Annotated in this window: 103 protein-coding genes and 4 tRNA genes (2 of these 107 only partly in view); 62 read left to right on the top strand and 45 right to left on the bottom strand. The window is 61.8% G+C overall.

Annotation, left to right across the window (positions count from 1 at the left end; all coding sequences use genetic code 11):
* Positions 1–144, top strand: the 3' portion of a protein-coding gene (locus IB285_RS11560; RefSeq protein ID WP_190788312.1) for an acyl-CoA dehydrogenase family protein. It extends 1,143 nt beyond the left edge of the window; 144 of the gene's 1,287 nt are visible here — the last part of the coding sequence; the start codon falls outside the window, past its left edge; its stop codon occupies positions 142–144.
* Between the two features lie 57 nt (positions 145–201).
* Entirely contained in the window at positions 202–3,426 is a 3,225-nt protein-coding gene (locus IB285_RS11555; protein ID WP_190788311.1) for an amidohydrolase family protein, read from the top strand.
* A 16-nt stretch (positions 3,427–3,442) separates the two neighbouring features.
* On the opposite strand, the gene IB285_RS11550 is transcribed toward IB285_RS11555, so the two are convergent.
* On the bottom strand, positions 3,443–4,309 hold the full coding sequence (locus IB285_RS11550; protein WP_190788310.1) for an alpha/beta hydrolase: 867 nt from the start codon (positions 4,307–4,309) through the stop codon (positions 3,443–3,445).
* A 3-nt stretch (positions 4,310–4,312) separates the two neighbouring features.
* The gene (gene nhaA / locus IB285_RS11545) at positions 4,313–5,533 is read right to left on the bottom strand and encodes a Na+/H+ antiporter NhaA (RefSeq protein WP_190788309.1); all 1,221 of its coding nucleotides are present in this window, start codon (positions 5,531–5,533) and stop codon (positions 4,313–4,315) included.
* A gap of 229 nt (positions 5,534–5,762) precedes the next feature.
* Here nhaA and IB285_RS11540 point away from each other — a divergent pair, with 229 nt between their 5' ends.
* Entirely contained in the window at positions 5,763–6,284 is a 522-nt protein-coding gene (locus IB285_RS11540; protein ID WP_190788308.1) for a flavin reductase family protein, read from the top strand.
* Between the two features lie 30 nt (positions 6,285–6,314).
* Here the strand turns inward: IB285_RS11540 and IB285_RS11535 are convergent, their stop codons facing one another.
* Genes IB285_RS11535 through IB285_RS11525 form a run of 3 tightly spaced genes read right to left on the bottom strand, consistent with a single transcriptional unit; the run spans position 6,315 to position 9,905 of the window.
* The gene (locus IB285_RS11535; RefSeq protein ID WP_190788307.1) at positions 6,315–6,959 is read right to left on the bottom strand and encodes a TetR/AcrR family transcriptional regulator; all 645 of its coding nucleotides are present in this window, start codon (positions 6,957–6,959) and stop codon (positions 6,315–6,317) included.
* A gap of 46 nt (positions 6,960–7,005) precedes the next feature.
* Complete coding sequence (locus IB285_RS11530) at positions 7,006–8,058, bottom strand: VOC family protein (RefSeq protein ID WP_190788306.1); 1,053 nt, start codon at positions 8,056–8,058, stop codon at positions 7,006–7,008.
* Positions 8,055–9,905, bottom strand: coding sequence for an outer membrane protein assembly factor BamB family protein (locus IB285_RS11525; protein WP_190788305.1), 1,851 nt, complete (start codon positions 9,903–9,905; stop codon positions 8,055–8,057). Before IB285_RS11525 ends, IB285_RS11530 begins: the two co-directional genes overlap by 4 nt.
* Positions 9,906–9,957: 52 nt before the next feature.
* Here IB285_RS11525 and IB285_RS11520 point away from each other — a divergent pair, with 52 nt between their 5' ends.
* Complete coding sequence (locus tag IB285_RS11520; protein ID WP_190788304.1) at positions 9,958–11,007, top strand: alpha/beta fold hydrolase; 1,050 nt, start codon at positions 9,958–9,960, stop codon at positions 11,005–11,007.
* Between the two features lie 7 nt (positions 11,008–11,014).
* On the opposite strand, the gene IB285_RS11515 is transcribed toward IB285_RS11520, so the two are convergent.
* Positions 11,015–12,364, bottom strand: coding sequence for an MFS transporter (locus IB285_RS11515; RefSeq protein ID WP_199803365.1), 1,350 nt, complete (start codon positions 12,362–12,364; stop codon positions 11,015–11,017).
* Between the two features lie 258 nt (positions 12,365–12,622).
* Here IB285_RS11515 and IB285_RS11510 point away from each other — a divergent pair, with 258 nt between their 5' ends.
* Genes IB285_RS11510 through IB285_RS11500 form a run of 3 tightly spaced genes read left to right on the top strand, consistent with a single transcriptional unit; the run spans position 12,623 to position 18,611 of the window.
* Entirely contained in the window at positions 12,623–13,828 is a 1,206-nt protein-coding gene (locus IB285_RS11510) for an efflux RND transporter periplasmic adaptor subunit (RefSeq protein ID WP_190788303.1), read from the top strand.
* On the top strand, positions 13,825–17,121 hold the full coding sequence (locus IB285_RS11505; protein WP_190788302.1) for an efflux RND transporter permease subunit: 3,297 nt from the start codon (positions 13,825–13,827) through the stop codon (positions 17,119–17,121). The genes IB285_RS11510 and IB285_RS11505 overlap by 4 nt, the downstream gene beginning before the upstream one ends.
* Positions 17,118–18,611, top strand: coding sequence for an efflux transporter outer membrane subunit (locus tag IB285_RS11500; RefSeq protein ID WP_190788301.1), 1,494 nt, complete (start codon positions 17,118–17,120; stop codon positions 18,609–18,611). Before IB285_RS11505 ends, IB285_RS11500 begins: the two co-directional genes overlap by 4 nt.
* A gap of 71 nt (positions 18,612–18,682) precedes the next feature.
* On the opposite strand, the gene IB285_RS11495 is transcribed toward IB285_RS11500, so the two are convergent.
* Positions 18,683–18,769, bottom strand: a tRNA-Leu gene (locus tag IB285_RS11495).
* Positions 18,770–18,917: 148 nt separating this feature from the next.
* Positions 18,918–19,934 (bottom strand): zinc-ribbon domain-containing protein, encoded by a 1,017-nt coding sequence (locus IB285_RS11490; protein WP_190788300.1) that lies wholly within the window; start codon positions 19,932–19,934, stop codon positions 18,918–18,920.
* A 178-nt stretch (positions 19,935–20,112) separates the two neighbouring features.
* Here IB285_RS11490 and ftsE point away from each other — a divergent pair, with 178 nt between their 5' ends.
* The 4 genes from ftsE to IB285_RS11470 are packed head-to-tail and all read left to right on the top strand — an operon-like array spanning position 20,113 to position 23,048.
* Complete coding sequence (gene ftsE / locus IB285_RS11485; RefSeq protein ID WP_190788299.1) at positions 20,113–20,865, top strand: cell division ATP-binding protein FtsE; 753 nt, start codon at positions 20,113–20,115, stop codon at positions 20,863–20,865.
* Positions 20,862–21,818 (top strand): cell division protein FtsX, encoded by a 957-nt coding sequence (locus IB285_RS11480; protein WP_190788298.1) that lies wholly within the window; start codon positions 20,862–20,864, stop codon positions 21,816–21,818. Before ftsE ends, IB285_RS11480 begins: the two co-directional genes overlap by 4 nt.
* Before the next feature lie 13 nt (positions 21,819–21,831).
* On the top strand, positions 21,832–22,362 hold the full coding sequence (locus IB285_RS11475; RefSeq protein ID WP_190788297.1) for a YdcF family protein: 531 nt from the start codon (positions 21,832–21,834) through the stop codon (positions 22,360–22,362).
* Positions 22,359–23,048, top strand: coding sequence for a lysophospholipid acyltransferase family protein (locus IB285_RS11470; RefSeq protein ID WP_190788296.1), 690 nt, complete (start codon positions 22,359–22,361; stop codon positions 23,046–23,048). The genes IB285_RS11475 and IB285_RS11470 overlap by 4 nt, the downstream gene beginning before the upstream one ends.
* A gap of 13 nt (positions 23,049–23,061) precedes the next feature.
* On the opposite strand, the gene IB285_RS11465 is transcribed toward IB285_RS11470, so the two are convergent.
* Positions 23,062–23,967 carry a prephenate/arogenate dehydrogenase family protein gene (locus IB285_RS11465; RefSeq protein ID WP_190788295.1) on the bottom strand — a complete coding sequence of 302 codons (906 nt, stop codon included), beginning with the start codon at positions 23,965–23,967 and terminating at the stop codon, positions 23,062–23,064.
* Complete coding sequence (gene hisC, locus IB285_RS11460; RefSeq protein WP_190788294.1) at positions 23,964–25,067, bottom strand: histidinol-phosphate transaminase; 1,104 nt, start codon at positions 25,065–25,067, stop codon at positions 23,964–23,966. The genes IB285_RS11465 and hisC overlap by 4 nt, the downstream gene beginning before the upstream one ends.
* Positions 25,068–25,150: 83 nt before the next feature.
* On the opposite strand from hisC, the gene metX reads away from it, so the two are divergent.
* Together metX and metW are read left to right on the top strand one after the other, a co-directional pair.
* On the top strand, positions 25,151–26,248 hold the full coding sequence (metX, locus tag IB285_RS11455) for a homoserine O-acetyltransferase MetX (RefSeq protein WP_190788293.1): 1,098 nt from the start codon (positions 25,151–25,153) through the stop codon (positions 26,246–26,248).
* Entirely contained in the window at positions 26,245–26,832 is a 588-nt protein-coding gene (gene metW, locus IB285_RS11450) for a methionine biosynthesis protein MetW (RefSeq protein WP_190788292.1), read from the top strand. Before metX ends, metW begins: the two co-directional genes overlap by 4 nt.
* 3 nt (positions 26,833–26,835) lie before the next feature.
* On the opposite strand, the gene IB285_RS11445 is transcribed toward metW, so the two are convergent.
* The gene (locus IB285_RS11445; protein WP_190788291.1) at positions 26,836–27,225 is read right to left on the bottom strand and encodes a VOC family protein; all 390 of its coding nucleotides are present in this window, start codon (positions 27,223–27,225) and stop codon (positions 26,836–26,838) included.
* A 114-nt stretch (positions 27,226–27,339) separates the two neighbouring features.
* Here IB285_RS11445 and IB285_RS11440 point away from each other — a divergent pair, with 114 nt between their 5' ends.
* The 4 genes from IB285_RS11440 (at position 27,340) to IB285_RS11425 (ending at position 31,328) form a co-directional block, all read left to right on the top strand.
* Positions 27,340–27,708, top strand: coding sequence for a hypothetical protein (locus IB285_RS11440; RefSeq protein ID WP_190788290.1), 369 nt, complete (start codon positions 27,340–27,342; stop codon positions 27,706–27,708).
* A gap of 67 nt (positions 27,709–27,775) precedes the next feature.
* On the top strand, positions 27,776–28,447 hold the full coding sequence (locus tag IB285_RS11435) for a glutathione S-transferase family protein (protein ID WP_190788289.1): 672 nt from the start codon (positions 27,776–27,778) through the stop codon (positions 28,445–28,447).
* A gap of 75 nt (positions 28,448–28,522) precedes the next feature.
* A complete protein-coding gene (msrB, locus tag IB285_RS11430; protein ID WP_190788288.1) occupies positions 28,523–28,927 on the top strand; it encodes a peptide-methionine (R)-S-oxide reductase MsrB in 405 nt (134 codons plus the stop codon).
* A gap of 115 nt (positions 28,928–29,042) precedes the next feature.
* The gene (locus IB285_RS11425; RefSeq protein WP_190788287.1) at positions 29,043–31,328 is read left to right on the top strand and encodes a transglycosylase domain-containing protein; all 2,286 of its coding nucleotides are present in this window, start codon (positions 29,043–29,045) and stop codon (positions 31,326–31,328) included.
* 85 nt (positions 31,329–31,413) lie between these two features.
* Here IB285_RS11425 and IB285_RS11420 read toward each other — a convergent pair whose 3' ends face one another.
* The 3 genes from IB285_RS11420 to hflK all read right to left on the bottom strand — a co-directional run bounded on the left by IB285_RS11420 (position 31,414) and on the right by hflK (position 35,185).
* Positions 31,414–32,952 (bottom strand): Do family serine endopeptidase, encoded by a 1,539-nt coding sequence (locus IB285_RS11420; RefSeq protein ID WP_328705884.1) that lies wholly within the window; start codon positions 32,950–32,952, stop codon positions 31,414–31,416.
* A gap of 206 nt (positions 32,953–33,158) precedes the next feature.
* Positions 33,159–33,995, bottom strand: coding sequence for a protease modulator HflC (gene hflC / locus IB285_RS11415; protein WP_190788286.1), 837 nt, complete (start codon positions 33,993–33,995; stop codon positions 33,159–33,161).
* Between the two features lie 2 nt (positions 33,996–33,997).
* Positions 33,998–35,185, bottom strand: a complete 1,188-nt coding sequence (gene hflK, locus IB285_RS11410) for a protease modulator HflK (RefSeq protein WP_234033137.1) — start codon at positions 35,183–35,185, stop codon at positions 33,998–34,000.
* Positions 35,186–35,331: 146 nt separating this feature from the next.
* Between hflK and IB285_RS11405 the strand changes: the two genes are divergently transcribed.
* The 4 genes from IB285_RS11405 (at position 35,332) to IB285_RS11390 (ending at position 41,134) form a co-directional block, all read left to right on the top strand.
* Positions 35,332–36,270 carry an Mrp/NBP35 family ATP-binding protein gene (locus IB285_RS11405; RefSeq protein ID WP_407925622.1) on the top strand — a complete coding sequence of 313 codons (939 nt, stop codon included), beginning with the start codon at positions 35,332–35,334 and terminating at the stop codon, positions 36,268–36,270.
* Positions 36,271–36,273: 3 nt separating this feature from the next.
* Positions 36,274–38,547 (top strand): molybdopterin cofactor-binding domain-containing protein, encoded by a 2,274-nt coding sequence (locus IB285_RS11400; protein WP_190788284.1) that lies wholly within the window; start codon positions 36,274–36,276, stop codon positions 38,545–38,547.
* A 79-nt stretch (positions 38,548–38,626) separates the two neighbouring features.
* Positions 38,627–39,661 (top strand): ferrochelatase, encoded by a 1,035-nt coding sequence (hemH, locus tag IB285_RS11395; protein WP_190788283.1) that lies wholly within the window; start codon positions 38,627–38,629, stop codon positions 39,659–39,661.
* A 78-nt stretch (positions 39,662–39,739) separates the two neighbouring features.
* Positions 39,740–41,134, top strand: a complete 1,395-nt coding sequence (locus tag IB285_RS11390; protein WP_190788282.1) for a cytochrome P450 — start codon at positions 39,740–39,742, stop codon at positions 41,132–41,134.
* Between the two features lie 123 nt (positions 41,135–41,257).
* Here the strand turns inward: IB285_RS11390 and IB285_RS11385 are convergent, their stop codons facing one another.
* Positions 41,258–41,428 carry a DUF1674 domain-containing protein gene (locus IB285_RS11385; protein WP_190788281.1) on the bottom strand — a complete coding sequence of 57 codons (171 nt, stop codon included), beginning with the start codon at positions 41,426–41,428 and terminating at the stop codon, positions 41,258–41,260.
* 60 nt (positions 41,429–41,488) lie between these two features.
* On the opposite strand from IB285_RS11385, the gene IB285_RS11380 reads away from it, so the two are divergent.
* A complete protein-coding gene (locus IB285_RS11380) occupies positions 41,489–42,736 on the top strand; it encodes an RsmB/NOP family class I SAM-dependent RNA methyltransferase (protein ID WP_190788280.1) in 1,248 nt (415 codons plus the stop codon).
* 10 nt (positions 42,737–42,746) lie between these two features.
* Here the strand turns inward: IB285_RS11380 and msrA are convergent, their stop codons facing one another.
* Positions 42,747–43,292, bottom strand: coding sequence for a peptide-methionine (S)-S-oxide reductase MsrA (gene msrA / locus IB285_RS11375; RefSeq protein ID WP_190788279.1), 546 nt, complete (start codon positions 43,290–43,292; stop codon positions 42,747–42,749).
* A gap of 138 nt (positions 43,293–43,430) precedes the next feature.
* Between msrA and IB285_RS11370 the strand changes: the two genes are divergently transcribed.
* From IB285_RS11370 to IB285_RS11355, 4 genes are all read left to right on the top strand, one after another.
* Positions 43,431–44,291, top strand: a complete 861-nt coding sequence (locus tag IB285_RS11370; protein WP_190788278.1) for a class I SAM-dependent methyltransferase — start codon at positions 43,431–43,433, stop codon at positions 44,289–44,291.
* A 17-nt stretch (positions 44,292–44,308) separates the two neighbouring features.
* The gene (gene aguB, locus IB285_RS11365; protein WP_190788277.1) at positions 44,309–45,184 is read left to right on the top strand and encodes an N-carbamoylputrescine amidase; all 876 of its coding nucleotides are present in this window, start codon (positions 44,309–44,311) and stop codon (positions 45,182–45,184) included.
* Positions 45,181–45,669: a 2-amino-4-hydroxy-6-hydroxymethyldihydropteridine diphosphokinase gene (folK, locus tag IB285_RS11360; RefSeq protein WP_234033136.1), complete on the top strand. Its 489-nt coding sequence runs from the start codon at positions 45,181–45,183 to the stop codon at positions 45,667–45,669. The genes aguB and folK overlap by 4 nt, the downstream gene beginning before the upstream one ends.
* Positions 45,670–45,711: 42 nt before the next feature.
* Positions 45,712–45,787: transfer RNA gene (locus IB285_RS11355), tRNA-Lys, on the top strand.
* A 13-nt stretch (positions 45,788–45,800) separates the two neighbouring features.
* Here IB285_RS11355 and IB285_RS11350 read toward each other — a convergent pair.
* Entirely contained in the window at positions 45,801–46,526 is a 726-nt protein-coding gene (locus IB285_RS11350) for a queuosine precursor transporter (protein ID WP_190788275.1), read from the bottom strand.
* A gap of 208 nt (positions 46,527–46,734) precedes the next feature.
* On the opposite strand from IB285_RS11350, the gene IB285_RS11345 reads away from it, so the two are divergent.
* From IB285_RS11345 to IB285_RS11335, 3 genes are all read left to right on the top strand, one after another.
* Complete coding sequence (locus IB285_RS11345) at positions 46,735–48,057, top strand: NupC/NupG family nucleoside CNT transporter (RefSeq protein WP_328705883.1); 1,323 nt, start codon at positions 46,735–46,737, stop codon at positions 48,055–48,057.
* Positions 48,058–48,115: 58 nt separating this feature from the next.
* Positions 48,116–49,081 carry an isopenicillin N synthase family dioxygenase gene (locus tag IB285_RS11340; RefSeq protein ID WP_190788273.1) on the top strand — a complete coding sequence of 322 codons (966 nt, stop codon included), beginning with the start codon at positions 48,116–48,118 and terminating at the stop codon, positions 49,079–49,081.
* Positions 49,082–49,380: 299 nt separating this feature from the next.
* Complete coding sequence (locus IB285_RS11335; RefSeq protein WP_190788272.1) at positions 49,381–52,842, top strand: TonB-dependent receptor; 3,462 nt, start codon at positions 49,381–49,383, stop codon at positions 52,840–52,842.
* A gap of 112 nt (positions 52,843–52,954) precedes the next feature.
* Here IB285_RS11335 and IB285_RS11330 read toward each other — a convergent pair whose 3' ends face one another.
* Positions 52,955–55,924, bottom strand: a complete 2,970-nt coding sequence (locus IB285_RS11330; protein WP_190788271.1) for an ATP-binding protein — start codon at positions 55,922–55,924, stop codon at positions 52,955–52,957.
* 95 nt (positions 55,925–56,019) lie between these two features.
* On the opposite strand from IB285_RS11330, the gene IB285_RS11325 reads away from it, so the two are divergent.
* The 3 genes from IB285_RS11325 (at position 56,020) to IB285_RS11315 (ending at position 58,734) form a co-directional block, all read left to right on the top strand.
* Positions 56,020–56,751, top strand: coding sequence for an energy transducer TonB (locus IB285_RS11325; RefSeq protein ID WP_234033135.1), 732 nt, complete (start codon positions 56,020–56,022; stop codon positions 56,749–56,751).
* Between the two features lie 115 nt (positions 56,752–56,866).
* Positions 56,867–57,907, top strand: a complete 1,041-nt coding sequence (locus IB285_RS11320) for a mannose-1-phosphate guanylyltransferase (RefSeq protein ID WP_190788270.1) — start codon at positions 56,867–56,869, stop codon at positions 57,905–57,907.
* A complete protein-coding gene (locus IB285_RS11315; RefSeq protein WP_190788269.1) occupies positions 57,904–58,734 on the top strand; it encodes a class I mannose-6-phosphate isomerase in 831 nt (276 codons plus the stop codon). Before IB285_RS11320 ends, IB285_RS11315 begins: the two co-directional genes overlap by 4 nt.
* Here IB285_RS11315 and IB285_RS11310 read toward each other — a convergent pair.
* The 5 genes from IB285_RS11310 to IB285_RS11290 form a co-directional block, all read right to left on the bottom strand.
* The gene (locus tag IB285_RS11310; protein WP_190788268.1) at positions 58,712–61,312 is read right to left on the bottom strand and encodes an HWE histidine kinase domain-containing protein; all 2,601 of its coding nucleotides are present in this window, start codon (positions 61,310–61,312) and stop codon (positions 58,712–58,714) included. The two genes, IB285_RS11315 and IB285_RS11310, sit on opposite strands and share 23 nt — an antisense overlap.
* Positions 61,309–61,848, bottom strand: a complete 540-nt coding sequence (locus IB285_RS11305; RefSeq protein WP_190788267.1) for a biliverdin-producing heme oxygenase — start codon at positions 61,846–61,848, stop codon at positions 61,309–61,311. Before IB285_RS11305 ends, IB285_RS11310 begins: the two co-directional genes overlap by 4 nt.
* A gap of 251 nt (positions 61,849–62,099) precedes the next feature.
* Entirely contained in the window at positions 62,100–62,396 is a 297-nt protein-coding gene (locus IB285_RS11300) for a polyhydroxyalkanoic acid system family protein (protein ID WP_190788266.1), read from the bottom strand.
* Between the two features lie 10 nt (positions 62,397–62,406).
* The gene (locus tag IB285_RS11295) at positions 62,407–63,165 is read right to left on the bottom strand and encodes a hypothetical protein (RefSeq protein WP_190788265.1); all 759 of its coding nucleotides are present in this window, start codon (positions 63,163–63,165) and stop codon (positions 62,407–62,409) included.
* Positions 63,165–64,397: a toxic anion resistance protein gene (locus tag IB285_RS11290; protein ID WP_407925610.1), complete on the bottom strand. Its 1,233-nt coding sequence runs from the start codon at positions 64,395–64,397 to the stop codon at positions 63,165–63,167. The genes IB285_RS11295 and IB285_RS11290 overlap by 1 nt, the downstream gene beginning before the upstream one ends.
* A gap of 220 nt (positions 64,398–64,617) precedes the next feature.
* On the opposite strand from IB285_RS11290, the gene IB285_RS11285 reads away from it, so the two are divergent.
* The gene (locus IB285_RS11285; RefSeq protein WP_328705882.1) at positions 64,618–66,174 is read left to right on the top strand and encodes a TIGR00341 family protein; all 1,557 of its coding nucleotides are present in this window, start codon (positions 64,618–64,620) and stop codon (positions 66,172–66,174) included.
* A 22-nt stretch (positions 66,175–66,196) separates the two neighbouring features.
* On the opposite strand, the gene IB285_RS11280 is transcribed toward IB285_RS11285, so the two are convergent.
* Complete coding sequence (locus IB285_RS11280) at positions 66,197–67,948, bottom strand: fatty acyl-AMP ligase (RefSeq protein WP_190788264.1); 1,752 nt, start codon at positions 67,946–67,948, stop codon at positions 66,197–66,199.
* A gap of 191 nt (positions 67,949–68,139) precedes the next feature.
* Between IB285_RS11280 and IB285_RS11275 the strand changes: the two genes are divergently transcribed.
* From IB285_RS11275 to IB285_RS11260, 4 genes are all read left to right on the top strand, one after another.
* Positions 68,140–68,766 (top strand): regulatory protein RecX, encoded by a 627-nt coding sequence (locus IB285_RS11275; protein ID WP_234033134.1) that lies wholly within the window; start codon positions 68,140–68,142, stop codon positions 68,764–68,766.
* The gene (locus IB285_RS11270) at positions 68,756–69,292 is read left to right on the top strand and encodes a DUF192 domain-containing protein (RefSeq protein WP_234033133.1); all 537 of its coding nucleotides are present in this window, start codon (positions 68,756–68,758) and stop codon (positions 69,290–69,292) included. The genes IB285_RS11275 and IB285_RS11270 overlap by 11 nt, the downstream gene beginning before the upstream one ends.
* An 88-nt stretch (positions 69,293–69,380) precedes the next feature.
* A complete protein-coding gene (locus tag IB285_RS11265) occupies positions 69,381–69,803 on the top strand; it encodes an NADH:ubiquinone oxidoreductase subunit NDUFA12 (RefSeq protein ID WP_190788262.1) in 423 nt (140 codons plus the stop codon).
* 10 nt (positions 69,804–69,813) lie between these two features.
* Positions 69,814–70,323 (top strand): DUF2155 domain-containing protein, encoded by a 510-nt coding sequence (locus tag IB285_RS11260; protein WP_190788261.1) that lies wholly within the window; start codon positions 69,814–69,816, stop codon positions 70,321–70,323.
* Here the strand turns inward: IB285_RS11260 and aat are convergent.
* Positions 70,272–70,985: a leucyl/phenylalanyl-tRNA--protein transferase gene (aat, locus tag IB285_RS11255; RefSeq protein WP_190788260.1), complete on the bottom strand. Its 714-nt coding sequence runs from the start codon at positions 70,983–70,985 to the stop codon at positions 70,272–70,274. The genes IB285_RS11260 and aat overlap by 52 nt on opposite strands.
* 143 nt (positions 70,986–71,128) lie before the next feature.
* Here aat and IB285_RS11250 point away from each other — a divergent pair.
* Positions 71,129–71,204, top strand: a tRNA-Trp gene (locus tag IB285_RS11250).
* A 149-nt stretch (positions 71,205–71,353) separates the two neighbouring features.
* Entirely contained in the window at positions 71,354–71,503 is a 150-nt protein-coding gene (locus IB285_RS11245; RefSeq protein ID WP_190788259.1) for a hypothetical protein, read from the top strand.
* 101 nt (positions 71,504–71,604) lie between these two features.
* Here IB285_RS11245 and IB285_RS11240 read toward each other — a convergent pair whose 3' ends face one another.
* Complete coding sequence (locus IB285_RS11240; RefSeq protein ID WP_190788258.1) at positions 71,605–73,122, bottom strand: alanine/glycine:cation symporter family protein; 1,518 nt, start codon at positions 73,120–73,122, stop codon at positions 71,605–71,607.
* A 371-nt stretch (positions 73,123–73,493) separates the two neighbouring features.
* Here IB285_RS11240 and secE point away from each other — a divergent pair, with 371 nt between their 5' ends.
* The 7 genes from secE to IB285_RS11205 all read left to right on the top strand — a co-directional run bounded on the left by secE (position 73,494) and on the right by IB285_RS11205 (position 79,363).
* Complete coding sequence (gene secE / locus IB285_RS11235; RefSeq protein ID WP_190788257.1) at positions 73,494–73,703, top strand: preprotein translocase subunit SecE; 210 nt, start codon at positions 73,494–73,496, stop codon at positions 73,701–73,703.
* A 40-nt stretch (positions 73,704–73,743) separates the two neighbouring features.
* A complete protein-coding gene (nusG, locus tag IB285_RS11230) occupies positions 73,744–74,280 on the top strand; it encodes a transcription termination/antitermination protein NusG (RefSeq protein ID WP_190788256.1) in 537 nt (178 codons plus the stop codon).
* A gap of 150 nt (positions 74,281–74,430) precedes the next feature.
* On the top strand, positions 74,431–76,887 hold the full coding sequence (locus IB285_RS11225) for a tetratricopeptide repeat-containing sensor histidine kinase (protein ID WP_190788255.1): 2,457 nt from the start codon (positions 74,431–74,433) through the stop codon (positions 76,885–76,887).
* A 531-nt stretch (positions 76,888–77,418) separates the two neighbouring features.
* A complete protein-coding gene (gene rplK, locus IB285_RS11220; protein WP_190788254.1) occupies positions 77,419–77,847 on the top strand; it encodes a 50S ribosomal protein L11 in 429 nt (142 codons plus the stop codon).
* Positions 77,848–77,851: 4 nt separating this feature from the next.
* On the top strand, positions 77,852–78,544 hold the full coding sequence (rplA, locus tag IB285_RS11215; protein WP_190788253.1) for a 50S ribosomal protein L1: 693 nt from the start codon (positions 77,852–77,854) through the stop codon (positions 78,542–78,544).
* 165 nt (positions 78,545–78,709) lie between these two features.
* Positions 78,710–78,913 carry a hypothetical protein gene (locus IB285_RS11210; RefSeq protein ID WP_190788252.1) on the top strand — a complete coding sequence of 68 codons (204 nt, stop codon included), beginning with the start codon at positions 78,710–78,712 and terminating at the stop codon, positions 78,911–78,913.
* Between the two features lie 135 nt (positions 78,914–79,048).
* The gene (locus tag IB285_RS11205; RefSeq protein WP_190788251.1) at positions 79,049–79,363 is read left to right on the top strand and encodes a hypothetical protein; all 315 of its coding nucleotides are present in this window, start codon (positions 79,049–79,051) and stop codon (positions 79,361–79,363) included.
* Positions 79,364–79,384: 21 nt separating this feature from the next.
* Here IB285_RS11205 and IB285_RS11200 read toward each other — a convergent pair whose 3' ends face one another.
* On the bottom strand, positions 79,385–80,146 hold the full coding sequence (locus IB285_RS11200; protein WP_190788250.1) for a competence/damage-inducible protein A: 762 nt from the start codon (positions 80,144–80,146) through the stop codon (positions 79,385–79,387).
* A gap of 53 nt (positions 80,147–80,199) precedes the next feature.
* Complete coding sequence (locus IB285_RS11195; RefSeq protein WP_190788249.1) at positions 80,200–81,708, bottom strand: flavin-containing monooxygenase; 1,509 nt, start codon at positions 81,706–81,708, stop codon at positions 80,200–80,202.
* 114 nt (positions 81,709–81,822) lie between these two features.
* Here IB285_RS11195 and IB285_RS11190 point away from each other — a divergent pair, with 114 nt between their 5' ends.
* Positions 81,823–83,853, top strand: coding sequence for a TonB-dependent receptor plug domain-containing protein (locus IB285_RS11190; protein WP_190788248.1), 2,031 nt, complete (start codon positions 81,823–81,825; stop codon positions 83,851–83,853).
* A 243-nt stretch (positions 83,854–84,096) separates the two neighbouring features.
* Positions 84,097–86,643, top strand: a complete 2,547-nt coding sequence (locus tag IB285_RS11185; RefSeq protein WP_190788247.1) for a TonB-dependent receptor — start codon at positions 84,097–84,099, stop codon at positions 86,641–86,643.
* Positions 86,644–86,969: 326 nt separating this feature from the next.
* Here the strand turns inward: IB285_RS11185 and IB285_RS11180 are convergent, their stop codons facing one another.
* Both IB285_RS11180 and IB285_RS11175 read right to left on the bottom strand, forming a co-directional pair.
* The gene (locus tag IB285_RS11180) at positions 86,970–88,133 is read right to left on the bottom strand and encodes an acyl-CoA dehydrogenase family protein (protein WP_190788246.1); all 1,164 of its coding nucleotides are present in this window, start codon (positions 88,131–88,133) and stop codon (positions 86,970–86,972) included.
* 124 nt (positions 88,134–88,257) lie between these two features.
* On the bottom strand, positions 88,258–89,025 hold the full coding sequence (locus tag IB285_RS11175) for a crotonase/enoyl-CoA hydratase family protein (RefSeq protein ID WP_190788245.1): 768 nt from the start codon (positions 89,023–89,025) through the stop codon (positions 88,258–88,260).
* 112 nt (positions 89,026–89,137) lie between these two features.
* Between IB285_RS11175 and IB285_RS11170 the strand changes: the two genes are divergently transcribed.
* Positions 89,138–90,406, top strand: a complete 1,269-nt coding sequence (locus IB285_RS11170; RefSeq protein WP_190788244.1) for an acetyl-CoA C-acetyltransferase — start codon at positions 89,138–89,140, stop codon at positions 90,404–90,406.
* Positions 90,399–91,943: an acetyl-CoA acetyltransferase gene (locus tag IB285_RS11165; protein WP_190788243.1), complete on the top strand. Its 1,545-nt coding sequence runs from the start codon at positions 90,399–90,401 to the stop codon at positions 91,941–91,943. Before IB285_RS11170 ends, IB285_RS11165 begins: the two co-directional genes overlap by 8 nt.
* Here IB285_RS11165 and IB285_RS11160 read toward each other — a convergent pair.
* Both IB285_RS11160 and IB285_RS11155 read right to left on the bottom strand, forming a co-directional pair.
* Positions 91,940–92,584, bottom strand: coding sequence for a carboxymuconolactone decarboxylase family protein (locus tag IB285_RS11160; protein ID WP_190788242.1), 645 nt, complete (start codon positions 92,582–92,584; stop codon positions 91,940–91,942). The genes IB285_RS11165 and IB285_RS11160 overlap by 4 nt on opposite strands.
* A 2-nt stretch (positions 92,585–92,586) precedes the next feature.
* Entirely contained in the window at positions 92,587–93,120 is a 534-nt protein-coding gene (locus IB285_RS11155) for a VOC family protein (RefSeq protein ID WP_190788241.1), read from the bottom strand.
* Positions 93,121–93,260: 140 nt separating this feature from the next.
* Here IB285_RS11155 and hppD point away from each other — a divergent pair, with 140 nt between their 5' ends.
* Both hppD and IB285_RS11145 read left to right on the top strand, forming a co-directional pair.
* Positions 93,261–94,379 (top strand): 4-hydroxyphenylpyruvate dioxygenase, encoded by a 1,119-nt coding sequence (hppD, locus tag IB285_RS11150; protein WP_190788240.1) that lies wholly within the window; start codon positions 93,261–93,263, stop codon positions 94,377–94,379.
* Positions 94,376–94,933, top strand: coding sequence for a VOC family protein (locus tag IB285_RS11145; protein ID WP_190788239.1), 558 nt, complete (start codon positions 94,376–94,378; stop codon positions 94,931–94,933). The genes hppD and IB285_RS11145 overlap by 4 nt, the downstream gene beginning before the upstream one ends.
* A gap of 78 nt (positions 94,934–95,011) precedes the next feature.
* Here IB285_RS11145 and IB285_RS11140 read toward each other — a convergent pair.
* Positions 95,012–95,103, bottom strand: a tRNA-Ser gene (locus IB285_RS11140).
* Between the two features lie 275 nt (positions 95,104–95,378).
* On the opposite strand from IB285_RS11140, the gene IB285_RS11135 reads away from it, so the two are divergent.
* A complete protein-coding gene (locus tag IB285_RS11135; RefSeq protein ID WP_234033132.1) occupies positions 95,379–96,284 on the top strand; it encodes a DUF1134 domain-containing protein in 906 nt (301 codons plus the stop codon).
* Between the two features lie 105 nt (positions 96,285–96,389).
* Complete coding sequence (locus IB285_RS11130; RefSeq protein ID WP_190788238.1) at positions 96,390–97,565, top strand: amino acid aminotransferase; 1,176 nt, start codon at positions 96,390–96,392, stop codon at positions 97,563–97,565.
* 77 nt (positions 97,566–97,642) lie between these two features.
* Here IB285_RS11130 and IB285_RS11125 read toward each other — a convergent pair whose 3' ends face one another.
* The 8 genes from IB285_RS11125 to IB285_RS11090 form a co-directional block, all read right to left on the bottom strand.
* Positions 97,643–98,110, bottom strand: a complete 468-nt coding sequence (locus IB285_RS11125; RefSeq protein ID WP_190788237.1) for a hypothetical protein — start codon at positions 98,108–98,110, stop codon at positions 97,643–97,645.
* Positions 98,111–98,182: 72 nt separating this feature from the next.
* Positions 98,183–99,082, bottom strand: coding sequence for a sterol desaturase family protein (locus IB285_RS11120; RefSeq protein WP_190788236.1), 900 nt, complete (start codon positions 99,080–99,082; stop codon positions 98,183–98,185).
* A gap of 41 nt (positions 99,083–99,123) precedes the next feature.
* Positions 99,124–99,747: a riboflavin synthase gene (locus IB285_RS11115; protein WP_190788235.1), complete on the bottom strand. Its 624-nt coding sequence runs from the start codon at positions 99,745–99,747 to the stop codon at positions 99,124–99,126.
* Positions 99,748–99,763: 16 nt separating this feature from the next.
* Complete coding sequence (ribD, locus tag IB285_RS11110) at positions 99,764–100,708, bottom strand: bifunctional diaminohydroxyphosphoribosylaminopyrimidine deaminase/5-amino-6-(5-phosphoribosylamino)uracil reductase RibD (RefSeq protein ID WP_190788234.1); 945 nt, start codon at positions 100,706–100,708, stop codon at positions 99,764–99,766.
* A 29-nt stretch (positions 100,709–100,737) separates the two neighbouring features.
* Positions 100,738–101,226, bottom strand: coding sequence for a hypothetical protein (locus IB285_RS11105; protein ID WP_190788233.1), 489 nt, complete (start codon positions 101,224–101,226; stop codon positions 100,738–100,740).
* A gap of 46 nt (positions 101,227–101,272) precedes the next feature.
* Positions 101,273–102,007, bottom strand: coding sequence for a M48 family metallopeptidase (locus IB285_RS11100; protein ID WP_190788232.1), 735 nt, complete (start codon positions 102,005–102,007; stop codon positions 101,273–101,275).
* On the bottom strand, positions 102,004–102,447 hold the full coding sequence (locus IB285_RS11095; protein WP_190788231.1) for a YcgN family cysteine cluster protein: 444 nt from the start codon (positions 102,445–102,447) through the stop codon (positions 102,004–102,006). Before IB285_RS11095 ends, IB285_RS11100 begins: the two co-directional genes overlap by 4 nt.
* On the bottom strand, positions 102,435–103,061 hold the full coding sequence (locus tag IB285_RS11090) for an SCO family protein (RefSeq protein WP_190788230.1): 627 nt from the start codon (positions 103,059–103,061) through the stop codon (positions 102,435–102,437). The genes IB285_RS11095 and IB285_RS11090 overlap by 13 nt, the downstream gene beginning before the upstream one ends.
* A 143-nt stretch (positions 103,062–103,204) precedes the next feature.
* On the opposite strand from IB285_RS11090, the gene IB285_RS11085 reads away from it, so the two are divergent.
* The 3 genes from IB285_RS11085 (at position 103,205) to ssb (ending at position 105,158) form a co-directional block, all read left to right on the top strand.
* Positions 103,205–103,804 carry an ankyrin repeat domain-containing protein gene (locus IB285_RS11085; RefSeq protein WP_234033131.1) on the top strand — a complete coding sequence of 200 codons (600 nt, stop codon included), beginning with the start codon at positions 103,205–103,207 and terminating at the stop codon, positions 103,802–103,804.
* Position 103,805: 1 nt separating this feature from the next.
* Positions 103,806–104,507 (top strand): COQ9 family protein, encoded by a 702-nt coding sequence (locus IB285_RS11080; protein ID WP_234033130.1) that lies wholly within the window; start codon positions 103,806–103,808, stop codon positions 104,505–104,507.
* A 126-nt stretch (positions 104,508–104,633) separates the two neighbouring features.
* Positions 104,634–105,158: a single-stranded DNA-binding protein gene (ssb, locus tag IB285_RS11075; protein ID WP_190788228.1), complete on the top strand. Its 525-nt coding sequence runs from the start codon at positions 104,634–104,636 to the stop codon at positions 105,156–105,158.
* A gap of 731 nt (positions 105,159–105,889) precedes the next feature.
* Here ssb and IB285_RS11070 read toward each other — a convergent pair.
* Positions 105,890–106,408, bottom strand: coding sequence for a YceD family protein (locus IB285_RS11070; protein ID WP_190788227.1), 519 nt, complete (start codon positions 106,406–106,408; stop codon positions 105,890–105,892).
* Positions 106,408–106,917 carry a ubiquinol-cytochrome C chaperone family protein gene (locus IB285_RS11065; RefSeq protein ID WP_234033129.1) on the bottom strand — a complete coding sequence of 170 codons (510 nt, stop codon included), beginning with the start codon at positions 106,915–106,917 and terminating at the stop codon, positions 106,408–106,410. The genes IB285_RS11070 and IB285_RS11065 overlap by 1 nt, the downstream gene beginning before the upstream one ends.
* 294 nt (positions 106,918–107,211) lie before the next feature.
* On the opposite strand from IB285_RS11065, the gene IB285_RS11060 reads away from it, so the two are divergent.
* The 5 genes from IB285_RS11060 to IB285_RS11040 all read left to right on the top strand — a co-directional run bounded on the left by IB285_RS11060 (position 107,212) and on the right by IB285_RS11040 (position 113,046).
* Positions 107,212–107,703 carry an outer membrane protein assembly factor BamE gene (locus IB285_RS11060; protein WP_190788225.1) on the top strand — a complete coding sequence of 164 codons (492 nt, stop codon included), beginning with the start codon at positions 107,212–107,214 and terminating at the stop codon, positions 107,701–107,703.
* A gap of 44 nt (positions 107,704–107,747) precedes the next feature.
* Positions 107,748–108,308 carry an ATP-dependent protease subunit HslV gene (hslV, locus tag IB285_RS11055; protein ID WP_190788224.1) on the top strand — a complete coding sequence of 187 codons (561 nt, stop codon included), beginning with the start codon at positions 107,748–107,750 and terminating at the stop codon, positions 108,306–108,308.
* 62 nt (positions 108,309–108,370) lie between these two features.
* A complete protein-coding gene (gene hslU / locus IB285_RS11050; RefSeq protein ID WP_190788223.1) occupies positions 108,371–109,672 on the top strand; it encodes an ATP-dependent protease ATPase subunit HslU in 1,302 nt (433 codons plus the stop codon).
* Positions 109,672–110,064 carry an ACT domain-containing protein gene (locus IB285_RS11045; protein WP_190788222.1) on the top strand — a complete coding sequence of 131 codons (393 nt, stop codon included), beginning with the start codon at positions 109,672–109,674 and terminating at the stop codon, positions 110,062–110,064. The genes hslU and IB285_RS11045 overlap by 1 nt, the downstream gene beginning before the upstream one ends.
* A 99-nt stretch (positions 110,065–110,163) precedes the next feature.
* A complete protein-coding gene (locus tag IB285_RS11040; RefSeq protein WP_190788221.1) occupies positions 110,164–113,046 on the top strand; it encodes a M16 family metallopeptidase in 2,883 nt (960 codons plus the stop codon).
* Between the two features lie 27 nt (positions 113,047–113,073).
* Here the strand turns inward: IB285_RS11040 and IB285_RS11035 are convergent, their stop codons facing one another.
* Both IB285_RS11035 and IB285_RS11030 read right to left on the bottom strand, forming a co-directional pair.
* Positions 113,074–114,909 carry an ABCB family ABC transporter ATP-binding protein/permease gene (locus IB285_RS11035; RefSeq protein ID WP_190788220.1) on the bottom strand — a complete coding sequence of 612 codons (1,836 nt, stop codon included), beginning with the start codon at positions 114,907–114,909 and terminating at the stop codon, positions 113,074–113,076.
* 86 nt (positions 114,910–114,995) lie between these two features.
* Positions 114,996–115,343: the final stretch of an aspartyl protease family protein gene (locus IB285_RS11030; protein ID WP_190788219.1), read on the bottom strand. 645 nt of this gene lie beyond the right edge of the window; 348 of the gene's 993 nt are visible here — the last part of the coding sequence; its start codon lies beyond the right edge, outside the window; its stop codon occupies positions 114,996–114,998.

Genomic DNA, 115,343 nt, shown 5'->3' with positions numbered 1-115,343 from the left:
TATTCGCGGCACACGCCGTTCGAACACATCTATCGCCACCACCGCCGTTACCGGATCACCGAAGGCAGTGAGGAAATCCAGATGCGCAAGGTTGCGGCCTATCTGTTCGGATATCTGGGGCCGAAGCGCGGGACCATGGGGTAGGGCCTAGCAATATCGTTTCGCGCCGCTAGTCTCCCGCCCAACACAGGGAGAGACTTCATGCGCCATCTTACCGCCGCCCTTCTTGCAGGCTCCATGCTTGGCATGCCGAGCGTCGCTTTCGCCCAAGACGAGGACAGCTGGGACATCGCTGCTCCGCGCGGCGCGACGATCGAGCAGGTTCCGATCGAGACCGATGAAGGCACATGGATGGATGTGGACGTCGCGCCCGATGGAAACACAATCGCATTCGCGCTGCTGGGCGACATCTACACCATGCCGATTGCCGGCGGCACGCCCACCCGCATCGCCGAAGGGTTGGCGTGGGAGGTTCACCCGCGCTTCTCTCCCGATGGATCGCGCATCGCGTTTACTTCCGACCGCGGCGGAGGCGACAATATCTGGGTGATGAACCGCGACGGCAGCGACAAGCGGCAGGTGACCAAGGAGGAGTTTCGCCTGCTCAACCAGCCGACCTGGTCGCCGGATGGGCGATTTATCGCGGCGAAGAAGCACTTCACGACGCAGCGTTCGCTCGGCACGGGTGAAATCTGGATGTACCACGTGTCCGGTGGTGGCGGCGTGCAGGTTGTCGAGCGTGCCAGCGAAGCCCTGCAGAAAGAGCTCGGCGAACCGACATTCTCGCCTGATGGAAGCGCGATCTATTACACCCGCAACACGACCGGCGGGGACACCTTCATTTACGCGCAGGATTCCAACAGCGGCATCTTCGCTATCGAGAAATATGACCTCGCAACCGGAGAGGTCACCGCCGCGGTCGATGGCTTTGGCGGCGCGGTGCGCCCCGCGCCTTCGCCCGACGGCAGAGAGATTGCTTTCGTACGGCGCGAAAAGGATCAAAGCCAGCTCTGGATCAAGGATATTGCCAGCGGCGCCGAGCGGATGATTTACGGTGATCTCGATCTCGATGTGCAGGAAACCTGGGCGGTGACCGGGGTCTATCCGAACATGGATTGGACGCCCGACAGCCGCAGCATCGTGTTTTGGGCAGGCGGAAAGCTCAATCGCGTGGCCCGCGACGGGTCGAACTTTGCCGAGATACCCTTCGTCATCAATGATACCCGCGGGATCGCCGATGCGCCGCATCCCGTGATCGAGGTTGCGCCGGATCGCTTCACCACGAAGATGGCGAAATTCGGCACGCTGTCGCCCGATGGCACGCGCGTCGTTTTCGAGGCACTGGGCAAGCTCTACACCAAGTCTGCGCGCGGGCGCGATGCGCCGCGTCCGCTGATCGGTGGCAGCGGCGATGCGATCGAGGCGTTTCCGGCATTCAGCCGCGATGGCTCGCGCCTTGCCTTCGTGCGCTGGACCGATGAGGGGCTGGGCGAAATCGTTGTCGCGAATGCGGACGGCGAGAACGCCCGCACCGTGACTTCAACGCCCGGGCACTACGCCAACCCGGTCTTTTCACCCGATGGCCGCACGATCGCTTTCGAAAAGCGTTCCGGCGGGTATCTCACCGCGCCCGAATATTCGGAGAACACCGGCATCTATGTCATTCCGGTCGGCGGCGGCGATGCCCGGCGTGTGAGCGGGGATGGATCGAACCCGCAATTTACCACCGATGCCGGTCGCATCTTCATGAATGTCGCGAGCGAGGGCAAGCTTGCGCTCATATCGACCGATCTCAATGGCGAGGCCAAGCGCACCCACGCCCGCGGCGAACTCGCAAATGATTTCCGCATCGCACCCGATGGCCGCACCATCGCTTTTCGCCAGAATTACGAAGTGTTTGCCATGCCTGTCATACCGGGAGGCAAGCCGGTCGACGTGAGCGAGAAGGGCGGCGCGCTTCCCGTGACGAAAGTGAGCGAGGGCGGCGCGGACTATATCGGCTGGTCGAATGGCGGGGACACGCTGTTCTGGTCGGTGGGCCCGTACCTGTCGACCGGCAGGGTGTCGGATTTCTTCCGTAGCGCACCCAAGACCGGTGAGGATGATAGCGGCGAGTATGCATCGCCTGCCACCGCCATTCCGATGAGCATCACGGTTGCCGCCGACAAGCCAAGCGGCACGGTCGCAATCACCGGAGCGCGCATCCTGACCATGGCGGCAGGTCTGGAGACGCAAGATGCGGGTGTCATCGAAAACGGCGTCATCGTGATCGAAGGCGACCGCATCGCTGCTATCGGTCCTGTGGGCGAGGTCGGCGTTCCGGATGGCGCGATCGCCATCGACGCGAGCGGAAAGACGATCATGCCCGGCCTCGTCGATGCCCATGCCCATGGACCGCACGGGACCGGCGACCTGATCCCGCAGCAGAACTGGCGGCTGGTTCAGGATCTGGCGCTGGGTGTGACGACGATCCACGATCCATCGAACAGCGCGAGCCACATCTTCGCCTCGGCGGAGCGGCAGCAGGCGGGCAAGCTCTTGGCACCGCGCATCTTCTCGACCGGAGAGATCATCTACGGCGCCAAGGCGCCGAGCGTTTACGCGCGCATCGATACGTATGACGATGCGCTGGCCCATGTCCGCCGGATCAAGGCGCAGGGCGGTATCTCGGTGAAGAATTATAACCAGCCGCGCCGGGAACAGCGCCAGATGGTTGCTCGCGCCGCAGCGCAGGAGAACATGCTCGTCGTCGCCGAGGGCGGATCGCTGTTCGGAATGGACATGAACCTCGTCGCGGATGGCAATTCGACCATCGAGCACAACGTGCCCGGAGAAGTCTTCTACGAGGACGTCCTGCAATTCTTCGGCCAGTCCAATTCGAACTATACGCCGACGCTGACGGTGACTTATGGCGGTCTGGCGGGCGACCCGTACTGGCGGCAGGCGACCGATGTGTTCGATCACCCGCTGATGGTTCACACCAGCCCGAAGCACTTGCTGGCATCGAGCGCGCGCAGGACAAAAGCGCCGGATTGGGCCTTTGTCGATGACGATGCAGCGCGTGAGGCGCGCAAGCTTGCCCAGCGCGGGGTGAAGGTGTCGATCGGGGCACACGGGCAGCAGGCCGGGATCGCCGCGCACTGGGAAATGTGGAGCTTTGCGCGCGGCGGCATGACCGCAGTCGAGGCGCTAAAGGCAGGCACCATCGCACCCGCGCAGTCGCTGGGCATGGACCGCGATATCGGCAGTCTTGAGGTCGGAAAGCTCGCCGATCTCGTGGTGCTGAGCGAGGACCCGAGCCAGGACATCCTCAATTCCGACAAGATCGAGCAGGTGATGATCGGCGGGCGGCTTTACGACGCGCTCACCATGAATGAAGTCGCGACGGGCGATGCCGCGCGCCGCGCCTATTGGTGGGAGGACTGATGCCTTCGAAGTGCGGCTATTCGCCCATCGCTCGCTCGATGATCGCGGCCGCATCGGCGGGGTCTTCGAACGGGTGAAAATGCGTGCGGTCCGGCCGGTGCAAATCGGCGGCGTTCGGCATGGTCGAGGCAAGCTCCGGCCAGGTCGGTGAACTCTTGAAGTCCATCAGGTCGAGCTGTTTCGCCCTCACGATCAATGTCGGGAGATCGACCGACTTTGCCGCCTCGTGAATTCCTGAATTGCTGCGGCTCGAACCGTAGACGCTGGCCTCGACTTCCGGCGGGCAGGCGAGCTCGTATCCCGCTCCATCTTCGCGGGGCAGCAAGCCATGGCGGCAATAGTCCTCGAACACCCGCGCATCGAACAGGTCGTACGGATCGCGCGGGCGAAAGCGTTCCATCATCGCCTCGGGGCTGTCGAAGTCGCGTTTTCGCCGGGCGGTCGGGTGCGGATTGTCCGGGGTGAAGAGCGGGGTTTCGATCTCGTAATATTCCGGCGCGAGGATGACCGGATCGAACAGCACCAGGCGGCTGAATGCATGGCGCACGTCGGCGGCGCATTGCAGCAGGGTATGCGCGCCCATGGAATGCCCGATACCGATTGCGCCGCTGATACCCAGGTGATCGAGAAGTGCGCAGACGTCACTGGACAAGACCCGCCAGTGCTCGATCGGCCCGCCGGTCGATCGGCCGTGCCCGCGCAGGTCGATGGAAATAATTCGCCTGCCGATAAAGCGCTCGATCATGGCATCCCACACCCGCGCGTGAAACCCGGTCGCGTGCGCAAAGACGAGCGCCGGCTCCTGATTGCCGGGCTCAGCGGGCCATTCGAAGAAGGCGAGGCTGATCCCGTTGACGTCGATGGTTTGCGCAGTGGGTGTCATAGATCAGGTGACGGTCGCCGGTTCACCTGCAGGCTCGTCTACAACCTCTTCCGCAGGCGCATCGGGCAGCGCCATCTTGAGAATGAAGAAGCCCGATAGCGCGGCGATGAGCGATCCGGCAAGAACACCCAGCTTGACCGCGTCGACCTGAGCTGGATCGGCAAAGGCGAGATTGCCGATGAACAGGCTCATCGTGAAACCGATTGCGGCGAGCAGCGACAGGCCGTGGATCTGTTTCCAGTTCACCCGGTCCGGGAGCGTCGCAAGACCCATCTTCACGCCCACATAGGCAAAGCCGAAGATCCCGATCTGCTTGCCGATCAGCAGGCCCAGCGCGATGCCCAGCGGCAGCGGCGCCAGCAAGTCCGATGGCGACAGGCCGATCAGCGTGACGCCCGCATTGGCAAACCCGAATATCGGGATGATGAGGAACGCGACCCAGCTGTGCAGGCCGTGCTCCATCTTCTCAAGCAGGCGCTCCCCATTGCGGGCCACCATCGGGACAGTCATCGCGGCGGCAACGCCTGCGAGCGTAGCGTGGACGCCCGATTTGAGAACGAACACCCACATCACGACTGTCAGCAGCGTATAAGGGATGCGCGAGCCGAATTTCAGCCGTCCGATGATCGCGAGCACGGCCAACGTGATGCCGGCACCCACGAGCATGTCGATCTTGAGCTCGCCCGAATAGAACAGCGCGATGATTGTGATCGCGCCGATATCGTCGATCACCGCGACCGCCAGCAGCAACGCCTTGAGCGCGACCGGGACCCTGGGGCCGAGAAGCGAGAGAATGCCGAGCGCAAAGGCGATATCGGTCGCGGCAGGGATGGCCCAGCCATTGATGCTTTCGGGCGAATTCCAGTTGAACGCGACGAAGATCAGCGCAGGGATCGCCATGCCGCCAATCGCTGCGACCAGCGGCAGTGATGCCTTGTTCCAGCTGGAGAGCTGACCTTCGAGCACTTCGCGCTTCACTTCCAGGCCTATGAGGAAGAAGAAAATCGCCATCAGCCCATCGTTGATCCAGAGCAGCAGGGGCTTATCGATTTCGAAGCTGCCGTATGAAAGGTTCAGCTTCGTTTCCAGAGTGCCGAAATAGGCTCCCGCAGCCGGAGTGTTGGCTATCACGAGCGCAAGCAGTGCAGCGGCGATGAGGACAATACCCCCTGCGCTCTCCTGTTTGAGAAAGTCTTTCAGCGCAGCGCCGACCCGATCGATCATGATTCCCGTGTCCTGTATGAAGGATGCATATGCCCCTCTCGACCCAACGGGTAACTGGGCGATTGGTGCCCGCAAATCGTTCCGATTGACACATTTTCGCGGGCGCCCGATTTCAGGGCAAACAGAAATGTCCGCCCGAAGCAGTTTTGACTGACAAACGTACTGCTGTAGGGGAACGCGCATCGCCATCAGCCGTTTTCCCATGACGTTCCGACGCGGAGATCCATTCTTGTCCGACATCCTACCCGCAGACCCGGTCGACGAGACCGAGTTTCGCAAGCTCATGGGCTTGTTCGCGACCGGCGTGTGCGTGGTGTCTTTCGGAGAAAATGATGGAAGCGAGCATCCACCGATCTCGGGCATGACGATCAACTCGCTCGTATCGGTGTCGCTCGAGCCGATGCTGGTGAGCTGGAGCCTGCAAAATTCCTCGAGCCAGTTCGCCGATTACGCGGGTGCGGAGAAATTCGCGTTCAGCATTCTCGCCGATAGTCAGCAGGCGATAGCGCGCCGGTATGCTGCACGTGGTGATTCCGCGCTCAACCATGGCGATTTCATCTGGACCGACAGGGGCATTCCGGTCCTTCGCGGAGCCATGGCAACAATCGAGTGCCGCCGGTGGGAAAACTACCCGGCGGGCGATCACACGATCGTTCTGGGCGAAGTCCTGGCGATGGACGCGCAGACCGACTACGCTCACGCAAGGGCGCTCGGTTTCTTCAACGGACGGTTCTGCTCGGTCGGAAACTAAAGAAGGGTTGCGGCAGGTAGACCGTCCGTTTCAGTCGGCGCGCAGCGACTGGCGATTGAGAACGTAGTCGTCCTTGAGAGCCATGATCGCGCCGACGATCATAGTTACGGTGATATCCTCAACCTGCTGCCAGCTCATCGAATGGCGGCTCTTGTCTCGCAGCAGGTACATGCCTGCCGATGCGGGAAGGCCGAAGCTAATATCGATCGCAGCCTGGGCGATATCGGGCGGAAGATCGAAATGCTTGCCGATGATGTCGGCGAGATAATCGACCGCGGCATCGCGTCCGTATTCGGTCGGATCGTGCACTGCGCTCACGCTGGGTTCGGCCTGCAAGCGGTCGATGATCAGCCCGCGCTCATCGATATACTTGATGTATGCGTGCGTGATCCCGCGCACTAGCCCCTCGAAGGTATCGGCCCCTTGGGCGGCCTTGCTCTGCTCGCGCCGCAGCATGCGCAATTCGCGCTCCAGCAGCTCGCTCAGCAGTTCGTTGAGGTTGGGAAAGTAATTGTAGACCAGCGATTTGCTGACGCCCGCCGCCTGCCCGATCGACTCCATCGAGATCGCGGCGACGCCGTCGCGCCCGACCATTTCGGCGGCATGATCGAGGATCAACTTGCGGCGCTCTGCCGGATCGAGCCTGGTGCGAGTTTTGCGGGCCTTGGATGCCATTACCGGAGCATTAGCAAAGGTTGACCGAGAATCCAGAGCAACCCGGTCACAGCGGGGGCAGCGGATAGCTCGCGGGGTCGTGCCAGCGTTTGTCGTGGATCGACCGATCGGCGCCAGCGGAGATATTCTGCTGGAAAGCGAGCAGATTGCCCTCGGGATCGCGGGCATATTGCATCTGCCAGCCGCCCAGCGTGAAGGTCGGTCCGGCAAACTCGATGCCCTGCGGCCGGAGCCGTGCGATGGTTCCGGCGAGGTCGGTCACCTCGAATGATAGGCTGTTGTAGCCGATCCGCTCCAGCGTCCAGTCCGTCCGCGATAGCGGGGTTTCGGGGCTCTTGTAGTTCCAGAACTCCAGCTCGAAATTCCAGGTTGCAAACCAGCTCGCCGTTACGACGGTCCCGTCTATGTCGACCACTTCGTCAATCGTTTCCATGCGGGTTTCACCGATTTCGCGGTGCGGGCCGTAGCCGAGCACCTTGGTATAGAAATCGACCATCACCGCCTTGTCGCCCGGCACGTTGGCGATGTGCGTAAGCCATGCATCGTCCTGCCTGCGCGGGCGCTCAAGCTGCTCCATCTCGATCATGATGCCGTCGGGGTCGAAACCGTAGGCGTAGGTGACGCCGTAGCCGCCCAGATCGACCGCGTCGTCCCCGCGTGAAAGCATGTCGAGTCCGGCTTCGCGAAAGCGTTTGTAGCCGGAATTGTCGGACTGGGTCTGCCAGCAGATGTGGGTGTAGCCCGGCCCGATGACCGAGCGCCTGTCCGGCTCGGCAGCGACGCCGGGCTCGATATCGGTGAGGACCAGAAAGACAGTGGGCGTTTCGATCAGCGCCACTTCGATCGCGCCATCGCGCTTGGTGAGTATCTCGGCAGGGAAAGCCGAAGCATCGATCATTCTGCGTTCGACGACCTCGAAATCGACCGCCGCGCTGTAGAAGGCGATCGTTTCATCGATGTCGGAAACCGTGATCCCGACATGATGCACGCCGAGGATCGCGTCGGGATCGGCAGGAGCCGCTTCGAATTGCGCGGTCTGGGTGGTGGAGCAACTGGCGAGCGCGAAGGCCGCCATTGCCATTGCAGTCGCACGCTTCATCTGGCTCCTCCCGCCAGGCGATAGGCTAAGAGCACATTGCCGCCAATCTCGCCGAACTTGTCATATCCCGAATTCACGAAAACCATTCCGCCAGCGACAACCACTCCGGCGCCGTCGATCGAACCGCCTTTTGCTTCCGCGCCGTTGACGGTTGCGAATTCGCGATTGGTCTCGTCCATCCACAGCACGCGGCCATCGCGCGCCGAATAGGCGAGCAGCCGCCCGTTATGCGCGCCTGCAAAAATCGCGCCGGGGATAGCGGTCAGCGGCGCGGACAAAGCGGTCTGGCAGGCATAGCCCGGTTCTTTGCAGGTGGGCTTTTCGATCCGCGACCACAATTTACGCCCGGTTGCCGCTTCGAAAGCATGGATGCCGGGCCGGGGCGGGCCGACGGTAAAGCGATTGCCCGGCGTGTCCGCGATCGGCACCCACAGCGTCTCGCCATCGCTCGCCATGCCCCAGTGAATGCCGCCATTGAAGCCGCCCATGCCTGCTCGCGAGCGCCACAGGATGCGGCCATTATCATCGGGGTCCATGCCGAAGACCTCTCCCGATTTCTGCCCAGCGAGGATCATGTCCTTGCCGGATGGAAGCTCGACCAGGATCGGCGCAGCGCCGAAATCGAAATCGGGGCCGTCCTCTTCGGGGCAATTCGCCTTTGGATCGCGGCCGCAGGATGCGTTCCAGGCATCCCCCGCGACGGTCTGGGAGACCCAGCGCAGCCGCCCGGTCGCGAGCGACAGCGCCACGATCGCATCGCTGTTGCCGTTGGCGGGCGAAGTATAGTTCTCGCCGGTGCCGACATAGAGCAGCCCGCGCTTTGCATCGACGGTAGGGGTCGACCAGACCGGTGCGCCGCTGGGCGCGAGGATATCGACGCCAACACTGGTTTCGCCAACCTTTTCAGGCTCATCCACCGAGAACCAGCGCCATTTTTCGTCGCCACTCACCGCATCGAGCGCGGTGATGCCACCGCGGAATGTGCAGCACGTATATTCATCGTCATAGGCGGATACGACTTCGAGGGACGACATGGGCACGAACAGCGTGCCATCATGCATGGCGATGCTGCCGGTCATGGTCCCGTCGGGGTGGTCCTTTACCGATTTGGACCAGCGCCTTTCCCCGGTGCGCGGATCGACTGCATGGACCACGGCATCGACATCGCCGAAATAGAGAGTTTGCGGGCGTCCATCGCTGCCCGCCGCGATCAGCGGCGCGTTGCGAACCTCTGCGCCTGCATCGTAGCTCCACCAGATGCACCCGGTTTGAGGGTCGAGAGCGTAGACATGGCCTGACTGACTGCCGGTGAAAAGCGCCTCTCGCGTCACTGCGGGCTGAGACCGGGCGCGCTGCGCGCCGGGAAATCCGAAAGCCCAGGCCAGCTCAAGCTGCGGGATGTCCTCTTCAGTCAGGCCAGCGGCTTCGCTCTGCTGGAACCGCGTGTTGGTGAGGTCGCCTCCCCATCTGTTCCACAGCGGCGCACCGGAAAACTGAAGCTCTCCCTCGCAGCGCGGCCCTTTGGCCTCTCGCGCCGATTGGCCTTTGCCGAGGTATTCGGACAGCACCACCCGGTCGATCGCGGAGAGGGCCGCCGATTGCGCTTGCATGATGCCGGTGTTCATTGAGGCAAGGATCTGCGCCTGGCTGCGCTGCTCAAGAGCGGCGCGGGTCGGTGCGCCGTTAACCCCGCCGTCGTGGCAGGACGCGCAATTCGCCGCGTACAGCCGTTCTGCGAGCGCCGCCTTGCCGCTTTCGGGAAGATCTTGCGGTTCCTGAGTATCTTGAGCGGAACATGCGGCGAGCGCTACAGCCACCGGGCCGAGTATCGCAAAGCCGCTTTTCATTTCTCACCCCATCCGTTATTGACTAATCATACAATAGAAGGATTGGCTGTCAATGCGATTGCTCGGACTGACATTGATGGGGGCGCTGCTGGCGGGTTGCTCGACCTACGCCGCGGAGGATCCGAGCTTGGCAGGCGGCGCCAACTCAATGCAAAGCGCCCCGGCTGACCCTGCTGTCGATCATGCCAACGCGCTTGCGGGCGGCGGCGCCCCGTACCGCCATGGGTATACCGGCGAGGGCGACGATCGCATTCACTATGTCGAAGCCGGCGCGGGTCCGGCGGTCATTTTCGTCCACGGCTTTCCGAGCTTCTGGTATGTCTGGCGCGACCAGATGGAAGCGTTTCGGCACTGCCGCCGCGTCATCGCGGTGGATGCGCCGGGCGCGGGTCTTTCCGCCAAACCGCTAATTGACGAAGCCTATAAGGTTGAGGCTCTGGCAAAGCGGCTGGACGCGCTGATCGCCGAGCTCGCGCCGGGCGAGAAGGTAACGCTTGTCGGCCACGACTGGGGCGGCGCGCTCGCCTGGAGCTACGCGCAGTGGCGACCCGACCGGCTGGACCGGCTCGCGATATTCAGCGCGCCGCCATATAACGTGCTGCTCGATCTGCTCGCGACCGACCCCGAGCAGCGCTCGGTATCGAGCTATATGCCAACGTTGCTGGGCATCGAGCGCGAACAGGCCTCGACCGATGCATTCGCCCAATCCTTTTACGATCTCGCATATAAGCGGATGGTCGATACCGGTGTCCTCAGCGAGCGCGAAGGCGCGCTTTTCCGTGAAGCGCTTGCCCGCGAAGGGGCGCTCTATGCGGGCATCCAGTGGTACAAGGCCAACATTCCCGAATTCGAGGGGCAGGACCCTGCGAGCTCATATTGGCCGCAGGCCGGCGCGAAGACCGATATTCCCGTGCTTCTCGTGAGAGGCAAAGATGACAAGACCTTCGTCAAGAAAATGGCGGACCTCGCGGCGATGGACACACCCGACCTCACGGTTGTCGAGTTCGAGGGCGTCGGACATTGGACCCAGTTTCAGGACCCGGAGGCGGCCAATGCATCGCTCGGCAAGTTCATCTTGAGCGACGGTGAGGTGTGCCAATAAAGCGCATCTAAGCGTCCTCCCGTACGCTTTCCTCCCTGATCATGGCGAAGGCGGCTCCCGCGCTCGCCGCCGCCAGCATCGCTCCAACCCACGAGGCACTGGCAAACCCGGAAATCAGGTCTGCGTCTCCTCCACCGGTTCCGATCAGGACAAAACCCAGCAGCGCGGTCGCAACGAGCCCGGCGATGCGCGATATCGCATTGTTGATACCCGATGCGACGCCGACATAGCGGTTTTCGACCGCATTCATGACTGCCGTCGTAAGCGGCGCCACGCACAGCGCCATGCCGACCGCGATGGTGATCAGGCCGGGCAGGATATCGCTCCAGTAATCGAGATCGGCGTTCGCCATCAGCGCGAAGAGGCCAAAGCCGCACGCGACAAGTAGCGGACCGATGGTCAGTGTAACGCGAATGGCGATGCGGGTCGCAAGCCCGCCCATGGTGCGGGAGAGGACGCCCATGATGAGCGGGAAGGGAAGCAGCGCAGCCCCGGCAGCCGTGGCGGAATATTCCAGCCCTTCGATCAACATGTAGGGCAGGAGCACCATGAGCCCGCCGAGTGCTGCGTACAGCATGAGCGTAAGGATCGAGATGCCCGAGAAGCTCATAGATCCGAAGATGCCGAGTGGCATCATCGCCTCGCCCTTTTTCCTTCTCTCAACGATGAAGAAAGCTGCGCTGAATGCGATCCCGGCGGATGCGGAAGCCAGTACGGCGGCATCGCGCGCGCCTCTCTCTGGCAGATTGATGAGCGCGAATACGAGTGTACCGAGCGCGGCGGTCGCCAGGGCTGCCCCGGTCAGATCGAGCGGCGCGCGTTCCTCTGCGCTTTCGCGCGATTCGCGGATGCTGCGCTGGCCGACAATCCAGGCTGCCGCTGCTGGCGGGATGACGATCGCAAATGCCCACCGCCAGTCCAGATTGTCGATCACGAAGCCGCCGATTACCGGCGCTGCTGCCCCCGCGATCGCTCCGGCTGCGGCCCAGGTGCCCACCGCCTTGCCGCGTTTTTCCCCGCGAAAGCCATCGGCGATGATCGCGAGGCTGTTCGGCGCCAGAAAAGCGGCGCCGACGCCTTGGGCAAAGCGAGCGACAAGCAGCATCTCGAGATTGGGCGCCAGAGCGCAGCCAATCGTCGCGGCGGTGAAAATCGCCAGGCCGAGCATGAACAAGCGCTTCCGTCCGTAATGGTCGCCCAGCGATCCCCCCACAAGAACGAGCGCGGAAAGCGGGAGGAGATAGGCGTTGACGATCCATTGGACCCCGCCCGCGTCGGTTGCGAACTCCGCCTGCATCGAGGGTAGAGCCACGTTGATGATCGAACCCACAACGAAAGCGAGCGAGGAGCCAAGCACGGTTGCGACCAGAGTGCCTGTTTCCGAGATGCAACTGCCTGCACCCTGGCCGAGCGCAGATGCTTCATCGCATGGAGACGGCAGTGCAGTAGCGATCGGTAAGCTCTTTCGGAAATGGGATGGATCGAGCGTGAATTAGCAGCAAATTGCTGAGACGTGAGTAGTTTTGACAGCACTTGTCGCAAAAATTCAGTAGAAATTCCGAAAATGTTTCTGCTAACTGATTCAGATCAAGTTCAGGCAATCGGGGTCGACAGCATGCCAAAGCTTTTTGGGTTCAACGTTGGCGGCCTGCTCGCTATATTCTCGGCGGCAACGATTTTGACCGGTTGTTCGGGTGGAAGCGGGGAGGAAACACCGCCCCCTCCTGAAGTGACGGTGTCCACGCCAGAAATCCGCCTGATCAACGATTGGGACGAATATACCGGCCAGTTCGATGCGGTCGAAGGTGTGGAAGTCCGCGCCCGTGTCAGCGGATACCTGCGCGACTCGCATTTCCGTGAAGGCGCGCTTGTCCGGCGGGGACAATTGCTCTTCACCATCGACCCGCGGCCATTCGAGGCGGCTGTCGCCCGTTCGCAGGCCGATCTGCAGGCAACGCTGACCCGCAGGGACCTGGCCATCGCCGATCTGGGGCGCGCGGAATTCCTGCTCGAAGAAGAGGCGATCAGCAAAGAAGAGTACGATTCGCGCGTGCAAGCTCGTCAGGAAAGCATCGCCTCGGTCGCCGCAGCACAGGCGAACCTCAGGCAGGCGCAGCTCGATCTCGAATTCACCCGCGTAACCTCGCCCATATCGGGCCGCGTAGGATCGCGCGAAGTGACGCGCGGCAACCTCGTATCGGGCAGCGGCGCGCAGGCGACGCTCCTCACGACCGTCTTTTCGCTCGATCCGATCGAGTTCATTTTCACTGCGGATGAGGCGGCCTATCTCAAATACCGGCGGCAGGCGCGCGAAGGCAGTCGCCCATCCTCTCGTGAAATCGCCAACCCGGTCATGCTGCGTCTGCAGGATGAAGCCGACTTCGTGCACAGCGGCGAAATGAGTTTCGTCGACAACGCGATCGACACCCAAACCGGCACTGTCGAGGGCCGCGCGATATTTGCCAATCCCGACGGGATTTTCATACCGGGTATGTTCGGGCGTCTCCGGCTGCTTGGTTCCGGTGAATACAATGCGGTGCTGGTGCCCGATACGGCTATTCTGGCGGACCAGTCGGACAAGGTCGTTCTGATCGTCGATGATCAGAACATCGTCCAACAGCGAGTGGTCGAGCTTGGACCGGTGCTCGAAGACGGCATGCGGGTGATTCGGTCCGGGCTCACGAGGGACGATCGACTGGTCACAGGCGGGCTGATGCGGGCGCGGCCAGGAAATCCGGTGACGATTGCGGGTGAAGAACCACCGCCAGAAGAAACAGCGAAGAGGAGTGCGGAAACCGCTGAATTGGCAGCGGCGCAATGAAGTTTCCGCATTTTTTCATCGAGCGCCCGATCTTCGCGGCCGTCGTCTCGATCCTCATCGTCTTGTTCGGCGCTGTCAGCTATTTCAGCCTGCCGGTTGCGCAATATCCCGAAATTGCCCCGCCGACGATCACGGTAACGGCGACATATCCCGGTGCGGGCGCAGACGTTGTGGCCGACACGGTCGCGACACCGATCGAGCAGGAGCTCAACGGCGTCGAGAACATGCTCTATCTGTCGAGTCAGGCGACCGACGATGGGCGGCTGACCATCACCATCACCTTCGCTTTGGGGACGGACCTCGACGAGGCGCAGGTGCTGGTGCAGAACCGCGTCTCGATCGCGGAGCCGCGATTGCCGGAGCCGGTCAGGCGTCTGGGTGTGATCACTCAGAAAAGCTCGCCCGACCTTTTGACCGTGGTCCATCTGTTTTCGCCCGATGAAAGCCGCGACCAGCTTTATATCTCGAACTACGCGCTGCTGCAGATCCGCGACACTCTGGCGCGGCTCGACGGGGTGGGGTCGATCACCATTTTCGGTGCGCGCGAATATTCCATGCGCATCTGGCTCGATCCGGACCGCATGGCGGCGCTCAGCATCACGCCGCAAGACGTTGTCGGCGCACTGCGAGCGCAGAACGTGCAGGTCGCATCAGGCACCTTGGGGCAGCCGCCCGTGGAGGGGACATCGGCGCGCCAAGTTGCGGTGCGGACACTGGGGAGGCTGGAGAGCCCCGATCAGTTCGAGGATGTCGTGGTTCGCACCGCCCCGGACGGTCGTCAGGTAAGGGTAAGCGATATCGGCCGCGTCGAACTAGGCGCGCAGGATTATTCGACCAACGCCTATCTCGATGACAGTCCCGCCGTCGCGATCGCGATCTTCCAGCGCCCGGGATCGAACGCGCTCGATACCGCTGCCGGGATCGAGGAAACCATCGAGGAGCTCAGCCAGCAATTCCCGCCCGGTCTGGAATACGACATCATCTACAACCCGACCGAATTCATCGCGGAAGGTGTGAACGAGGTCTACGTGACCATCGTCGAGGCGGTCATCCTCGTGTCGATTGTTGTGTTCATCTTCCTCCAGAGCTGGCGCGCGGCGATCATCCCGATCCTCGCCATTCCGGTGTCGCTTATCGGTACCTTCTCGGTAATGGCCGGGCTCGGGTTTTCCATCAACAACCTGACATTGTTCGGCATGGTGCTGGCGATCGGTATCGTGGTCGATGACGCGATCGTGGTGGTCGAGAATGTCGAGCGCGAGCTGCGGGCGGGAAAGTCGCCGAAGGAAGCGGCACATGCGACCATGGACGAGGTCGGCGGCGCGCTGATCGCAATCGCGCTCGTGCTCTCCGCGGTGTTCATCCCGACCGCCTTTATCAGCGGCATCCAGGGACAATTCTATCAGCAGTTCGCGCTGACCATTGCGACCGCCACGATTTTCTCCGCATTCAACTCGCTCACCCTCTCGCCGGCCTTGGCCGCCATCCTGCTGAGGCATGAGGAAGCGGACGCCGATGAACTTGCGAGAAAGGCAGAGCTAGCGAGCGAGGGTGCCGGAGCACATTCCGGCAGCGGAGCGAAAGGGCGCCTGACTGCGATAGGCCTCAAGGCCAAGGCGCTGCTGCAGAGGTTCTTCGATTGGTTCAACCGCAATTTCGATCGTCTCAGTGAGCAGTTCGGCGATGTTACCGGCAAGGTGATACGAAGGATCGGCATCGTGATGGTGGTCTACGCGCTGCTGATCGGCGCGACCGTATGGCGGTTCAACGACACGGCGACAGGCTTCATACCCGAGCAGGACCAGGGATATCTGATCGTCGCGATACAATTGCCGCCGGGTTCCTCCCTAGACCGGACGGACGCGGTTGTGCAGGAGGCGACCGAGGTCATCCTTTCGACGCCGGGCTTTGCCAACACGGCTGGATTTGCCGGGTTCAACGGTGCGACTTTCACCAACTCGCCCAATGCCGGTGCGATCTTCTCCGTGATGGAACCGTTCGCCGACAGGCCTCCCGCGCCGGAAATGCTGGCGACGCTCAATCAAAGGCTTGCGGCAATCGATGAGGCATTCATCATCGTCATCGCGCCGCCGCCGGTGCGCGGTATCGGCAATGCTGGCGGTTTTCGCATGATGGTGCAGGACCGCGGAGGGCGCGGCGCGGACCCGTTGGTGGGCGCAACGCAGGAGCTGATCGCGGCCGCCAACGCCGACCCGCGACTGTCGAACGTCTTCACCGTCTACGAAACCGGAACGCCGCAACTGTATCTCGATATCGATCGGGTCAAGGCGCAGCAATTGGGCGTGCCCCTGTCCGATCTGTTCGGCACGCTGGAAGTCTATCTCGGGTCATCGTTCGTGAACGATTTCAACCTGCTTGGGCGGACCTACCGTGTGACGGCGCAGGCCGATGCCCCGTTCCGCATGGATGAAAGCGATATTTCCGCGCTCTACAGCCGCAATGCCACGACCGGAGAAATGGTGCCAATCGGCAGCGTGGTGAATTTCCGCGATATCACCGGGCCTTCGCGCCAACCGCGCTACAATCTCTATGCAGCGGCGGAAATCGACGGCAGCCCGGCACCCGGATACAGCTCGGGCGAAGCGCTCGCCGCGATGGAGGAGCTGGCAGGAGAGGTCCTGCCCGACGGGTTCGACTTCGAATGGACCGGCCTGGCTTTTCAGGAGACCAATGCCGGGTCGACCGCCAGCCTCGTCTTCGTGTTCGCGGTCATCGTGATCTTTCTCTTGCTGGCCGCACAATACGAAAGCTGGCTTGTGCCCTTATCGATCATCCTGATCGTGCCGATGTGCCTGCTCTCGGCCATTATCGGGGTCAATCTGCGGGGTATCGACAACAATATCCTGACGCAGATCGGTCTGGTCGTGTTGATCGGTCTGGCGTCCAAGAACGCGATCCTGATCGTCGAGTTCGCTCGCCAGCGGGAGGAAGCCGGAATGGATCGGTACGAAGCGACGGTCGAGGCCGCACGGCTGAGGCTCCGCCCGATCCTGATGACGAGTTTCGCATTCATTCTCGGGGTCGTTCCGCTCGTCATCGCCAGCGGCGCCGGTTTCGAAATGCGTCAATCGCTCGGAACGGCCGTGTTTGCCGGGATGATCGGGGTCACGCTGTTTGGGCTGTTCTTCACGCCCGCGTTCTACATTCTTACCCGCAACATGAGCGATTGGTTCGCCGGTCGCCGGGAGAAGAAGGCGCTCGCCAAGGAAGATCGGCGCGATGACGGCGAAGCGGACGAAAGCGGTGACGGCCCGCAGGGAGAGCCAGCATGAACTGGCGCGTCCTGACTGCCACTGCGCTCAGTGTAGGCTTGTCAGCCTGCATCTCGGTCCGCGACTATGATGGTCCGCCCGCCGATCCAATCGATGACGGGGCAGTTTTCGCCCGCGCCGATACGGATCGATACGCCGCCGAAGAACCGGTCATCGAATGGTGGCGGGAACTGGGTGAGGATGATCTCAACACGCTGATTGCAGAGACATTCGCAAACAACCTTAACCGGGCGGAGGCCGAAGCGAACTTGCGGGCGTCACGCGCAGTCTTGCGGCTGCAAAAACGCAACTTTCTGCCAAACGGGGATTTTTCCGCTTCTGCCCAGCGTCAGGGGATATCCGAAAACGCTCAGGCATTTCCCGGTTTCGGAAGCATCCCGGATTTCGATCTCTACGATGTGGGTTTCGATGCCGCATGGGAGATCGATCTGTTCGGCAGGCTTGCAGGACAGCGCGATGCCGCCGCTGCCGATCTGCAGGCCGATATTGCCACGCGCGATGACCTTCTCGTGTCGCTCGCCGCCGAAACGGCGTCGACTTACGTCACCTTGCGAGGGGCGCAGGAGCAATTGGCTGTCGCCGAACGGAATGCCGAGAACCAGCGCGCGACCTATGACCTCACGGAGGTGCTTCGCGAAGGGGGGCGCGGGACGAAGCTCGACACAGAGCGGGCGCGGGCGCAGCTCGACCTGACGCTGGCGACGATCCCGCCGCTGCGCGCACTAATCGATCAGAGCATCTTTCGGCTTTCGGTGCTGACCGGGAGGCAACCGACCGCGCTGCTCAACCAATTGATCGAAAGCGAAGATCTGCCCTCAATGCCTGCTTTGGTCGCCGTGGGAGACGCATCAAAGCTGCTGCGCCGCCGACCGGACATTCGCCGCGCCGAGCGCGAGCTGGCTTCGGCAAGCGAGCTTGTCGGCGTGGCTGCTGCAGACTTTTTCCCGACGGTGAGCATTACTGGATCGGTGGGCCTTTCCGCGCAATCCGTGGGCGACCTGCCCGAATCGAACTCGCTGGCATTCGGAGTAGGTCCGCAGCTTATCTGGAACATCCTCGATTTCGGGAGGATAAGGGCGCGCGTCGATCAGGCCGACGAGCTGTCGGTGGCGGCGGCCGCACGGTACCAGCAAACAGTGCTGCTGGCGCTTGAAGAGACCGAATCCGCGCTTTCATCCTACACCAATGAGCTGGAGCGCGAAGTTCTGCTGCGGGATTCCGCCGAAGCGTCTCAGGAGGCAGCGCGTCTCGCCCGGCTGCGATACCAGAACGGCGTCGACGATTTCCTGCAGGTCCTCGATTCCGAGCGCGTCGCTTTGGAAAACGAAACCCAGCACGTGGTGAGCCGGACGCAAACCTTCATCTCGCTGATCGCAATCTACAAGGCGCTCGGTGGCGGATGGCAGACGGCGGGTCCGATGAATGAAAGCGCCGTGCCAGCCGGAATGCGCGAACGAAATGAGGACAGCGCGGCTGACCTGGATGAATAGCCGGATTTCTCCGCACCAGCGACATCAGCTGACGAGGGTGAGGACAGATCGGCGTTCATCAATCGAAGAATTGGTGCGGTCGAGAAGACTCGAACTTCCACGGGCGTTAGCCCACAACGACCTCAACGTTGCGCGTCTACCAGTTCCGCCACGACCGCACTCGGGTATTCAGGGCCGCGATTGATACGCCGCCCCTGGTAGGAGCGCGCCCGTAGCAAGGGGTTTGGCAGGGCGCAAGCGATTTGCGGTTCGCTTTTGCGGAACTTGAATGAATTTTCCCGGATCATGCGCCAGTCCGCGCGCAGATCAGTTCGGAGCCCAACCGATTTCGACGACTTTCGCGGCAGGAGGAACGTCCGAAATTGCCTCGGTCACATTGAGGCTTTCGCCCGGCGTCAGCTCACGCTTGGCCGGGACAATCGGCCACGTGCCCACCTGCCGGTCGCGCTCATCGCTGAATACAACCAGCAGGGATGGGACCGAAACGGTCTCCCGCCCCGAATTGGTAATCGTGCCGCGCACCCGAAAGATTTCGGTGCCGGTCTCCAGCTGCTCCGTCCGTTGCTGATCCGCCGGGAATTCGAGCGTCAGATCCGGTTGCCCGATACCGAAAGTGGGCTGATTGACGGGTAGCCAGCTCGGCAGGCCGTAATAGTTCACTGCAAAGACCGTCCCCGTCGCAAGCAGGGCAAAGACCGCAGCCGCGATCGTCCACATCTTGAGCGGATTGCGGCGCGCGCTGAAGGGCGGTGCGTAATCGAAATGCGAGGTGTCTTCCTCGTAATCGCTATCGTCGAATGCCTCTTCAGCCGGTTCTTCTTCGAACTGTTCTTCGCTTTCCGGTTCAGGCTCAGGTGCTGACGGTGCGGGCCCTGGCTCTTCGAAATGCTCTTCCGGCTCCGGCTCGCTGGCCTGCCGGGCCAGAGCGCTCGCCGCGATGCCGCCTGCCACCGGATCAGATGGATGCACGCCCTGAGCTGGGCGGTCCTCTGTCCGCCAATGACTTATCGAAGGAGCCGTTTCGGCCTCTTCGCTTTCTACCGGCGGCGTGGCAGCGGGCTCATCCTCGCGAACAGGCGGGGGCGGCGGAGCAGGAGGCGGTGGTGGTGCAGGCGGTGGCACGGGCTCTTGCTCAACCGCGTCCTCAGTCGGAGCGTGTGTATCCGGCTCCGGCTCCGGAGCCCGCTCGGGCAAATCGAGCGGCTCGCCCTCCTGAAACCAGCTGTGCTTGCACTTGGCGCAGCGAACCGTGCGACCTTCGATACCGATGGCGGTATCCGGCACGACATACCGCGTGGAGCAGGCAGGGCAGGATATAATCATTGCCCGCTTGGCATTAATGATGGGCCGTGCCTGCACAAGGGTTCGGGCGCCCTCAGCCCGCAAATGAGGGCCTTTTTCCACATTGATGCGCGAAAAACCGCGTTTCGGATGCATAAACCCACATGTTAGTTACCATGAACCGCTTTCACCTACCCAGCGCCGCTGGTAAGCCCGCGCGATGAGCGAGAGCGCCCACGAGATCGTGAAATTCGACAATGTCGGGCTGCGCTATGGCACCGATCCTGAGGTGTTGAGCGATCTCAGCTTCACGCTCCATCCGGGCAGTTTCTATTTTCTGACGGGCGCCAGCGGGGCGGGCAAGACGAGCCTTTTAAAGCTGCTCTACCTCGCGCAGCGCCCATCGCGCGGGGCCATCCGAATGTTCGGCAGGGACATGATCACGCTGCCGCGTGAGCGGTTGCCCGATTTCAGGCGGCGGCTCGGCGTGGTGTTTCAGGACTTCCGCCTGGTCCAGCATCTTTCAGCCTTTGATAACGTGGCCCTGCCGCTCAGGCTTTCGGGCACGGATGAGGGCAAGGTGATGAAGGCCGTTTCGGACATGCTCGACTGGGTCGGCCTGACGCACCGCGCTCAGGCGGTGCCGGCGACCATGTCCGGCGGAGAGCAGCAGCGCGTTGCGATTGCCCGCGCAGTCATTGCGCGTCCGCGCATGCTGATAGCTGACGAGCCGACCGGCAATGTCGATCCGGACATGGCGTTAAAGCTGCTGCGACTTTTCGAAGCGCTCAACGACCGCGTGGGGACGACGGTCGTGGTCGCTACACACGACGTGCATTTGCTCAAGAAAGTGCCGGAATCGCTGATCATGCGGCTGCAGAAGGGGCGGCTGTCCGATCCCACCGGCGCGCTGCGTTTTCCCCCGCGTCCCGAACCGGGCAGAGCAGCGCGTCCGCGGAAGAACGGCTCATGAGCGCGCCTCCGCTCGCCCAGCAATCGCAATCCCAAGTCGGCAAGCCGCCTGCTCGCGGAGAAGAGACCTCGATGCCGGGCGCGCTCGCGGCAAAGCTGCTTCCGCAAACGCGGTTTGGCGGTCCGATCCCGTGGGTCATAGCGATCCTGATTGCGCTTGTTGTGGTCGCCGCGGCAGGCGGGCTGTCGCTGCGCAATCTCGCCGATAGCGCGCGGGCGGATCTGTCCGATGCGGTGACGATCCAGATTGCCGAAGCCGATCCCACGGCGCGCGCGCGCCTGTCTGGCGAAGTGGCGGAGGTGATGAAAGAGCAGCCGCTCGTCACCTCGGTACGGATTGTGCCCGAAGAAGAATTGATCGCTCTAATCGAACCCTGGCTTGGGTCGGCCGCGCAAAGCGAGGAAGTGCCGATCCCCGCTCTCATCGATGTCGAGCTGACGCGCAGTGCCAGCGATGCAGAGATCGCGGAATTGCAGGCCGCCCTCGGCGCGGTCGCTCCGGAAGCGCGGATCGATGCGCAATCGGAGTGGCTGCGCCCGGTCTACGATGCCCTGTCGGCGCTGCAATATCTCGCGCTTGGTCTGATCGCGCTGGTTGCGCTCGCCACGGCGGCAGCGGTCTGGCTGGCGGCGCGCAGTGCATTTTCCAACCATGAAGATACGGTAGAAATCCTCCATCTGCTTGGCGCAACCGACGCGCAGGTCACGCGCATATTCCAGCGATCGGTCGTGCGCGATGCGGCGTTCGGCGCTGCCATTGGCCTTGTCATCGGGATCGGCGCGATCTGGCTGTTGAGCCAGCAATTCTCGGCCCTCAACAGCGGGATGATCGGCAGCGGCGAATTGCGCGCGATGGACTGGATCATCATCGCGCTGGTGCCGTTTGCCGGAGTTCTGCTGGCGCTTCTGACTGGGCGGATCACAATTAAGCTTGCTCTCAGGTCGATGTTATAAGACTGGGACCATTGTGTTTCGAAGAGCGATTTCTGCGGTTTTTTTGGTGTGGGCGCTGGGCTTTGTCTGGTTCGCGTTCGCTTTGCCCGAGCCTGCCGACGAGGTGGCGACCGATGCGGTGGTTGTGCCAACCGGCGGAGAGGGGCGGATCGCTCAGGGCCTCGCGGTCCTGAACGAAGGGCTGGCCGAACGCATGCTGGTAAGCGGTGTCGACCGCGAGGTGACGCCTGGCGAATTCGCAGCGGAGTTCGAAGTCGACGAAACGCAGCTCGATTGCTGCATCACTCTGGGATTTTCGGCCGTCGACACGCGCAGCAATGCGGCGGAAACAGCGCAATGGGTGGAAGATAACGGTGTGCGCACCTTACGGCTGGTCACGACAGACTGGCACATGCGCCGCGCGGCGGGTGAACTCAGCCGAGCCTTGCCGTCGGGCGTCAATGTCGTGCGCGATGCGGTTCCCTCCGAGCCGAGTTTCTCGAACCTCTTCCTTGAGTATCATAAGCTGCTTGCGAGCTGGGCGGCGGGGCTGATCGGGCTGTGAAAACGCTCGCGGCAATTTTCCGCAGTCTCCTCTTCTACCCGCTGTTCTATGGGTTCTCGGCAATTCTGGTGGTCGTATCGGTGGTCGCGGTGCCATTGGGACGCGAGCGGCTGAGGAGCGTGGTCGCGCTATGGGGTAGATGGCATCGCTGGTGCGTGCGCACCTTGCTCGGCATTTCGATCCGGCAGGAGGGCGAGATCCCCGATGAGCCGGTGCTGATCGCGGTGAAGCATGAAAGCTTTTTCGAAGCGATCGACATGCCGCGCCTGTTCAGCTTCCCGACCGTATTTGCTAAGCGCGAGCTCTTCATGATCCCGGGTTGGGGATATTCGGCGAAGGTTTACGGCCTGGTTCCGGTCGCGCGCGACGGCGGTGCGCGGTCCTTGCGGCAGATGATCGCCAATGCGCGCCAACGGATTAGCGAGGGGCGTCCGCTGGTAATATTCCCGGAGGGCACGCGGGTGCCGCACGGGGAACAACCGTCGCTCCAATCGGGGTTTGCAGGCATTTACAAGCTGCTTGGCCTGCCGGTCGTGCCGATCGCGGTGAACAGCGGCCCGCTATACCACCGGATCGATAAACGGCCGGGCACCATCACGTACCGGGTGGGCGAGACGATACCCGCGGGGCTCCCTCGCGACGAGATCGAGGACCGTGTACACCGGGCGATCAACGCGCTGAACTAGCGCGTGCGAAGCATCATCCGTGATCGTCGCGCCCGAAATCGGGCCGGTCGTCATCCTGGCCTTCTTCGATAACCTGCCGCCTGATCGCGCGGGTGCGGCTGAACAGATCATGCAGCGTATCCCCGTCGCCGGAGCGGATGGCGCGCTGAAGCGCTGTCAGATCCTCGCTGAATCGGCCCAGCATTTCGAGCACCGCGGACTTGTTCGACAGGAACACGTCGCGCCACATGACGGGATCGGAAGCGGCGATGCGCGTGAAGTCGCGGAAGCCGCCAGCGGAATACTTGATGACTTCGCTGCGCGTCACCTCCTCCAGATCGCTGGCTGTGCCGACGATGGTGAAAGCGATAAGGTGCGGGATGTGGCTCGTTACCGCCAGCACCAGATCGTGATGCTCTGCTTCCATGATCTCGACATTGGCGCCGAGAGTGGTCCAGAAAGCGGTGACCGCCTCGATCGCTGCTGGATCGGTGCCGGCTTCGGGGGTGAGGATGCACCAGCGGTTCGTGAAGAGGCTGGAAAACCCGGCCTCCGGACCGCTTTGCTCGGTGCCCGCGACCGGATGAGCAGGGATTATGGTTCGGCCCGGGAGCGCTGCGGCGAGCGCTTTGCCGACGCTTTGCTTCGATGAACCGACATCGCTTACGATCACACCATCCGGCAGCGCATCTGCAAAGGACCGCGCGGCCTCCTCCATTGCGCCGACGGGCACGCAGAGGATTACCAGATCGGCTTCGCGCACAGTGTCTTCAGCGGTTTCGCAGACAGCCGAAACCAGTCCGCGCGCCTTGGCGGCTTCGCGGACTTCGGGATCGCGGTCGAACCCTGTCGTGCGGAGATCCGGAGCATGATCGCGGATGGCGAGACCGATCGACCCGCCAAGTAGACCGAGCCCGATAATGGCGACGTTACGTATCAAGCCGCTTCTCCGCACAGCTGACGAAGGACGGCAATCACGCGGTCCATGTCCTCGCTCTTCCCGATGGTGATACGCAGCGCGTGGCGCAGCCCCGGTTCGGGAAGGTGTCGCACTGCGTAGCCAGTCTCGGCGATCGCTGTGAGGGCAGCCTCAGCTGACAGATCGCCGTTGAATTCGACCAGCAGGAAATTGGCCTCGCTCGGTACCGAAGACAGTCCGTGATTGCCGAGCGCGGCGACGGCGCTTTCGAGGCGCGACCGCTCGGCGGCATTGTGCGCACGGCTGCGCTCCACGAAATCCTGATCACCCAGCGCGGCGAGGCCCGCTTTCTGCCCGCTTGCCGTGACGTTGAAGGGGCCGCGAATGCGGTTAAGTGTGTCGATGAGGCCCGGCGCGCCGGTCGCCCAGCCGATGCGCTCCGCAGCGAGGCCGTAAATCTTCGAAAAGGTGCGCGTGACGAGCACGTTTTCGTGTGCCGCCGAGAGCTCGAACCCGGTCCGCTGCATCGCCGGATCGAGATATTCGGCATAGGCTTCGTCGATGACGAGCAGAACTTCTTTTGGGAGGCCTGCGTGCAGTCTTCGAACCTGCTCGGGCTCAATCCAGGTGCCGGTCGGATTGTTGGGATTGGCGAGGAAGACCACGCGGGTGCGGTCTGTCACCGCGCTCATCAGAGCGTCGACGTCGGCGGTGAATGCGCGGTCTGGAGCCTCCACTGGCGACGCGCCGCAGCGCCGTGCGGCGATGTCGTAAACCGAAAAGGAGTGCCTGCTGAACAGCACTTCGTCGCCCTGTCCGGCAAACCCTTGCGCCGCCAGATTGAGCAATTCGTCCGATCCCGTTCCGCACACGATCCGGTCCGCATCGAGGCCGTGCACTTCCGCGATTTTCTCGCGCAGCGCCGCGGCGGAAGGGTCAGGATAGGTCGCCGCTTCGCCTCGCGCGGCCTCAAGGGCCTGTAGCGCTGCCGGGCTCGTGCCGAGAGGGTTTTCGTTGGCCGACAACTTGACCAGCGACCGGCCATCGCTCGCGGTCGATTTACCGGGCACATAGGCGTGGATTCCGAGGATCCAGGGTTTGGGCGTGGGAAGTGTCGACATGAGCGCCGCGGCGATAACCGCTTCGTCCGCATTAGAACAGTCTAATTGACACAGGCAGCCCTCTCGCCCAATTCGCTCGGCCAATGAACAAAGCTGCGGCCTCGAATATCTACGACATTCTGGATGACCTTCCGCTCGATAGCGGGCAGGTGCTCACCGGCGCGCAGATTGCGTACGAGACCTATGGCGAATTGGCGGCGGACCGATCGAATGCGGTTCTGATCTGCCATGCCCTGACCGGCGATCAATACGTTGCGAGCAACCACCCGATAACCGGCAAGCCCGGCTGGTGGGAACGGATGGTCGGCCCCGGCAAGCCGATCGATACGGATTGCCATCACGTCATCTGCGCCAATGTAATCGGAAGCTGTATGGGCTCGACCGGTCCGGCGAGCGAAGCCTCCGATGGCGCAGCTTACGCGATGCGGTTCCCGGTCATCACGATCCGCGACATGGTCCGCGGACTGATGGCCTTGCTCGACGGATTGAAGATCGAGCGGCTCCACACTGTCGTGGGCGGTTCGATGGGCGGCATGCAGGCGCTCAGCCTTGCGGCAAACTGGCCCGAGCGCGCGGAGCGGGTGCTCGTGATCGCCTCGACCGCGCGGCATTCGGCGCAGAACATCGCGTTTCACGAAGTCGGGCGGCAGGCGATCATGGCGGATCCTGCATGGGCGGATGGCGACTATTACGCGAGCGGTGCCTCGCCCGATAACGGGCTCGCCGTGGCGCGCATGGCGGCGCACATCACCTATCTGTCCGAAGAGGGTCTGACCGAAAAGTTCGGGCGACGGCTACAGAATCGCAAATCGAAAAGCTTCGGCTTCGATGCCGATTTCCAGGTCGAAAGCTACCTCCGATATCAGGGCAGCGGGTTTACTCAGCGCTTCGATGCGAACTCTTACCTCTATATCACCCGCGCAATGGATTACTTCGACCTTGCCGAGGAACATGGCGGCAAGCTGGCGAACGCGTTTCACGGGACGAGCGCACGGTTCTGCCTTGTGAGCTTCGATACCGACTGGCTCTACCCGACGGCGGAAAGCCGCCATATCGTCCATGCGCTCAACGCCGCCGGTGCAAAGGTCAGCTTTGTCGAGCTGAGCGCGCCCAACGGGCATGATAGCTTTCTGCTCGAGCACGAACAGCTCGACCGCGTAGTGCAGGGCTTTGTCGAATGAGCCTGCGCCCCGACCTAGCCGCCATTGCCGCCCATGTTGCGCCGGGAACGCGGGTGCTCGATATCGGCTGCGGTGACGGCGCGCTGATGGCGGAGCTCGAAAGCGCGAGCGATGTGGATGCGCGCGGAATGGAGCTCGACCCGGCGTTGGTCGAACGCTGCGTGGCGCGCGGTCTCTCAGTGGTTCAGGGCGATGCCAACACCGACCTTGCAAACTATCCGGACAAGGCGTTCGATTATGCGATCCTCAGCCAGACGCTGCAAACCGCGACGCGGCCGGACCTGATCCTGGATGAGCTGCTGCGCGTCGGCGACAAGGCCTTCGTCAGCTTCCCGAACTTTGCGCATTGGCGCACGCGCGCCGCGCTGATGTTCGGCGGGCGGATGCCGGTGACGCGGGCTCTGCCGGTAAGCTGGTACGAAACGACCAACATTCACCACGTCACAATCGACGATTTCCGCGAGCTTGCACGTGCCAAGGGCGCCCGGATCGAATGCGCCTGGTATTTCGCGCATGAGAACGAAATCGGCGCGGCAGCTGCTAACTGGCGCGCCGAATTCGCGGTATTTCAACTTTCGCGGTGACGGTCAGCCGCGATTGATGCCGCAAACCTTGTGGCCGTCAGGGTCGAGGAAATAGCACAGGTTCATCGTGCCCATGGTGCTTTCGCGCGGACCGGGAGGGTCTTCGATGCTGGTCCCGCCATTGGCGATGGCGACGTCGTGCATTTCGGTCACCTGTTCCAGACTGTCGCAGGCGAAGCCGATGGTAAAACCGTTCGCGCAATTCGCCTCTTCGCCATTGATCGGCTCGCTGATCGAAAAGGTATGGCCGCCATGCATGTAAAACAGCCGTGTGTGACCGGTGTCGTTCACATGGACCATCGGCTCCCCAGCGCCAAGCACACCGAGAACGGCGTTGTAGAAGGCTTTCGATCGCTCGATATCGTTGCTGCCGATCATCACGTGGCTAATCATGGGCGTGGGTACTCCTCGGTTGAATGAAGCGCTTGCGTAAGCGAGGCGCATCCCCTCGGCAAGAGCGGTGATCGGTAGTGGGCCATTCACTTTCCCTGTGATAGGGCCGCGCCCATGCTCACTCATCTCCTTGGCGCAGCTTTGCTCGCCGTCAGCGCCCAAGCCTCTCCGCCAGCCGTCTCGGCGCAAAACGCCAGCCTTTCGCAGGAAAGCAAGGCGTTGCTGCGGTGCTCCGCCGCCTTTGCGGTCGTCTCCCACGGGCAGTCGATCAGCAACGAAGCCGCGCTCAAATGGCCGCCGCTCGACACGCGCGGGCGTGAGTTTTTCGTGCGCGCGCTCGCTCAGCTGATGGACGAAACCGGGCTGGACCGCGCGGGTATTTCCCAATTGGTCAGCGCGGAGGCGCAACGATTGTGGGACGATGGGGAGATCGAGGCGGTGATGCCGGCATGTCTCGTCATGCTTGACGCATCCGGCGTCTGAAAACTTCTCGTTGCCACCCGCAACGCGATAGCTTTCCGCCGCGTTTTCAGGCATTGCGTTAACCGTAATGTGGAAGCTCTACCAATTTCCCCTCTGTCCATTCAGTCGCAAGATCCGCTTGCAGATGGGCGAAAAGAACATCGCCTATGAATTGGTGCGCGAGGATCCGTGGACGGCTTCCGATTTTTTCTTCAACCTCAATCCTGCTGGCCGGACGCCGGTGCTGGTGAATGACGACAAGGGCATCGTCATCGCGGACAGTCGGGCGATCGGCGAATATTTCGAAGAGACGGTCGATCGCTCTCCGATGATCAACGGCACTGCGACGGGCCGGGCGGAGATTCGGCGCCTGACCGCGCTGTTCGACGAGAACTTCTACGCTGACGTCACCGCGCCTCTTCTGTCCGAGCGGATGAAGAAACGGATCGTCCTGCGCCAGCCGCCCGATAGCCGCGCGCTGCGAGAAGCGATGAAGATGGCGCACGGCCATCTCGATTACATGGACTGGCTGATCGACAATCGCCCCTGGCTCGCCGGATCGACGATGAGCATGGCCGATCTCGCCGCTGCGGCACAGATCAGCGTCGCGGACTACCTCGGCGGGATCGACTGGACCGGGCACGAGCAGACCCGCGGCTGGTACGCCGTGTTCAAGAGCCGTCCGAGCTTCCGCCCGCTCCTCACCGAACGCATGGACGTGATCAAGCCGCCGGCGCATTACGCGCTGGTCGATGGCTAAGGCTCGGCCTAAGGCTGGGGCCAGGGTTGGAACGTCCTATCCGCCGCACCATTTAGAGGTGTGATGGAGAACGAAATGAGTGACGATCTGAAAACTCTGACCGATGCCGAATGGCGCAAGAAACTGACGGCAGAGCAATATCACGTCCTGCGCGAAGCAGGCACCGAGCGTGCTTTTACGGGCGAATACGACAAGCACTACGAAGAGGGCGAATACACCTGCGCCGGATGCGGCACGGTGCTGTTCGAAAGCGACGCAAAGTATAACAGCGGATGCGGCTGGCCGGCATTCACCAAGCCCGCCGAAGAAGAGACGGTCGAAGAGAAACGCGACGTTTCCTTTGGCATGATCCGCACCGAGGTTCTCTGCGCGAAATGCGGCGGGCATCTGGGGCACGTATTTCCCGATGGTCCGCCCGAAGAGGGCGGGATGCGGTATTGCATCAATTCCGCTGCGCTCAATTTCGACAAGGACGATTAAGGCGACCTTCTCGCCAAAACGGGGCCTAACGCGCCCGCCGGTGTTCACGCCGGGTTACAACTTGCCTAAGCAGAGCGGGCAAGGCGGTTTTCATTGCACGGACAAATAAACCAGAATGTCGAAACGGGGTGACCGATTGCAGAACAAGGGCAAGCGCGGGTCGCGCCGCGCGGCGGCGGAACGCGCCGCATCCCGGACGCCTGCGAAAAAGCGCAAGACGAGCGCTAGGGCGGATGAACCCTCTTGGATCTGGCGCTGGACCAAGCGGGTTGTTTTATGGGGCGGCGCGGCGGCGGTTCTGGGCGCGATCTTCCTCGCTTTCGCGGTGGGGTTCGCCGCGCGGTCTATTCCCAGCTTTTACCAGTTGAAATCGACCCAGAATGCGCAGACGATCCTGGTTAGAGCACGGGACGGGAGCGAGATCGTCGAATTGGGCCCAAGCTTCGGCGAATGGCTCGATTTCGATGAGATCCCGGCCAATATGAAGAACGCGATGATCGCGGTCGAAGACAAGCGATATTACTCGCACTTCGGCATCGATCCGTATCGCCTGACCGGCGCCATCGTGGAAGGGTTTACCGGCGACGACCGGATCGGCGGCACTTCGACCATCAGTCAGCAGCTGGCACGCAATATCTTCCTCAATTCGAACCGGACATTCGACCGAAAGGCCCGCGAAGCCGTGCTTGCGATGGCGCTCGAATGGAAGTTCTCGAAAGAGCAAATCCTCGAACTCTATCTCAATAAGGTCTATTTCGGCGGTGGTGCCTACGGTGTCGACAGCGCGAGCCGGACGTTCTTCAGCCATCCGGCCACCGATTTGAGCGTGGCCGAGGCTTCGATCATCGCCGGGCTGGTTAAGGCACCAAGTCGCTATTCTCCCACAGCCGATGTCAACGCCGCCGTTGCGCGGGCTCGTACGGTTCTGCGGCTCATGCGTGAGCAGGGATATATCACCGAGCGTCAGGCTTCGGTGAATGTGGACACCGTCGAACTGAAGGAGCAAGTCGGCCAGAATTCGGTCCGCTACTTTACCGACTGGGCCCTGCCGCAGCTCGATATTCTGCTGCCCGAAACCTTCGCCCCGATCGAGGTCTGGACGACGCTGGATGTCGGCATGCAGCGGGCGGCGACGGCTTCCATCGAATCCAACACGCCGAACGGTTCGCAAGGGGCGCTGGTAAGCATGGACCGGGATGGGGCGATCCTCGCTCTGGTCGGCGGAACCGACTATGTCGAAACCAATTTCAACCGGGCTACCGCCGCCATGCGCCAGCCCGGATCCTCCTGGAAGCTGTTCGTCTATCTCGCCGCGCTTGAGGCTGGATACACGCCCGATGACCGCGTGGTCGATACGCCGGTGACAATCGACGGCTGGAGTCCGCGCAATTCCAACGGGCGCAATATCGGCGAGACCAATTTGCGCTCGGCCTTTGCCTATTCCGTGAACACGGTCGCTGCGCAGCTGGGGAACGAGGTCGGTTTCGGCACCGTCGCATCGATGGCGCGCCGGTTCGGAATTAGCTCGCCTGTATCGACTTTCCCCTCGATGGTGCTTGGATCGTCCGAAGTCCGCTTGATCGAGATGACGCGCGCTTTTGCTACTGTTTCTGCAAAAGGTGAGGGGATCGAACCATACGGCATTACCAAGGTCTCCACCGCCGATGGTGAGCTGCTTTACGAGCGGGAAAAGCCCCGCACCAACGTGATCGTGGCGGACTATGTCGTAGCTGGGATCACCGATCTCCTGCAGACGGCGGTCCAGACCGGCACGGGGCGTGCGGCGCAAATCGGGCGTCCGGTTGCCGGCAAGACTGGCACGACCAGTTCCAACAAGGATGGCTGGTTTGTCGGGTTCTCCTCCGGCATCACCACCGGCGTCTGGATGGGCCGCGACGATGCGCAGCCGGTATCGGGTCTGCAGGGTGGACGCGCCCCTGCGCGCGCCTTCGCTGCGTACATGCGCTATGCGGTCAAGGACCGCGCCGTCGAGCAATTCGATACCGAGCTTAACCTGCCGGAATGGCGGCTGGAGCCGGATGACGAATATCTGTTCGGTGATCCCGACGATTATTATTTCATCGACGAGGACGGCAATCTGATCGAACCGGGCCAGCGCGACCCATCGAACAATCCCTTCGACATAGAAGGCGAACTGCGCGATCCGCCTGTCGACCAGGGCCAGATCGACACGCCGACAGTAGATGCTCCGCCCGCCGTAAGTGAGGATTTTCTCGAGCGCGCGACCGGCGGGGCGTTGCCGGGTGATCGCGAACGGCAACCGGGCCAGAACCGTGAGCGTTCTCCGGCTCCGCAGGAGCAGTCATCGGCGACAGTGCCCGAAGGTGTCCGGATTATCAGGCCGCGCCGCGCGGCAGAGGAACAGGCCCTCGCAAACTGACGATACGAAAAGGGCGCTGCGAGATGATATCGCAGCGCCCTTTTTGTGTTCCGTGACGCCAGCTGAGCGTCAGCCGGACGTAACCTTAGCGTAGGCGGATCGGCAGGAAGCGCGGCGGCTGCCCCCGGCGTTGCACACGCAGCAGAACCGCATCGCGGCCGTCGCTTTCCGCAGCGGCAATCGCAGCGCGAAGATCATCGACCGTCGCGACAGCGTTGTACTGAGCGGAAAGGATGATGTCGCCGCGGCGCAGTCCCTTTCGCCCGGCGTCGGAATTGGGATCGACCTGGCCAATCACGAGGCCAGTCGTATCCTCTTCAACGCCCAGCGAACGCGCGATCTGCGGGGTGATGCTGAGCACTTGCAGGCCCAGCTTTTCCGCGATTTCGGTGTCCATATCCTCAGGTGCCATCGGCTCTTCGGATTCGGGATCGAACGTCTGTTGTTGGTCTTGGATTTCGCTCTCGCTGGGCCGGCGGCCCAAGGTGGCGTTGACCGTCAATTCGCGTCCGTCGCGGATGACGGAGATCGGAATGCTGGTGCCCGGCTCAAGATTCGCGACAAGGAACGACACTGTCTGTTCGGACGTCACTTCATTGCCGTTTACCGCCGTGACGATGTCGCCGGGACGCAGGCCTGCGAGGTCGGCAGCGCTGTCTTCCTGGACGTTCTGAATGATCTCGCCGCGATTGCGCGGCAGGCCCAGCGAGTCTGCGAAGTCATCGTCGATCGGGTTGAGACCCACACCCAGGAAGCCGCGCTCGATCTCGAGACCTTCCTTGAGCTGATCGACAATCGGCGCCGCGATTTCGGCAGGGATGGCAAAGCCGATCCCGACACTCCCGCCCGAAGGCGAGAAGATCGCGTTGTTGATGCCGATCACGTTGCCCTGCATGTCGAACAGCGGGCCGCCCGAATTGCCTCGGTTGATGCTGGCATCGGTCTGGATGTAGCGGTCATACGCCGACCCGGAACCGGTGTTCCGGTAGACTGCCGAGACGATGCCGCTTGTCACAGTCCCACCAAGGCCGAATGGGTTGCCGATCGCGACCACCCATTCACCAACCCGTGTCTGAGCCGAGTCGCCGAATTGCACAAACGGGAAGGTGCGGTCGGACTGGATTTTCAGCACCGCAAGATCGGACGCCGCATCCGCTCCGACCAGTTCGGCCTGATACTCCGTGCCGTCGGGGAAGGTCACCGTGATCTCTTCCAGTGTCGCGCGGTTATTGGGCGCAACGACGTGGTTGTTGGTGACGACGAAACCGTCGGCGGAAATGATGAAGCCGCTACCCAGCGACTGTGCTTCGCGGGTCTGGGGCTGTTGCTGCTGGTTCTGCCCGCGGCGGCGGTTGAACAGCTCGGCAAATGGCGTTCCCGCGAAGGGATTGCGGTTCACCTCGACGCGCTGGCGGGTGGCGATGTTGACGACGGCGGGTTGCAGCTGCGCAGTCAAATCCGCGAAGCTGGCAGGGGCGCCGGCCTGCGGCACGACATCCCTCATGACGCTGGAATCGTTTTGCGCCACCTGCGCACCGGCTGGCTGACCGGTCATCAGCGACACCGCTGCACCGCCAACCAGAAGAGCGCTCGTCAATCCATAAACATACCGCACGTTGTTCACGTCCTCTTATTCCTCTTTTTAAGGACCGGTAACGAGCGATGGTGATCGCATGTTCCGGCCTCAGGCCTGTTAATTCTTACGTGCCCACAATGCGCCTGGACGCACTTAACCGCGATTGAACACGGCTGTAGCCGGTAGTCTCATGTCAGCGGTTCGTCGGACGTAGCAATTAAGTTACGCCGAGCGGACTAGCCGTTTGATCGATGTCAGCGCTGTCCTCGGAACTGGCGCAGATATTCATTGTCCGGCGAAAGGATAATCGAGCTGTCGCCGCGTCCCTCACCCTTGGCGAAGCTCTGTTCGTAGCTCTGCATGGCACGGTAGAAATCGTAGAAATTGCCGTCCTTGCCGAAAGCGTCGGCATAGATCCGCGCGGCTTCTGCGTCGGCCTCGGCGCGGATGATCCGCGCGTCGCGGGTGCCTTGCGCCCGGATCGTGCGAGCTTCGCGCTCACGGTCCGATTCCATGCGCTGGAATGCCGATTCAAGCGGGCGACCTTCGGGAAGGTCGGTGCGCTTGATCTGAACATCGATCACCTCTGCGCCGTATTGCCGGGCCTCACGGTCGAGGTTCTCGCGGACATTGGCGAGAGCGGTGCCGCGTTCTGCCGTCAGCATCGCGGCGAATGTCCGGCGGCCAAGCTCCTGACGAAGTGCCGAGTTGAGGATGGGCTCCAGCGCCACGCGCACGCCGTCGGTGGTGCCGGCGCGTTCGACCATGCGGATCGGATCGACAATGCGGAACCGCGCATAGGCGTTGACGAGCAGACGCTGCTGGTCGTTCGAGAGAACTTCCTCATCGGTCATTTCCAGATCGAGCACGCGTTTTTCGATCGTGCGAACGGATTCGATGATCGGAACGCGGAAATACAGCCCGGCCTCGCTCTGGCCGTTGGGAGTGTTCACGGTGCGCACGGGCTCACCGGTGCGGACCACGACCACCTGTTCCTCTTCATTGACGACATAGGCGCTCATCAAGAAGCCGATGAAGGCAAGCGCGACGAGGATGACCGCCCAGCGATAATTGTTCCAGAGAGCTTCCATGATTATTGACCCTGCTGATTTTGACTTGGCTGCGCGGTGATTTGCGCGGGCTGTGCGCGGCGGCGCAGTTCAGGCAGCGGCAGGTACGGGGTGACGCCCTCCGCCTCGACAATGGTCTTGTCGGTTTGCGCAAGGACCCGTTCCATGGTCTCGTAATAGAGACGCTGGCGGGTTACGCCCGGCGCGAGGCGGTATTGTTCGTAAACCTTGTCGAACGCCTCGGCCTCACCTTCCGCGCCTGCGATCGTCTGCTGCGCATAGCCGCGGGCCTGGTTGCGCGCAGCGTCGGCATTCTGTTCTGCCACGGAAACATCGCGGAATGCGTCGACCACTTCGCTAGGCGGGTCGGCCTTCGCAATTTCGACACCGACAACCTGAATACCGGCACGGTATGCATCAAGCGTGGCCTGCATGCGCTCGCGCACGGATTGCTGGATCTCGGCGCGTCCGGCACCGGTAAAGGTCTCATCCAGCGTTTTCTCGGCGACGGATGCGCGCATCGCGGCTTCGGCCACTTCGCTTACGGTTTCAACCGGCTCGGCGAGCTGGAATTTGAAGTCTGCCAGATCGTTGATCCGCCAGCGGACGATGTAGCTCAGATCGACGAGGTTCTGGTCTCCGGTAAGGATCAGCTTCGCGCGCTCGCCCGAAGTCGGGATGTTGACGGCACGAACACCTTCCACGTCTTCGATATCGACCGTCTCGATCGGATAGGGCCACGTGAAGTTGAGACCTGAATCCAGAGTGCGGCTGTAATTACCGAGCGTTTTCACGACAGCCTTTTCCTTCGGTTCGATCAGGTGAGTGCTCGAAAGGAACAAACCGATCAGAACGATGCCGACGATGACCACCGGCACAAGGTTCCGGCCGCCGGGTCCTTCGGGAAGGCGAAAGCTTGGTCCGCCGGGCCCGCCGCCGCGGCGCGGTCCTTCGGGGCCGCGGTTCTTGAAAATATCTTCAATGCTGGCGGAGCGGCGCTTGCCGCCGCCAGAGCCACCGCCCGGGAGCCAAGGATTGCGCGGACCGTCCGAGCCGCCGTCGCCCGGCTTGTCCCCGGTCGGACGGTCGCTGTCGCCACTACCCTGACCGGCACCGCCCGTGCCACTCCCCCACGGGTTTTTCCTTCCAGCCATGGCAAGACCCTGTCCGGCTGTGCCAAAGCGTGCTCTGAAACGATCAAAAATCTGCATAATCCCCTTATAGGTATGCAATCTGGCGAAAAACAGGGGTTCGTGTCCGAAAAGAAGAGCGGACAGGGCGATTTTGATGATAGAGGCTCCGCGCTATGAGTGAGGCTGAGAATCCAGAGGCGATCGAGGCGCGTTTGCGCTCCGGAATGCCGGAGAATATCGAACGCCGCGTGCAATCGGTGCGCCTTTCAAAAGGGCGGGCCATTGTCGTCGCGGATGCCGGCGACATGCGCCCTGAAGAGCGCGAGGTTCTCGAGGTGGCTTACAGACAAGCGCTCGAAGGTGTCGAAGGCGTCGAAGAGGTCCGCGTCGCCCTTACGGCAGATCGCAAGCGCCGGCGGATCATCGCCATCGGGTCCGGTAAAGGCGGCGTGGGCAAATCCACGCTGACGACCAACATCGCCGTCGCACTCGCGCGCCAGGGGCACAAGGTCGGCGTGATCGATGGCGATATCTACGGACCATCGCAGCCCAAATTGCTGGCGACGGAAAACCGAAAGCCCGAAGCGCAGGGCGACAAGCTCATACCGCTCGAAAGCCCGCATGGCGTGAAGGTCCTGTCGATGGGGCACCTCGTCGCACCGGGAAAGGCGCTCGCCTGGCGCGGTCCGATGGCTGGAAAAGCTTTGGGACAACTGGTCGATGCTGATTGGGGGGATACCGATCTCCTGCTGATCGACCTGCCGCCGGGCACGGGCGATGTGCAGCTTTCGATGATGGCCGACAGCAAGCCCGATGGCGCCGTGCTGGTGTCCACACCGCAGGACCTGGCGCTGATCGATGCGGCGCGGGCCGGGCAATTGTTCGAACAGGGAGAGGTCAGCATTATCGGTCTCGTCGAGAATATGGCCGGATACGAATGCCCGCATTGCGGCGAGGTCAGCGATCCCTTCGGACAGGGCGGGGTCGAGAAATTCGCAAAAGCGCTCGAAATCCCGTTTCTGGGCCGGGTCCCGCTGACGCTGGAAACGCGGCAAAGCGGAGATGCGGGAAAACCGCCTGCAGCATCGGACGGCAAAGGGGCAGAGCCTTTTCACGCGATCGCCGAGCGCATTGCAGCATGGCTGCGCGGTGAGGGCATTTAGGCGGTGCGGGTTTCGCGGCGGGGCATTCTGGCAGGGTCGGCGGTCGGCGGCGGATTGCTCGTCGCCTGGTACCTGCTCCCCCGAAACTATCCCGATCCGTTGGAGGCGGCGAGCGGAGAGCATGTCTTCGGCGCATGGCTGAAGATTGCCGAAGACAGCGTTGTGACCGTCGCAGTGCCGCAGCTTGAGATGGGGCAAGGCATCACGACCCTGCTGCCGCAGGTCATCGCGCAGGAACTGGGCGCGGACTGGCGGCAGATCGCGATCGAACCGGCGCCGATTTCGGCTGCCTATGCCAATGTTCCGCTTGCGCAGAAATGGATGCCATTATGGGATCCACTGGCTGCCGGCCTCAGCGAGACGACCGATGAAATTATCGCGATGCGGTTTGCGCACGAGAGCCGGTTCAACGTCACGGCCCACGGGACTTCGATCGAGGCTTTCGAGGGTTCATGCCGGGACGCCGCCGCCGCTGCGCGCGCCATGCTGGCGCAAGAGGCGGCGGAGAGATGGGACGTCGCCTGGGAGGAGTGCGAGGTATCCGGCGGGATCGTGTCGCAGGGGGAAAACCGCGCGACATTCGGTGAATTGGCAGCAGCTGCTGCGCAGAGGGACGTGCCCGATCCACCGCCGCTTCGGCCTGAGCTGCCGGGATCGGACAGTCCGCCGGATATCGCCGATGCGCCGCCCGCTTTCCCGCGCATCGATCTGCCGTCGAAGGTCGATGGGCGTTACCAGTTTGCGAGCGACGTGCGGCTGCCGGGCATGGTCTTCGCTGCGATCCGCCACGGTCCCAATGACGGGGCCGAGCTGACCGAGTTCGATGAGAGCGCGGCGGCAAACGTCGCGGGCATCGTCGGCGCGGTCAGATCGCGAAGCTGGCTCGCTGTAGTGGCCAACACCTGGTGGAGCGCGGAAAGAGCGCTCGCCGCCATGAAGCCGCAATTCCGCGTCGCATTCCCGGTCGACAGCGCAGAGATCGCCGCGCGGCTCGATACGACGGTCGATGGCGGGGCTTCGTTTCGAATTGCGGAGACCGGTTCGGGCGAGGAGGCGATGACCCGGGTCGACATGGCGCGCCGCTACGATGTCGATCCTGCCCCTGCCGCTCCGCTCGAAACGGCGAGTGCGGCGGCGCGGTACGAAGATGGGCGCCTTGAGCTATGGATTGCCAGCCAGGCTCCGGAACAGGCGCGAAAGGCGGCAGCGAAGGCGGTCGGCGCGGGCGCTGAGGACGTGGTGCTTTACCCCATGCCGGCAGGCGGCAGCTTCGATGCACGGCTCGAGCACGAACACGCGATCGAGGTCGCTGTGATCGCGAAGGAACTAGGCCGTCCGGTGCAGCTGACTTGGCCTCGCCGCGACGAGATGATCCGCGCGAAGCCGCGCACACCGGCTTACACCCTGATCGGTGCGCAGCTTTCGCAATCGGGCGATGCATCGATCGAGGCTTTGCGGACTCGCATAGCCTGCCCGCCTGCAATGCACGAGTTTGGCGAGCGTTTTTTCCGGAACCGGACTTCCTCGGCTGCGATCCGCGAAAGTGAAGGGAAGAAGGATCCCCTCGCGTGCGAAGGCGCGGTGCCTGCTTACCGGCTGCCGAGCGTGGTCGTCGACCATATCCCTGTTGAAATAGGCCTTCCAGTTGGCCGGGTCCGAGGAAACTCTCACACCTACACGGCCTTCGCGACCGAAAGCTTCATCGACGAGATCGTGCAGGAGAACGGACGCGAGCCGCTTTCCTACCGGATGGCGATGCTGGGTGACGACGTCCGGCTCGCCGCCTGCCTCCAGCGCGCGGCGCGGATGGCCGAATGGGATGGCGGGCGCGATCAAAGCGGGCAGGGCATCGCCTGCTACCGGCTCGGCGATAGCGAAACCGGCGGCCGCATCGCCTGCGTCGCGACCGCGCGCCAGGGCGAGGGCGGGCTGCGCGTCACGCGGTTAAGCGCCGCGGTCGATATCGGGCGGATCGTCAATGAAGATATTGCGCGCCAACAGATCGAAGGCGGGCTCATTTTCGGTATGGGTATCGCGCTCGGCAACAACATCGCGTTTCGGGCTGGGCTGCCGGAAAGCTACGATTACGCCGATCTTGGCCTGCCGAGCCTTGAGGATTGCCCTGATGTAGAGATCGAATTCGTCGCCAGCACCGCCTCACCTGCCGATCCGGGAGAATTGGGAGCGGTCATCGCGCCGCCGGCGATTGCAAATGCGCTGTTTTCTGCGACAGGCTTGAGACTGCGCCGCCTGCCCTTACTTTCAGGCGGCATCTAACGCGGATCGGAGGCCATCGCCCGAGGTTCGACCAGACCGAGCGAAGGATATAGATCGCCTCCCGGGCGTTACCCAAACCATGACCTGGCAAAAGCAGCGCCTTCCCAATGACCATCCGCCGGTGAAAAGCGGTTCGATCGGCGTACTGCTGGTCAATCTCGGCACGCCGGACGGCCCAGATCCGGGCTCGGTCAAGCGCTATCTCAAGCAGTTTCTGTCCGATCCCCGCGTCATCGAAATTCCGAAGCTGGCATGGCAACCCATCCTGCGCGGAATTATCCTCAACACCCGCCCGCAAAAAAGCGCTCAGGCCTATGCCAAGATCTGGACCGAACGCGGCTCTCCCCTGGCCGACATCACCGCGCGCCAGGCCGAGGCGGTTGCGGATGACCTGGGCGAGAGCGTGGTTGTCGATTACGCCATGCGCTACGGTTCGCCATCGATCGAGCAGCGCCTTACCGAGCTGACCGAGAAGGGCTGCGATCGCATCCTGATCGCGCCGATGTATCCGCAATATTGTGCCGCCACGACTGCAACGGTGTTCGACGAGGTCGCACGGGTCTTGGGCGAGATGCGCTGGCAGCCCGCGCTGCGCTTTGTGCCCCCTTACCATGACGACCCTGCCTATCTCGATGCGCTGGCCGATGACCTCACGCGGCAGGTCGCCGCGCTATCGTTTCGCCCCGAAGTAATGCTGCTATCCTTCCACGGGATGCCGCAGCGGACGCTGGAGCAGGGCGATCCCTACCATTGCCATTGTCACAAGACCGCCCGGCTTTTGCGCGAACGGTTGGCGGAGCGGCCCGAATTCGAAGGCGTGCGGTTCGAGACGACATTTCAATCCCGCTTCGGACCTGCCCAGTGGCTCGAACCGGCAACCGACGCGACTTTGGTGGCCGAGGGACAAAAGGGGACCAAGCGGCTGGTCGTCGCGGCCCCCGGCTTTGCTGCGGATTGCGTCGAAACGCTGGAGGAACTTGCGCTTGAAGGGCGTGATGAGTTTATCGAGGCAGGCGGAAGCGATTACGCGGTTCTCGACTGCCTGAATGTCAGCGCAAGCGGCGTCAAAATGATCGACGCGCTGATCCGCAGGGAGCTTTCCGGCTGGATCTGAGCATTCCCGCTGGATTTGCACGCGCGGCTTACTTACACTGAAGTTAGTTGTTAATCCGAACCCGATACGGACTGTCTCATGGCCACTTTAGCGCAGCACAATCCCGTCACTCCCAAACATTGGTCCGAAGGCGTGCCGTCGGATGATGAGCTTGCTCATATTCCGGGCGAAGGCGGCTGGCCGATTGTCGGGAACACGTTCAAGCAGCTCGCCGATCCGCACGGTTTTACCAAGCGGATGGTCGAGACTTACGGCAAGGTTTACAAAACCCACGCTTTCGGTGGCTGGAATATTGCGCTGATCGGCGCGGAAGCCAACGAGATGGTCCTGTTCAACCGGGACAAGATCTTTTCGAGCGAGCAGGGATGGGGCCCGGTGCTCGACCAGCTGTTCCCGCGCGGGCTCATGCTGATGGATTTCGACCACCACCGGATCGATCGCCGCGCGCTGTCGATCGCGTTCAAGCCTGAGCCGATGCGGCATTATTCCGGTGCGCTCAATCGCGGCATTGCAAAGGATGTGGCGAACTGGGAAGGTGCCATGGAGTTCTACCCGGCGATCAAGAAGCTGACGCTCGATCTCGCGGCTGACAGTTTCATCGGCATTCCGTGGGGACCCGAAGCGGACAAGATCAACGTCGCGTTTGTCGATATGGTGCAGGCCTCGGTCGCGCCTGTGCGCAAGCCGCTGCCCTTTACGAAGATGAAGCGCGGGGTCGACGGCCGCAAATATCTGGTCGATTATTTCACCGCAGAAACGCATAAGCGGCGCGAGCAGGGCGGCGGGCAGGACATGTTCAGCCAGTTCGCCACCGCCACGCGCGAAGATGGATCATTGCTGCCGGTCGACGAAGTGGTCGATCACATGAACTTCCTGATGATGGCTGCGCACGACACCATCACATCGAGCGCAACGTCGCTGATCTATCACCTCGCCAAAAACCCGGATTGGCAGGAAAAGGTGCGCGAAGAGATCATCGCGGTCACCGGCGGCCCCGATGGATCGGGCAATCCGCGGAGCCTCGATTACGACGATCTCGGCAAGCTCGAGCTCACAGAAATGGCGTTCAAGGAAGCGCTGCGGATGGTGCCGCCGGTGCCCTCAATGCCGCGGCGGGCGCTCAAGAGCTTTGAATATGAAGGCTATCATATTCCTGCCGGGGCGCATGTCGGTATCAACATCTACTGGACGCATCATTCGGAGGAATATTGGGACGATCCGTATACCTTCGACCCGATGCGTTTCACGCCTGACAAGATCAAGGCCCGGCATAAATACGCCTGGGTGCCGTTCGGCGGCGGCGCGCACATGTGCCTGGGGCTTCATTTCGCTTACATGCAGGTGAAGGTGCTGCTCGTGCAATTGCTCCAGCGCTACCGGATTGAAGTGCCGGAAGGCTATAATCCGGACTGGCAGGAATGGCCAATCCCGCAGCCGAAGGACGGGCTGAGGGTTAGGTTTGAGAAGTTGTAGTGGCATAAATCGGTCCGCGAAGCGAACCGCAAGGTCGACCGCCCGCCCGCCCGCAGCGACGCGGCCGTCAGGCCGCATGAGCGAGGATTTCGCACGCCGGATGGCGTGCGGAAAAACCAAAATTCAAAAATCCCAGGCGATGCCGTCTTTTTCCCAGTCGCCGTAGCGGGTGGGCGAAATCTCGCGCGGCTCGTCCTTTAATGGATCGACAGCCTTCGGTTTGGGCGGCGGCTCGTTCGTCCAGTGCGCAGGCTTTTCGAAGTTCCGCGCGGCTTGGGATTTCTGTTTGGTCATGGCGGCCTATCAACGCACATGGTGGCGCTTGGTTTCAATGCTGGTATGGGCAAACCGCATATGGCCACAGCCTCAGGATTCCCCGCGCGCCGTGCTGCGCTGCAATTGCTCGACGCAGTCATGCGCCGGGGCGAAACGATCGAGCAAACCGAAAAAGCCGCGATGAAAGGCGTCGATGGCCCGGCCGACCGGGCGCTGGCGCGGGCCATTGCGGGCGAGACGCTGCGCTGGCTCACCGATCTCGACACACTCATCGACAGCGCGACGAAGAAGCGCCTGCCGGACGATGCGAAGCCGCGCATGGTGCTGCGCATGATGCTGGCGCAGGCGCTGCGGCTCGATACGCCGGGCCATGCGATCGTCGCGACCTGCCTGCCGCTGCTTAGCGGAGGCCCGCGCAGATTGGCGCACGGCGTATTCTCCGCGCTGATGAAACGCGAGGCTTCGCTGCCCGAGGTGCCCACATTGAGCGACAGTGTGCTCGTCCGTTGGGGTGAACACGCGCTGGACATCGCGCCGGGCTTGATCGATCCGCCCGAGGTCGACATCGCGCTGAAGGATGCAAGCGAAACGGCTGTGCGCGCGACCGATATGGGCGGGGTAAGTCTGATGCCCGGTCACGTCCGGCTTCCTCGCGGCACGCCGATCGAACAGATGCCGGATTACGCTGAAGGTTCGTGGTGGGTGCAGGACCTCGCCGCCCAGCTTCCGGCGCGATTGCTTGGCGTAGGTGAAGGCGAGCGAGCGCTCGATCTGTGCGCCGCGCCGGGTGGCAAGACGCTGGCGCTAGCCGCAGCGGGCTGGAATGTCACCGCGCTCGACATCAGCGGAAAGCGTCTTAAAATGCTTCGCGACAATCTAAAGCGCACCGAGCTCGAGGCGGAAGTCGTCAAGGCCAATGCGCTCACCTACCACCCCGCCAAGCAATTTGGCGCGATCCTGCTCGATGCACCATGCACGGCAACCGGCACATGCCGCCGCCATCCCGATGTGCTCCACCGTATCGGGCCGCGCCAGATCGGCGAGATGAGCGAGATCCAGCAATCATTGATCAACCAGGCGGTCGAATGGCTGCCGGAAGGCGCGATGTTCGTTTACGCGGTCTGCTCCCTCGAACGCGAAGAGGGCGAAGATCAGGCGCGCTGGATCGATGCGACCTTCGATCTGGAGCCGGTTCCCGTGACGGCAGACGAATTACCTCGAGGTATAGCGCCAACGCCGGAAGGCTGGGTCCGCACCCACCCCGGTATGCTGCCGGACGATGGCGGGCTCGACGGGTTCTTCATCGCGCGCTGGCGCAAACGCTGACTGGCTAGCCTCAGGCCTTCGCGTATTTCTGGAAGCTCTTGCGCAGCTTCATGATCTTAGGCGGAATCGTCGCGAGGCAATAGGGGTTTCGCTGACCTTCGCCGTCCCAGTATTCCTGGTGGTAATCCTCTGCCGGATACCATTCATGCGACTGTGCACCGCCATCGAGCCCTTCGATCGACGTCACGGCCATCTTGCCGTTCTCTGCGTTCCAGCGCCCGATCGCAGCCTCGGCCTCTTTGCCTTGCGCGTCCGAAAGCGGGAAGATCGCGCTGCGATATTGCGTGCCGACATCGTTGCCCTGGCGGTTGAGCTGGGTCGGATCGTGGGTGCCAAGAAACACGTCGTAGATTTCGGGCAGCGAAATCGTGTCGGGATCGAAAGTCACGCGGATCGCTTCGGCGTGGCCGGTCGTGCCCGAGCACACCTCCTTGTAAGTCGGATCGGTAGTCTGGCCGCCGGTATAACCGCTTTCAACCTCGCTCACGCCGATAACATCGCGGAATACCGCTTCGGTGCACCAGAAGCACCCGCCTGCTACAATCGCCTGTTCCATGGCTTATCGTCTCCTTTATTCGACCAAGGACATAGGAGGACGGACCAGTATTGCCAGTGCTGATGCCAAGGACCTTGTCATAGGATGCGCACCGCGTAAGGACATGCACAGAGAGATTGAACGAAGAGAGGACTTCACATGAAACCGATTTATCTTGCTCCGCTCGCTGCGATCGCAGGTGCCGCAACCTTTTCCATTGGCGGTCCGGTCATCGCTCAGGACGAGGCGGCTTCAGCACCGACGCTGGAAGAAGTGCTCGCTCACGAACGTCGCGACGACGACAGGGCGCGCGATCAATATCGCAATCCGGCAGAAACGCTCGCGTTCTTCCAGCTCGAACCGACCATGACGGTCGCCGAATACGGCCCCGGCGGCGGCTGGTACACGCGCGTGCTCGCACCCTATGTGATGCCAGAAGGCGAATACATCGCGTTCAACCAGGATAGCGACGGCCGCAGCTACAACACCCGCGCGCAGGAAGCTCGCTCCAAGGGATGGACCGAGAGCTTCAAGAACGCCCTCGCCGAAGCGATGGATATCGATGCGGACGAAGTGAATGCGTTCGAAACCGATGAAATGCCCGAAGACGTGGCAGGCACGGTCGACCGGGTGCTCATCTTCCGCTCGATGCACGGGCTCAATATCGGCAACACCGCGGACAGCGTCCTGAAGGCTGCGCGGATGATGCTGAAGGATGATGGTCTTGTCGGTGTGGTCCAGCACCGCGCACCCGAAGGCGCCAGTTATGACGATTACGGCGCACGCCAGCGCGGCTACATGCGCAAACAGGACGTCATCAATATCTTCGAGGCCAACGGTTTCGAACTGGCCGGTGAAAGCGAGATCAACGCCAATGCGGACGATCCCGCCAATTGGGAACGCGGGGTATGGACGCTTCCGCCCGTACTCGGCACCGGCGAAGACGACCCGCGCCGCTCGGAATACCTCGCGATTGGCGAAAGCGATCGCATGACACTCCTTTTCCGCAAGGCACAATAGCATTAGAGGGCGGCGGCATGAGTTTGATCACTGTCGCCGCCCTCCAACTGGAACTACAGCGCGAGGACGAATCCGAGAATATTGCAGCCGTCGCGGCTCTGGTGGAAGAGGCGGCGGGCCGGGGTGCGAAGCTGATCCTGCCGCCTGAGCTATTCTCCGGACCTTATTTCTGCCGTGAGGAGGACGAGGCGCTGTTCGCGCTGGCGCGGCCGACCTCGGAGCATCCAAGCGTCCTTGCGATGCAGGAACTCGCCGCGCAGCACGCGGTCGCGATTCCGACGAGCTTTTTCGAGCGCGACGGGCATCACTATTACAACACGCTCGCGATGATCGGCCCCGATGGCGAGATCATGGGCACCTACCGCAAGAGCCATATTCCCGATGGGCCGGGTTATGAGGAGAAGTTCTATTTCCGGCCCGGCAATGACGGGTTCAAGGTCTGGGACCTGCCGGGGGATGACAGCGGACAGGTTCGCATCGGCGTCGGGATATGCTGGGACCAGTGGTATCCCGAATGCGCGCGCGTAATGGCGCTCAAGGGTGCAGAAGTGCTGCTTTACCCGACAGCCATCGGCTCCGAACCATATGATGCCGAACTCGACACCAGCCGCATGTGGCGGCGCGCGATGATTGGCCACGCCGTGTCCAATTGCATGCCGGTAATCGCCAGCAATCGCATCGGCGCGGAAGGTCCGGCAGGCGAACAGCGGTTTTACGGCCATTCCTTCATTTGCGATGAGTGGGGCGACATGGCCGAGGAGTTCGGTGCGACTGAGACTGGCGTTCTTGTCACCAAGCTCGATCTCGCTCGCGCAGCGAAGCACCGCGCAGGCATGGGCTTTTTCCGCGATCGCCGTCCGCAGCTTTACGGCCGGATTTGCGAGGATATTTGAGCAGCACCTACCTTATCGCGCTCGGCTCCAATCGGCGGCACTGCCTTTACGGGCGTCCGCGTCAGATCGTGCGCGCGGCTATGGAGGAACTGGCGGCGCTTGGTACGGTCATCGCGCGCTCGCCCATTATCGCCACCGCGCCGATGGGCGCGGCACAGCGCCGCTTCGCCAATGCCGCCGCTGTGCTGGATAGCGAATACGATCCGCCGGCGCTTCTGGCGGCGCTAAAACGGATGGAGCGCCAGTTTGGAAGGCGGCCCGGACGCCGCTGGGGCGACCGGGTGCTCGATCTCGACATCGTGCTCTGGAGCGGCGGCAATTGGGAGGGGCGAGGTCTTACGATCCCGCATCCGGAATTTCGCGGCCGCGCCTTCGTGCTCGGCCCGTCACGCGCAATTGCACCCGGTTGGAGAGACCCCATCAGCAATTTGTCGCTCGCGCACCTCAATGCGCGCTTGACCAGCCCGCGCACGCTCCTTAGGTGAGCGCTCCGTCCGGCGCGCTGCGTGTTCGCCGAATGCCCGTGGGGGCCCTTAGCTCAGTCGGTAGAGCAACTGACTTTTAATCAGTAGGTCGCTGGTTCGAACCCAGCAGGGCTCACCATCTTTTCGTACAATCAGTAGCCCCGCGCCTCGACGCTACCGACGCGCTGGTCGAGCCATTCCGCCAGCTTCACCCCGGACGTGATCAGGAACGGGACGAGCACTAGGCTGAGCGTAACCTTAGCCAGCACCTGCCCGATCAGCAGGCTGGTGATGTCGAACTCGCCGTAGAAAGCCAGCGTCACGAAAATGATCGAATCGAGCGCCTGGCTCAGCGCAGAGGCGATCGCGCCGCGGATCATCAGCCCTATTGTAGTGGCTTCTCCCGATCCGCGCAGACGCGAGAAAATCCAGACATTGAGCAGCAGCGACGTGATGTAGGCCGCCGGGCCTGCCATCAGGATGCGCGGCGTCTGTCCGAGCACGGTTTCGAATGCGGTCAGATCGGCCGAGCGGAATTCGAGCATTTCGGGCGATGCCGGGAGCGACAGCACCAGATAGATCAGCGCCGCGGACAGCGCGAGCGGGATAAATCCGATCCAGATCAGCCGGTTGGCGAGCTTCTGACCATACAATTGCGCGATGGTGCTGGTGATCACGACCAGCAGCAGGAACGGGAATATGCCCGCCTCGACGGCAAGCTGCGACGGCCACAATTGCACCTGCTTGAAGGCGACCACTCCGGCGAGGACGGTCATTCCGCCATAGAGGATGATGTAGACAAACAGTCCCATTGGCGCGGCCAGCGCGTGCGCAGCGATCGCTTCGCTCGCCGGCGTATCGTGTGTGGTGTCGCTCATGTGCGTGGGCGTAAGGTGATCGCTTTCAAAAAGGAAGCCAGCGGGGCCACGCTTTCACCCACTTGCATCGCGGCGGGCTTCACGCGCTTCAGGACAGAGAGGGTTTGGGAGTTGCGCTCGCACCAGCAAAATGCCACCCCGCAGGTATCGCGCCGTGTTCACGGCGCTCGGGATCGAATCAACAACACTTCCGGGGGCATCTCCAGCCGTGAGCGACAGTATCACGTCCAACCTGTTCAGCCTGATCGGCATCCTTGCCATTCTGTCCGTCGCCTTCCTGCTTTCTTCCGGGAAAAGCCGGATAAGCCTGCGCGTTGTCGGCGCGGCGTTTGCTTTGCAGGCGTTCATGGCCCTGCTCGTCCTGAGAACGGATTTCGGGGTCGCGACCATTCAGTTCCTGTCTGATGGCGTCATCGCGCTGCTCGATTATTCCAAGGTGGGCATCACCAGCGTGTTCGGCCCGATGGAGAGCAACCCGTTCGCGAACACGTTTGTGATTGCAGCCTTGCCGGTGATCGTGTTCTTCGCGGCGATTGTCTCGATCCTCTATCACCTCGGCATCATGCAGCGGCTCGTGCGCTGGGTTGGCGGGGCAATCGGGTGGATCACCGGGATCAGCAAGGTCGAAGCGCTCGGCAGCGCCGCCAATATCTTCGTCGGCCAATCGGAAAGCCCGCTGGTGGTGCGCCCGTACCTCGCCGCGCTCCCCCCGGCGCGTCTCTTTACGCTGATGTCGGTCGGCATGGCAGGCGTCGCAGGCACCATCCTTGCCGCCTATGCGAGCTTCATCGGTTCGGAGGCCGTGCCGTTCCTGCTCGCCGCGGCGTTCATGTCTGCACCCGGAGGCATTCTGATGGCAAAGATCATTATGCCAGATGACCCCGAAGAAGCGCGCGAGCATGATGCCGCGATGGAAACCGTCACCGTTTCGGAAACTTTTGAAGAGGGTGAGCGTCCCGCCAATATTATCGAGGCTGCGGCGCAGGGTACGCAGACCGGCGTGAAACTCGCGGTTGCAGTCGGCGCGATGGTGATGGTCTTCGTTGCGCTCGTGGCCTTGGCCAATGGCATGCTTGGCGGGCTGGGATCGGGACTGGTCTCGCTCGCAGCGGGTGCCGGCGTGCCGTTCGGCGAAGAAACGGCAGTCTGGCTCAGCACGATCAGCTTCCAGAAGCTGCTCGGATATGTGTTCGCGCCGGTCATGTTCCTGATCGGCATTTCCGATTGGGATCAGGCTCAGATCGCAGGCGGGCTGTTCGGCACAAAGATCGTGCTGAACGAATTCGTGGCATTCATCGATCTCGGCGCGATGACCGGCGGCGAACTGACCGAGCGGAGCCGGGCAATCGTTACCTTTGCGCTGTGCGGTTTTGCGAACTTCTCGTCGATCGCGATCCAGATGGCGGTGACGGGCGGCCTTGCGCCCAATCAGCGTCCGGTAATCGCGCGTCTCGGCCTGAAGGCGCTTGCAGCGGGCAGCCTCGCCAACCTGATGAGCGCGGCCCTCGCGAGTATCTTCCTGCCGCTCTAACCAGCGCGCGCCACGATCCTCTTGGCAGCGTCGCGATGCAGGGTGTAAGGCCGCCGGCATGACCGATGTTTCAAACCAGACGACCACCCGCTCCACTGCCGGTATTGCCAGTGTTTCGCTTAAACAGCCGCTTGAGGACATTGCCGACGAGCTGGGCCGCAGCTTCGCCGAATACGGCTTCGCCATCGTGCGCGACCATGGCATCCCGCGCGATCTGATCGACCGTGCCGAGGCGAAATCGAAAGAGTTCTTTGCGTTGCCGGACGATGTGAAGCGCAGCTACAAGATCGAAGGCGGCGGCGGCGCGCGCGGATACACGCCGTTCGGGACGGAGAAGGCCAAGGATGCCGAAATCTTCGACCTCAAGGAATTCTGGCATGTCGGACGTTCGCTGAACGAAGGCCACGAACTCGCGCAATATATGGCGCCGAATGTCTGGCCTGAAGAGGTCGACAGCTTCAAAGCCACTTTTAGCGAGCTGTTCGCCGCATTCGATGAAGCAGGCCTGCGCGTCCTCGAAGCGATCGCGCTGCATCTTGGGCTGGAACGGACATTCTTTGCGCCGACGGTCGAAGACGGCAATTCGGTCATGCGCCTGCTCCATTACCCACCGCTCGGCCCGGAAGCACCCGAAGGCGCGATCCGCGCCGCCGCGCATGGCGACATCAATACGATCACACTGCTGCTCGGCGCGGAAGAGGCGGGGCTGGAGCTGCTCAGCAAGTCTGGCGAATGGCTTTCGGTCGACGTGCCCGAAGGCGCTTTGGTGATCAATGTCGGCGACATGCTTGAGCGCCTTACGAACGGCGCGTTGCGCTCGACCACGCATCGTGTTGTCAATCCCAACGGAGAGGCTGCGCGGCGGTCGCGATATTCGATGCCGTTCTTCCTGCACTTCCGACCGGACTACGTGATCGAGCCGCTGGCGAGCTGTGTCGACGAGGATTCGGACAAGCCGCTGCCCGAACCGATCTCGTCGCATGAATTCCTGTTGCAGCGCCTGCGCGAGATCAATCTCGTCTGATTGCGCCGGATTCGTAGACCAAGACCGCTTCCGCCAGCACTGGTTCAGTGCAATTTGGCGCTGCAGCAAAATACAATATTTTCGTGGCCTGACTGCAACACTCGCCGGCGAATCCGCTGGATTCCGCGCCTTATGACAGCGTCTGGCCGCGCATCGCGGGCAATCGGATTGCGCGCGCCGAAACGTTTCATCGAATTGTCACAAATCCGTCGCTTTTGTGCAGCGCAACGCGCCTAGTCACGGCGCCGTTCCACACGTTTCCACTTTCCACGTCTCAGATCAGGGTCAGGGGCTAATTCATGAAACTCAAATATCTTTTGGCAGCGAGCGTCGTCAGTCTCACTGCCGCCACCACCATTGCAGCACCAGCGGCTGCACAGCAGATTACATCGGGCATCGAAGGTCAAGTGACCGACGCAAACGGTGCAGCGCTGCCGGGCGCAGTCGTAACCATCACCGATGAGCGGACCAACGCGACTCGCACGACCACCACAGGCGTGGACGGCAACTTCCGCGTTATCAGCCTGCAGCCGGGCGGCCCCTACACCGTCACCATCACCGCCTCAGGCTTTGAAGGCCAGACGGTCGAAGACGTCTTCACCACCATTTCCGGCAACACCGGTTTCAACTTTGCCCTGACGCCCACTGCGGCTGGCGGCACTGACAACACCATCATCGTCACCGGTGCCCGCGCGCAGGTCACGCAGCTCGCTGTCGGACCGGGCACCGCATTCGGCACCGAGACGCTCGAAGCGTTCCCGTCGATCACCCGCGACATCCGCGACATCATCCGCATCGACCCGCGTGTCAGCCTCGAAGGCAACAACGACGTCGATCGTATCTCCTGCCTTGGCGGTAACGACCGTTCCAACACCTTCACCGTTGACGGCATCGTCCAGGCCGACGTTTTCGGTCTGAACGGTACGCCGTTCGCAGCCCGTAACGCGCTTCCGCTGCCGTTCGATGTTGTCGATCAGGTTTCGGTCGAGTTTGCACCATTCGACGTCGAGTATTCGGAATTCACCGGCTGTCTCGTCAACGTCGTGACGAAAGCTGGTAGCAACGAGTTCAGCGGCTCTGCCTTCATCACCTATTTCGACGAAGGCCTCTTCGCCGACAGCATCGATGGCGATCCGCTCAACGCCGGTTCGGAAACGCGCTGGGGCGCGACCCTTTCCGGTCCGATCATCAAAGACCGCCTGTTCTTCTCGTTCGGTTATGAAGAAACCGATCTTGGCGATGGCAACGATTTCGGTCCGGCAGGCGCTGGCTTCACCAACGAATCCGAAGGCGTGACAATCGATCAGTTCAACGAGTTCGCCCGCATCGCGAACGACGTGTACGGTCAGGATATCGGCGGTTTCCCAACCCAGCTGGCCGAAAGCTCGGTTCGCTATTTCGGTCGTCTCGACGCGCAGATCACTGATCGCCACCGTCTGGAAGCTACCTATCAACGCCTCGAAGAAACGAACATCGAATCCGATTTCAACGGCGCGTTGACAGGCTTCAACTCGTTCGAAGACGAAGGCACCGAATCCGATTACTACTCGGTCCGCCTCTACTCCGACTGGAGCGACACGATCTCGACCGAGCTGCGCCTCAGCCGCGCAGAGGTTTCCGACATTCAGGGCCCGGTTGGCTTTGGCGAAGCACAGTCCGATGATCCGACTGTCCGTCTCGTAGTCGGTGTTACCCCGGTTGCCGGGCTGACCGACGAGAACGGCGCGCTCAGCACCGGCCCGGGCATCTTCCGCTCGGCAAACCAGCTCGACACGCGGACCGACCAGGCTCGCTTCCAGCTGAACTATGACGCTGGCGATGGCCACTTCCTGAAGTTCGGCGCCGAGGTCAACGATCTCGAAGTGTTCAACCTGTTCGCGATCAACGCGACCGGTACTCTGTACTTCCGCAACCTCGAAGACTTCGAAAACGGTCTGGTTGCCAGCGGCGATTTCTCCAGCGTATTCGGCGATATCGCCGATGACCTGATCGACGGCGATGACGGTGAATTCCTGGGCGGCGGCACCATCCGTTCGACCCCGTCGGGCGACATCAACGAAGCCGCAGCGCTGTTCAGCCGCCAGATCTACTCGGTCTATGTGCAGGACGAGTGGCAGGCGACCGATCAGCTTTCGATCAACACCGGCATCCGCGTACAGCTGTATGACGGTGATGCGCCGACAGCCAACCCGGCCTTCCTGAACCGTTTCGGTTTCAGCAATGCGACGTCTTTCGGCGGGTTCGACACCGTGCTACTGCCGCGTTTCTCGGCCGCATACGAGTTCGACAATGAAGGGTTCTTCTACAACAGCCGTCTGACCGGCGGTGTCGGTATCTTCTCCGGCGGTGACCCTGTCGTTTACTTCTCGAACGCGTTCTCGAACAACGGCTTCTCGAGCGCAGACGGCGATACGTTCAGCGATGCTTGCGATGGCTTCGTGAACGCCGACGGTTCGTTCAACGTGCTTCAGGGCGGCGCTTTCACCGGCTTCCCGCAGTGCGCGATCACCGACGCTTCGGCTTCGGCTGCCGGCGGCTTTGCCGACACCCAGTCGACCGATCCGGACTTCGACGTCCCGACTGTCGTGCGTGCGAACCTCGGTTTCCAGACCGACTTCGGTACCGATACCGGCTTCTTCAGCAACTGGCGCCTGAACCTCGATTACATCTACTCGCGGTTCAACGACACGCTGAACTTCGTCGACCTGGTGCAGACGCCTGACATTCGTACGAATGGCGGCTTCACTGTCGACGGACGTCCAATCCTCGCGGCTATCGACACCACCTTCCCGGGCTGTAACGCAGTGCTTCAGGGTACCGGCGGCACGCCGCCCGTTTACACCGGTGTGACGCCGGAGTGCTTCGAGAACGTAGAGACCGGCGGCTCGGCCCGCGTGGATGACTTCATCCAGCTGACCAATGGCCGCAGCTCGGAAAGCCACAGCATCTCGGCGATCCTTTCGAAGAACTTCAACCGCGGTATCATCACCGAGGGTGGCTCGGTTCGCTTGAACTTCGGCTATGCGTTCACCGACTCCGAGAATGCGCGTAACAACCAGTCTTCGACGGCGACCTCGTCGTTCGACGTAACGGCTGCGTTCGATCGTCAGGATCCGGCGGTCTCGACCGCTACGACCGAAACTCGGCACAACTTCACCGCCACCTTCAACTTCCAGGAAGAATTCTTCGACGGCTACGACACCAGCCTCGGCATTTTCTTCCGGGCACGCGAAGGCCGTCCGTACAGCCTGACCTTCGATGGCGGCGGCGTCTTTGCCGACAGCTCGTCGGGTAACGACAACGCTCTGCTGTACGTGCCGACCGGTGTGAACGACCCGAACGTTTCGCCGCTTTCGGATCCGGCTGCGGTTGCTGCTGTGGTTGATTACGTTGCCAACGAAACGAACTGCGGGTTCACGCCTGGTGCTTCGATCGAGCGCAACACCTGCCGCAATGACTGGCACATCGATCTCGACCTGCGCATCAGCCAGGAACTGCCGTTTCTGGGCAGCCTGACGGGTCTCGTTCAGGACCGCATCGAAGTCTTCGCCGACTTCGCCAACTTCCTGAACCTGATTGACAGCAGCGCAAACATCCTGCGTTCGCGTGGCGGGTTCAACGGTCTGGTGGACGTCGCTGACGGCGGTGTGGACGATCAGGGTCGTTACATCATAGAAGGGTTCAACCCGGACGACGACAACGACATCGCGATTAACGCATCGGCATGGCGTATCCAGATCGGTGCGCGCTACGAATTCTAATTCGTCGCCAACGATACCGACATTAGCAGCGGCGGGGCCTTCGGGTCCCGCCGTTTGCGTTTGGGCGTGGTCACGGTTTTGGATAGGTTGGCCATGTTAAGGTGAACCGCTGTCACCCAGGCAATGTGGGTGCCTGCATATGGGCGGAACCCCTATCCGCAATCGTGAGAAGTTCAGCCGCTAGAGCCTCCTGCACATCGCCACTTCGTGCCATTCTGAGCGCCCGCTCCAGAGCCGCGGCCTGATCGCCCAGTTCAGGTTCACCGAACATGGCGGCGGTCCCCGCGAGTTTGTGCACGATCCGTGCAAGCTCCATCCGATGGTCGTTTTCCATTGAGCCATTTGCCAGCCCGCCGCCCGCCGCCGCAGCCCGGACAGCCTCGACGGCCTCGCTCCGCCGCTCTTGCCATCGTTCGATCAGCTCCGGCGACTGCACCTGGATGGGTTCGCTTTTTCCGCGAGCACTGATGTCCTTTTCCGGGCGCGCGCCTTCGGGTGCCATCTGTTCTTCGACCATTCCTCGGCCGGTCTGGATTTCCGAAGGCTTATCGACGATGCGCGTAGGGAGCCAGCGCTGTAGCACTCGCGCCAGATCGGCAAACACCAGCGGCTTTGCGAGATGCCCCTGCATACCAGCATCGCGTGCGGCTGCGATGTCTTCGGGGAAGGCGTTTGCGGTGAGCGCGATGATCGGGATCATGTCCGCACCGATCCCTTCGGCGCGAATGGCGCGGGTCGCTGCATATCCGTCGCATCCCGGCATTTGGATATCCATCAGCACAAGATCGAAGGGCGCGCGTCGCATCACGCTGTCGATCACCATCGAAATGGCTTCATTTCCGTCGTGCGCGGTCACGACCCGCTGACCGCAGCGTTCCAGCATTTCGGTCGCGAGGATACGATTGATGTCGTGATCTTCGGCCAGGAGGATCCGCCCATTGTCTGGCAATTGGTCGATGGAAACGGTTGTGGAAGCGGATCGTTCGACTTGCGCCGGCTCCGTATGTGCGGCGGGCAAAGTCAGGGTGAAACATGAACCTACTCCTGCCGCGCTTTCAACTTCGATGAATCCGCCCAGCAATTCCGCGAGCTGCCGGCTAATGGTCAATCCTAGGCCGGTGCCGCCGAAGCGCCGCGAGGTATCGCTCTCTGCCTGGGTGAAGGGTTGAAAGATCGTCTCCAGCCGCGATGCGCTGATGCCGATGCCGGAATCGCGTACGCGCACGCTGAACTGATCAGCATGAAGCGAGTAGCTGACATGGATCGTGCCCGTTTCCGTAAATTTTACTGCGTTGCCGATCAGGTTGAGAACAATCTGCCGCACGCGAAGCCCGTCGGTCATGATCCAGTCTGATGATGCCGCAGGCTCGCCGTCCGTACGAGCATGATCGTCAGGACCGGGATCACGTTCAAACGTGAGATTCAGACCCTTCTTCTCTGCGTTGGGCCGATGCAACATCACACATTCGGCAAGGGTCTTGTGCAAGTCGACCGGCGCTTGTTCGATGGCAATCTGGCCTGCTTCGATCTTCGACAGATCGAGAATATCGTTAAGCAGCAGCATCATCGAGCGTGCGGATTGCACGACCATTTCGGTCTGGCGGCGTTGGTCGCTGTCGAGCTCGCTTTGGAGCAGCAATTCCGAGAATCCGAGCACGCCGTTCATCGGAGTGCGGATCTCATGGCTCATATTGGCGAGGAATTCGGACTTCGCCTGCGCTGCGTTCTCCGCGTGGCGTCGCGCACGCGTCAGGAGCAATTCAAGCTCTACCCGCTCGGTCACGTCGCGGGCGGATACCACGATCCCTTCGCGTTGCCCCGTTTCGGAATTGTAAGCGACCGCGCAGTCCGCCTCGATAAAGACGGGCTTGCCTTCTTCGCTGTCGAGGTATCTGCGATAGGTGAACCGCTCCTTGTCCGATGCGCCCGATACCAGCCTTTCCTGTGCCAGCGTGATGCGCTCGCGCGCGTCGGCATGCATCCGGTCGGTCGGGCGCTGTCCGATAAGGACTTCGGGCTCTTCATCGAGCACATCGCGCACCGATGGCGAGGCATAGGTGCACACCCCTTCCAGGTCGTATCGCATCACGGCATCGGTGATGTTGTCGGCGAGTAGGGCGAGACGCCGCTTGCCCAGATCGAGCTCTCCGACGATGCGATCGCGGCCTGCAAGGATGGCCGCTATCGGCAATCCGGTGAGAAAATTGGCCGCGATGAAGGCCTGGACGAGATAAAGCTGCGTCGCAGGAGAATCGGACGCCTTGTCGATGGGCCCATAACCCGCCCAGGTCATTGCGCTCGTCACCGCCGCGACCGAGATCACATAGAGGGCGGTATCGAGGCTTCCCATACGGAACGCGTGGAGGAGCGTGATCGGGGGGATCAGGAAAAGGAGCGGATAAATGTCCTGTCGGAACACGAAATATGCGCACACCATCCCTCCGATCAGAAGCACTGCCTTTTCCGTCGCCTCGATCGAACTCGCGGTTTCGGTGGAGCGCATCGCGTCGAATATCAGCAGCATCGCCGGGACGATCAGCACCATGCCCATGCTGTCGGTCAGCATCCAGGCACTCGCCCCAGCCCAGATCGCCTCAGGATCCGGCCCCATGGCGAGCGATGCAATACAAGCTGATGTGAACGGTCCAACCACTCCGCCAGCCCAGACGAAGCTGGTGAGATGCGGAAGATGGGTCATGTCGGGCCGGTGCCCGCAGGCTCGCCGCGTCAACCCGGTAACCAGAGCGATATCGACTATGTTGGCGATCGAAAATATGGCCGACATGCCCATCGGGGTACCCGCCACACTGTTGGCGAGGATGCTCGCTGTGAACACGCAGCAGTAAAACGGCACCTCATTCGCCAGGCGCGCCCGCATCATGAACGCGACCGCGGTGGCATTGGGAAGCCAGACACTGGCGAGCGTGGTGTCGAATTTGGACAGGGACAGGCTGAGCGTAGCGAGCAGGAAAAACCCGATCGCTCCGGTCAAAGACGCCGCCACGCTGGCGGTGTCGATCGGACCTGTCGCAAGACCGGCTGTCTCGTGCGAGGACTCGCGCGCGCTTGCTCGACTGATCATCCACTGCATCGCAATCGCTCCAGACTTGGTATAGGCAGGCGCTCCGAAAACGGGCGCTAATGCCTGAAGAATGAAAGAGAAAGACGGCCATCGCCTTGACGAAGACCCAAGTAAAAACCCGGTATTCCAGCCCGCTGCGCCGTCCGCGCTGGTGGCTGATCATGCTGATCATCCTGCTCCATGTCGCCGCTCTTTATGGGCTGGCGAGAGCGCTCGCTCCTGAATTCACCTCTTCGGTCGAAGATACGGTGGTGTCCGCTTTCACCGTGACGGTGACTGCGCCCCCCGATCCGCCGCCGCCTGAAAATCAGCCCGAACCGGACGAAGGCGCGCAAGGCGATCCGGGGCAACAAGCTGTCCCGCAGCCGGTCACGGCTCCGGAAACACCGATTGAACAGCAGCCTGTCCCGCTGCCTCAGGCATCCTCGACAGGAACGGCGACGCGTTCCGGTGCGCGGGAAGCGGGCGATGGCACCGGCGCGGCTGGAAGCGGCACCGGCACAGGCAGCGGCAATCGCGGCGGCGGGCAGGGCGGCGTCGCGGTGAGCAAGCCGGTGCACATTTCAGGCTCGATCGACAATGCGCGCGACTATCCCATCCCGGAAGGCGGCAGGTCCGCGCGCCGCGGCACCGAAGTGATAGTCCGGGTCGTGGTGGGCGTTGACGGCCGCGCGCGGCAATGCTCGGTCTACCGCGCCAGTCCCGATCCGGAGGCCGACCGCATCACCTGCCAGCTGGTCGAAAACCGGCTGCGGTTCCGCCCCGCTCAGGATGCCAATGGAAATCCCGTCCCGGCACCGTTCTACTGGCGGCAGCGGTGGTTCTGAAAGGATAATGTCTACCCCAAAATAGCGCGCGATATCAGGGTGGTCTCGACGCAGGCCGCTGATATACCGTGTGTCAGCATTCCTCCTGCAGGCAATGAGAGTGAACAGCTGAACAATGCCTAACCCGATCCATCCGGTCATTCTGTGCGGAGGCAGCGGTACGCGGCTGTGGCCGGTCAGCCGGAAGGACAGGCCCAAGCCCTTCCTGCCGCTGATCGGCGAGCGGACGCTGTTCGAGGAGGCTGTTGGCCGTGTCGCGAGCGATGATCGCTTTGCTGCGCCGATTGTGGTCGCGGGGGAGCGGCACATCGATCTCATCGAAGCGCAGATCGGATCGGCATCGAAACATCGCCTGATTGTCGAGCCATGCGCGCGCAACACCGCGCCGGCGATCGCGCTGGCCGCGGCAATGCTTCCTGCAGACGACATCATGCTGGTCTGTCCGAGCGATCACCATATCGCCGACGAGGCGGCTTTCCGCGCGTCGGCGCTCGCTGCGGCGATCCTGGCTGCCGATGACTGGCTGGTTTCGTTCGGTATCGCCGCCACCCACCCTGAGACGGGTTATGGCTATCTTCAGCGCGGTGAGCCGCTGCCCGGCGGTTACCGGATCGCGCAGTTCGTCGAGAAGCCCGATATCGAGAGCGCCCGATCCTATCTCGCGAGCGGGGACTACGGCTGGAACGGCGGCATTTTCGCATTTCGCGCCGGGTTTCTACTCGATGAGCTTCGCGCGCACCGCCCGCAAATGGCTGATCTGGTGGAGCGCGCCGCCGCGGAAGGCGCGGAGCGCGGCAAGCGTTTCTATCCCGCGCAGCAGCCCTTCGCGGCGATCAATGGCGAATCCATCGATTATGCGGTGATGGAGAACACCGCACGCGCGGCCATGGTCCCTGCGGACATGGGCTGGTCTGACATCGGCAACTGGGCCGCACTTCATGACGCGCTGAAGGATGGCAGAGAGGACGGCAATGTCACACGAGGCACGGTCGATCTCGACGGTTGCGGCGGTGTCCTCGCGCTGAGTGACGGGCCGCGCATTTCAGCCATCGGCCTGGAAGATGTCTGCATTGTTGTGTCGGGCGACGAAGTGCTCGTCACCACCCGGGAAGGCGCCCAGAGCGTCGGCAAACTTCCGGGAGCAACCGAGCAGTGACCGGGCCCGCTGCCTCCGATGGCGCGCGCAAGCTTACCACCCGGTCGGTGGAGAAGGTCTGGGGGAGGGACATTCTACCTCCTCCATTCGCGGCGGAAACTGACACGCGGATCGGCGAAATCTGGTTCGACCCGCCACCGCAGCTTCCGCAATTGCTCGTCAAATACCTGTTCACGAGCGAAAAGCTGTCGGTCCAGGTCCATCCCTCCGATGAGCAGGCTCTGGCCGAGGAGGAAGGCAAGGAGGAATGCTGGCTGGTGCTCGACGCTGATCCCGGGGCCAGCCTTGCGATTGGCTTCAAGCAAGCTGTGTCGCGTGATGCGGTGCGGCGTGCGGCGCAAGATGGCTCGATCGAGGATCTGCTCGCCTGGCATGAGGCGAAACCGGGTGACGTGTTTTACCTGCCCGCGGGCACTGTCCACGCGATCGGCCCCGGCCTGTCATTGGTCGAAGTGCAACAGAACAGCGACACGACCTTCCGTCTCTACGATTACGGCAGACCGCGCCAACTGCACTTGGACCGCGCGATGGCGGTAGCTAATTGCGGACCCTATCCAGCCAGGTACCGCGGGACGGTCAAAAAAGACGGTCCGACTTTGATCGATGGCGCGCATTTCCGTCTCGACAGGGTCGAGGGCAGGCCTGATGCTTCGATTGAGGAAGTTTATAGCAACGGAATGCTGGCCCTGCCGTTATCGGGCGGGGTGTCGGCACGCGATGGCTCGGCAAGCGTCGACGCGGGTGAGTGTCTCTACGCGCCCAATCTGGCCTCGCTCGATTTCAGCGCAGCCGAAGTAACGCTGCTCACCCGTCCCGCGCGGTCCTGACTGTCTCATCCTGGGGGCGCGTGGCTTTTAGCGCTTCTTCAAGATCGTCGCGATCATAAGGTTTGCGTAAAAGGGCCTGCGCGCCGAATTCCTCGATTTCGTTCGCCATTTCCGCATATCCGGTCGCGAGGACAAATCGCACACCGCGCTCTTTAAGTTCACGGGTGACCGGCTCGCTTGATTCGCTACCGAGATTGAAGTCGACGATAGCAAAATCGGGTTCTTTCGCTTCGATTGCAGTGAGGGCCCCCGCGACATTGCCTTCAACGCGGACGGATTTGACGCCGAGCCGCTTGAGGTTCTCTTCTGTATCGAGCGCGATAATCATGCTGTCTTCCACGATCAGAACATGGTTCGGCAGCGGAACGGTGTCCGCCGAACCGGCTTCCTGCTCTGACCCGGTATCGTTCGCCGCGCATGGTTCGGCTTTCTCTGGCGGCTCTCCGACGGCGGATGCAACGAAGCGCGCGGGGATGGTGAAGTCTGCTTCCAGTCCCGAAAGCTTGAACCGCAGGATCGCATCGCCCTTCAGTTCGTGCGGGATCGACCGCTCAATAATTGTCGATCCGAACCCGCGCCGCGTCGGCGGTTTTACCGGCGGACCGCCACGCTCCTGCCATTTGATTTCGAGATCGCCAAAGCCGTTGCGTTTCAGCGTGACGGAGAGCTGACCTGAACTGTCGCACAGGCAGCCATATTTCGCCGAGTTAGTCACCAATTCGTGCACCACCAGCGCGAGCACGGTGTACGCTTCAGGCCGGATAAGCACATCTTCGCCGATCAGGCTGAAGCGCCCCTTCTTCTCGCTGATATACGCGCCCAGCTCGGTGTCGAACAGCGCCGACAAGCGAGCAGGCGCCCAGTTTTCGCGGGTGATGTTGTCATGCGCCGATGCGAGCGCGGAAATGCGCCCCCCGATAATTGCGGCAAAATTCGCGACGCTCATCGCCTCGTCCTGCGATTGCGACACGAGGCCGCGGATCAGGTTGAGAATGTTGCGCACGCGGTGGTTGAGCTCGGCGATCAGCAGTTCCTGCTGTTCCTGCGCACGCGCGCGTTCCTGCGCGGTCTCATCGGTCATGCGCAAGATCACTTCGAGCAAGGTGACGCGCAAGGATTCCGCGATCTGGATCTCGTCGTCGGACCATTCCTCACTCTTGCCCTCGACGCTCTCTTCCCACGCGGCAAAGCTGCCGCGCGGATGCAGTCGCTCGCCCGGCTTGGCGGTCGATTTCGAGGGATCACCGGCCCATGTCACGATTTGCGTAAGCGGCTTGCGCCAGAGGACGAGATAATCGCGCGGGCTGCGTGAAATAGGCAGAACCAGTGCGCCAGCGGCCGTGTCGCCAAACCTGGCTGCATCGCCAATGTGTTCCTTTAGCTCGGATGTGGCGATGATCTGGCTTGTCGGTGCGCTGCTCAGCACCGGGGCTAGCGCCATGAACTGATCCTGGGTCGGTGCGGAACCTCTCGCGCGGTAATCGTTGCCCGTCAGAACCGATGCGCCATCGTGCGGGATGATATCCTGCAGCAGGTCATCAAGCATCGGCAGGCTGTTGGCGAGACTATCACCGTCGGCAAAGCGCAGCATCAGCTGGTCATGCAGCTTGCGACCGCGCGCGTTCTGCGCATCGGAGCGGGCGATCAAGATCCTATCCAGCATCAGCGAGAACATCTGGCTGAACATTTCCGCCACGGTGCGCAGCGAATAGGCCGGCAATCTCGGCTCGGTATGGTGGCAAGAGAACATGCCCCAAAGTCGGCCCTGGCGGACGATCGCGATCGTCAGCGAAGCCTGCACGCCCATATTGCGCATATATTCGACATGCATTGAAGAGTGGGAACGCAGCACGCTCATCGAAAGGTCGAGCGGCTCTCCATACATCGAGGCAGCCGGTTCGATGGGGATGGGATCGGCATCCATGTCTGCGATGATGCGGAACCGGTTGCGCCGGAACAGCTCACGCGCCTGCTGCGGAATGTCGGCTTTGGGATAGCGAAGCCCCAGAAACGGTTCGAGATCGTCCCGGCGATCTTCGGCAATCACTTCGCCGCTTTCGTCGCGGTGAAACTTGTAGACCATCACGCGGTCATATCCGAGCATCTGCCGGACCAAAGTCGCGCCTGTATCGAACAATGTCTGCAAATCGCGGATCGGCTCAAGCCGTGTGAGCACAGGCCCGATCAGCGCGAGGTGGTCTGCATATTCCGTCTCGGCGTGAGGCTCGAACTCGATGATCAGGTTGTTGCCGCTTGCATGCAGAGCGCAGTCGAACAGGTGGCCGCCGCGCACCAGACGCAGCCCGAATATGCGCTCGACCGCATCTTCGCCGGATTGCCGCGCCAAAGCTTCTTTCAGCGTGTCCATGGCGTTCGGCGTGAAGTGGTCGGACAGGCGCTCCCCCACACGGGGCAACTCCTCAAGATCGAGCATCGCGGCACAATTGACGGATCGCTGGGCAATGACCCAATCCGAGTTCACGGCGATGAGAGCGCCGAAATCCTGGACAGCGGCGATATGGTGGATCGCCTCGCGGTCGCATTCGGTGAAATGCGAGCTGGGCTGGTTGTAATTCATTGTAAACTCACAGGACAAGCGTGTGTGTGGTCGCGCAGATCGGAGCCCCGCGCGCCGGATGCCAGCGCGAGAGCGAGAAAGTGGTCGAAGGCAGCAAGCGCGCCTTGTGTCGCGCTGTCGATGTCGCGGCGAGACGCGACACCTTGCATCCGGCGTTTAAGGTCGCTCCAGAAGCCAAGCATGGCCGCATCAGCCAGAAATTCGGTCGGCCAATCGGAACGACCGGCTCTGCCGAGTTCCTTGAGGATCGAGCGGTTGCCGAGGGCCGAGCCTGCGAGCACCCATGCGATGCCGGTTGCCTGCGCGCCGGTCTGCTCGGGCGCCAGGAAGTTCGCGCAAGGGGAGCGGGACATCGCCCACGACTGCGAGCCGAGCGCTGCCAGATCGCGTACGATGGCCGGGCATTGCGGTGGCGGCTGCATGTCCTTCGGCGCGTTGGCCGCAAGCCATGCCTCTATCGGCGATCGCGCGCGGTACTGGAGGGTAAGAAAACGCGCATAGCTCTCGCGATCCTCCCACCCGCTCGCTTCACGCATGGCGGCGTCGAGCTGATCATGCGCAGCCGCGGTGTTCCTGCGAAGGCAGGTTCGTAAATCAAGCGTGGCGGCGGATGTGCCGATGTGAAATGCCTCGTTGCAAAGCGATTCCTGAGTGTCAGTCTGAATTGTCGCTAAATTCGTAAATCAGATATGACAGATGTTGCCGCAAATTGCAATGTTTGCAAGCGGCTCGGAGCGATCTGTCAGCGGATAAGGCTTTGGTTTTGAGGTATTTTGCCCCGAAGGGATCACTCAAGCAGTTTGGTCGCTTGGGTCCGTACCGCGTGTTCCAGCGTGCCGCGAAGGAACCCCAGCATTGCGGGCAGGTTCATCTCGATCACCACCTCGTCTTCGTAGACTTCGACCGCGCCGTTGATCTTCTGGCCCACAGCCGTGACGACCAGATCCATCTGATCCTCGTCGGGCCACGTTGTCTCGATCGTCGCCATTCCGGGCGGGAAGTAACCGGCAATTTCGTGACTGCGCTCGCGCATGCGTTTGCGCACTTCCTCTTTGCCGAGGGTGTGGGGAAGGTTTACGCGCATGGTGTCCCGGTCAATTCGCTTTGCCGGTCATGTCTTCGATGAGCTCATCGCCGCCGTACCGGTATTCCAGGTAGCGGTCCTTGATCGCGAGATCATCGAGCGCGCCTTCGGCGAGACGCCGGGTGACCCGGTCCACTTCATTCGACAGCTTGCCGAGGCTGTCCGTCAGGCGCTCATCGGCGGTTTTGCCGGCATGGTCCTGCGCGCGCAGATGCTCAGGCACTTTTCGATAATTGTCGATCGTCTCCGGAATGTACTCGCCTACGAGCTCGCGCACTTCCCGCACGGAGGGATGGTTCGGATCGACGGTCTCGAGCTGCAGGCCAAGCGCATCGAGCTGCACGCCAAGCTGGTCGACGACTTGGACAGCAGGCGGCGGAAGGGCGGGACGCTGCGATTCCAGCCAAAGCTCCGTGCGCGCCACCATCTGTTTCGGGTCGCCCTTGGACAGCTCGGACCTTTTGGGAACTTTCACCTTCGGGAAGTTGGAGAAAAGCCCTGCTGCTGCCATGACCGCCAGCGCGACCATCATCACACCGACAAAGCCGATCCCGTCCAGGATAACCCCTGCGATGGATGCTGAGACCAAGATCGTGAGCACAGCTCCGGCGAAGTACTTTGCGCGCTTCAGCCAGTTCTTGCGCTTGGCGCTCGCCGATCCCGCGCCGATGCTGTCACCCGGTCGGTGCGTTCCGCCTTCGCGCTGGACGACGAGCGAATGCTTTGCCGCGCGGATGATCTGGTCGGATTCTCGAGTCGTGTCTGTCATCAGTTATCGAGCGCCAGCAGCGATGGTTCGGAGGCGACCTTGGCCTGAGCCTGGGCCTGACCTTCGGCGCGGGCGATATAGCCTTTGGACTTCTCCACCTCGTCGGTGAGGACGTTCACGGTCTGCTTCATGCTTTGCAGCGCGCGAACCTTGAAATCGTCGACCTCGTCCATCGTATCGTAGATATTCTGAAAGGCGCGCTGCAGCGTCTCCAGCGGAATCGTGGAGGAAGCGGCCTGCTCGTGAATCTGCGCGGTCTGCTCGCGCAAAAGCGTGCTGGTGGAATCGATGATGTCAGTGGTCGTCTGGTTGAGCGACGTGATCTGCTGCAGCACCAGTTTCTGGTTCGTCATCGCCTGCGCTACGGTGACAGCGGTGCGCAGCGCACCCACCGTGGTGGTGCTCGCGCGGTCGACGCCTTTCACCAGTTCGACATTGTTCTTTTTCACCAGATCTAGCGCCAGATAGCCCTGAACGCTCACCGCCATCTGCGTCAGCAGGTCCTGCGTGCGCTGGCGGACGTAGAACAGCGCGCTTTCACGCAGTGCCTTAGCCTTTTCGGGATCGCTGGAATCGAGTTCGAGCGCTTTCTGCTCAAGCCGCTCGTCGAGCGTCTTGGCGATGTGGATCATCTGTTCCAGCTCGCCCATCGCCTCCCACAATTTCGCGCGTTCGGTATCGATCGCGGCATTGTCGAGGTGCAGTTCCTTCTTGCCGCCTTCGAGCCGCTCGAGAATCGCTTGGATATGGCCCTGCGCGGAGGTGTAGCTGTCGAAATAGTTCTTCAGCTTGTTGCCGAAGGGGATGATGCCGAACAGCTTGCGCGGGGTCAGCAGCTTGTTCTTGCGACCGGGATCGAGATCTTCGACTGTGCGGCGCAATTCGGCAAGGTCGCTGCCAACACTGCTGTCGGCATCCATCGCACGTACCGGGCGATCGAGGAAGCGATTGGAATGCGCGGCGGCGGCGCGGATCTGCTCCTGGCCCATGCGCGTGATCTGATCGACCTTTTCACCGAATGCGGGCGAATTGGCATCGACGGAAACGAGATCGGTCACGAAGGCATCGACTTTTGTGTCGAGCTTCGATTTCTGCTCCGAGGATACCGGAACTAGCCCGGCCGCCTTTTCCGGAGCAACCTCTGGCACGGGATCGGGCGGCGTCAATTCGAAATCGGTGGCCGTTTTCGTTGGCGCGGCGGTCTTTGTCTCCGGTGTCATTTCGGTGCTCATGCTTGTTGTCTGCTCCCTCATGCGCGCGCTTGCCTGATCTTACGCGGCCCTGATATTCCTACTGTATTAGTGATCTAAAACACGGCTTTCAAGATTTCGGCCCACGCTAGCGCGTTTGGCGCCGCCGATCCAACGATTTGCGATTGTGCTATCCATCGGTTTCAAAGGCTCGTAAATAGCCGGGAATTTCCAAGCCCCAAAGACGGGATAAAGACCGATCGTGAGCGAAACCAGTACCCCCTCTGCGCCCTCAGCGAGCGAGGAAAAAGCGACAACGGAAGTCAAACCGCAGGGCTCCACTTTCGGCAGCGTCGTGTTCAGTTGGCGCCGTTGGTGGCTGCGCGATGTGGTGGGTACGGTCAACCAGGCCGAAGTGATCGAAAAGCGCAGAGAGGACTGCCTGCTTTCCGAACGCTATCTGTTCATGACGGCGATGAGCGCCGGTATCGCGGTGCTCGGCCTGCTGCTGTCATCGCCGGCAGTGGTCATCGGCGCCATGCTATTGTCGCCTTTGATGGGGCCGATCATGGGACTGGGCTTCGCGTTGGCGATTGGCGATTACCAGTGGCTCAAGCAATCCGCGCGGAGCCTTGCCTATGGCAGCGCGATGGGTATCGGGCTGACCGCGCTGCTCGTGTACATGTCGCCGATCCAGACGATCACGCCTGAGATCGCCGCGCGCACGCAGCCGAACCTGTTCGACCTGTTCGTTGCGCTCTTTTCCGCGCTCGCCGGTGCCTATGCGATGATCCGCGGGCGCGAGGGCACGATTGTCGGTGTGGCGATCGCCACCGCCTTGATGCCGCCGCTGGCGGTGGTCGGCTTTGGCCTTGCGACATGGAACTGGACGGTCTTCTCCGGCGCGTTGCTGCTCTACGTAACCAACCTCATCACCATCGCGCTCACGGCATGGGGCATGGCGCGGCTTTACGGGTTCAAGACGACGCTGAGCACGCGCAACACCGTGTTTCAGAACATCGCGGTTGCCTCGGTCTTTATCGGTCTGGCGATCCCGCTCGCCTTCTCGCTGCAGCAAATCGCGTGGCAGACCAATGCGCAGCGGATCGTACGGGCGGAGATACAGGAAAAATTCGACAATCGCTCGCTCATCGACGCGCTGGATATCGAATTCGGAACAGAGCCGCTGTCAGTCAGCGCGACTATGCTGACACCCACTCTGCTGGCCGAGGCAGAGGGAGAGATCGAGCGGGCATTGGCGAGCCGCCTTGATCGTCCGGTCGAATTGTCGCTCACCCAGTATCAGGTCGGCACCAGCGCCAGCGCGGCGGAACAGGCGCAATTATCGGCGGCGCGGGCAAGCGAGGAGGCGGCGGCGACTGAGCGAGCAGAGGACCTTGCTCAGCGGCTGGCTCTGGTCGCAGGCGTGCCGGAGAGCGACGTTTTGATCGACCGCACGAGGCGGCGCGCTCTCGTGCGTGCAGAGCGGCTCGAGGATGCCAATCTCGCCGTCTACCGCGCATTGGAAGAGCGCATCGCTCGCACCGAGCCGGAATGGACCGTCGAGCTGCTACCGCCCGCTGGCGCGTTGCCGGCGGAGATACCGTTCGACACCAATGGACCAACCTTGGCAGGCACGCGCGCGCTCGAAATCATAGAATGGGCGGCGACACGGATCGAAATTCCCATCGTCCTCACGGGTGAGGCTGAAAGCGCATCGGCAGCGGCCGAGATCCTGTCGAGCCGCGGCGTAGACGTCGAAGTGCGACCGGGCACAGGACCCCTGCGCGCGCAATGGGGTCAATTGCGGACCGAGTAGAGCCTGGTCAGAGAATTGAGGTCTATGCCGCCAGATCGAGTGGCACGATCTCGCCTGAAAGATACAGCTTTTTCGCCTTCGCCCGGCTGAGCTTGCCAGAAGATGTGCGCGGGAGCGTGCGCGGCGGGACCAGTTCCACGACGCAGCTCATACCCGTGACCGAGCGGACCTTGTCGGAAATCTGTTCGCGCAGCTTCGCGCGCTCGACCGGGTCGGCAACGCGGCAATGGACCAGCACTGCTGGCGCTTCTTCCCCGCCTTCGGTCTCGACCGAGAAAGCGGCGATGTCGCCGTGGTTGAAGCCCGGCAATTGCTCAACCGCCCATTCGATATCTTGAGGCCAGTGGTTCTTGCCGTTGATGATGATCATGTCCTTCGCCCGGCCGACGATGAACAGGTAACCATCGGCGAGATATCCCATGTCACCAGTATCGAGCCAGTCACCTTTTCCGTCTTTGTCAGGCACCAGGCAGTCCTTGGTGGCTTCCTCGTTGCGGAAATAGGAATGCATGACGCTTGGCCCGCGGCACCAGACCTTGCCGATCTGGTGGTCGCCGCGGGCATTGCCGTCCTCGCCGCAGATACGCACTTCCATATCGGGCAGGGCCTTGCCGCAATTGACGATCGCGCGGTAGCGCGCCGGGCGCGAAATATCACGCGGCGTGCCCGACAGACGCTCTTCTTCGACCAGTTCGACACGGATGCCTTCGCCCGGCGGCATGACGGTGACGGCCAGAACCGCTTCGGCAAGGCCGTAGGACGGGGTGAAAGCGCTGGCCTTGAACCCGGCTTCGCTGAAGGCATTGACGAAGCTCTGCATGACATCGGGCCGGATCATGTCCGCGCCGTTGCCTGCGATCCGCCAGCGCGACAGGTCGAACCTTTCGGCGACATTCGACTGGCTCGATATCCGGCGGGCGCAGATGTCGTACCCGAATGTCGGCGAATAGGAGACCGTACGCCCCGGATTGCGGCTGATCATGTCGAGCCAGGCAAGGGGGCGGCGCGCAAACGCATCCGGTTTGAGCAGATCGACCGAAAACTGATTTGCGATCAGCGACAGGAAGCACCCGACAAGGCCCATGTCATGATACCACGGCAGCCAGCTAACGCAGCGATTGTCATTGCCGAGATCCATGGAAACGGCATGGCCGTAGAGATTGTGCAGCAGCGCCTTGTGCGTCACCGCAACACCGGTCGGAAAACGGGTCGATCCGCTGGAATATTGCAGATAGCAGATATCGTCCGAGCTCATCTCCGGCAGGTCGCAATCGGGCGCCTCGCGCGTGGCAAAATCCTGCCAGCTTTCTCCGTGGCACCCCTGCTTGGCGGCGGCAGCAGCGGCCATTTCGCCGATTTCTTCGGGATAGATCAGGATCGCCGGATCCGAGCTGCCGAGCTGCACGGCAAGCTGATCGATATAGCTGTCCTTGCCTCCGAACGACGTGGGCAGCGGAAGAGGCACGGGCCAGGCGCCGGCATAAATGCAGGCGCAAAACAGGCTGGCGAATTCAGGCGCGGTTTCCGCGATCAGCGCGACCCGGTCCTTCGGCTTGATCCCGAAGGCGATCAGGCGGCGCGCCATGACCAGCGCGTCTTCGCGCATCTCGGAATAAGGATAGACCCGCGAAAGTTGTCCACGCATATCGTGGAAATTCAGGCCCTTTTTGCTCCGCGCAGCGTAATCTATCGCTTCGCCAAACGTATCGAACTGGGCGCGAATGCGCGGCAAATCGCAATCATTTGGTGTCGGCGTCAAAGCGTCGTCCCTCATTTTTCTTCAGCGATACCCGTTATTTGCAGCGCGGTTGTCCGCGCTCTATTATGTCCCATTACGCCCATGGCTTGCGCGCCAAGAGCGATCCACTCTTTTCCATTTGATAACGAGTGTGGCACGAATAAGGCGAAAAAGTTACAATGGGTACGAATTCGTCACCAGATAGTCGCGATTGCGGCAGGCCGAGCTTGGATGGCAAATCCGCTCGCAAGCGCAAGAAATCGCGCCCTCTCGACGATTCGCTGCTGCGCGACCTCGCGCTGTCTTACGCCGCCCGCTTTGCGACCACCGGGGCGAAGCTGGAAGGGTATCTCGCCCGCAAGGTCCGTGAGCGCGGCGTTGCCGAGGATGAGGACGGGCGCACGCGCGATCTCAATATCACGGGCCTGGTCACCCGCCTGATCGAGCTCGGCTATGTCGATGACGATGCCTATGCCCGGATGAAAACCCGCGATCTGACCGCGCGCGGCTACGGCGCCCGGCGCGTCGAACAGGCGCTGTGGGCTGCGGGCGTCGAAGAGACCGTGCGCGAAGACAATGCGCCGGGCGAATACAGATGCCGCGAAGCTGCCATCATGCTGGCAACGAAGCGGCGCTTCGGCCCGTTTGGGCGGGCCGCCGACCCGGATGACGAGAGCGAGGATCTGGACGCGCAGCGAAAGACCCGCGAGAAACAGGTTGCCGCCATGCTGCGCGCGGGCCACCAGTATGAGCACGTGCGGTTCATCCTCGATGCAGCCAATGCGGAGGATGTCGAAGAGTGGCTGGCCGAAGCGCGGGACGATGAGGACAATGAGGGACATTATGGCTTTTAACACTATTCTCCGCATTCTTCGTCGCGCCCTTTTCGGGGCTCTTGGCGGGGCCGCGATGCTGGCCGCTGCGTGCGCGCCCGTTGGCGCTGCCGAGGAGACTCAAGCCGCTCCGCCGGCCGAAACCGCTATCGACCGCCATCCCGTGTCCGGGCTCGAAGTGATCGATGTCGAGGTCGTCAGCGGCGAGGAGCGCCATCCTTTCCGCGTCGAAGTCGCCGCTTCGGCAGAGGAACAGGCGAAAGGCCTCATGTTCCGCACCGAAATGGGCGAGAACGAAGGGATGCTTTTCCCAAGCTACACCCCGCAGGCGCGCAGTTTCTGGATGAAGAATACACCGATGTCGCTCGACATCATCTTCATCGGCACAGACGGGAAAATCACCAATATCGCCGCCAACACTGTTCCCTATTCGACGGATTCCGTCCCTTCGAGCGGGCTGACCTCCGCAGTGCTCGAACTGGTGGCAGGGCGAGCGGCGGAGCTAGGCATCGAACCGGGTGACGAGGTCATCTACACCATCCCCTGACGCGGCCCGGCGCAGCGCAGCCGGATTTGCAAGCGGATGGGCAAAACCCGGCTTGGCGGGCACGGCCAATTCGGCTAATCGCCCGGCCATGGGAATCTTCGGAAAAATCTTCACCTGGTGGGACGGCGCGACGCTGGGCACGCACTGGTGGGCAAAGCGGGTTGGCGGCGAGCATGTCGGCACCGATGCGCTGGGCAACAAATATTATCGCAAGAAAGCCAAGGACACCGGCAAATCGACCGGCTCCTACACTCAGAACGAAAAACGCTGGGTGATCTATAACGGTGCAAACGATGCGAGCCGAGTGCCTTCCGAATGGCACGGCTGGCTGCACGGAGCGTTCGACGATGTTCCCGAAAGCAATCTGCCGCCCGCGAAAATCTGGGAGGTCGATTATACCCCCAATGCCACCGGCACCGCGCAAGCGTATCGCCCGCAGGGCGCGCTTGAACGCGGCGGCAAACGCGCCCGCGCCGATGGCGATTACGAGGCATGGTCGCCCGAAGGCTGACAGGCTGACCATGCGCGCTTCCCATCCGCTTTCGGTAATCGCTCTCGCGCTGGCGCTCGCCGCGTGCGGGAGCGAAACGGAAGACAGCGATACGGTGGTCGTGCCGATCGACCAGTCGCAGGACGATGCCGGCAGCGGGCAGGGCGGCGTCCAAGAGGATGGAGCGGCGTTGCCCGCGCAAACCGGAGCCACGCCCATGGCCGAGCGCGTGGCGACGATCGGTCTGCTGAACAAGCGCAATAATGTGAGCCAGGATTTCGAGATGCGACCGGGGGAAACGGTCGAAGAAGGGCCCGTGATCCTGACGCTTGCGGCCTGCGAGCGGACTGCGCCTTGGGAAATGCCGAAGGAAACAGGTGCTTTCGTTCAGGTGGATATCCGCAACCGCCGGGCGTCCGAACACACCCGCGTCTTTTCAGGCTGGCTCTTCAAGGAATCGCCCAGCCTCAACGTGGTCGAGCACCCGATCTACGACGTCTGGGTCAAGGATTGCGCGATGAGCTTTCCCGGAGACGAGTGAGCTTCGCTCGCGGTTTCAACGAGATCGTCAAACGCCTGAACAAGCGTCTTTGGCGGCTCGCACTCGGCTTGCGATACCAGCGTGAGATAATCCCGCTGCGGCATTTCGACGGCTCCCATCGAGGCAAGATGGTCGGTCATGAATTGGCAATCGAGCAACCTGAAACCCGCATCGCGCATCAGGGCCACGAGCCAGCACAGCGCGACCTTGCTCGCGTCGCTCGCGCGGCTGAACATGCTTTCGCCGCAAAAAACCGAATCGAAAGCGACGCCGTAAAGTCCGCCTGCCAGGGTAGGCTGCCCGTCCTCCGCAGGAAGCCAGCATTCCACCGAGTGCGCATGGCCCGCTTTATGCAATTGCTCGTAACTGGCGATGATGCGGTCGCTGATCCAGCTTTCCGGGTGCCCCGGCCGCGGCTTCGAACAGGCACGGATCACTTGCCCGAACTCCCGGTCGATCGTGACGGTGAACCGGTCGCTGTGCAGCGTCTTGCGCAGGCTCCGGGAGACATGCAGCCGGTCCAGCGGAATGATTGCCCTATCGCGCGGTTCGACCCAGAAGATATCGGTGTCCTCGCGCTTGTCCGCCATCGGGAATATCCCGCTGCGATAGGCGAGCAGCAGGGTGTCCACGGGAATCAAAGGGCTGAACGGAGAGTGCATTGTGAGCCTGAGGATACCATGCGCAGCCCGTCAGACCAGTGGCTTGGTTCTCTGATGCGATAAAGCGAGCGGTGTGCGTTTGGATCGGAGCGCATCAGATGTTGCCTATCCGAAATCGCGAGGCTAAAGCGCGCCTCTCGTGCAGGGGCGTAGCTCAGTTGGTAGAGCGTCGGTCTCCAAAACCGAAGGTCCAGAGTTCGAGTCTCTGTGCCCCTGCCACCTCCTAAAAATTCGTTAGATCTCCAACCTTGGCGCGCCATTCGTCGTGCGCCTGGTGCGCTCGATCGGCTCGTTTAGGGGAACCAACTTAGCCTGGCGCGGTTGAACCCTGCAAAACGACATATCAAAAGCCCAAGGAGATCAATGAGATGACGAGCGCTCCGATCCGTTCTAGCAAGCCGGACAAATGGTCCAATCCGCGCCCGCACACAGACGCAGCGACGCGCCAGATGAAATATGGCCGTATTCGGCCGATGGAAGAGCCTGGCTTGCTGGAGCGCTGGTTCGGCCTGCGGTAGATTCGCCGGCATACATCTCACGAAAAAAGAGCGCTGCGGTTTGGTCCGCAGCGCCCTTTCTTGTCCGAGAGATCGGCAGCGCGCCGGAGAGCGCCCTTAAATCAATACTCCTCAGGTTCCTCCGGCGTATCCGCCGTGAACGTTTTTCCCGCTTTCTTGTTACCCTTGGCAATCGCGAAGACCACGCCCGACAACAGAGCGAGGGCGAGCAGGTTTGGCAGAGCCATCGCGGCGTTGGAAATATCGCCGAGGCGCCAGACCAGCTCGGATGGCTGAGCCGCGGCGAGCCAGATGACGACGCACCAAACCACACGCCAGATGATGTGCAGGGTTTTCTCTCCGCCCCGGCTCGAACCAGGGATCCGGTCGTAGATGAAGGTGATCGCCCGCTCGCCGTAATACGACCATGTCAGCAGGGTGGTGAACACGAACAGGATCAGCGCGACGCTCGCAATGAGAGTCCCGATCGGGACACCTGCCAGCTCGACCGGAAACGCCGCAGCAAATGCGCCGCTTGTCATTTCGAAGCCGACGCGGTCGGATTGCCAGGCATGCAGCACCGCCTCGCCGCCCGCGGTGAAGTCACCGCGCACGGTCAGGATAACCAGTGCCGTCATGGTGCAGATGATGATCGTGTCGATAAATGTGCCGAGCATCGCCATACGGCCCTGCTGCTCGGGATCGTTGGTCTGTGCCACGGCGTGCGCGATCGCGGTCGAACCCTGGCCTGCCTCGTTGGAGAACAGTCCGCGGGCCACGCCTGCGCGGATCGCAATGATGATCGCTGCGCCTGCAAAACCGCCGGTCGCCGCTTGCGGATTGAACGCGCCGTAGAAGATCAGGCCGAACGTTTCGGGCAGATCGGCGAAGTTCAGGATGAGAGCGATGGCCGCCATGATGACATAGGCGCCTGCCATGAACGGAATGATCTTTTCGGCAACGCTGCCGATCGATTTGATCCCGCCAATGATGACGACGAACACCAGCACCGCGACAATCGCGCCGCCGATGGCTTCCTCGATACCGAACAATTCGTTGAGGCCGTCGGCAACCGCATTCGCCTGGATCGAATTGCCGGTGACCAGCGCCGAGAAGAGCGTGCCGATGCAGAACACGATGGCGAGCCACGTCCATTTCGGACCGAGACCCATCATGATGTACGTCATCGGGCCGCCGCGCAGCACGCCGTCGCTGGTGCGCTCACGGTAGCGGATGGCGAGCGATCCTTCGGCGAAGGCGAGTGCCATGCCGAACAGGGCCGTCACCCACATCCAGAAGATCGCTCCGGGTCCGCCCAGCGCGATCGCGGTCGCAACGCCCGCCAGATTACCCGTGCCGACTTGTCCGGAAAGCGCGGTCGAAAGCGCTGCGAAGGGCGAAATCTCCCCGTCGCCCGATCCCTTGCGGCTGGAGAACAGCCCCTTGAACGCGCTGCCAAGCTTGATGAGCGGATAGAATTTCAGCCCGACCATGATCCACAGGCCGATGCCGAGCAGGACGATGGTCATCGGCGGGAAAGGCAGAACCTCCACCCCGTTCCACGTTCCGCCCCAGATGAAATCCGAAACATTGGTGATCGGCGCGATCCAAGCTTCCGCGCCGGTCGGTGCTGCAGCCATTATGGCTTCCCCTCGAACATTGATATGCGTCCCCGAACGGGTGACCCCGAATTGAAGCCCAACACGCTAGAGCCGCGTTCCCGGCTTGACTAGCCCCCGGCTGCGCATTTGAGCGGCAGTGGTGCGTTTTCGCCATGCCCATGGACCATACCCGCGTAACCCACCCAATCTGCGCGCCGCTGCGCTTGCTTTTGCGTGAGGCCGGGCGTAAGGGACACAGCGTCTTCCGACATTGTCAGTTACGAAAAGCCCCTCCGGCGATCTTGTCCCGGACGCAGGCGACACTTACCTGACAGACTTGGCATGCGGCCCCGGGGGCCTGTAGACCGCAGCCGGAAGCAACGCAGTTTTACAAGGACGAGGCTGATCCAATGGCCGAAGAGAAAAAGCGCAAGACATCCCTGCCCGAATTCGTGAACCAGGTTCGCACTGAAACCGGCAAGGTCGTGTGGCCCACCCGCGAAGAGACGGTTCGCACCGCGATCTTCGTGTTCATCTTCATGGTGATCCTGTCGCTGTTCTTCTTCGGGATCGACAGCCTGTTCAACGCAATCGTCAATTTCCTGCTCACGCTCGCCTGATCCGGCGCGGACAAAGCAGGCAGTTTTTCAAGGATAATCCATGGCTCGCTGGTACATCATTCACGCCTATTCCGGCTTCGAGAACAAAGTGAAGGAAGCGATCCTTTCCGAGGCCGAACGCCTTGGCCTGGCCGAGGGCGTCGAAGAGGTCGAAGTTCCGACCGAGACCATTACTGAGGTCAAGCGCGGCAAGAAGGTTCAGGTCGAGCGCAAGTTCATGCCGGGCTATGTCCTCGCCAAGCTGAATATGACCGACGATGTCTACCACCTCGTCAAGAATACGCCGAAAGTCACCGGCTTCCTCGGTTCGGGCAACAAGCCCCAGCCGATCAGCGAGAAAGAGGCCGCGCGCTATTTCGGCGGCGTCGAAGAAGCGAAATCCGCGCCCAAGCAGCAGGTCAATGTCGATTACGAAATCGGCGATCAGGTCAAGGTGCTGGACGGCCCGTTCGCAAGCTTCAACGGCGTGGTGGAAGAGCTCGATTTCGACAAGGCGAAGGTCAAGGTCAGCGTTTCCATCTTCGGCCGCGCGACGCCTGTCGAGCTGGACTTCGAACAGGTTGAATTGGTGAAATAAAAGCTCCGCGAGAGCGCCGTGCACTTCGAAAGAAGAGCGGTTGCATTTCGGGCTTCAAAAATTCCCGGTTCGTGATAGCTTCCTGCGGGATCGGCGGGAGGGAAGACCGCCCTTGACGGGAGGAGCGGCTTCGTCTCGCAGCTTTTGTCGATGAGCCACAGATCGCGGTGCGGTTTCGTGCGAGCGGCAAGCCTCGCGCTAGCGGCAGCGCTTACTCTCGCCTCGTGCTCGCAAGCCTCAAGAGAAGCGATCGGCGTGCCCGAATGCGCGCCGCTGCTCGATGTCGACCTTGCCGTTTCTCCCGACAAGACGCAGGCAGTGAAAAGCTGTGTGACCGCGCTGGTGCAGGCAGAGCCGGCCGATCAGGACCAGTTCGCCAAGACCTATGCCTCGGCATATCCGCAGACCATTCCGGCGTCCCGCTTCGACGAGTTTGTGCCATCGCTGGCAGAGGCAGCTGCGCAAATCTTCGAGGCGATAGCGATCCGGTCGGAAATACGCGCCGAGCCTGATCAAGCCGAAGAAACGATGCAGCGCATGATTGACGACGCGCGCAGCGGCTCGAACCATCAAGCCGAGACAATCCTGATGCACTCGCTTGGCACCGCGGCCTTCTATCGCGGCGACGTCGAACAAGCGCGGAGCCGAAGCGAGCGAGCGCTGGCGCTGGCCGGCGAACACCAGATGATCGGTTTCGCACCGCATATCCGTTCCGGCCTCGGGGCGATCGCGGCGCGTGAAAAAGATGTCTCCGGCGCGTTGGAGCAATACCGTGCCAGCTTCGACATCATTCCGTCATTGAACCACATGGGGCGTAAGCTTCTGTGCCGGAACACGTCGATAATTGCGAGCGACAAGGCGACGCTTAGTGATCAGGCCCTCGATGACCTTATCGACGGTGCCGAAGCCGAAGGACAGCCCGAATATGCCTCGTGCTTGATGCTCGCCAAGAGTTTGCGTGCGCGTGTCCGTTACGACACGGACGAAATGCGCGACGTCCTGCTGACCATCCTCGATCGGACAGAGCAGGGGGAATTGTCGTCCTTCAAGCCAGAGATCGTCTACGCGCTGGGACAACACGCTTATCTGGTAGGCGATTTCGCGGGCGCGCTTGAGAGTTACGAGGAGGTAATCGACCTCTATCGATCGGAAGGCGATCTCACTGGAGAAACCACCGCTACCAACAGCATAGCCAATGTTCTCGCCGATATCGGCGACTATGAGCGGGCGATCGGCATGTACGAACGCGCACTGGACCTGTGGGAGCAGTCACGATTGACGTCTGCATCACGAACATCGACGTTTCACGCCAATATCGGTTGGGCTCTCGCCATGCAGGAAGATCACGCTGCCGCGTTGACCCGCTACAAGGTAGCCTACGATACTCTGCGAGAAGAACCGAAGCACCCGCTCAACGGCTTCCTCAATTATCACTACGCAAAATCGCTTCATGCGCAAGGCCGCACTCAAGAAGCGTTGAAGATGGCGCAAAGTGCTGTCCCGGTCACGTTGGAGCGGCGCAACCCGCTTGAGGCAGCGGCCATGCTCAGCTGGATGTCGGGCGTGCATCTTGAGCGCAATGAGACGGTGGAGGCGGATGCGACGCTTTCGCAGGCGCAGGCGATCATAGAGCGTGAGGATGTCGACCCGACTTCGCTTTCGGGCGACTCCTCCTACCGCTATTGGGAGGCTGACTTCAATTCGAACATGGCGACCCTGCTCGGGCGCATGGGCCGCGCCGATGAAGCGCTTGGTTATGCGCAGCGCGCGCTTGAACTGGGCAATACGCGTTTCGAAAGTGAAAAGCTGGAAGCGGCAGCGAATACCGAACTCAAGTTCGATCTCTGGAACAATGAGCAGGCTCTGTCCTTATCGCAGCGCGAGGCCGAGGTCCGTCAATTGCGACTTGAACGCGCTAACGGATTTGTGGTCGCCGGCGCGGTGTTGGCGCTGCTAGCTCTGCTTGCCGCTTTCTTCGCCTATCGCTCCTACCGGATGCAAACGCGGCTGGTCGCTGTGAAGAATACCTTCCTGCACGAAACTCAGCACAGGGCTGGGAACAACCTCCTGCTGCTCTCGAGCCTGCTACGCATCGGATCGCGGCAAATCGGCAAGGGGACCGATGCCGCGACGCTCGCCAAGTCAACCTCCGACCGGGCGCGGACGATGGCGTTGATCCACCAACACCTTTATCGCAGCGACAGTGCGGGCGACATCGACGCGGCGGCGTTCTTCGACGATCTGCTGGACCTCATGCGCAAAAGCATGGGCCGGGAAGAGGTGGAACTGACGGGCCATTTCGAACAGCTCGATATCCCCGTGGACGCCCTGACACCGCTCGGCCTGATCACCTGCGAAATGGTCACAAATGCCTACAAGCACGCGTTTGGTCCTGAAGGCGGTACGATAGAGGTCGAGCTTAAACAGGACGCGGGTCAGAAAGTTCTGGAAGTGCGCGATAACGGACGCGGACTCCAGGAGCCGGCGCGCAAGGACGACAATGGCTTTCACGGCGTCGAACTGCTTAATGACCTGGTCGATCAGATAGGCGGGCGCATTGACCAAGCCGAGAGCGAACGCGGGACCCACTGGCGCGTTACTTTCTGAGGTTTTGATGCAGGTGACGTAGCGGGTGCGGGTGTGCGGGCAGGCCTTATCTCGACCCGCATGGTTGTGTGAAGCAATTCGCATCACTGCGGTGCCGCGTGATGACCGTTGCTATAACGCGGAGTGCTGTTTTCCTACTCTAGGATGAGCGGGTATCGAGACCGGGCAAATCCGATCGATGTTCTCGGTCATTCTGAAGAGAGCTGATGCAAGGAAAATGGAAGCTGACACTTTGCAGGCTCATAAGGCATCGGAAATCGAAATTAGTTTCGATAAATCAATTCAGTATGATGATTACGAGTTTTTTCGAAAACATGCACTTGCGCGGTCCATGTCTCGGTCGTGGTCATGGTTTAGCGCTTGCAAAAGCGTCCGGAATCGCTATGTGCGCCCCTTCCCTAGCAATGCTTTGGAAATCCGCGCGGGAGGCTGGCGATGTCAGCCGCTGGACCGCTTAACATGAGCCTCCTTCGACAAACTCAGGATGAGCGGGTCATCTGAAGGAGGCAACAGTGAGAAAGGAGGCCATTCATGGCCAAGAAGATTGAGGGCTATATCAAGCTCCAGGTGCCTGCGGGCACCGCAAACCCGTCGCCGCCGATCGGCCCGGCGCTGGGTCAGCGCGGCGTTAACATCATGGAATTCTGCAAGGCGTTCAACGCCGCGACGCAGGACATGGAAAAGAACGCCCCGATCCCGACCACGATCACCGTCTATGCGGACCGTTCGTTCACCTTCACCACCAAGACCCCGCCTGCCAGCTACCTCCTGAAGAAGGCCGCGAAGGTTAAGAAGGGTTCGGGTGAGCCGAACAAGGACAAGGTCGGCAAGATCAGCCAGAGCCAGATCAAGGAAATCGCCGAGACCAAGATGAAGGATCTCAACGCGAACGATATCGATCAGGCCATGAAAATCATCGAAGGCTCCGCGCGTTCGATGGGTCTCGAAGTGGAGGGCTGATACAATGGCAAAGCAAACAAAGAAGCAGAAGGCCGTTGCCGAGCTGGACAACGAAAAGCTCTACACGGTCGATGAAGCTATCGCGACCCTGCGCGAGCACAAGGCGAAGTTCGACGAGACGGTCGAAATCGCGATGAACCTCGGCGTCGATCCGCGTCACGCAGACCAGATGGTCCGCGGCATGGTTTCGCTGCCTTCGGGCACGGGCAAGGACGTGAAGGTTGCCGTGTTCGCCAAGGGCGACAATGCGGAGAAAGCCGCAGCAGCCGGTGCCGACAAGGTCGGCGCGGAAGACCTGATGGAAGACATGCAGGCAGGCAATCTCGATTACGACCGCGTGATCGCCACGCCGGACATGATGGGCGTCGTGGGCCGTCTGGGTAAGGTGCTCGGTCCGAAGGGCCTGATGCCGAACCCTAAGCTGGGCACCGTCACACCGAACGTGGAGCAGGCCGTGAAGGACGCCAAGGGCGGCCAGGTCGAGTTCCGCGTCGAGAAGATGGGCATCGTGCACTCCGGCATCGGCAAGCTGTCGTTCTCGGATGATGCGCTGAAGCAGAACTTCGAGGCGATGACCCAGGCGATCGTCAAGGCGAAGCCTTCGGGCGCCAAGGGTAAGTACGTGAAGAAGGTCTCGCTCACCACGACGATGGGACCGGGCCTGAAGATCGATACTGCCGGTATCGAAGGCGCTTAAACTCGCGCATCTTGGGTGTTCCCTTGGCGGAGCGCCGGACAAAAAGAGGTCGGGAGCGGATGCTTCCGGCCTCTTTTGCGTCCAGCTGCCCTTTTTCAGCTAGGAATTTCAGACCTTTGGGGAACGAAGCCGCACCGGCGCGTTGATCAACCGAAGGAGTTTGGAATGAAGAGCTTGGCTGTGATCAGCGCTGTTCTTGGCGCGATCATTCTCGGCAGCAGCGTGTTCGTGGAGACGCATCTGGTTCCGCTCGTCGGCGCCGTCTTGCTGTCCGGCGGGCTGGTCTACAGCGCCTTGCAGAATGCGAAGGCGGGTTCTGCGGACTTGCTCGAGGCCGATAAAATGGGGCGTCAGCGAAAAAAAACATAATGATCGGGCACCTTTAAATGCACCGGGCGTAACGTATTTCACAAACAGAACGTACACGTACCTGTGGCCGGCGTTGAGGCTGGTCGAAAATGAGGAATTGTCTCCTCGTACGTATGTTCACGCTAGGACCGATTGATGCCTGACTCCCCGGATTCGAACGCTGACAGCTTCTTGAAATGGCCGGTCATTTTTGCGCTTGTCGCCATCATGGTCATGATCGGCAGCTACGATCTCATGATCGCCGGATTTGTCGGCGCCGCGTTTGCCGCGATCGGGCTCATAGCGCTCTGGATCCGCATTCGCCTCGCCACAGGTCCGGACGAGCCTGCCTCGGAGCGGGACGTGATGGGAGACAGATTCCTGCGCAGCTCTTACAATCGTCAGCTGGCGCGCGTGAAGGAAAGCGGCGTGCGTTCTCGACCCCAAAGAAGGCAAAGTGATCGCCTCTAAATGGCGCTTGCTATAGCTTGGTCAGATGCCGCCGGGCGTGAAGTCCCAGCCATTTTCGCCAAGGCCTTCGCACAAACTGTCGTAGCAGCTCTGTAAATCCTCACGGTCGGTCGACCGGATCACGAAATTCGACCCTACCTTGCCGTCCCGGAAGAATGGGTAAGATCCGATCTGGCAGTTTTCATGAGCCTGCTCGACTTCGCGCAGCAGACCGGCAACTTCGCTTTCCGGGATAAACCCGCCGACCGTTTCGGAAATCAGAGGCGCGCCGCCTTCAAGCTTACCGGTCAGCGCATCGAGCATCCCCGCGGTGATGTGCGGCACCCCCGCCATCAGGAAGAGATTGCCGCGCTGGATGCCCGGCGCGCCCGACATGCGATTGGGAATAAGTTCTGCGCCTTCAGGCACACGCGCCATACGCAACCGGCCTTCATTCACGCCGCCCTTGTCCGCGTAATACCGCTCCAGAAGCGCGCGCGCTTCCGGATGGATAATGACGGGTACGCCAAGCGCTTTCGCCACCGCATCCACGGTGATGTCATCGTGCGTGGGGCCGATGCCGCCGGTGGTGAAGAGGTAGTCATTGCTTGACCGAAGCGCATTCACCGCCTCAACAATCCGGTCCTCGTCGTCTGCGACAACGCGCACTTCGGCAAGGCGGATACCTTGCACCTGGAGCCAGCTGGCGACCTGCGCAATGTTCTTGTCATGGGTCCGACCTGAGAGGATTTCATCACCGATGATGACGAGCCCGGCGGTCCAGATTTTGTCGGAAATGGTCATGCTGCGCGGTCTAATCGAAGCGGATCATATTGGCCACTGCCAACCGTGGCAGACTATTCTGCCGGTTCGAGCTGCTCGTCACCGCTGCGCGCATTGGCCCCGACGCGCCGGAAGGTCAGCAAGCCGTCATCGAGCGGATCGTCCGCCATTCGTTTGCGGTCGACGACGTATTCCTGATTGAGCCTCCAAGGATAGCTCACCGAGTTTTTCGGCTGAAGATGCTTGCCGCGCTGAATGTATCCCGATGAAAAATCGAAGATGTCGTCCTCTTCGATTTTGGCTTCTTCTTCCGGCGTCAGAACGGGAACGACCAGATCGGCTTCGCGCGAGCGCATTTCGTTGAGCACTCGGCAGACATAATCGGAATTGATGTCCGCGCGCAGGGTCCAGCTGGCATTGAGATAGCCGAACACGACCGCGAGGTTGGGCAGGTTCGAGAACATGCAGCCCTTGTAATAGAACCGCTCATTGAGATGGACGGGCTCGCCATTCAAACTGAGATCGATCTTGCCCGCGATCGCCATTTTCAGGCCGGTCGCCGTGATGATGATATCGGCTTCGAGAAGCTCGCCCGATTTGAGCCTGATGCCGGTTTTCTCGAAGGCTTCGATATGGCCGGTGACGATGTCTGCTTTGCCGTCTTTGATCGCCTCGAACATATCGCCGTCGGGCACCAGGCACAGCCGTTCTTCCCAAGGGTTGTAGGGCGGAGTGAAGGCCGCTTTGTCATAGTCCGACCCAAGGACTTTCTCGATACCTTTATACAGGTTCTTCTTCACCTTCTCCGGCTTGTTGCGCGCCAGCTTGAAGGTGAAATCCTGCATCCAAATGTTCTTGAAGCGCGTGATGCGATAGGCGAGTTCTTCAGGAAGGATCTTGCGAAGGGTATTGGCAAACTTGTCCTTGGCAGGGCGCGATGCCATCCAAGTCGGGGTGCGCTGAAGCATGGTAACGTGCGCGGCATCCTTCGCCATCGATGGAACTATTGTGACGGCTGTTGCGCCGGACCCGACAACGACCACTTTCTTGCCGGAATAATCGAGATCTTCGGGCCAGAATTGCGGGTGCAGCACCTGTCCTTCGAATGCGCCGAGTTGAAAGCCGGCATCGTACGGTTCGTCGTAATCGTAATAGCCGGAACCAAGGTAGAGGAAGTTCGCGGTCAGCTGCGTCGTGGTGCCGTCGTCCAGCTCCATCGTGACATGCCAACGCGCTTCGTCTTCACGGAAATTGGCGGAGAGAACCTTGTGGCCAAAGCGGATGTGCTCGCGAATTCCGCGTTCGTCCGCGATCCGGTTGAGATAGTCGAGGATGGCGGGGGCATCGGCGATGCTCTTTTCATGCTTCCACGGCTCGAAATCGAAGCCGAGCGTGTGCATGTCACTGTCCGAACGGATGCCCGGATAGCGGAACAGATCCCATGTACCGCCGAGGTTCTCGCGCCGCTCGACGATAGCGTAAGTGTGCCCGGGCGCCTTCATTTCCATATGCGCAGCCATCCCTATACCGGATATCCCGGCACCTACGATCAGCACGTCGAAATCGGGCGGTGTGGCTAACATAATCTGGCTCTCTTCGCTTACTGACACTGATGTAACCACACGCGACCCCGAAAAGCGAGTCATGATGGCGATTTGCAACTGACTTTGAGAGGCGGCTCGGTTAGGCGGGCGCTTATGAGTCGCTCCTATCGTTTTGCCGTTTCGGCCATCGCACTTGCTGTATCGTTTCCGGTCTCCGCCCAGGAAAATGGAGACACCTCGGAAACCAACTACGAAGATGAAATCGTGGTTTCTGGCGAAGGGCTCGACCCGCCGCCTTCCGTGGGTGCCTATTCGATAACAGAGATCGACCGAGAACAGATTGTCTCCAGCGCATCGGGGCGGATTGAGGATGTGCTTGAGAACGTGGCGGGCTTTCAGCAGTTTCGTCGCTCCGATAGCCGATCATCGAATCCCAGCGCGCAAGGCGTCACCCTGAGAGCGCTTGGCGGCAATGCGACCAGCCGGGCGCTCGTCCTGCTCGACGGGGTCCCGATTGCCGATCCATTTTTCGGTTACATTCCGCTTTCGTCGATTGCTCCCGAAAGCCTTGCCAGCATCCGTGTTACGCGCGGCGGCGGGGCGGGGCCGTTTGGCGCTGGCGCTCTCGCCGGAACGATAGAACTCGAGAGCGCCGATGCTAGCACTCTAGGACCGTTTTCGGGCAGCCTGCTGGTCAACAATCGCGAAGAAACCGAAGCAAGCGCGGCGGTGGCGCGCAAGCTGGGCAGCGGTTTTGGCGTGATCAGCGGACGCTGGGACAGGGGGCAAGGTTTCTTCACCACGCCGGCGGACCAGCGCGTACCGGCGACGGCCCGCGCAGAATTCGATAGCTGGCAGGTCGGGGTGCGCGGCGTCGCTCCGCTGACCGACGACATCGAACTTCAGGCACGCGGGAGCATTTTCGAAGACAACCGCACGCTCCGTTTCGATGGCGCGGATTCCGCAACCGAGGGGCAGGATGCGAGCTTGCGCGTGGTTGGGCGCGGCGACTGGGAATTCGATGCCCTCGGCTATGTCCAGGCACGCAATTTCTCGAATGTGGTGATCAGCTCGACGCGTTTTGTCAGAGTGCTGGATCAACGCAACACGCCGTCAACCGGCCTCGGCGGCAAGATCGAAATCCGTCCGCCCATCGATGAAGCGCACACCGTCCGTCTTGGTACCGATTATCGCCGGTCGAATGGAGAATTGCAGGAAGAGGCTTTCAGCGCCTTCACCGGAAATTTGCGCGAACGCCGCCGCGCGGGCGGCACCAACAGCAACCTAGGCATCTTTCTGGAGGACGATTGGCAGATCGGACCATTGCTGCTCACCGGAGGGCTGCGCGCCGACTACACCCGCATCGAAGACGGGTTCTTTCGCGCGGTGGATGCAAGCGGCGCACTGGTTAGCGAAACCATCGCGCCCGATCGCGATGACTGGACATTGAGCTGGCGCGCTGGCGCTGTGCTTTACGCAACGCGCGAGCTCGATCTGCGTGCAGCGGCCTATACCGGTCTGAGGCTCCCGACGCTCAACGAATTGTACCGTCCCTTCGTTGTCTTCCCGGTGGTAACCCAGGCGAACGCAGCACTGGAGAACGAGCGGCTTGAAGGGTTCGAGGTGGGCCTGACGTGGCAGCCGGTCAGTTCGGTTGTTCTCTCGCTCACTGCTTTCGACAACCGGGTCGAGGATGCCATTGCCAATGTGACCTTGGAGCCGAACCTGCGGCAGAGGCAGAACCTGCCGGCCATCGATGCGCAGGGCGTCGAAGGGGGGCTGGCGGTCAAGCTCGGCGAAGTCAGCCTCGATGCCTCGCTCGCCTATACCGATGCGACGATCGACGGGGAGGGCGCATCGATCGCTCTTGATGGGAACCGGCCGCCGCAGACGCCCGAGTTCGCGGCATCGACCACGCTTGCATGGGAGCCCGCCGAAGGCTGGCGGATCGCAGGAACACTGCGCCACATCAGCGCGCAGTTCGAAGACGATCAGGAAACCGATCTGCTCAAGCCAGCAACGACTGTGGATTTCTTCGCGGAAGCTCCGCTGCGAGACCGGCTGAGCCTTGTAGTCCGCGGCGAGAACCTGCTCGACGAGGAAATTGTCACTCGCAATTCGGGCGGAGCGATCGATCTGGGCGTGCCTCTGACCGTGTGGATCGGCCTGCGCTTCGGGTACTGACATCGGACTAAACTAATCCGAACTTGGGCAACAAAATTACGTTTAGCGTGCGCGCGCCGACCGCATGGTGCGCCGCAACATAACATGTTGCATTTTTACTACTGTTTGCGAAGAACCGTCGCGGTCCCTTGGCAGCGCGGATAGCGCTGATAGTCTCTCGCGCGACCAATAGGCCAAAAGGCCATGGGAAATGTGGAGAGGACATTTATGAGACGTAAGCTCGCAGCATACGCTGCCGGCCTGATGGCCTGTAGTTCATTTACAGCACCGGGGCTCGCGCAGGAGGTTTCGGCAGATGACGAGGGCGATACCACGCTTTCGACGGATCCCGATGACAGCGTCATCATCGTTACCGCGACCCGCCGCGCGCAGGATGTTCAGGACATTCCTATCGCTGTGACGGCGGTTTCGCCCCAACAGCTTGAAAACCAGGGCGTCGATAACATTCAGGAAGTCACCTCCGTGGCTCCCAGTTTCACCAGCAGTCAGGCACAGATCGCTTCGGGTTCGGTCGTGCTGCGTATTCGCGGTGTTGGTACGACATCGAACAATATCGGCTTCGAAAGCGCGGTCGGTATCTTCATCGACGGCGCTTATCAGTCGCGCCCCGGTGTGGCGCTGACCGAATTCGTCGACATCGAACGCGTCGAGGTTCTGCGCGGTCCGCAAGGTACGCTGTTCGGACGTAACACGTCTGCGGGCGCGCTCAACATAACGACCGCTCGCCCCGATGTGAGCGAGTTCGAAGGCTTTGTGAACGCCTCCTACGGCAACTTCGACGAGATCAGCGTTCAGGGCGCAGTTAACGTACCGATTGTGGAAGATACACTCGCTTTCCGCCTGACCGGTGCATACCGGGAGCGCGATGGTTTCATCACGTTGGTCGATGGCAACGGCACTCCGTTCGACGATTCCAACGATGTCGACCAGTATCTGGTGCGCGGACAGCTCGGCTGGGATACCGAAAGCGGTATTCGCGGACGGCTGATCGTCGACTATTCGAAGAGCGAATCCAGCTGTTGCAGCCCGATCGAACTCTATCAGACGCCGCTGGTGCCAGCCGGCGCATTCGCAGCGGTTGGCCTCGGCCCGACGGGCGGTAATGGTCAGCCACTGGTATCGAACAATCCGTTCGGACAAGACGAGTTCAGGGAAGCGCTCGACAACCGTGTCGCTTCGGCGAACTTCGCGCCGATTGCTGACATCGACAATTACGGCGCGACCACGGAAATCGAATTTCCGATCTCGAGCAATGCCGATCTCATTTTCATCGGCTCGTACCGCAAGTTTGAATCCATGGAGACATACGATTCCGACTTTACGGCGCTCGACGTGTTCGATGTCGATCTGATCGATCTGGATCTCGAGACCTTCACCGCTGAATTGCGGCTGCAGGGCGAAGCGCTGGATGGCCGGCTGAATTACATTATCGGCGGCTATTTCTCCGACGAGACGATCGATCAATCGGTCACTTTCGCCCTTGGTGAGGATTATGGCGAGCAGGTCGGAGCATTGCTGTTCCCGGCGACTATGGGCGCTCTCGGCCCCAACCCGCTCACCGTGTTCACCGGTGTCGATCCGGCGGGCACGAATGTGACCAACCGGTTCCAGCAGGAAGCGCAAAGCTATTCGATCTTCACCAACAACAGCTTCGAAATCGTCGACGGGCTCGAATTGACGCTCGGCGCTCGGTACTCTTGGGAGGATAAGGAGGGCAGCTTCGATCAGACCGAAGCCAATAACCAGATCTGCCCGGCTACTGTCGGCGCGATCGGTGCTGGAGTTGTGCCTGAGGCACTCGTCCCGGCCTTCATTGGCCTCGGTTGCTTCGGATTTACGGCACCGGCCGACCTTCCAGAAGCGGCGGTACTCCCGCTGGTACGGACATTCGAAGACACCTTCAACGATGAAGAGCTGATCTACACTGCGCGGCTTGGTTATGCTTTCGCTGCACCGGTAAACATCTATGCCAGCTTCACCCACGGCTATAAATCGGGCGGTATCAACCTCGATACCACTGCTGCCGTCGGCGGTGCCGACCCGACCTTCGAATCCGAAGAGGTCGACGCCTACGAAATCGGTATCAAGAGCCGTTTCCTGGATAATGCGGTCACGCTCAACATCGCCGGTTTCCACCAAGAGTTCGAAAACTTCCAGGTCCTCGAATTCACCGGTACTGCATTCCAGACGTTTAATGTGCCGGTTGCCGAAACGACCGGGGTTGAAATCGAAAGCGTCATCCGTCCGAACAGCGAGCTGACATTCAATGCATCGGCAACGATCCTTGATGCGCGCTATCCGGACGACTGCGCTGGCGATCTCACCGATGTTGTTACGATCGTCTCGCTTTGCGGTAACGATCTCACGAACGCTGCCAACGTAGTAGCGATCTTCGGCGGTCTTTGGGAAAAGCCGATCAACCCGAGCACGGAGTTTTTCCTGTCCGGCCAGATCCGGCTTGAAGGGGATCAGCGGACCTCTACTCAGGCAATCGTTCCGCCAGATGCCGCTGCAATCGCAGCTGCGGGAAGCCTGCAGGCAGCGGTCGATGCAGCGCCGTTGATCATCGGCGATGTCCAGACGGGGCAGGAATTCATCAACCTGCGCGCCGGTCTGCGGTTTGCGGACGGGGCCTACTCGATCGAAGGCTTCGTCAACAACCTGACCGACAATGTGGTGCGCGGCGTTACGTTCAACACCACTCTGCGCGGCAGCGGTGCGGCGAACTCGCGTTCGGCCTTCTCGCTGCAGCCGCGGACTTACGGTGTCGCGGTACGCGCCAAGTTCTGATCCGTCAGAATACAAAAAAGGGCGGTCCGGGAAACCGGGCCGCTTTTTCGTGTTTCGAAGGCGCATCCGCGCCTTCGTCCTCGGAGCTGATCCTACGCTTTGCTACGGGCCCCTGCGGGTGGGCAGTCGCCCTTGCGGTCGGCTAGCGCGACCGTGCTCCGCGACACGTCAGCGAGGTCAGAACGTCAACGACGCCGCGCGTCGCAAGGCCGACTGGCCGTCGCGCCTTATGGCGCGGAAGCCAAGCTATGCGGATGCATCGCGCCCGGCGTTTGAGGGCGCAAACAAAAGACTCCGAGGACGTAGCCCCGGATGGGTCTGCGAAACTACATACTTCTCGCGATCAGCATCTTCATGATCTCGTTCGAGCCGCCATAGATGCGAGCTATGCGCGTATCGCGGTACATTCGCGCGATTGGGTAATCGTTGATGTAGCCTGCTCCGCCATGAAATTGCAGACACTTGTCGACCACTTCGCTTTGCAATTCGGTTACCCAATACTTTGCCATGCTTGCGGTCGCGACGTCGAGTTTTCCTTCGAGCAGCTTGGCTATGCAATCGTTCACAAACACCCGAGCCGCTGTACCGCGGGCCTTCAGGTCAGCCAGAGTGAATTGCGTGTTCTGGAAGTCCCAGATCGTCTTGCCAAACGCCTTGCGGTTCTTGACATATTCGACTGTGACTTCGAGCGCTTTCTCGATACCCGTCATCGCGCCCATTGCGATCACAAGACGCTCTTGAGGAAGCTCGCCCATGAGCTGATAGAACCCTCGGCCTTCGACCCCGCCCAGCACGTTATCGCCGGGAATAAAGACATCGTCGAAAAACAGCTCGGACGTATCCTGCGCGTCGAGTCCGATCTTATCGAGTTTTTTGCCCCGCTCGAAGCCTTCGGCGCCGTCGGTTTCCAGCAGCATAAGGGAAATGCCCTTCGCGCCTTCGCTTGGGTCGGTCTTGGCAACCACAATCATGAAGTCGGCTGTTTGACCGTTCGAAATCCAGGTTTTGGATCCATTCAGCCGATAGCCGTTGCCGTCCTTGAGAGCGGTCGTTTTGATGCTCTGCAGGTCCGAACCAGCGTCAGGTTCACTCATCGCGATCGCGCTCACAAGTTCGCCGGTCACGAGCTTGGGAAGATATTTCTTCTTCTGCTCTTCGGTGCCGTGGCGGACGAGGTAGGGCAGGATGATGGTGTTGTGCAGGCTCGCAGCGAACCCTTCGACGCCGTGCTTCGCCTGCTGGTCGATCACAACCATGTCGTGCCGGAAATCGCCGCCGTGACCGCCATATTCCTCAGGCACGGAAACGCCGAGCAAGCCGGCTTGGCCCGCCTCGTTCCAGAACTCCCGTTCGACCTGGCCGTCTTCACGCCATTTGAGAATGCGCTTTTCCGGAGCGTGCTGCTGATAGAACTTGCCAACCGCATCGGCGAAGATCGAGATTTCCTCGTCTTCCATGAATTCGGGCTGGGGTACGTCGATAACGGGCATTTGTATCCTCTCCTTGGTGTCAGAGCCACCCGCTCCCTCCGACCTTCCACCGGGAGCCTACCGGGATACAATCCGGGTGGAAGGGCGGAGGGAGCGGGTGACCCGGCTTCTCAATCAAAAACTCTTACTTACCCTTCCAATTCGGAGCGCGTTTTTCGGCGAAGGCGGCTGCACCTTCGCGGGCGTCTTCAGATACGAAGACCGGCGCGATAAGTTGCGCCTGTTTCTTGTAGCGATCCTCCATCGACCATCCGCGCGATTCCTTCATCACCTGCTTGGAAACGCGCACGGCGAGCGGCCCGTTGGCCGCGATCCGGGCGGCAAGAGCCTTCGCACCATCGAGCGCGGAGCCTTCGGTCACTTCGTTGATCAGGCCAAGCTCGTAAGCGCGGTCTGCGCCGATGAAATCGCCTGTCAGCGCCAGTTCCATGGCAATACGCTCGGGGATCTGATCGGGCAGCATCATCACGCCGCCTGCTGCAGCGACGAGCCCGCGCTTCGCTTCGGGGATGCCGAACTTCGCGCCCGAATTTGCAACAACGAGGTCGCAGGCGATCATAAGCTCTAGGCCGCCTGCCAGCGCGTAACCCTCGACTGCAGCGATCAGCGGCTTTGCCGGCGGGGCCTGCACCACACCTCCGAACCCGCGGCCTTCGACGGTTGGGCTTTCGCCGCGCAGAAACCCTTTGAGGTCCATGCCCGAACAGAACGTGCCGCCTGCCCCGGTAAGGATGCCGACGCGAAGGTCGTCTTCGCTGTCGAGTCGGTCCATGGCCGCTGCGATGCCTTCGGCGGCCGCCTTGGTCATGGCGTTCTTGGCCTCTGGCCGGTTGATGGTGACGATCAGGACGCCGTTATCGACTTCGGTCAGCACTTCGGGGGTGTCGGACAAGGTTCTCTCCTAGCTATTTTGGCATTTCGAAATGAAACTGAATTCTTGTGCGAGTGGTGCGCAACGCTTACGGAAACGTCAACCGCAATTTCGCTAATCCGGAGAGAAGCACATGGCCGAGGCCTATATTATCGACGCAGTCCGCACCCCGCGCGGGATCGGCAAACAGGGTAAGGGCGCACTCGCAGCGGAGCACCCGCAGCACCTGGCCGCTACCGTCCTGAAAGCGATCAAAGAGCGCAATAACCTCGACACGTCGACGGTCGACGATGTGATCTGGTCGGTATCGACGCAAGACGGGATGCAGGCGGGTGACCTTGGGCGCATGGCAGCGCTGGACGCAGGCTACGACGTGACCTCGTCGGGAACCACGCTGGACCGGTTCTGCGGCGGCGGGATTACCTCGGTCAATCTTGCGGCGGCTCAGATCATGAGCGGTATGGAAGACTGCATCGTCGCAGGGGGCACCGAAATGATGAGCCTCACCGCTGCGATGTCGAAAGAAAAAATGCAGGCCGGGCTGAAGCCGCCGATGATGGGCAGCTACAACGAGCGCCTGCAGGCCGTGCACCCGCAATCGCATCAGGGCATTTGCGGCGACGCAATTGCCACGATGGAGGGCTTTACGCGAGAAGAACTGGACGAGGTCGGCTACCGCTCACAGCAGCGGGCTGCCGAGGCGCTGGGGGAAGGCCGCTTCGACAAATCGGTGATTCCGGTCACCGATGACGACGGGAATGTGCTGCTCGACAGGGATGAATATCCGCGCCCGCAAACTACCAAGGAAGGCCTCGCGCAGCTTGAGCCCGCTTTCACCAAAATCGCGGACGTTCCGCTCGATGCGAAAGGCACCACGTTCCGGGGGCTGATCAACCAAAAATACCCGGACCTCGACATTCAGCATTTCCACCATGCCGGGAACTCATCCGGCGTTGTCGACGGGGCGGCGGCAGTGCTCGTGTGCTCGAAGGAATACGCAGAGAGGCACGGGCTTAAGCCGCGCGCGCGGATCGTGCAGACCGCAAACATGGGCGATGACCCCACCTTGATGCTCAACGCCCCGGTTCCGGCGGCAAAGAAGGTGCTCGAAAAGGCTGGCATGAGCCTCGACGATATTGACCTGTTCGAAATCAATGAGGCTTTCGCGGTTGTGGCGGCGAAGTTCGTCCGCGACCTTGATCTCGATTGGGACAAGGTGAACGTGAACGGCGGATCGATTGCCCTTGGCCATCCGATCGGAGCGACCGGCTCTATCCTGATCGGCACGATCATCGACGAGCTTGAGCGCCGCGATCTGAAGACCGGCCTCGTCACGATGTGCGCGGCGGGGGGCATGGCGCCTGCGATCATTGTCGAGCGGGTGGACGATTTCGTTGACTGACGCGTCCTCTGTTTCTGGGGACAATACCCCGGTCATCATCGGGGTAGGGCAGTATTCCGAACGCGTTGGCGAGGCGGGATACGAGGCGCTGTCCTATATGGACCTGGCGGGGCGCGCGCTGGCCGCGGCAATCGCTGACAGCGCCGCTAGTGAGCCCGTGTCCCCGGCAATCGACACCCTGGCCGCAATCCGCGCCTTCGAAATGTCGCGGCCCGACCGCGCACCGCCATTCGGAGCGGCCAGCAATGTCCCGCGCGCGATAGCGAAGCGGGTCGGTGCCGATCCGAAGCGCGCTATCCTCACTCCGACGGGTGGCCAGACGAACCAGCAACTGGTCGGTGAATTTGCCACCGCGATCGCTGGCGGAGAAAGTCAGTGCGCGGTGATCGTCGGATCCGAGGCAATCTCGACCGTGCTCGCGCTTTCGGCGAAAGGCGAAAAGCCCGACTGGTCCGAAGAAGTCGATGGCGATTACGAGGATCAGGGTTTCGGGGTCGAGGGCATGATGGAGCATGCCCTGTTTGCCCACGGCGCGACCGGTGCCATCCCGCTCTACGCGCTCGCCGAGAATGCCCGCCGTGCGAAGCAGGGCAAGAGCCTTCAGGAGTATCGCCGCGATATCGGCGAACTGTTCGCTCCGTTCACCAAAGTCGCCGCCGCGAACCCGCATGCCGCAGCACCCGTGGAGCGGACCGCGGAGGAACTCGCCGAGGTTACGGAGCGGAACCGGATCGTCGCGGAACCCTATACCCGCATGACGGTGGCGCGCGATCAGGTGAACCAAGCTGCAGCCATCATCATAGCGAGCGCAGGTACGGCGCGCGCGCTGGGTGTGCCCAAAGACAAGTGGGTGCACATCCATGCCGTGTCCGCCGCGACCGAGCTGATGCTTTCGAGCCGCCCCGACCTCTCAGCTAATCCGGCATCGATCGCCAGTGTGGAGGCTGCTCTTGCGCGCGCAGGCAAGAGCATGGCGGAGATCGAGCACATCGATTTCTATTCCTGTTTCGCCATTCCTGTCTTCAACCAGATGGATCATTTCGGATTGTCGGCCGATGACCCGCGCGGGCTAACCCTGACCGGCGGCCTCCCCTTCTTTGGCGGCGCGGGTAACAACTACTCGGCGCACGCCATCTGCGAAGCGGTGCAGGCCGCGCGGACAGATCGTGGCAGTTATGCCCTTGTCGGGGCGAACGGCGGTTGGATGAGCAAATATGCGACCGGCATCTACTCCACAGATCCAGCCGATTGGTCGGCGAGCGACCGGTTCGAAAAGCTGCCGATGGCGGACAATGGTGTTCCTTTAGGCAAGGGTCCGACCGGGAGCGCGGTCGTCGAAACCTACACGATCAACAACGCGAAGACGGGCAGCGTGGCGGTCTGGCTCGGCCGCAACGAAGCGGGCGAGCGCGTCTGCGGGAATGTCGATCTGTCGCACGAGCCGACCCGCAAAGCTTTCGAAGGCGGCCAGCCTTTTGGTCTGACACTGACTGTCGAGCAAGACGACAAGAGCCGCAATATCGGGCGCGTCGCCTAATCCACTTTCCTGTTTCCGCCGAGGAAATCGAGCGCATCGAAGCCTTCGGGCGCAGGCACTTCGGTGATGGGATCGTCGCGGTCATCGAATTCGGTGCGCAGCGCCCGGCTCATAACGGCGTGCATCTGGTACATGCAGGTGGTGTAGGTCAGCTCGAGTATCTCTTCGTCGGAGAACCCCGCCTTCAGCTGGGCGAATAACGCGTCGGGCACCCGCCCCTGATGGGTTACCAGCCTGTCTGCGTAGGCGAGCACGAGCCGCTCTTTTGCATCATAGCAGGTCGCCGTTTGCCATACGGGCAGCGCCTCGATCTTTTCCTCGGGATAGGCGAGGCCGCGCAGGCTTTTGCAATGCTGCGAGAAGACGAACTGGCTTCCCGTGGCCCATCCGGCCCATGTCTGGCCTAGCTCCCGCAGGACCGGATCGAGCTTGCGAGCCGGATCGCGGTAATAGGCAAAACCTTGTGCCGCGTGTTTCAAGGTTGCCGGAGAGTTGGCGAAAACCGTCCACCAATCGCCGGGGGTGCCGGTCGCCGTGCCAGGCTCCGCGACCGGATCGCGGTTCCCGAACAGCATCGCATAGAGGGGCAGCGCGACCTTCTCGTCAGCCTCGGACTTCGGCACCTGTCTCAATCGCGGCATGCTCAGGCCTCCACCCGGTCTGCGCTGGTTGCCGGCTCGTGAGCAATATCGTCGGGGCCGAATGTCTTCGTCGTCGCTGCAAATTCCAGCATGATGCCATTGGGGTCGGTGAAATAGACCGAACGGACGAATACCCCGTCGTGCAGCTGTTTGCTCATTCCCATCGGACTGTCGTCGTGATTGACCACTGTGTGCGTGTGCTCGACGCCTGCCTCCTCAAGCCGGTCGAGAGCGGCCTCCAGTTCATCCTCCGCCATGTCGAACGCGAGATGATTCATCGAGCCCACGGCTGTTTTTGCTTCATAAGGGAATTTCTTGACCGAAGCGATGCCAGGCGCCGCCGGAGGTCCATCGGCCCACCAGAAAAAGGCAACGCTGTTGCCATTGCCGCAATCGAAGAAAAAGTGCTGTCCGCCATCGGGGAGCTCCACCGTCTTGAACAGCGGCATGTTCAGGACATTGGTGTAGAATTCCACAGTCTCCTTCATGTCGCGGCACACGAGCGCGACGTGATTGATACCGGTCGTCTTGATCATGATCGTTCTCCCTGAACAAGCCTGCCCCAATCTCCGGGCCCGCGCAATCGCGTCTCTTCCATCGGTCTTTGACAAATCGCCACAAAGAGCGTATTTAGTTTCAAACGTAACTAAATTGACATATTCAGAGGTTGATCCCCATGACCAAGCATCCCGGCGATCTTTTCGACAATCCGGCAGGGCTCGATGGATTCGAGTTCGTTGAGTTCTGCGCGCCGGAAAAAGGCCAGCTTGAACCTGTGTTCGAAGCGATGGGGTTCACGCTCGTGGCCAAGCACCGGTCGAAGGATGTGCACCTGTGGCGTCAGGGCGGGATCAACCTGATCGCGAACTACGAACCGCGCAGTGCCGCGTGGTTCTTCGCCCGTGAGCACGGCCCGTCGGCGTGCGGGATGGCTTTCCGCGTGCGCGACGCTGCGAAAGCTTACGAGCACCTCATCGAGCAGGGTGCGGAGCCGGTCGCCAATGAGCCCGGCCCAATGGAACTGCGCATCCCCGCAATCCGAGGCATTGGTGGCGCGATCCTCTATCTCGTTGATCGCTATGCCGGCGCGGAGGACAAGAGCCTCACCATTTACGACATCGATTTCGATTACCTGCCGGGCGTCGATCCCTATCCGGAAGGCGCAGGCTTCCACACGATCGATCACCTCACCCACAACGTCTATACGGGCCGGATGAAATACTGGGCCGACTATTACGAGACGCTCTTCAACTTCCAGGAAATCCGCTTCTTCGACATCAAAGGCGAATATACCGGCCTCACCTCGAAGGCGCTGACCGCGCCCGATGGCAAGATCCGCATCCCGCTCAATGAAGAAGGCGAAGGCGGCAAGGGCCAGATCGAGGAGTTCCTGCGCGAGTTCAACGGCGAGGGCATTCAGCACATCGCGCTCATCTGCGATGATCTCGTTGCGTGCTGGGATCGGCTCAAGGAATTCGGCGTGCCGTTCATGACCGCCCCGCCCGAAACTTATTACGAGATGCTCGATGAGCGGCTGCCAGGCCACGGCGAGAATGCCGACGAGCTCAAGATGCGCGGCATCCTACTCGACGGCACTACCGAGGGAGGAGAACCGCGTCTGCTGCTCCAGATCTTTGCCGAAGCGCAGGTCGGCCCGGTCTTCTTCGAGTTCATTCAGCGCAAGGGCGATGATGGCTTTGGTGAAGGCAACTTCAAGGCTCTGTTCGAAAGCATCGAGCGTGATCAGATCGCCCGAGGTGTGCTCGATACCAAGACATCAGAGCCTGCAGAATGAGCGCGGTCAAACCATCGGGCATCCATCACGCCGCCTATCGCTGCAAGGACGCGAAGGAGACGGTCGAATGGTATGGCCGCGTGCTCGGCATGGAATACACGACTGCATTCGCCGAGGACCATGTCCCCTCGACCGGCGAATACGATCCATACATGCACGTCTTCCTCGACGCGGGGAACGGTAATATCCTCGCCTTCTTCGAGCTGCCTAACCAGCCCGATATGGGGCGGGACGAAAACACACCGCAATGGGTGCAGCACCTTGCCTTTCGGGTCGCAAGCGAAGAGGAATTGCTCGCGGCGAAGGCGCATATCGAAGGTGAGGGCATCGATGTGCTCGGCCCCACGCACCACGGCATCTTCAAATCAATCTACTTCTTCGATCCAAACGGCCACCGCGTGGAATTGGCAGCCGATATCGGTACCAAGGATCAATACGAAGAACTCGCCCGCGTCGCCCCGCTTATGCTCGACGAATGGAGCGAGACCAAAAAGGCCCCGCGTCACGCCGATTGGCTACACGAGATCGCTCGTAAGGAGCATGCGGCGAGTTAGGCAAACTTAGCCCCAACTACACCATTGATGGAGATTGCCCGTTCGCCGATCGCTCGGTTCGAGGACTGGTTTGGGTAATGGCGGAGACGGAGGGATTCGAACCCTCGATACCCGTTAAAGAGTATGGTTCCTTAGCAGGGAACTGGTTTCAGCCACTCACCCACGTCTCCGCATGTCGCTGCCCTGGCAATTTGGCGGCGAGGGGCGCGCTATAATGGGCGTTATCCGCAGCGGCAAGGTCGGATGCGACATTTTCTGATCTTCGCGCGATTCCGCTTCTGTTCAGCCGCGAACAGCGAACCTTGCCCATGCCGGATAGATTCGGTTCGCCGCATTTTCGATTCGGTTCGCCGCTGAGACTCTTGCCCGGCGGGATGTGAGGGACTCTGCTTCCCGATGGAGGAGCGCGGGTGCGCAAATGCCCGTGCTGTAAGGAACAATTGCCATGATCATACGCACTGCTGCCGAACTCAGAACAGGATTGGCCCGCCATTTCGCCGCCGCGATCGGTGCGCTCGCCCTTGCCGCCTCGCCTGCCGCTGCGCAGGAGATGGAGAGCTTCGACCCGGATGAAGTCTATGCCACCGCGCAGGACGAAGGTGACGCACCCGTCGCCGATACCGGCGCGATCGATGCGGACCTGATCGATGCGGACTTGGCGCAGCCTGAACTGCGCTCCGGCCAGCCGCCCGCCTCCACGGCGACGCTGGACGATCCGCAGCCGGCCACCACCACGGACGCCTCCGATATCGCCGATGCCGAAACTACCGCCTCCACCGCTCCCGATGGCGAGTTCGTCATCTACGACGATGCGTCTTCTGGCACCGCCGATACCGGTACCGAAGCCGTCGCCAGCGCAGACGGCTCTACGACCTATGCCGAGGATGACCTCATCGGCGCCGCGGAAGGCGTGTTCGGCAAAGGCGCGAAGGGGCTCGCAGGCCTTATCGAAGACCTGTTGCGCAAGCAGGGCGAACCCAATGGCTACATTGTCGGGCGCGAAGCGGGCGGCGCCTTCATCGTGGGCGCGCGTTACGGCTCCGGCACGCTGTTCCACAAGGTCGAAGGCGAACGGAAGGTCTACTGGACCGGGCCGTCGGTCGGCTTCGATGCGGGCGCGAACGCGGCCAACACCTTCGTGCTCGTCTACAATCTGTTCGATACCGAAGAGTTGTTCGAACGCTATCCCGCGGGCGAAGGCCAAGCGTATCTCGTGGGCGGCATGCACGCGAGCTACATGCGCAAGGGCGATGTTGTGCTGATCCCGATCCGGGTCGGCGCTGGCGTGCGGCTCGGCGTCAATGCGGGCTACATGAAATTCTCGAAGAAGCAGCGCTGGTTGCCCTTCTGAGGTCGTCAAGTCTCCGGTAATCGACCTGCGCAAAGCAGGCGAATTCGGCAAAGGTTGCAAAAGGCGGTTGCGGCGTCCCGCTTCGCACGGCATTCGGCGTGCATCATGCTGCACCGACTCGAAGAACAATCGCCCGATGCGCTGCTCGCGCTCATCAAACTGCACGCCGCGGACGACCGCCCGGACAAGGTAGACCTTGGCGTCGGCGTCTACCGCACGGGGCAGGGCGACACGCCCGTCTTCGGCGCGATCAAGGCGGCAGAGCAGTCGCTCGTCGATGAGCAGGAATCCAAAAGCTATCTCGGCCCGGAAGGCGATATCGGCTTCGTCAACGCGCTGATGCCCTACATCTTCGGCGAGGACGCGACGATGGGCGGTCGCATCGCCGGTATGCAGACGCCCGGCGGCACGGGCGCTGTCCGTCTCGCCCTTGCGCTGGCGCAGAAGGCGGGCGTCCAGAAGCTGCATATGGGCGTGCCGAGCTGGCCCAACCACGCGCAGATCATCAACGATATCGCGCTCGAGATGGTACCGTTCGACCACGCCAATCCCGATGGCACCGCAAATGTCGAAGCGGCGCTCGCGGCGATCCGCCATGCCGGTCCTGACGAGGCGATTCTGCTGCACGGATGCTGCCACAACCCGACCGGTATCGATTACAGCGCGGAGGAATGGAACGCGATCGGTGATGCGATTGCGGAGAGCGGGATCTTCCCGATCATCGACACCGCCTATCACGGGCTGGGCAACGGTCTGGACGAGGATGTCGCGGGGCTGCGCAGCGTGCTTGCCAAGGTGCCGGAGGCCTTCATCGCCTATAGCTGCGACAAGAACTTCGGCATGTACCGCGACCGCGTTGGCGCGTTCTACATCCTTGCAGATGGCGGCGAGACGCTGGACAAGGCATTCTCCAATGCCAACGCTCTGGCCCGCGCAAGCTGGTCCATGCCGCCCGATCATGGTGCCGCCGCTGTGCGCCTGATCCTGCGCGACGGTTCGCTCACCCAGATGTGGATGGACGAGCTCGACCAGATGCGCGAACGCATGCGTCAGGTCCGCGCTACGCTGGCCGATGCGGGCATGGCGGGCAGCGTCGATCTGACCCCGCTCGGTACGCAGAACGGGCTGTTTTCGGTTTTGCCGGTGAGCAAGGAGCAAGTCGCCCAGCTGCGGGAGGATCACGGGATCTACATGGCCGGATCGGGCCGGATCAACGTGGCGGGCCTCACCATGAACAACATCGAGAAGTTCATCGAAGCGGTGGCCGAGGTCACCGGCTGAAAAGCAGCGCTTGGGACAGCGCTCGGGGGAGACATGGACCGCACAACCGTGCCTTTTCGAAATATTCGAAAGGGGACTCATCGCGCCGCTCCGGCGACGCTCTTCGGGGCGGGGTCGGTGCGCCTGAGCAGCCGCAAAAGCGCCGAATTGTCGGGCTTTCGCGCGATGGAGCGCATCTTCCCGCGATAGATGACGGGACGCCAAAGCCCGGTCTCGTTCATCCAGATCAGCTGCTTGAGTGTCAGTTTCCGCCAATCGGCTACCCGGCAATATCGCACCGGCGGTTCATCAGGCCGTGCCGGTCCACGAAGCACGAAATCCCAGGCGGCGGCGAACCCTTCCGCATCGCTGCGCTCGCGCAAAGCGTAAGCCGTTGCGCGACTTCGCCCAACACGCACGGCCGCCACGCTGACCGCGCCGATCAGGTACAGCTCGGCAAGAAACGCGCATTGCACTTGCCCCGTCCAGCCATCGCGGCGCGCGCGCAGCTTTACCGGCGTGAAGAAGGGCGGGAGATTGCGACGCTGTTGATGGCTGGGCGGCATGCATGCCAGCTAGCCACAAGTCATGGTGTGTAGGAAAGCGCGCGCAACACCCGGCACCACGCGCCGCGTTCTTCAGGCGGCGGTGAGCCCCGCATATTTCGGGCAGTCGGATCGGCACACGCCGTCATGCGACCATTCCGGTGGCCGCCAGAGGTAAGCGAGCTTGTCCTGCCACCTATCCGCGTGATCCATGCGTTCTTTTAGCTGTTTCAATCCGGCGAATTGTGCGGTGAGCGGATTGTAATCGTGAACCGGTTTGACGAGGCCGGGATTGGGCTCTTCGCCGAGATAGGCCGTGCTGGCGAACATGCGGTCGAACAGCAGCGTGACCTGCCCGTAATTCCGGTCGATATATTGCGGCTGATTGGCGTGATGAATCTTGTGCATCTTGGGCGTCATCAGCACGCGGTCGACCCAGCCGAGGCGGGGCACGTAACTCGCATGGTTCCAGATACCGAACGCGTTGGTGCAGACGCTCACCGCGATATACAGAACTGGATCGATCCCGATGAAGGCGGGGGTGACCGCGAAAAGCCGCTTTAGCTGGCCGTCGAGAAAGAAGCCGCGCGCCGCCGTCGAATGATTGAACTCGTTCGAGGAATGATGGATCGCGTGGAAGGCCCAGAAGAGCCCGACGCGGTGGTTCAGCCGGTGGTCCCAGTAATATGCGAATTCATGCGCAATGAAGGCGACCGGGATCGCGGCCCAAAGCGGGATGGCGCCGAACAGGCGCAGATTGTCATACACCAGCACATAGAGCGCGAGCGGCACGAGGATGCCGATGACGAGATTGATCACGCTCGACATCAGGTTCAGCCCGATCGAATTGAGCGCATCCTTGTTGTCGTAATCGGGATTTCCGCGGATCGCCCAGATCCTCTCGAGGATGACGCTGCCGAAATACATGGCGGCGAGGATCCACAGGGCGGCGGGACCGCCGATAAACTCAATGGCTTCGCGCAGGCTTTCCATGCGCGCAAGGTATCACGAACCCGAGAGGGCGCAATCCTGTTCTATCCCGCTGCCGCCAGCCCCTGCATCCGCTTGAGATACCGCGCGAGCACATCGATCTCCAGATTGACCTGATCGCCTTCCTTGAGGTCGCCAAGAGTGGTCACTTCGCTCGTATGCGGGATGATGTTGAGCGCGAAATCGCAGGTGCGATCGGGTTGGTCGCGCACGTCGTTAACCGTCAGCGAGACACCGTTGACGGTGATCGATCCCTTTTCCGCGATGAAGGGCGCCATGTTGGGAAGCGCGCGGATGACGACGAGCCAGCTGTCGCCCTCCTCTTTGACCTTCACCACTTCTCCCACGGCATCGACATGGCCGGTCACGATATGCCCGCCAAGCTCGTCGCCGAGGCGCAGCGAAGGTTCGATATTGAGCGCGCGGCCCTCTTCCCACATGCCGAAGACGGTGCGCGAGACGGTTTCGCCCGACACGTCGACGTCGAACCAAGCATCGCCCGCGCTGCCGCCGCGATCGACCACGGTCAGGCAGACGCCGGAACACGCGATAGAGGCACCGATGTCGATCCGGGCGGGATCGAGCGGTGCGGCGATCCGCGCCCGCAGGTCGCCGCGCTTTTCGATGCGGGTGATGGTGCCAATGGCGGTGACAATACCGGTGAACATGGGGTGCGCGCTCCTCTTAGCGGGTTCGCAGATAGGCGGTGAATTCATCGCTGCCAAGCTGGCGGCGTTCGGTCAGGGTCCAGCGCCCATGTGCCGCCGCCAGTTCTGCGAGCTCAAGACCGCCTAAACCGCGCAGCCCGTCGCCGATAAGGATCGGGGCGCGGTAGATGTGCAGTTCGTCAACCAGGTCTTCGCGCAGGAAGCTCGCGGCGGTCTCCGCGCCGCCTTCAGTGTAGAGATATTGCACCCCGTCAAGCTCGGCGATCTGATCGGGGCGGTTGATTACGGTGACACCTTCCGGCGCAACGCCGCGTGTGAGGAGCAGTCGCCGCGGGCTGCGGTCCTCCAGTCCAGGCAGACGCACATCGAGCCGCGGGCGATCCGCGCGCCACGTTCCGCCGCCCACAAGGATCGCGTCATTGCGTGCGCGCTGGGCGTGGACATGGGCGCGAGCCGCTTCGCCGGTGATCCACTGGCTGGTCCCGTCGGCGAGCGCGATGCATCCGTCGAGCGACATTGCCAGTTTCAGCGTCACATGCGGACGGCCCGCTAACCGGACCGAGAGATATCCCGCGAGGCTCGCGGCGGAGGCTGCATCCTCGAGCAGGACGGTTTCGATCCCGGCGCGTTTCAACCGCGCGATGCCTTTGCCCGAAGTGCGCGGATCGGGATCTTTCTGGCCGATCACGACGCGGGAGGGGCGGGCTTCGGCGATGACATCCGCGCAGGCCGGGCCGCGCGCCGATTCGTGTGCGCACGGCTCGAGGGTCACATACAGCGTTGCACCGCTGGCGCTTTCTTCACTCGCAGCGAACAAAGCGGCCTCGGCGTGCGGACGGCCTCCCGCCTGCGTCCAGCCGCGGGCAATCATGCCGCCATCGCGCACCAGCAATGCACCGACGCCGGGGTTCGGGCTGCTGATCGGGCGTGCGCGCGCGGCGAGCCGGGCCGCGGCTGCCATCCAATCGCTATGGCCTGGAAAGTGCGCGCTTATGGCGCCGGTTCCTCGGGCGCTGCGGGCTCGGCGTTATCCTCGCCAGCGCTGTCGGTAGAGCGGCCCAGCCGCTCGGCCCGAGCTTCGGCTTCGGCGGCTTCTTCGGCGGCACGGCGGGCATCGGCCTCGGCAGCGATCCGCTCCACATCCATGCCCGCAGCGGCGCCCAGCGCCTTGTAAAGATCGCGTTTGCGCTGGGCGAGGCGATCGGCCTGCTCCTCGCGCAGCTCCTTAACCTCCTGATTTTCGATATTCGTCGCGATAATCTCCTCATCGGAGCGCGTCGGATCGAAAGTGGTGATGTAAGTGATGCTGGGGCGGTCTGGATCCTTGTAGACCGTCTCCGAACCGAGCCAGTAGAAGATCACGCCAAACGGCGCCATCGACGCCAGCAGGATCGGATAACGCAGCGGGTTGGGCTTGCGGAACTCGTGCCAGAAATCGACGATGCCGGACGTGGGATTGAAACGCGACAGGATAGCCATATGGGCAATATAGGGCGCAATCCGGGCGAGCGCCAGACGTCAGCTTTCAGCCGAAGCTTGTATAGAGCGTTCTACCCTGTTCCTTCAGCCAGCGATCGGCGCGCGAAATGTCGCCTTCGTAGATATCGGCGAGCAGGGCATGGAAGGACGGGCTGTGATCGAAATGAACGAGATGCGCGACCTCGTGCGCGGCGACAGACCGCCGGACGAAGTCGGGCGCCTGCACCAGCCGCCAGTTGATCCGGATGCGCGATTTCTCGCTGCAACTGCCCCAGCGCCTCTGCGCGCGCGAGATGGCCACGGGGGCGGGGGAAAGGTCGGCCAAAGCGCAGTAATGCGCGACGTCATTTTCGAAGGCGGCAAGAGCCCGCCGCTCGAGCCAGCGCTGAACTCGGCTCGCTAGTCCTTCCGCTGGCCCCCCGACGTACAGCTTTCCGGCGGTTAGCACCGGGCGGCGCGGGGCATGCTTATCCCAAGCCAAGGTCACAGTCTCTCCGGCGATCATCAGAGTGCTGCCATCGCGCACCTCGCGGCGCTGCGGCACTTTCGCGCGCTGCTGCGCGAGCCATTCGGTCCGCGAATGGGCGAAATCGATCGCATCGGCGCTGCGCCCCCAGCGCGGCATGGTGATGCGCACTTCGCTGCCATCGGGGGCGAGCCTCAGCGTAAGCCGCTTGGCAGTCGGATGCCGGCGCAGGGCAATGGGCACCGCCTCTCCGCCAAGCTCGATATAGGGCTGCGCTTCCGCAGCAGGCTCGGCGCGTTTGAGCCAGTCGATCACGCTGAACTCCAATCGACGATATGGTGCTCGAGCGGCCCTGCATCGGTTTCGCTCACGACGCGGCCTGCGACCGAAACTCCCGCCCGGTGCACGTCCTCACGGTCGCCGCTGATGAGATGATGCCAGCCGTGCAGCGGCCGTCCCGCTGCGCGCAAGCGATAAGCGCAAGTGTCCGGCAGCCATGGCACGTCCTCGACAATGGCCAGCGTGAGCCGCAGGCAATCGGGGACGAAAGCCTTGCGATTGCGGTAATCGGAGCATTGCGCGGTGCCCGTGTCGAGCAGCTTGCACGCGACGTTGGTATCGGCGATCTCGGCGGTGTCGGCGTCTTCGATCTTGTGCAGGCAGCAGCGCCCGCACCCATCGCACAGCGCCTCCCACTCGGCCCGCGTCAATTCGGCGAGCGGACGCTCCCAGAACCGGTCTCTCAGCTCACCCATTTGTCGATTTCGGCGGCGACCGCTTCGGCGCCCTGATCGGTCGGCAAGGTCGCCAGCGGCTCACCCGATGGACCGAACAGATAGGTGATGTTCGAATGGTTCATCAGGTACTGGCCGCCGCCCAGATCCTCGCCTTTCTCATAATAGACGCGAAAGGTGTCCGCTGCCGCCTTTACCTGCTCGGGTGTGCCGGTGAGGCCGATGAGGTCTTCCGAGAACGCATCGGTGAATTCGCCGACGACTTCGGGCGTGTCGCGCTCGGGATCGATAGTGATGAAGATCGGCTGGATCTTGGCGACCTTTTCCGGCTCGCTTTCATCCAGCTTCTTGAGGCCGCGCGCCATCTGGCCGACATCGATCGGGCAGACATCGGGGCAATAGGCATAGCCGAAATAGACAATCCGGTACTGCCCATCGAAATCGCCCCAACGCACCGTCTCGCCAGCGGGATTGACCAGCTCGAATTCGCCGCCGATGCTCGCGCCGGCGAGCGGCGGTTCTTCGGGCGGCGCTGCAATCTCCGGCCCGCCGCAGGCCGACAGGCCGAGCGCCGCCGCAAAGGCGATGCCGCCGACTAACAGGCGAGGTCGAGAGGGCTTGGCTAGGTGGTTCATGCTCTGCTAACTGCAATGGGATCAAAGGGACGCTTTCAGGGGTTCCCTCCACAATCGTGTGACATGTTATGGACAAGGATCAAAGCGCGTTGGATTATGTTTTGCGCAAATTAGGGCGCGGCGGGGCAATTGCCAGTGCGGTTTTGGCAAGTCTGCTTGCAGCGGTCGCGATCGGGTCGGTACCGGCGGCGGCGCAGCTGTTTTCGCCCGGCTACGAGTTTCTTCAGGCGGTCGAGGACCGCGATGGCGATGCAGTGACGGCGATGCTCAACGAACCGGGCGCGGGCAAGACGCTGGTCAACACCCGCGACATCACCAGCGGCGATACCGGCCTGCACATCGTGACCCGCCGGCGGGATGCGCTGTGGGTGCGGTTCCTGATCCAGCGCGGCGCAAACCCCAATGTTCGCAACAACAAGGGGGTGATGCCGCTGCAGATCGCGACGCGGCTCGGCTTCGATGCCGGGGTCGAGGAACTGCTGAAAGGCGGGGCGCAGATCAATGTTGCCGACAGCCAGGGCGAAACGCCGCTGATTTCAGCCGTGCACCAACGCAACATCCCGCTCGTCCGGCGCTTTCTGAAAGAGGGTGCAAATCCCGATCGCAGCGACAATTCGGGCCGGTCGGCGCGCGATTACATCGAGTTGATGAACCAGAACACCTTGCTCAAGCTGGAACTGGAAAAAGCCGACGAGGAACGCGGTGATGAGGGAACCGTCGAGCAGTACGGGCCTTCTTTCTGATATGAACCCCACCGCCATGAATGACGCCAATCCCGATTTTGACGACATGACGCTGGACGAGCTGCGCATCGCGCTTGCTCCTGAAATTGCGGCGTCCGCTATCTTCGATGGCTGGAACGAGACCGCGCTGCTGGCAGCAGCGGACATGGCCGGGGCCGATCCCGATATCGCCAAGCTCGCCTTTCCTGACAAGCCGCTGGGCGGGCGCGCGATGGACATGATCGAGGCGTGGATCACCAGCGTCGATCAGCAGATGGAAGCCGCCTGGCCGCCCGAACGCCTCGCCGAACTGAAGATCCGTGAACGCATTCGCACACTCGTCGCTTTCCGGCTCGAGGCGGTCGCCGATGTCGATGAGGCGGTGCGCCGGGCGATGTCGATCATGGCGATGCCGCAGAACGCGCCTCGTTCGCTGCATCTGGGCTGGCGCTCGGCCGACCTGATGTGGCGGCTCGCCGGGGACACCGCGACCGATTACAACCACTATACGAAGCGCACGATCCTCGCCGGGATTTACAGCGCGACGCTCGCGGTGTTCGTCAATGACGACAGCGAGGGCAAGGCGAAGACCTACGAATTTCTCGACCGGCGCATCGACGGGGTGATGAAGTTCGAGAAGGCGAAGGCGAAGTTCACCAATCGCAATGTCGAACTGCCCAGCCTGACCCGGTTCCTCGGGCGGTTGCGTTACCCCAGTAGGTAGAAACCTCCATTTCAGAGGTGGAAAACGGTGTGAGCCTGTCGCGCTGACGGGCGCGCTGCCCTATTACCCCTCAAGAGAATCGCGCGGGACAGTCCGCGCCACGGTGACGATGAAGAGGATATTTGGATGGCGGGTTCGCTCAATAAGGTCATGCTGATCGGCAATCTCGGGGCGGACCCCGAAATCCGCAGCTTCCAGAACGGCGGCAAGGTCGCAAACCTGCGTATCGCGACGAGCGAGACGTGGAAGGACCGCAACACCGGTGAGCGTCAGGAACGCACCGAATGGCACACGGTCGCGATCTTCTCCGAAGGCTTGGTGAACGTGGTCGAGCGCTATCTGAAAAAGGGCTCGAAGGTCTTCATTGAAGGCAAGCTGCAGACGCGCAAATGGCAGGACCAGAATGGCCAGGATCGCTATTCCACCGAAGTCGTCCTGCGCGGTTTTGATGGGACGCTGACCATGCTTGATGGCGCTGGTGGTGCTGGCGGCGGCGGTGGTGGAGGCGGCTATGGCGGCGGAAATCAGGGCGGCGGAGCTCAAAGCAGCGGCGGAGGCGGCTGGAACCAGGGCGGCGGCGGTCAGGGCGGCAGCTCCGGCGGAGGCCAAGGCGGCGGCTATGATGATCTGGACGACGACATCCCGTTTTGATTTGTAGCTCTAGTATGCTCGTCAGACCCGCTAGGCGATTCTAGAATCCGTATGATTGTGCGAGCCTCTTTGCTTTTTACGGGAAAGATAAACACGCCTCCACATGGGCGCTGATACGGGCGGAATGGGGTCAGATCGGCCTTCGGAAGCGTCTTTTTGCTCGAATCGCGAATCGACGAGGTAAGTGAGCCGGCGCCATTCAGCGCGATCAGGTATGTTCCAGGAGCGAGCCTGCTAGGTACACCGAAGCTCCAGTCAATCCATTTTACGGTGAGTGTGGTCGGCGCTTCTCCCACCAAAACCCGATCGACGTCGATTTCGAACCGCGCGTAATCGTGAGTGATGCTTTCCTCTTCGTCTTGATAGACTTGGCGCGACTCTTGAGGAACGTTTGGCGAAGCCAGCATCCCATCGCGAAATGCCTGATCCTTGATTATCCGATAGTCATTTATACTACCGATTACTACGAGGTCCGCGTGCCTCACATCCTTTGCTTCGAATGGAGAGAACATTCTACAGGCATGCGCAGCACTAGGAACCGTCGCTGATATGAAGAACGCGGCGAGGAAAACTTTTCGACCCAGGCTCTTCGCTACCGCTATCACACTGATCACACCCGTGGCACACTGAAGATACTCGCAGACTGAACTTGAAAGCCTTAACGGTAACTTAAAGTCATTGGAGTGCAGCCACGCTCGGCCAATTGCTCGGCAGGTGGTCAGCCTGGGCGCTCAACCCTTCTTCAGCGGCGCCAGTGCGTCCGCCAGAGGGCCATCCTGCTGGCCCTCTTCGACAATACCCGCTTCCTCGCGCGCGGCGTCGGCATTGGGGCCTTCCGCGTAAGGATCGATGGCGAGGCCGAGTGTCTGCGCGACCGCTTCGCCCAGGTCGAACATGTCGCCTTCATATTCGATCTCGTCGCAATCGTCGGCTTCGAGCTCGATTTCCTCGCCCTCTTCATAGTGCAGACTGCCTTCGGGGACGAAGCGCAGGTCGAGCGGCTCCGAAATCGACACGGGGAAATCTTCGAGCGAGACGGCGCAGGTCTGCATGATGTCGGCGGTGACGAGGCCGGTCGCGCGCACCGCCTTGCCCTTGTCCTCAAGCTGGATTTCCGCGTGGAGCCGCTCCACCGAAGCGAGGCCGAACCGCTCTGCTAGCGCAGCGCGAGCGGCGTCATCGGCCGTGATGACCACCGGATCGGCGGGCAGGGGGCGCGCCTTGACGAAGTGCGACAGCTCGTCAGACATCACCAGATACCGCTCGCTTTCAGCATTTCCTCGTCGCTGTATCCGCCGAGCCGCTCCGACAAAGCGAGCAGCTTGCCCGCGACGCACTGAGCGGCGGCGGGCTCATCGGCTCCGTCGGCAAAAGTCACGTTGCGGCCAATCGCAGCTTCCAGCTTTTCGCGGTCGTTTTCGGTGAGCGCGCTGCGATATGCGCCGAGCCTGCCGCCAAGCACGCTCATCAGCTTGCCGACATGCTTGCCGACGACGACATCATTGATGCCGAGTTCGCGCAATTGCCCGTCCATGTCCTCGACGAACAGCTCCGCGAGGAGCGCGCTTTCGGCCCGCATGTCGGATGCCTCGACCCGCACCATGACCGTGCACAGGATCGCGGTGATGAGGTCGAAGCGGCCTGCAACCGTGTCGGCGACCTGGCAATCGCTGTAGAAAGAAGGCTCACGCGCCAGCTCGATCACGCGGTGCCACAGCGGGCGCACGCCTTCGCGCGGATCGGGGGCGGTGCCAAGCATGCGGGAAAAGAAGGACATCGAGGGCAATTTCTTTCATTCTGGCGCGCAATCGAAGGAGGCGCGCGGACAAATAGCTTCAGTCTCGCCAACCCGGAATGCAGGCGGTCGTTCCGCATATGCGGCGAGAATGCACTCGCCGTGACCGTATTCAGGCGCAATTCAACCGCTTCATCCCAATCCGGCTCGCCCGCGAACATTGCAAGGCCGCAGGCTTCGCCTTAAGGGCATTTCAAACAGATATAGGAAGCCGCCCCCGCGCGGCAATGACAGAGCAGACAGGAACTGACCGGGACGATGGCTCAACGAATTCGAGGTTTTGACTGGGTAACAGGGCGCGGCGCAAAAGCCGCCTTGCTCGCGGGCGCGGTGCTGGCGCTCGGGGCGTGCTCTTCGATCCGCGAATCGCGCGGCTACGTTGTCGATCCGCTTCTGGTCCAGTCGATCCAGCCGGGCATCGACAATCAGCGCTCCGTCGAAGGGACGCTTGGCCGCCCGACCTTCACCAGCCAGTATGGCGAGCCGACCTGGTATTACGTGTCCAGCGTCACCGGACGCCGGCCATTCGTGCGCCCGCGCATTCGGACCCATACTGTGCTCGCAGTGCAGTTCGATGAGGCGGGCAATGTCGCGACTGTCGACAATAGCGGGATCGCCGATGTCGTGTTCCTGCAGCCCGACGGCGACAAGACGCCGACCCTTGGGCGGGAGCGCGGCTTCCTCGAAGACCTGTTCGGCAATATCGGCCAGGTTGGCAGTGGCGGAGGCCCAGGCCCTGGCGGCCAGTAAGCCGCCTGCTTGACGCGGTCGATCCAGCGCCCATATCGCTCGCCATGACGAATGACACGGCGAGCCACGGCCTTACCCAGTGGCACGGCACCACCATTGTCGGCGTGAAGCGCGGCGACAAGACCGTGATTGCGGGCGATGGTCAGGTTTCCATGGGCAACACCGTGATGAAGCCGAATGCGCGCAAGGTGCGCCGGATCGGCGAAGGCGGCAAAGTCGTCGCCGGTTTTGCCGGAGCGACAGCCGATGCCTTCACCTTGTTCGAGCGGCTCGAGGCGAAGCTTGAGCAATATTCCGGCCAATTGATGCGCGCTGCTGTCGAGCTCGCCAAGGATTGGCGGACCGACAAGTATCTGCGCAATCTCGAAGCGTTGATGATCGTCGCTGACAGCGAAAGCCTGCTCGTGCTGACGGGCAATGGCGACGTGCTCGAACCCGAAGGCGGTATCGCAGCGATCGGATCGGGCGGCAATTACGCACTCGCCGCTGCCCGCGCACTCGCGCAATATGAAGACGATGCAGAACAGATCGCGCGCAAGGCGATGGGCGTCGCTTCGGACATCTGCGTTTTCACCAACGGCAACGTCACGCTCGAAACCGTCTGAGCGCACGTCCGCGCGTCCCAGAATCAGGCCCAAACCCAGCCCTTCCAGAATTTCAGGATTACATGACCGACAACCTCACTCCCAAGGCGATTGTCGCCGCCCTCGACGAGCACATTATCGGGCAGAAGGATGCCAAGCGCGCGGTTGCCGTGGCGCTGCGCAACCGCTGGCGTCGCCAACGGCTTGGCGCGGATCTGCGCGATGAAGTTACGCCGAAAAACATCCTCATGATCGGCCCGACCGGCTGCGGCAAAACCGAAATCAGCCGCCGCCTTGCCAAGCTGGCCGAAGCGCCTTTCGTGAAGATCGAAGCGACCAAGTTTACGGAAGTCGGCTATGTCGGCCGCGATGTCGAACAGATCGCCCGTGACCTCGTCGAAGAAGCGATCCGGCTGGAAAAGGATCGCCGCCGTGAGGCTGTGCGCGAAGCGGCGAGTGAGGCAGCCATGGAGCGGCTGCTCGATGCGCTTGTGGGCCAGAACGCCAGCGAGGCCACGCGCGAAAGCTTCCGCCAGCGGATCACCGACAACTCGATGAACGATACCGAGGTCGAGATCGAAGTGACCGAAGCCCCCTCGATGCCGTTCGATATGGGCGGCGCGGGCGGCAATATGGGCATGATCGACCTTTCCGACATGCTGGGCAAGGCGATGGGCAAGGCCCCGACCAAGCGTCGCAAGCTGCGCGTGCCCGATGCGTGGGACAAGCTGGTCGACGAAGAAGCGGAAAAGCGCATGGATCAGGATGACGTTGCGCGCGTTGCGCTCGCCAATGCCGAAACTAACGGGATCGTTTTCCTCGACGAGATCGACAAGATCGCTGTGAGCGATGTGCGCGGCGGCTCGGTCAGCCGCGAAGGCGTGCAGCGCGACCTGCTGCCACTGATCGAGGGGACCACGGTTTCGACCAAGTATGGCCCGATGAAAACCGACCACGTGCTCTTCATCGCGAGCGGCGCGTTCCATGTCGCCAAGCCTTCGGACATGCTGCCCGAATTGCAAGGCCGCCTGCCGATCCGGGTCGAGCTGCGCGCTCTCACCGAAGAGGATTTCGTGCGCATCCTTTCCGAAACGCGCGCCAATCTGGTCGAGCAATATCGCGCGCTGATCGGCACGGAGAAAGTCGAGCTCGTCTTCACCGAAGATTCCGTTCAGGAAGTCGCCAAGATCGCGGCGACGGTGAACGAAAACGTTGAGAATATCGGCGCCCGCCGTTTGCAGACCGTCATGGAAAAACTGATCGAGGACATCAGTTTCGAGGCCGAAGAGCACACCGGCGAAACGATCACGATCGATGCGGCCTATGTGCGCGAGCGGCTCGATACGCTGGCGGGCAACACCGACCTCTCCAAATACATCCTCTGATGGTCCGGCTTGTCAGCAATCTTGCGGATATGCTGGCGGGCCTGAAGCCGGAACTGTGCGAGGATCACGGTTGGGCATTCCGAGCGCTGGCGGCAGACGAAGCATTGCCAGCAGACGCCTTCGCGGTGATACGGGAGACGGAGGGGCTCTGCGCGATCATTCCCGCCGCAGCGGGCGATCATCGGCCGATATTCGCCCGCATTACTCTGCAGGTTCATTCCGACGTAGAAGGTGTGGGCCTGACCGCCGCGGTTTCCCAAGCGCTCGCGCAGGAAGGAATAGCCTGCAACGTGATCGCGGGCCTCCACCACGACCATCTCTTTGTTCCGTGGGAACGGCGCGGCGCAGCGATGGTAGCCCTCAAAAAGCGCCGCGACGACGCGCGTCGATGAATCTTGGCGCTTGGCAGGGCGCGCGGGCATAAGTTCTTGAGGAAAGCTCGCCGGATCGCTTTAGTGCGGGCTGCGAATTTGAACCGGGGACTGAATACCATGATCAGGAAATCCATGCTGGCCGGCGTTGCCGCCGCCGCCTTCGTTGCAGCCACGCCCGCCTCCGGGCACGGCACCGACGATCACGGACCGGGCGAGCATGCGGAGCTTTCCGCCCCCGCAATCGAATATTCGCTGTGGACGCTCAAGAACGGTTTGCGCGTTATTGCCATTCCCGATGCGAGCACCAGCACGGTGACTACCTCGCTGTGGTACGATATCGGGTCGAAGCTCGATCCCGAAGGCCGCAGCGGCTTTGCGCACCTGTTCGAGCATATCCTCAGCCGCAAGACCGAGAACATGCCGTACAATATGATCTACGGTCTCACCGCGGATATTGGCGGCACACGCAACGCGTCCAACTGGATCGATCGCACCAACTATTTCGAGCAGGTGCCCGCGGAGTACCTTGAGACGATGCTGTGGACCCACCGCGAACGCATGGCGAAGGTCGTGGTCGACGACGAAGTGTTCGAAACCGAGCGCGGCGTTGTGAAAGAGGAATTGCGCCAGCGCGTGCTCGCGCCGCCCTATGGCCGGTTGCAGCGCTTCGTGATTGCGGAGAACGCTTATGACGTCATGCCGCATCGCCGCCCTGGCATCGGGTCGATCGAAGATCTCGACAGCGCGACACTCGATGATGCGCGGGCGTTTTATGAAGCCTATTATGGCCCCGATACCGCGACGCTCATCGTTGCAGGCAATTTTGAGCTTGAGCGGCTGCGCGCGTTGGTCGAAACCTATTTCGGCGACATCCCGCCGCGTGCGAACCCTGTCGATATCGCGATCGAGATACGTGAGCTCGAAGCGTCCGGCCCTCGCACCGTCAACGCGACTGCGCCCAATGTGCCGCTGCCGGTTGTCGGCGCGGTGTGGAAAGCGCCGCCGACGACTGACCCTGACGCAGCTGCGCTCGAAGTGCTCGAGGCGGTGCTTTCGCGCGGCGACAACAGCCGGCTCGACAACGCGCTCGTGCGCAGCGGGCAGGCCGTGCAGGTTGCCGCAAGCGTCCTCCTGTTTCGCGAAGCAGGGCAGATCGCGACCTATGCGGTCGTTTCCGGAGACGACAAGATGGCGCCTGCGACCGAGACGCTCGATGCTGAAATCGAGCGTATCCGCACCGAGCCCATTACGGACGAGGAGCTTGCCGAGGCCAAAAGCGAAATCGTCTCGGGCACGCTGCGCCGCCGCGAAACCGCGCGCGGGCGGGCTTTCGAGCTTGGCGAGGCGCTCGTATCGTCGGGCGATCCCGACTTTGCCGACTATCGCCTTCGTCAGATCACACAGGTGACGGCGGAGGATGTGATGCGCGTGGCAGCGAAATATCTCGATCCGCAAAAGCGCGTGAGCATCACGTACACGCAGGGCGAAGACGACCCTTCGAAATATGCGAACCCGGTTCCGCTGCCGGAGTTTCGCACGCTTCCGCCTGCGACGGGAGAAATTCGTTCGGTCAAGTCGGAGGGCGAGCGTATGCAGCCGCCCGGTCCGGGTACCGCGCCAGAGGTTGCCGCGCCCGAGATCGTGGAGGCCCGCCTGGCCAACGATATCCGCGTCGTCGCGGTCCAGACCGGGGACGTGCCGATCGCGACGATCTCAATGCTGGTCCCCGGAGGTAGCAAGACCGATCCGCGGACGAAGGCAGGGATTGCGCAGCTTGCCGCCTCGCTCGCTGAAAAAGGCGTGGACGGCATGGATGCACAGGAGATTGCTGCGAAGTTCGAAAGCCTCGGTGCGTCTTTCGGCGGCGGCGCTGGCAGCGACGGCACGGTGTTCAGCCTGACGGCGCCGGTCGCGAATATGGACGAGGCAGGGGCGCTCGCGGCGCGGATTGTGCGCGGGGCGACCTATCCCGAGGACGAGTTTGCGCGCGAACGGGACCGCGCAGCCAGCGGGCTTCGCGTGTCGATGCAGGAGCCGGGCAGTCTTTCGCGCTACATTGCGCGCGTCGCAATGTACGGCGATGCGCCCTATGGCACTCAGCCGGAAGGCACTGCGGAATCGCTCGCGGCGATCACGCGCGAGGATCTGATCGCCCACCGCGAAGCCTATTTCCACCCCGATACCATGCAGATCGTGGCTAGCGGCGGGATTGACCCTGAAGCCGCCATCGCCCTTGCCGAAGACATGTTCGGCGACTGGAGCGTCGATACGGAGGCGGGCGATGTGCCGGCCGAAGCTGCGGGCGAGAGCCAGCCGGTGCGCACGATCGTGGTCGACATGCCCGATGCAGGACAGGCCTCCGTCATTGCGGCCGTGCGAGCTCCATCGCGCAACGATGCCGATTTCTATCCGCTGGAACTTGCGAACAGCGTGCTCGGCGGCGGATCGAGCGGGCGTCTGTTCGAGGAAATCCGGACCAAGCGCTCGCTCAGCTACGGTGCCTATTCGGGCTTCGCCGATCGCGCGGATGAATCGATCCTGACCGCTAGCGCACAGACGAAAAACGAAACGGCGGGCGAAGTCGCTGAAATCCTGCTCAATGAATTCGGCCGTCTCGGCAGCGAGCCGCTTGGCGAAGAGCTGCTGGCCAAGCGCAGGCTCTATCTGGCAGGACGCTATGCCCGCGCGCTGGAGACGAGTGGCGGTTTCAACAGCATCGTCGCAAACCTGCTGCAACAGGGCCTGGACCCGGCGGAGGCCATCGAGCTGGCCGATCGGCTGGAGGCGGTCGGATCCGATGCCGCGAGCGCGGCGGCGCAGACCTATGTCGATCCGGCAAAGGCGACCGTGGTCATCGTGGGCGATGCGGCGCAATTCCTGGAGGACCTGCAGAAGGTGCGCGGTGAGGTCGAAGTGATCCCGGCGTATGAGCTAAACCTCGCCTCGGCTGATCTGCGGCGGGAAAGTGTCGGTGCTGAGGCTACTAGCGACGCAGACTGATCCGCGCCGAAGCTGGGCACAGTTGGATCACTCCGCCGCTTCGGGCTCCGCATCGTTGTTGCGCTCGGCGGCCTGCTGTGCCCACATTTCGGTGTAGAGCCCGCCCATCGCGAGCAGTTCTTCATGCGTGCCGCTTTCGGCAAGTTCGCCGCCATCGAGCACGATGATCCTATCGGCATCGGCCACGGTCGATAGACGGTGCGCGATCGCGATGGTGGTGCGACCCTGTTCGAGCCGTTTCAGAGTGCCGAGGATTTCCTGCTCGGTCCGGGTGTCGAGCGCGCTGGTCGCCTCGTCCAGCAGCAGGATCGGAGGGTTCTTCACCAGTGTTCTTGCAATGGCGACGCGCTGCTTTTCCCCGCCTGACAACTTCAGGCCGCGCTCGCCAACGGTGGTTTCGAACCCATCGGGCAGCCGTTCGATCAGCGGCATGAGCGCAGCATCGCTGGCAGCCTGCGCGACCACTTCATCGCTTGCGCCTTCCGCGCCGTAGGCGATGTTGTAGGCGAGCGTGTCGTTGAACAGCACGCTGTCCTGCGGAACGATGCCGATCGCCGCGCGCACGCTTTCCTGCTGGACCTCTGCGATGTCCTGTCCGTCGATCAGGATGCGCCCGCCCTGCGGATCGTAGAAGCGGAACAGCAGCCGCCCGATGGTGCTTTTTCCGGCGCCCGACGGCCCGACGATGGCAAGCGAGGATCCGGCGGGCACCTCGAAGCTCAAACCCTTCAGGATCGTGCGACCGTCTTCATACTGAAAGGTCACATTGTCGAATGCGACGTGGGGCTCCCGTACGGAAAGCGCGGGTGCGCCGGGCGCGTCCTTAACCTCGATCTCTGTGTCCATCAGGCGGAACATCTCGCCCATATCGACGAGGCCCTGACGGATGGTGCGGTACACCCATCCGAGCAGGTCGAGCGGGCGGAACAGCTGCATCAGATACGTGTTCACGAAAACTAGATCGCCAACGGTCAGATCTCCACGGCTCCAGCCCCACACCGTATAAGCCATTGCGCCTGCCATCAGCGTATTGGTGATGAGCGACTGAGTGATATTCAGCAGGCCGAGCGAGTTTTCGGATTTGATCGCCGCCTCGGCATAGGCTCTCGCCGCGCCGGAATAGCGTTCTTCCTCGCGCTTCTCCGCGCCGAAGTATTTGACCGTCTCGAAGTTCAGAAGCGAATCGACCGCGCGGTGCAAGGCTTGCCCGTCGAGGTCGTTCATCTCGCGCCGCAGTTTAGTCCGCCATTCGGTGATCCAGCGGGTGACGGCGATATAGACGACAACGGTGAAGGCGGTCGCTGCGACCAGTTCCCAACCGAAATTGAGATAGAAGATCACGCCCACCGCGATCAGTTCGACAGCAGTGGGGGCGATGTTGAACAGCAGGAAATAGAGCATGGAATCGATGCTCTTGGTTCCGCGCTCGATAATCTTGGTGACTTCGCCGGTGCGCCGGGTGAGATGAAAACGCAGGCTGAGGCGGTGGAGCCGGTGGAAGACGTCCTGCGCCAGGCTGAGCGTTGCGACCTGCCCAACCCGCTCGAACGCGACGTTGCGCAGATTGTCGAACAGCACCGACGTAAACCGGCCAAGCCCATAGGCCGCGACCAGCGCGAGCGCGACCGAGGCACCGTCTCCGACCGGCCCGGCCATCGCATCCGCGGCTCCTTTATATGCAAAGGGAAGCGCCAGCGTGACACCCTTCGCCGCGAGCACGAACAGCATGGCGGCGATGATCCGGCGGCGCAGCGGCCAATTACCCTTGGGCCACAGATAGGGAACGAACCGCTTGAGCGTTGCCCAGCCTTCGGCCTCGGGCGGGCTCGTGGGTCTGTCGGTTGTGGCGGTATCGGGCGGCATTGCGCTCGCACATGTGGGCGCGCTTTACCGGTTCGGCAAGGCAGCGCGGATCAGGCCGGAGCCCGGCGCATCCCTGCTTCGCGCTCTTACCGCCGCATCGGGCTGTAATAATTCGACTGGTTTACACGCCTGAGCGCGCGGGCCACATCGCGCGGCACGTCAAACAGAATGCGCTGGCTGGCAAAATCGATCGCCACGCGGTCGAACATCTTGAGGTGTTGCATGCCAAGCGAAAGGACAGGCTGGTCCTTAAGTCCAAGCGCTTCGAATGCCGGGGCATCGGCAAAGGCGAGCGGTACGTTCTGCAAGGACAGCCCTTCGATTTCGAGCGTGCGCACGAACGACAGATCGCCGGCCATCTTCACGCCGTTGACGTCCATCGTCATGACTTCCTGTGATCGTTTCGCCTTGATCTTGTTGCGCAGCGCGGTGTT

The organism is Erythrobacter rubeus, assembly GCF_014705715.1.
GTDB lineage: Bacteria > Pseudomonadota > Alphaproteobacteria > Sphingomonadales > Sphingomonadaceae > Erythrobacter > Erythrobacter rubeus.
Note: the sequence above shows the minus strand (reverse complement) of the source record. Positions and strands in the feature narration are given on the sequence as shown.

Bases quoted from the DNA above. Each gene is read 5' to 3' on its own strand.
- IB285_RS11555 (WP_190788311.1), top strand. From the start codon at position 202: ATGCGCCATCTTACCGCCGCCCTTCTTGCAGGCTCCATGCTTGGCATG.
- IB285_RS11550 (WP_190788310.1), bottom strand. From the start codon at position 4,309: ATGACACCCACTGCGCAAACCATCGACGTCAACGGGATCAGCCTCGCC.
- nhaA (WP_190788309.1), bottom strand. From the start codon at position 5,533: ATGATCGATCGGGTCGGCGCTGCGCTGAAAGACTTTCTCAAACAGGAG.
- IB285_RS11535 (WP_190788307.1), bottom strand. From the start codon at position 6,959: ATGGCATCCAAGGCCCGCAAAACTCGCACCAGGCTCGATCCGGCAGAG.
- IB285_RS11530 (WP_190788306.1), bottom strand. From the start codon at position 8,058: ATGAAGCGTGCGACTGCAATGGCAATGGCGGCCTTCGCGCTCGCCAGT.
- IB285_RS11525 (WP_190788305.1), bottom strand. From the start codon at position 9,905: ATGAAAAGCGGCTTTGCGATACTCGGCCCGGTGGCTGTAGCGCTCGCC.
- IB285_RS11520 (WP_190788304.1), top strand. From the start codon at position 9,958: ATGCGATTGCTCGGACTGACATTGATGGGGGCGCTGCTGGCGGGTTGC.
- IB285_RS11510 (WP_190788303.1), top strand. From the start codon at position 12,623: ATGCCAAAGCTTTTTGGGTTCAACGTTGGCGGCCTGCTCGCTATATTC.
- IB285_RS11505 (WP_190788302.1), top strand. From the start codon at position 13,825: ATGAAGTTTCCGCATTTTTTCATCGAGCGCCCGATCTTCGCGGCCGTC.
- IB285_RS11500 (WP_190788301.1), top strand. From the start codon at position 17,118: ATGAACTGGCGCGTCCTGACTGCCACTGCGCTCAGTGTAGGCTTGTCA.
- IB285_RS11490 (WP_190788300.1), bottom strand. From the start codon at position 19,934: ATGATTATATCCTGCCCTGCCTGCTCCACGCGGTATGTCGTGCCGGAT.
- ftsE (WP_190788299.1), top strand. From the start codon at position 20,113: ATGAGCGAGAGCGCCCACGAGATCGTGAAATTCGACAATGTCGGGCTG.
- IB285_RS11480 (WP_190788298.1), top strand. From the start codon at position 20,862: ATGAGCGCGCCTCCGCTCGCCCAGCAATCGCAATCCCAAGTCGGCAAG.
- hisC (WP_190788294.1), bottom strand. From the start codon at position 25,067: ATGTCGACACTTCCCACGCCCAAACCCTGGATCCTCGGAATCCACGCC.
- metX (WP_190788293.1), top strand. From the start codon at position 25,151: ATGAACAAAGCTGCGGCCTCGAATATCTACGACATTCTGGATGACCTT.
- metW (WP_190788292.1), top strand. From the start codon at position 26,245: ATGAGCCTGCGCCCCGACCTAGCCGCCATTGCCGCCCATGTTGCGCCG.
- IB285_RS11445 (WP_190788291.1), bottom strand. From the start codon at position 27,225: ATGATTAGCCACGTGATGATCGGCAGCAACGATATCGAGCGATCGAAA.
- IB285_RS11440 (WP_190788290.1), top strand. From the start codon at position 27,340: ATGCTCACTCATCTCCTTGGCGCAGCTTTGCTCGCCGTCAGCGCCCAA.
- IB285_RS11435 (WP_190788289.1), top strand. From the start codon at position 27,776: ATGTGGAAGCTCTACCAATTTCCCCTCTGTCCATTCAGTCGCAAGATC.
- msrB (WP_190788288.1), top strand. From the start codon at position 28,523: ATGAGTGACGATCTGAAAACTCTGACCGATGCCGAATGGCGCAAGAAA.
- IB285_RS11425 (WP_190788287.1), top strand. From the start codon at position 29,043: ATGTCGAAACGGGGTGACCGATTGCAGAACAAGGGCAAGCGCGGGTCG.
- hflC (WP_190788286.1), bottom strand. From the start codon at position 33,995: ATGGAAGCTCTCTGGAACAATTATCGCTGGGCGGTCATCCTCGTCGCG.
- hflK (WP_234033137.1), bottom strand. From the start codon at position 35,185: ATGCAGATTTTTGATCGTTTCAGAGCACGCTTTGGCACAGCCGGACAG.
- IB285_RS11405 (WP_407925622.1), top strand. From the start codon at position 35,332: ATGCCGGAGAATATCGAACGCCGCGTGCAATCGGTGCGCCTTTCAAAA.
- hemH (WP_190788283.1), top strand. From the start codon at position 38,627: ATGACCTGGCAAAAGCAGCGCCTTCCCAATGACCATCCGCCGGTGAAA.
- IB285_RS11390 (WP_190788282.1), top strand. From the start codon at position 39,740: ATGGCCACTTTAGCGCAGCACAATCCCGTCACTCCCAAACATTGGTCC.
- IB285_RS11385 (WP_190788281.1), bottom strand. From the start codon at position 41,428: ATGACCAAACAGAAATCCCAAGCCGCGCGGAACTTCGAAAAGCCTGCG.
- IB285_RS11380 (WP_190788280.1), top strand. From the start codon at position 41,489: ATGGCCACAGCCTCAGGATTCCCCGCGCGCCGTGCTGCGCTGCAATTG.
- msrA (WP_190788279.1), bottom strand. From the start codon at position 43,292: ATGGAACAGGCGATTGTAGCAGGCGGGTGCTTCTGGTGCACCGAAGCG.
- IB285_RS11370 (WP_190788278.1), top strand. From the start codon at position 43,431: ATGAAACCGATTTATCTTGCTCCGCTCGCTGCGATCGCAGGTGCCGCA.
- aguB (WP_190788277.1), top strand. From the start codon at position 44,309: ATGAGTTTGATCACTGTCGCCGCCCTCCAACTGGAACTACAGCGCGAG.
- IB285_RS11350 (WP_190788275.1), bottom strand. From the start codon at position 46,526: ATGAGCGACACCACACACGATACGCCGGCGAGCGAAGCGATCGCTGCG.
- IB285_RS11340 (WP_190788273.1), top strand. From the start codon at position 48,116: ATGACCGATGTTTCAAACCAGACGACCACCCGCTCCACTGCCGGTATT.
- IB285_RS11335 (WP_190788272.1), top strand. From the start codon at position 49,381: ATGAAACTCAAATATCTTTTGGCAGCGAGCGTCGTCAGTCTCACTGCC.
- IB285_RS11330 (WP_190788271.1), bottom strand. From the start codon at position 55,924: ATGATCAGTCGAGCAAGCGCGCGCGAGTCCTCGCACGAGACAGCCGGT.
- IB285_RS11320 (WP_190788270.1), top strand. From the start codon at position 56,867: ATGCCTAACCCGATCCATCCGGTCATTCTGTGCGGAGGCAGCGGTACG.
- IB285_RS11310 (WP_190788268.1), bottom strand. From the start codon at position 61,312: ATGAATTACAACCAGCCCAGCTCGCATTTCACCGAATGCGACCGCGAG.
- IB285_RS11305 (WP_190788267.1), bottom strand. From the start codon at position 61,848: ATGCGTGAAGCGAGCGGGTGGGAGGATCGCGAGAGCTATGCGCGTTTT.
- IB285_RS11300 (WP_190788266.1), bottom strand. From the start codon at position 62,396: ATGCGCGTAAACCTTCCCCACACCCTCGGCAAAGAGGAAGTGCGCAAA.
- IB285_RS11295 (WP_190788265.1), bottom strand. From the start codon at position 63,165: ATGACAGACACGACTCGAGAATCCGACCAGATCATCCGCGCGGCAAAG.
- IB285_RS11290 (WP_407925610.1), bottom strand. From the start codon at position 64,397: ATGAGCACCGAAATGACACCGGAGACAAAGACCGCCGCGCCAACGAAA.
- IB285_RS11280 (WP_190788264.1), bottom strand. From the start codon at position 67,948: ATGAGGGACGACGCTTTGACGCCGACACCAAATGATTGCGATTTGCCG.
- IB285_RS11270 (WP_234033133.1), top strand. From the start codon at position 68,756: ATGGCTTTTAACACTATTCTCCGCATTCTTCGTCGCGCCCTTTTCGGG.
- IB285_RS11265 (WP_190788262.1), top strand. From the start codon at position 69,381: ATGGGAATCTTCGGAAAAATCTTCACCTGGTGGGACGGCGCGACGCTG.
- IB285_RS11260 (WP_190788261.1), top strand. From the start codon at position 69,814: ATGCGCGCTTCCCATCCGCTTTCGGTAATCGCTCTCGCGCTGGCGCTC.
- aat (WP_190788260.1), bottom strand. From the start codon at position 70,985: ATGCACTCTCCGTTCAGCCCTTTGATTCCCGTGGACACCCTGCTGCTC.
- IB285_RS11245 (WP_190788259.1), top strand. From the start codon at position 71,354: ATGACGAGCGCTCCGATCCGTTCTAGCAAGCCGGACAAATGGTCCAAT.
- IB285_RS11240 (WP_190788258.1), bottom strand. From the start codon at position 73,122: ATGGCTGCAGCACCGACCGGCGCGGAAGCTTGGATCGCGCCGATCACC.
- secE (WP_190788257.1), top strand. From the start codon at position 73,494: ATGGCCGAAGAGAAAAAGCGCAAGACATCCCTGCCCGAATTCGTGAAC.
- nusG (WP_190788256.1), top strand. From the start codon at position 73,744: ATGGCTCGCTGGTACATCATTCACGCCTATTCCGGCTTCGAGAACAAA.
- IB285_RS11225 (WP_190788255.1), top strand. From the start codon at position 74,431: ATGAGCCACAGATCGCGGTGCGGTTTCGTGCGAGCGGCAAGCCTCGCG.
- rplK (WP_190788254.1), top strand. From the start codon at position 77,419: ATGGCCAAGAAGATTGAGGGCTATATCAAGCTCCAGGTGCCTGCGGGC.
- rplA (WP_190788253.1), top strand. From the start codon at position 77,852: ATGGCAAAGCAAACAAAGAAGCAGAAGGCCGTTGCCGAGCTGGACAAC.
- IB285_RS11210 (WP_190788252.1), top strand. From the start codon at position 78,710: ATGAAGAGCTTGGCTGTGATCAGCGCTGTTCTTGGCGCGATCATTCTC.
- IB285_RS11205 (WP_190788251.1), top strand. From the start codon at position 79,049: ATGCCTGACTCCCCGGATTCGAACGCTGACAGCTTCTTGAAATGGCCG.
- IB285_RS11200 (WP_190788250.1), bottom strand. From the start codon at position 80,146: ATGACCATTTCCGACAAAATCTGGACCGCCGGGCTCGTCATCATCGGT.
- IB285_RS11195 (WP_190788249.1), bottom strand. From the start codon at position 81,708: ATGTTAGCCACACCGCCCGATTTCGACGTGCTGATCGTAGGTGCCGGG.
- IB285_RS11190 (WP_190788248.1), top strand. From the start codon at position 81,823: ATGAGTCGCTCCTATCGTTTTGCCGTTTCGGCCATCGCACTTGCTGTA.
- IB285_RS11185 (WP_190788247.1), top strand. From the start codon at position 84,097: ATGGCCTGTAGTTCATTTACAGCACCGGGGCTCGCGCAGGAGGTTTCG.
- IB285_RS11180 (WP_190788246.1), bottom strand. From the start codon at position 88,133: ATGCCCGTTATCGACGTACCCCAGCCCGAATTCATGGAAGACGAGGAA.
- IB285_RS11170 (WP_190788244.1), top strand. From the start codon at position 89,138: ATGGCCGAGGCCTATATTATCGACGCAGTCCGCACCCCGCGCGGGATC.
- IB285_RS11160 (WP_190788242.1), bottom strand. From the start codon at position 92,584: ATGCCGCGATTGAGACAGGTGCCGAAGTCCGAGGCTGACGAGAAGGTC.
- IB285_RS11155 (WP_190788241.1), bottom strand. From the start codon at position 93,120: ATGATCAAGACGACCGGTATCAATCACGTCGCGCTCGTGTGCCGCGAC.
- hppD (WP_190788240.1), top strand. From the start codon at position 93,261: ATGACCAAGCATCCCGGCGATCTTTTCGACAATCCGGCAGGGCTCGAT.
- IB285_RS11145 (WP_190788239.1), top strand. From the start codon at position 94,376: ATGAGCGCGGTCAAACCATCGGGCATCCATCACGCCGCCTATCGCTGC.
- IB285_RS11135 (WP_234033132.1), top strand. From the start codon at position 95,379: ATGATCATACGCACTGCTGCCGAACTCAGAACAGGATTGGCCCGCCAT.
- IB285_RS11130 (WP_190788238.1), top strand. From the start codon at position 96,390: ATGCTGCACCGACTCGAAGAACAATCGCCCGATGCGCTGCTCGCGCTC.
- IB285_RS11125 (WP_190788237.1), bottom strand. From the start codon at position 98,110: ATGCCGCCCAGCCATCAACAGCGTCGCAATCTCCCGCCCTTCTTCACG.
- IB285_RS11120 (WP_190788236.1), bottom strand. From the start codon at position 99,082: ATGGAAAGCCTGCGCGAAGCCATTGAGTTTATCGGCGGTCCCGCCGCC.
- IB285_RS11115 (WP_190788235.1), bottom strand. From the start codon at position 99,747: ATGTTCACCGGTATTGTCACCGCCATTGGCACCATCACCCGCATCGAA.
- ribD (WP_190788234.1), bottom strand. From the start codon at position 100,708: ATGGCAGCCGCGGCCCGGCTCGCCGCGCGCGCACGCCCGATCAGCAGC.
- IB285_RS11105 (WP_190788233.1), bottom strand. From the start codon at position 101,226: ATGGCTATCCTGTCGCGTTTCAATCCCACGTCCGGCATCGTCGATTTC.
- IB285_RS11095 (WP_190788231.1), bottom strand. From the start codon at position 102,447: ATGGGTGAGCTGAGAGACCGGTTCTGGGAGCGTCCGCTCGCCGAATTG.
- IB285_RS11090 (WP_190788230.1), bottom strand. From the start codon at position 103,061: ATGAACCACCTAGCCAAGCCCTCTCGACCTCGCCTGTTAGTCGGCGGC.
- IB285_RS11080 (WP_234033130.1), top strand. From the start codon at position 103,806: ATGAACCCCACCGCCATGAATGACGCCAATCCCGATTTTGACGACATG.
- ssb (WP_190788228.1), top strand. From the start codon at position 104,634: ATGGCGGGTTCGCTCAATAAGGTCATGCTGATCGGCAATCTCGGGGCG.
- IB285_RS11070 (WP_190788227.1), bottom strand. From the start codon at position 106,408: ATGTCTGACGAGCTGTCGCACTTCGTCAAGGCGCGCCCCCTGCCCGCC.
- IB285_RS11065 (WP_234033129.1), bottom strand. From the start codon at position 106,917: ATGCTTGGCACCGCCCCCGATCCGCGCGAAGGCGTGCGCCCGCTGTGG.
- IB285_RS11060 (WP_190788225.1), top strand. From the start codon at position 107,212: ATGGCTCAACGAATTCGAGGTTTTGACTGGGTAACAGGGCGCGGCGCA.
- hslV (WP_190788224.1), top strand. From the start codon at position 107,748: ATGACGAATGACACGGCGAGCCACGGCCTTACCCAGTGGCACGGCACC.
- hslU (WP_190788223.1), top strand. From the start codon at position 108,371: ATGACCGACAACCTCACTCCCAAGGCGATTGTCGCCGCCCTCGACGAG.
- IB285_RS11045 (WP_190788222.1), top strand. From the start codon at position 109,672: ATGGTCCGGCTTGTCAGCAATCTTGCGGATATGCTGGCGGGCCTGAAG.
- IB285_RS11040 (WP_190788221.1), top strand. From the start codon at position 110,164: ATGATCAGGAAATCCATGCTGGCCGGCGTTGCCGCCGCCGCCTTCGTT.
- IB285_RS11035 (WP_190788220.1), bottom strand. From the start codon at position 114,909: ATGCCGCCCGATACCGCCACAACCGACAGACCCACGAGCCCGCCCGAG.